The sequence below is a fragment of the Streptosporangium sp. NPDC002544 genome (genome assembly GCF_040295965.1).
Taxonomy (GTDB): Bacteria; Actinomycetota; Actinomycetes; order Streptosporangiales; family Streptosporangiaceae; genus Streptosporangium.
The window spans coordinates 1-113,974 of record NZ_JBEOWJ010000009.1; the positions used below are offsets into that span (position 1 = coordinate 1).

General features: G+C 70.5%; 103 protein-coding genes, 1 pseudogene and 1 riboswitch (1 of these 105 cut by a window edge). Of the genes and pseudogenes, 58 read left to right on the forward strand and 46 right to left on the reverse strand.

Annotation, left to right across the window (positions count from 1 at the left end):
* Positions 1-59: 59 nt before the first annotated feature.
* The 5 genes from ABT061_RS15085 to ABT061_RS15105 are packed head-to-tail and all read right to left on the reverse strand — an operon-like array spanning position 60 to position 4,816.
* On the reverse strand, positions 60-986 hold the full coding sequence (locus ABT061_RS15085) for an ABC transporter ATP-binding protein (RefSeq protein WP_350917811.1): 927 nt from the start codon (positions 984-986) through the stop codon (positions 60-62).
* 10 nt (positions 987-996) lie between these two features.
* Entirely contained in the window at positions 997-1,731 is a 735-nt protein-coding gene (locus ABT061_RS15090) for an ABC transporter ATP-binding protein (RefSeq protein ID WP_350916896.1), read from the reverse strand.
* Positions 1,728-2,747, reverse strand: a complete 1,020-nt coding sequence (locus ABT061_RS15095; RefSeq protein ID WP_350916899.1) for a branched-chain amino acid ABC transporter permease — start codon at positions 2,745-2,747, stop codon at positions 1,728-1,730. Before ABT061_RS15095 ends, ABT061_RS15090 begins: the two co-directional genes overlap by 4 nt.
* Positions 2,731-3,618: a branched-chain amino acid ABC transporter permease gene (locus tag ABT061_RS15100; RefSeq protein ID WP_350916902.1), complete on the reverse strand. Its 888-nt coding sequence runs from the start codon at positions 3,616-3,618 to the stop codon at positions 2,731-2,733. Before ABT061_RS15100 ends, ABT061_RS15095 begins: the two co-directional genes overlap by 17 nt.
* Before the next feature lie 4 nt (positions 3,619-3,622).
* Positions 3,623-4,816, reverse strand: a complete 1,194-nt coding sequence (locus ABT061_RS15105; protein ID WP_350916905.1) for an amino acid ABC transporter substrate-binding protein — start codon at positions 4,814-4,816, stop codon at positions 3,623-3,625.
* A 185-nt stretch (positions 4,817-5,001) separates the two neighbouring features.
* Between ABT061_RS15105 and ABT061_RS15110 the strand changes: the two genes are divergently transcribed.
* The 6 genes from ABT061_RS15110 (at position 5,002) to ABT061_RS15135 (ending at position 13,925) form a co-directional block, all read left to right on the forward strand.
* Positions 5,002-6,030, forward strand: a complete 1,029-nt coding sequence (locus ABT061_RS15110; protein ID WP_350916908.1) for a LacI family DNA-binding transcriptional regulator — start codon at positions 5,002-5,004, stop codon at positions 6,028-6,030.
* 451 nt (positions 6,031-6,481) lie between these two features.
* A complete protein-coding gene (locus ABT061_RS15115; protein ID WP_350916911.1) occupies positions 6,482-8,266 on the forward strand; it encodes a PQQ-dependent sugar dehydrogenase in 1,785 nt (594 codons plus the stop codon).
* 89 nt (positions 8,267-8,355) lie between these two features.
* Positions 8,356-9,405 carry a hypothetical protein gene (locus ABT061_RS15120; RefSeq protein ID WP_350916914.1) on the forward strand — a complete coding sequence of 350 codons (1,050 nt, stop codon included), beginning with the start codon at positions 8,356-8,358 and terminating at the stop codon, positions 9,403-9,405.
* A 433-nt stretch (positions 9,406-9,838) separates the two neighbouring features.
* On the forward strand, positions 9,839-11,998 hold the full coding sequence (locus ABT061_RS15125) for a protein kinase domain-containing protein (RefSeq protein WP_350916917.1): 2,160 nt from the start codon (positions 9,839-9,841) through the stop codon (positions 11,996-11,998).
* Positions 11,999-12,266: 268 nt separating this feature from the next.
* Positions 12,267-13,154 (forward strand): LLM class flavin-dependent oxidoreductase, encoded by an 888-nt coding sequence (locus ABT061_RS15130; RefSeq protein WP_350916920.1) that lies wholly within the window; start codon positions 12,267-12,269, stop codon positions 13,152-13,154.
* Positions 13,155-13,346: 192 nt separating this feature from the next.
* Positions 13,347-13,925, forward strand: a complete 579-nt coding sequence (locus tag ABT061_RS15135; RefSeq protein WP_350916923.1) for a GNAT family N-acetyltransferase — start codon at positions 13,347-13,349, stop codon at positions 13,923-13,925.
* Positions 13,926-13,987: 62 nt separating this feature from the next.
* On the opposite strand, the gene ABT061_RS15140 is transcribed toward ABT061_RS15135, so the two are convergent.
* Together ABT061_RS15140 and ABT061_RS15145 are read right to left on the reverse strand one after the other, a co-directional pair.
* A complete protein-coding gene (locus tag ABT061_RS15140) occupies positions 13,988-14,485 on the reverse strand; it encodes an ATP-binding protein (protein ID WP_350916926.1) in 498 nt (165 codons plus the stop codon).
* A 469-nt stretch (positions 14,486-14,954) separates the two neighbouring features.
* Positions 14,955-15,497 carry a helix-turn-helix domain-containing protein gene (locus tag ABT061_RS15145; RefSeq protein WP_350916929.1) on the reverse strand — a complete coding sequence of 181 codons (543 nt, stop codon included), beginning with the start codon at positions 15,495-15,497 and terminating at the stop codon, positions 14,955-14,957.
* A 25-nt stretch (positions 15,498-15,522) separates the two neighbouring features.
* Between ABT061_RS15145 and ABT061_RS15150 the strand changes: the two genes are divergently transcribed.
* The 3 genes from ABT061_RS15150 (at position 15,523) to ABT061_RS15160 (ending at position 18,784) form a co-directional block, all read left to right on the forward strand.
* Positions 15,523-16,842: an alpha/beta hydrolase gene (locus ABT061_RS15150; protein ID WP_350916932.1), complete on the forward strand. Its 1,320-nt coding sequence runs from the start codon at positions 15,523-15,525 to the stop codon at positions 16,840-16,842.
* 277 nt (positions 16,843-17,119) lie between these two features.
* Positions 17,120-18,196, forward strand: a complete 1,077-nt coding sequence (locus ABT061_RS15155; protein ID WP_350916935.1) for a sigma-70 family RNA polymerase sigma factor — start codon at positions 17,120-17,122, stop codon at positions 18,194-18,196.
* A gap of 165 nt (positions 18,197-18,361) precedes the next feature.
* Positions 18,362-18,784: a hypothetical protein gene (locus ABT061_RS15160; protein ID WP_350916938.1), complete on the forward strand. Its 423-nt coding sequence runs from the start codon at positions 18,362-18,364 to the stop codon at positions 18,782-18,784.
* A gap of 30 nt (positions 18,785-18,814) precedes the next feature.
* Here the strand turns inward: ABT061_RS15160 and ABT061_RS15165 are convergent, their stop codons facing one another.
* The gene (locus ABT061_RS15165; protein WP_350916941.1) at positions 18,815-19,360 is read right to left on the reverse strand and encodes an ATP-binding protein; all 546 of its coding nucleotides are present in this window, start codon (positions 19,358-19,360) and stop codon (positions 18,815-18,817) included.
* Positions 19,361-19,703: 343 nt separating this feature from the next.
* On the opposite strand from ABT061_RS15165, the gene ABT061_RS15170 reads away from it, so the two are divergent.
* The 5 genes and pseudogenes from ABT061_RS15170 (at position 19,704) to ABT061_RS15190 (ending at position 23,211) form a co-directional block, all read left to right on the forward strand.
* Positions 19,704-19,817 (forward strand): helix-turn-helix domain-containing protein, encoded by a 114-nt coding sequence (locus tag ABT061_RS15170; protein ID WP_350916944.1) that lies wholly within the window; start codon positions 19,704-19,706, stop codon positions 19,815-19,817.
* A 149-nt stretch (positions 19,818-19,966) separates the two neighbouring features.
* Positions 19,967-21,064 (forward strand): annotated as a pseudogene (locus ABT061_RS15175) (NsdA family TPR-like regulatory protein); the annotation flags it as partial.
* A 171-nt stretch (positions 21,065-21,235) separates the two neighbouring features.
* A complete protein-coding gene (locus ABT061_RS15180; protein WP_350916950.1) occupies positions 21,236-21,889 on the forward strand; it encodes a DUF433 domain-containing protein in 654 nt (217 codons plus the stop codon).
* On the forward strand, positions 21,870-22,319 hold the full coding sequence (locus tag ABT061_RS15185) for a PIN-like domain-containing protein (RefSeq protein WP_350916953.1): 450 nt from the start codon (positions 21,870-21,872) through the stop codon (positions 22,317-22,319). Before ABT061_RS15180 ends, ABT061_RS15185 begins: the two co-directional genes overlap by 20 nt.
* Before the next feature lie 196 nt (positions 22,320-22,515).
* Positions 22,516-23,211, forward strand: coding sequence for an HAD family hydrolase (locus tag ABT061_RS15190; protein ID WP_350916956.1), 696 nt, complete (start codon positions 22,516-22,518; stop codon positions 23,209-23,211).
* A gap of 64 nt (positions 23,212-23,275) precedes the next feature.
* Here ABT061_RS15190 and ABT061_RS48385 read toward each other — a convergent pair whose 3' ends face one another.
* Positions 23,276-23,527, reverse strand: a complete 252-nt coding sequence (locus ABT061_RS48385; RefSeq protein ID WP_502991443.1) for a hypothetical protein — start codon at positions 23,525-23,527, stop codon at positions 23,276-23,278.
* A 91-nt stretch (positions 23,528-23,618) separates the two neighbouring features.
* On the opposite strand from ABT061_RS48385, the gene ABT061_RS15200 reads away from it, so the two are divergent.
* On the forward strand, positions 23,619-24,257 hold the full coding sequence (locus ABT061_RS15200; RefSeq protein WP_350916959.1) for a phosphatase PAP2 family protein: 639 nt from the start codon (positions 23,619-23,621) through the stop codon (positions 24,255-24,257).
* A gap of 309 nt (positions 24,258-24,566) precedes the next feature.
* On the opposite strand, the gene cutA is transcribed toward ABT061_RS15200, so the two are convergent.
* The 6 genes from cutA to ABT061_RS15230 all read right to left on the reverse strand — a co-directional run bounded on the left by cutA (position 24,567) and on the right by ABT061_RS15230 (position 31,994).
* A complete protein-coding gene (gene cutA / locus ABT061_RS15205; protein WP_350916962.1) occupies positions 24,567-26,975 on the reverse strand; it encodes an aerobic carbon-monoxide dehydrogenase large subunit in 2,409 nt (802 codons plus the stop codon).
* Positions 26,976-27,075: 100 nt separating this feature from the next.
* Positions 27,076-27,552 (reverse strand): (2Fe-2S)-binding protein, encoded by a 477-nt coding sequence (locus tag ABT061_RS15210; protein WP_350916965.1) that lies wholly within the window; start codon positions 27,550-27,552, stop codon positions 27,076-27,078.
* A complete protein-coding gene (locus ABT061_RS15215; RefSeq protein WP_350916968.1) occupies positions 27,545-28,414 on the reverse strand; it encodes an FAD binding domain-containing protein in 870 nt (289 codons plus the stop codon). Before ABT061_RS15215 ends, ABT061_RS15210 begins: the two co-directional genes overlap by 8 nt.
* The gene (locus ABT061_RS15220; protein ID WP_350916971.1) at positions 28,411-29,790 is read right to left on the reverse strand and encodes a uracil-xanthine permease family protein; all 1,380 of its coding nucleotides are present in this window, start codon (positions 29,788-29,790) and stop codon (positions 28,411-28,413) included. The genes ABT061_RS15215 and ABT061_RS15220 overlap by 4 nt, the downstream gene beginning before the upstream one ends.
* A gap of 329 nt (positions 29,791-30,119) precedes the next feature.
* Positions 30,120-30,341, reverse strand: coding sequence for an RNA-binding S4 domain-containing protein (locus ABT061_RS15225; RefSeq protein ID WP_343967406.1), 222 nt, complete (start codon positions 30,339-30,341; stop codon positions 30,120-30,122).
* 90 nt (positions 30,342-30,431) lie between these two features.
* Positions 30,432-31,994: a PucR family transcriptional regulator gene (locus ABT061_RS15230; RefSeq protein ID WP_350916974.1), complete on the reverse strand. Its 1,563-nt coding sequence runs from the start codon at positions 31,992-31,994 to the stop codon at positions 30,432-30,434.
* 190 nt (positions 31,995-32,184) lie between these two features.
* Here ABT061_RS15230 and ABT061_RS15235 point away from each other — a divergent pair, with 190 nt between their 5' ends.
* The 5 genes from ABT061_RS15235 (at position 32,185) to ABT061_RS15255 (ending at position 39,691) form a co-directional block, all read left to right on the forward strand.
* Positions 32,185-33,069 (forward strand): oxamate carbamoyltransferase subunit AllH family protein, encoded by an 885-nt coding sequence (locus tag ABT061_RS15235; RefSeq protein ID WP_350916977.1) that lies wholly within the window; start codon positions 32,185-32,187, stop codon positions 33,067-33,069.
* Positions 33,066-34,448 carry an AllF/FdrA family protein gene (locus ABT061_RS15240; protein WP_350916980.1) on the forward strand — a complete coding sequence of 461 codons (1,383 nt, stop codon included), beginning with the start codon at positions 33,066-33,068 and terminating at the stop codon, positions 34,446-34,448. Before ABT061_RS15235 ends, ABT061_RS15240 begins: the two co-directional genes overlap by 4 nt.
* A gap of 70 nt (positions 34,449-34,518) precedes the next feature.
* Positions 34,519-35,925 carry a YlbE family protein gene (locus tag ABT061_RS15245; RefSeq protein WP_350916983.1) on the forward strand — a complete coding sequence of 469 codons (1,407 nt, stop codon included), beginning with the start codon at positions 34,519-34,521 and terminating at the stop codon, positions 35,923-35,925.
* A gap of 225 nt (positions 35,926-36,150) precedes the next feature.
* Complete coding sequence (locus tag ABT061_RS15250; RefSeq protein ID WP_350916986.1) at positions 36,151-38,229, forward strand: serine/threonine-protein kinase; 2,079 nt, start codon at positions 36,151-36,153, stop codon at positions 38,227-38,229.
* Between the two features lie 55 nt (positions 38,230-38,284).
* Positions 38,285-39,691, forward strand: a complete 1,407-nt coding sequence (locus tag ABT061_RS15255; RefSeq protein ID WP_350916989.1) for an MFS transporter — start codon at positions 38,285-38,287, stop codon at positions 39,689-39,691.
* Between the two features lie 48 nt (positions 39,692-39,739).
* Here ABT061_RS15255 and ABT061_RS15260 read toward each other — a convergent pair whose 3' ends face one another.
* Entirely contained in the window at positions 39,740-41,335 is a 1,596-nt protein-coding gene (locus tag ABT061_RS15260; RefSeq protein ID WP_350916991.1) for a bifunctional 3'-5' exonuclease/DNA polymerase, read from the reverse strand.
* 39 nt (positions 41,336-41,374) lie between these two features.
* Positions 41,375-42,883, reverse strand: coding sequence for a metallophosphoesterase family protein (locus ABT061_RS15265; protein WP_350916994.1), 1,509 nt, complete (start codon positions 42,881-42,883; stop codon positions 41,375-41,377).
* Positions 42,884-43,183: 300 nt separating this feature from the next.
* Here ABT061_RS15265 and ABT061_RS15270 point away from each other — a divergent pair, with 300 nt between their 5' ends.
* Positions 43,184-43,594, forward strand: a complete 411-nt coding sequence (locus ABT061_RS15270) for an acyl-CoA thioesterase (protein ID WP_350916997.1) — start codon at positions 43,184-43,186, stop codon at positions 43,592-43,594.
* A gap of 68 nt (positions 43,595-43,662) precedes the next feature.
* On the opposite strand, the gene ABT061_RS15275 is transcribed toward ABT061_RS15270, so the two are convergent.
* Positions 43,663-45,246 (reverse strand): FAD-binding oxidoreductase, encoded by a 1,584-nt coding sequence (locus tag ABT061_RS15275; RefSeq protein ID WP_350917817.1) that lies wholly within the window; start codon positions 45,244-45,246, stop codon positions 43,663-43,665.
* Positions 45,247-45,292: 46 nt separating this feature from the next.
* Between ABT061_RS15275 and ABT061_RS15280 the strand changes: the two genes are divergently transcribed.
* The 4 genes from ABT061_RS15280 (at position 45,293) to ABT061_RS15295 (ending at position 48,849) form a co-directional block, all read left to right on the forward strand.
* Positions 45,293-45,859 carry a TetR/AcrR family transcriptional regulator gene (locus tag ABT061_RS15280; RefSeq protein ID WP_350917000.1) on the forward strand — a complete coding sequence of 189 codons (567 nt, stop codon included), beginning with the start codon at positions 45,293-45,295 and terminating at the stop codon, positions 45,857-45,859.
* Positions 45,856-47,370, forward strand: a complete 1,515-nt coding sequence (locus tag ABT061_RS15285) for a glycerol-3-phosphate dehydrogenase/oxidase (RefSeq protein WP_350917003.1) — start codon at positions 45,856-45,858, stop codon at positions 47,368-47,370. Before ABT061_RS15280 ends, ABT061_RS15285 begins: the two co-directional genes overlap by 4 nt.
* A 110-nt stretch (positions 47,371-47,480) precedes the next feature.
* Complete coding sequence (locus tag ABT061_RS15290; protein ID WP_350917006.1) at positions 47,481-48,428, forward strand: ferredoxin family protein; 948 nt, start codon at positions 47,481-47,483, stop codon at positions 48,426-48,428.
* Between the two features lie 106 nt (positions 48,429-48,534).
* Positions 48,535-48,849: a WhiB family transcriptional regulator gene (locus tag ABT061_RS15295; RefSeq protein WP_012893126.1), complete on the forward strand. Its 315-nt coding sequence runs from the start codon at positions 48,535-48,537 to the stop codon at positions 48,847-48,849.
* 130 nt (positions 48,850-48,979) lie between these two features.
* Here the strand turns inward: ABT061_RS15295 and rsgA are convergent, their stop codons facing one another.
* From rsgA to ABT061_RS15320, 5 genes are all read right to left on the reverse strand, one after another.
* Positions 48,980-50,098: a ribosome small subunit-dependent GTPase A gene (rsgA, locus tag ABT061_RS15300; RefSeq protein ID WP_350917011.1), complete on the reverse strand. Its 1,119-nt coding sequence runs from the start codon at positions 50,096-50,098 to the stop codon at positions 48,980-48,982.
* A 334-nt stretch (positions 50,099-50,432) separates the two neighbouring features.
* Complete coding sequence (gene glyA / locus ABT061_RS15305) at positions 50,433-51,689, reverse strand: serine hydroxymethyltransferase (protein ID WP_343967454.1); 1,257 nt, start codon at positions 51,687-51,689, stop codon at positions 50,433-50,435.
* Positions 51,690-51,721: 32 nt separating this feature from the next.
* A riboswitch (ZMP/ZTP riboswitch) is annotated at positions 51,722-51,805 on the reverse strand.
* Positions 51,806-51,813: 8 nt separating this feature from the next.
* Positions 51,814-52,827: a YihY/virulence factor BrkB family protein gene (locus ABT061_RS15310; RefSeq protein WP_350917015.1), complete on the reverse strand. Its 1,014-nt coding sequence runs from the start codon at positions 52,825-52,827 to the stop codon at positions 51,814-51,816.
* 77 nt (positions 52,828-52,904) lie between these two features.
* A complete protein-coding gene (locus tag ABT061_RS15315) occupies positions 52,905-53,303 on the reverse strand; it encodes a YccF domain-containing protein (RefSeq protein ID WP_350917018.1) in 399 nt (132 codons plus the stop codon).
* Between the two features lie 60 nt (positions 53,304-53,363).
* Entirely contained in the window at positions 53,364-54,161 is a 798-nt protein-coding gene (locus ABT061_RS15320; RefSeq protein ID WP_350917021.1) for a TIGR03084 family metal-binding protein, read from the reverse strand.
* Between the two features lie 72 nt (positions 54,162-54,233).
* Here ABT061_RS15320 and ABT061_RS15325 point away from each other — a divergent pair, with 72 nt between their 5' ends.
* From ABT061_RS15325 to ABT061_RS15350, 6 genes are all read left to right on the forward strand, one after another.
* Positions 54,234-54,359 (forward strand): hypothetical protein, encoded by a 126-nt coding sequence (locus ABT061_RS15325; protein ID WP_350917024.1) that lies wholly within the window; start codon positions 54,234-54,236, stop codon positions 54,357-54,359.
* A gap of 81 nt (positions 54,360-54,440) precedes the next feature.
* Positions 54,441-54,524, forward strand: coding sequence for a putative leader peptide (locus ABT061_RS15330; RefSeq protein WP_350917820.1), 84 nt, complete (start codon positions 54,441-54,443; stop codon positions 54,522-54,524).
* A 148-nt stretch (positions 54,525-54,672) separates the two neighbouring features.
* Positions 54,673-56,355, forward strand: a complete 1,683-nt coding sequence (locus ABT061_RS15335; RefSeq protein ID WP_350917027.1) for a nitrite/sulfite reductase — start codon at positions 54,673-54,675, stop codon at positions 56,353-56,355.
* Positions 56,356-56,367: 12 nt separating this feature from the next.
* Entirely contained in the window at positions 56,368-56,511 is a 144-nt protein-coding gene (locus tag ABT061_RS15340; protein WP_184616917.1) for an Insertion element protein, read from the forward strand.
* A gap of 130 nt (positions 56,512-56,641) precedes the next feature.
* Entirely contained in the window at positions 56,642-57,370 is a 729-nt protein-coding gene (locus ABT061_RS15345) for a phosphoadenylyl-sulfate reductase (protein WP_350917031.1), read from the forward strand.
* Entirely contained in the window at positions 57,367-58,128 is a 762-nt protein-coding gene (locus ABT061_RS15350) for a sirohydrochlorin chelatase (protein WP_502991444.1), read from the forward strand. The genes ABT061_RS15345 and ABT061_RS15350 overlap by 4 nt, the downstream gene beginning before the upstream one ends.
* A 128-nt stretch (positions 58,129-58,256) precedes the next feature.
* On the opposite strand, the gene ABT061_RS15355 is transcribed toward ABT061_RS15350, so the two are convergent.
* From ABT061_RS15355 to ABT061_RS15365, 3 genes are all read right to left on the reverse strand, one after another.
* The gene (locus ABT061_RS15355) at positions 58,257-59,069 is read right to left on the reverse strand and encodes a hypothetical protein (protein WP_350917037.1); all 813 of its coding nucleotides are present in this window, start codon (positions 59,067-59,069) and stop codon (positions 58,257-58,259) included.
* Position 59,070: 1 nt separating this feature from the next.
* On the reverse strand, positions 59,071-59,565 hold the full coding sequence (locus ABT061_RS15360; RefSeq protein ID WP_350917040.1) for a SigE family RNA polymerase sigma factor: 495 nt from the start codon (positions 59,563-59,565) through the stop codon (positions 59,071-59,073).
* A gap of 237 nt (positions 59,566-59,802) precedes the next feature.
* On the reverse strand, positions 59,803-60,546 hold the full coding sequence (locus tag ABT061_RS15365; protein ID WP_350917042.1) for a DUF1707 SHOCT-like domain-containing protein: 744 nt from the start codon (positions 60,544-60,546) through the stop codon (positions 59,803-59,805).
* Between the two features lie 201 nt (positions 60,547-60,747).
* Here ABT061_RS15365 and ABT061_RS15370 point away from each other — a divergent pair, with 201 nt between their 5' ends.
* From ABT061_RS15370 to glgX, 4 genes are all read left to right on the forward strand, one after another.
* The gene (locus tag ABT061_RS15370; RefSeq protein WP_350917044.1) at positions 60,748-62,196 is read left to right on the forward strand and encodes an ankyrin repeat domain-containing protein; all 1,449 of its coding nucleotides are present in this window, start codon (positions 60,748-60,750) and stop codon (positions 62,194-62,196) included.
* Positions 62,197-62,400: 204 nt separating this feature from the next.
* Positions 62,401-64,020 (forward strand): isovaleryl-CoA dehydrogenase, encoded by a 1,620-nt coding sequence (locus tag ABT061_RS15375; RefSeq protein ID WP_350917046.1) that lies wholly within the window; start codon positions 62,401-62,403, stop codon positions 64,018-64,020.
* Between the two features lie 102 nt (positions 64,021-64,122).
* Entirely contained in the window at positions 64,123-64,551 is a 429-nt protein-coding gene (locus tag ABT061_RS15380) for an OsmC family protein (RefSeq protein WP_343967483.1), read from the forward strand.
* 256 nt (positions 64,552-64,807) lie between these two features.
* Positions 64,808-66,928: a glycogen debranching protein GlgX gene (gene glgX, locus ABT061_RS15385; RefSeq protein ID WP_350917049.1), complete on the forward strand. Its 2,121-nt coding sequence runs from the start codon at positions 64,808-64,810 to the stop codon at positions 66,926-66,928.
* A gap of 19 nt (positions 66,929-66,947) precedes the next feature.
* Here glgX and ABT061_RS15390 read toward each other — a convergent pair whose 3' ends face one another.
* Positions 66,948-67,352: a hypothetical protein gene (locus ABT061_RS15390; RefSeq protein WP_350917052.1), complete on the reverse strand. Its 405-nt coding sequence runs from the start codon at positions 67,350-67,352 to the stop codon at positions 66,948-66,950.
* A 126-nt stretch (positions 67,353-67,478) separates the two neighbouring features.
* Here ABT061_RS15390 and ABT061_RS15395 point away from each other — a divergent pair, with 126 nt between their 5' ends.
* From ABT061_RS15395 to msrB, 5 genes are all read left to right on the forward strand, one after another.
* On the forward strand, positions 67,479-68,216 hold the full coding sequence (locus ABT061_RS15395; RefSeq protein WP_350917055.1) for a pyrimidine reductase family protein: 738 nt from the start codon (positions 67,479-67,481) through the stop codon (positions 68,214-68,216).
* A 66-nt stretch (positions 68,217-68,282) separates the two neighbouring features.
* Positions 68,283-68,654: a hypothetical protein gene (locus ABT061_RS15400; RefSeq protein WP_350917058.1), complete on the forward strand. Its 372-nt coding sequence runs from the start codon at positions 68,283-68,285 to the stop codon at positions 68,652-68,654.
* Between the two features lie 82 nt (positions 68,655-68,736).
* Entirely contained in the window at positions 68,737-70,176 is a 1,440-nt protein-coding gene (locus tag ABT061_RS15405) for an aldehyde dehydrogenase family protein (protein WP_350917061.1), read from the forward strand.
* Positions 70,177-70,237: 61 nt separating this feature from the next.
* Positions 70,238-72,385, forward strand: a complete 2,148-nt coding sequence (locus ABT061_RS15410) for an acyl-CoA dehydrogenase family protein (RefSeq protein WP_350917064.1) — start codon at positions 70,238-70,240, stop codon at positions 72,383-72,385.
* 516 nt (positions 72,386-72,901) lie between these two features.
* Positions 72,902-73,303 (forward strand): peptide-methionine (R)-S-oxide reductase MsrB, encoded by a 402-nt coding sequence (gene msrB / locus ABT061_RS15415; protein ID WP_343967498.1) that lies wholly within the window; start codon positions 72,902-72,904, stop codon positions 73,301-73,303.
* Between the two features lie 264 nt (positions 73,304-73,567).
* Here msrB and ABT061_RS15420 read toward each other — a convergent pair whose 3' ends face one another.
* The 3 genes from ABT061_RS15420 to hemG form a co-directional block, all read right to left on the reverse strand.
* Positions 73,568-74,143 (reverse strand): hypothetical protein, encoded by a 576-nt coding sequence (locus tag ABT061_RS15420; RefSeq protein WP_350917068.1) that lies wholly within the window; start codon positions 74,141-74,143, stop codon positions 73,568-73,570.
* A 261-nt stretch (positions 74,144-74,404) separates the two neighbouring features.
* The gene (hemQ, locus tag ABT061_RS15425; RefSeq protein WP_502991445.1) at positions 74,405-75,145 is read right to left on the reverse strand and encodes a hydrogen peroxide-dependent heme synthase; all 741 of its coding nucleotides are present in this window, start codon (positions 75,143-75,145) and stop codon (positions 74,405-74,407) included.
* On the reverse strand, positions 75,109-76,551 hold the full coding sequence (gene hemG / locus ABT061_RS15430; protein ID WP_350917071.1) for a protoporphyrinogen oxidase: 1,443 nt from the start codon (positions 76,549-76,551) through the stop codon (positions 75,109-75,111). Before hemG ends, hemQ begins: the two co-directional genes overlap by 37 nt.
* 147 nt (positions 76,552-76,698) lie before the next feature.
* Here hemG and ABT061_RS15435 point away from each other — a divergent pair, with 147 nt between their 5' ends.
* Entirely contained in the window at positions 76,699-77,712 is a 1,014-nt protein-coding gene (locus ABT061_RS15435; protein ID WP_350917074.1) for a DUF4349 domain-containing protein, read from the forward strand.
* 40 nt (positions 77,713-77,752) lie between these two features.
* On the opposite strand, the gene hemE is transcribed toward ABT061_RS15435, so the two are convergent.
* Positions 77,753-78,790: a uroporphyrinogen decarboxylase gene (gene hemE / locus ABT061_RS15440; RefSeq protein ID WP_350917077.1), complete on the reverse strand. Its 1,038-nt coding sequence runs from the start codon at positions 78,788-78,790 to the stop codon at positions 77,753-77,755.
* A gap of 420 nt (positions 78,791-79,210) precedes the next feature.
* A complete protein-coding gene (locus ABT061_RS15445; protein WP_350917080.1) occupies positions 79,211-79,336 on the reverse strand; it encodes a hypothetical protein in 126 nt (41 codons plus the stop codon).
* Between the two features lie 138 nt (positions 79,337-79,474).
* Between ABT061_RS15445 and ABT061_RS15450 the strand changes: the two genes are divergently transcribed.
* Both ABT061_RS15450 and ABT061_RS15455 read left to right on the forward strand, forming a co-directional pair.
* Positions 79,475-80,071: a DUF3000 domain-containing protein gene (locus tag ABT061_RS15450; protein ID WP_343967512.1), complete on the forward strand. Its 597-nt coding sequence runs from the start codon at positions 79,475-79,477 to the stop codon at positions 80,069-80,071.
* A complete protein-coding gene (locus tag ABT061_RS15455) occupies positions 80,068-81,294 on the forward strand; it encodes an HRDC domain-containing protein (protein ID WP_350917083.1) in 1,227 nt (408 codons plus the stop codon). Before ABT061_RS15450 ends, ABT061_RS15455 begins: the two co-directional genes overlap by 4 nt.
* Before the next feature lie 91 nt (positions 81,295-81,385).
* On the opposite strand, the gene ABT061_RS15460 is transcribed toward ABT061_RS15455, so the two are convergent.
* The gene (locus ABT061_RS15460) at positions 81,386-82,018 is read right to left on the reverse strand and encodes an HNH endonuclease family protein (protein WP_350917086.1); all 633 of its coding nucleotides are present in this window, start codon (positions 82,016-82,018) and stop codon (positions 81,386-81,388) included.
* A gap of 395 nt (positions 82,019-82,413) precedes the next feature.
* Between ABT061_RS15460 and ABT061_RS15465 the strand changes: the two genes are divergently transcribed.
* The 4 genes from ABT061_RS15465 (at position 82,414) to ABT061_RS15480 (ending at position 86,403) form a co-directional block, all read left to right on the forward strand.
* The gene (locus ABT061_RS15465; protein ID WP_350917089.1) at positions 82,414-83,556 is read left to right on the forward strand and encodes a Gfo/Idh/MocA family protein; all 1,143 of its coding nucleotides are present in this window, start codon (positions 82,414-82,416) and stop codon (positions 83,554-83,556) included.
* On the forward strand, positions 83,556-84,686 hold the full coding sequence (locus ABT061_RS15470) for a dihydrodipicolinate synthase family protein (protein WP_350917092.1): 1,131 nt from the start codon (positions 83,556-83,558) through the stop codon (positions 84,684-84,686). Before ABT061_RS15465 ends, ABT061_RS15470 begins: the two co-directional genes overlap by 1 nt.
* Positions 84,683-85,531 carry a sugar phosphate isomerase/epimerase family protein gene (locus ABT061_RS15475; RefSeq protein ID WP_350917095.1) on the forward strand — a complete coding sequence of 283 codons (849 nt, stop codon included), beginning with the start codon at positions 84,683-84,685 and terminating at the stop codon, positions 85,529-85,531. The genes ABT061_RS15470 and ABT061_RS15475 overlap by 4 nt, the downstream gene beginning before the upstream one ends.
* Before the next feature lie 125 nt (positions 85,532-85,656).
* Complete coding sequence (locus ABT061_RS15480) at positions 85,657-86,403, forward strand: hypothetical protein (protein WP_350917098.1); 747 nt, start codon at positions 85,657-85,659, stop codon at positions 86,401-86,403.
* Between the two features lie 113 nt (positions 86,404-86,516).
* Here the strand turns inward: ABT061_RS15480 and ABT061_RS15485 are convergent, their stop codons facing one another.
* A complete protein-coding gene (locus ABT061_RS15485) occupies positions 86,517-87,509 on the reverse strand; it encodes a LacI family DNA-binding transcriptional regulator (protein ID WP_350917101.1) in 993 nt (330 codons plus the stop codon).
* A gap of 189 nt (positions 87,510-87,698) precedes the next feature.
* Here ABT061_RS15485 and ABT061_RS15490 point away from each other — a divergent pair, with 189 nt between their 5' ends.
* Together ABT061_RS15490 and ABT061_RS15495 are read left to right on the forward strand one after the other, a co-directional pair.
* Positions 87,699-88,898: a thiolase family protein gene (locus tag ABT061_RS15490; protein WP_350917104.1), complete on the forward strand. Its 1,200-nt coding sequence runs from the start codon at positions 87,699-87,701 to the stop codon at positions 88,896-88,898.
* Entirely contained in the window at positions 88,895-90,967 is a 2,073-nt protein-coding gene (locus tag ABT061_RS15495) for a 3-hydroxyacyl-CoA dehydrogenase NAD-binding domain-containing protein (RefSeq protein ID WP_350917107.1), read from the forward strand. The genes ABT061_RS15490 and ABT061_RS15495 overlap by 4 nt, the downstream gene beginning before the upstream one ends.
* 60 nt (positions 90,968-91,027) lie before the next feature.
* On the opposite strand, the gene ABT061_RS15500 is transcribed toward ABT061_RS15495, so the two are convergent.
* Together ABT061_RS15500 and dxs are read right to left on the reverse strand one after the other, a co-directional pair.
* Positions 91,028-92,500, reverse strand: a complete 1,473-nt coding sequence (locus ABT061_RS15500; RefSeq protein ID WP_350917110.1) for an amino acid permease — start codon at positions 92,498-92,500, stop codon at positions 91,028-91,030.
* Between the two features lie 106 nt (positions 92,501-92,606).
* A complete protein-coding gene (gene dxs / locus ABT061_RS15505) occupies positions 92,607-94,526 on the reverse strand; it encodes a 1-deoxy-D-xylulose-5-phosphate synthase (RefSeq protein WP_350917113.1) in 1,920 nt (639 codons plus the stop codon).
* Positions 94,527-94,645: 119 nt separating this feature from the next.
* On the opposite strand from dxs, the gene ABT061_RS15510 reads away from it, so the two are divergent.
* Together ABT061_RS15510 and ABT061_RS15515 are read left to right on the forward strand one after the other, a co-directional pair.
* The gene (locus ABT061_RS15510) at positions 94,646-95,563 is read left to right on the forward strand and encodes a neutral zinc metallopeptidase (RefSeq protein ID WP_350917115.1); all 918 of its coding nucleotides are present in this window, start codon (positions 94,646-94,648) and stop codon (positions 95,561-95,563) included.
* Between the two features lie 126 nt (positions 95,564-95,689).
* The gene (locus ABT061_RS15515) at positions 95,690-96,469 is read left to right on the forward strand and encodes a neutral zinc metallopeptidase (RefSeq protein WP_350917118.1); all 780 of its coding nucleotides are present in this window, start codon (positions 95,690-95,692) and stop codon (positions 96,467-96,469) included.
* Positions 96,470-96,547: 78 nt separating this feature from the next.
* On the opposite strand, the gene ABT061_RS15520 is transcribed toward ABT061_RS15515, so the two are convergent.
* The 6 genes from ABT061_RS15520 to ABT061_RS15545 form a co-directional block, all read right to left on the reverse strand.
* Positions 96,548-97,756 carry an ROK family transcriptional regulator gene (locus tag ABT061_RS15520; RefSeq protein WP_350917121.1) on the reverse strand — a complete coding sequence of 403 codons (1,209 nt, stop codon included), beginning with the start codon at positions 97,754-97,756 and terminating at the stop codon, positions 96,548-96,550.
* Positions 97,757-97,791: 35 nt separating this feature from the next.
* Complete coding sequence (locus ABT061_RS15525; protein ID WP_350917124.1) at positions 97,792-99,039, reverse strand: sugar ABC transporter permease; 1,248 nt, start codon at positions 99,037-99,039, stop codon at positions 97,792-97,794.
* Positions 99,036-99,800 carry an ATP-binding cassette domain-containing protein gene (locus ABT061_RS15530; RefSeq protein ID WP_350917127.1) on the reverse strand — a complete coding sequence of 255 codons (765 nt, stop codon included), beginning with the start codon at positions 99,798-99,800 and terminating at the stop codon, positions 99,036-99,038. The genes ABT061_RS15525 and ABT061_RS15530 overlap by 4 nt, the downstream gene beginning before the upstream one ends.
* A gap of 193 nt (positions 99,801-99,993) precedes the next feature.
* On the reverse strand, positions 99,994-101,112 hold the full coding sequence (locus tag ABT061_RS15535) for a sugar ABC transporter substrate-binding protein (RefSeq protein WP_350917130.1): 1,119 nt from the start codon (positions 101,110-101,112) through the stop codon (positions 99,994-99,996).
* Positions 101,113-101,493: 381 nt separating this feature from the next.
* Positions 101,494-104,265, reverse strand: a complete 2,772-nt coding sequence (acnA, locus tag ABT061_RS15540; protein WP_350917133.1) for an aconitate hydratase AcnA — start codon at positions 104,263-104,265, stop codon at positions 101,494-101,496.
* A 190-nt stretch (positions 104,266-104,455) separates the two neighbouring features.
* Positions 104,456-105,184, reverse strand: a complete 729-nt coding sequence (locus tag ABT061_RS15545; RefSeq protein ID WP_350917136.1) for a metal-dependent hydrolase — start codon at positions 105,182-105,184, stop codon at positions 104,456-104,458.
* A 699-nt stretch (positions 105,185-105,883) separates the two neighbouring features.
* Between ABT061_RS15545 and ABT061_RS15550 the strand changes: the two genes are divergently transcribed.
* Positions 105,884-106,669: a PadR family transcriptional regulator gene (locus ABT061_RS15550; protein ID WP_350917139.1), complete on the forward strand. Its 786-nt coding sequence runs from the start codon at positions 105,884-105,886 to the stop codon at positions 106,667-106,669.
* Positions 106,670-106,676: 7 nt separating this feature from the next.
* Positions 106,677-107,216: a DUF1707 SHOCT-like domain-containing protein gene (locus ABT061_RS15555; RefSeq protein ID WP_350917142.1), complete on the forward strand. Its 540-nt coding sequence runs from the start codon at positions 106,677-106,679 to the stop codon at positions 107,214-107,216.
* Here the strand turns inward: ABT061_RS15555 and ABT061_RS15560 are convergent.
* Entirely contained in the window at positions 107,194-107,541 is a 348-nt protein-coding gene (locus tag ABT061_RS15560; RefSeq protein WP_350917144.1) for an SRPBCC family protein, read from the reverse strand. The two genes, ABT061_RS15555 and ABT061_RS15560, sit on opposite strands and share 23 nt — an antisense overlap.
* Positions 107,542-107,632: 91 nt before the next feature.
* Entirely contained in the window at positions 107,633-108,556 is a 924-nt protein-coding gene (locus ABT061_RS15565) for an LLM class F420-dependent oxidoreductase (protein WP_350917147.1), read from the reverse strand.
* A 148-nt stretch (positions 108,557-108,704) separates the two neighbouring features.
* Here ABT061_RS15565 and ABT061_RS15570 point away from each other — a divergent pair, with 148 nt between their 5' ends.
* The 3 genes from ABT061_RS15570 (at position 108,705) to ABT061_RS15580 (ending at position 110,861) form a co-directional block, all read left to right on the forward strand.
* Positions 108,705-109,769: a glycoside hydrolase family 18 protein gene (locus ABT061_RS15570; protein ID WP_350917150.1), complete on the forward strand. Its 1,065-nt coding sequence runs from the start codon at positions 108,705-108,707 to the stop codon at positions 109,767-109,769.
* Between the two features lie 66 nt (positions 109,770-109,835).
* A complete protein-coding gene (locus tag ABT061_RS15575; RefSeq protein ID WP_350917153.1) occupies positions 109,836-110,603 on the forward strand; it encodes a Clp protease N-terminal domain-containing protein in 768 nt (255 codons plus the stop codon).
* A 3-nt stretch (positions 110,604-110,606) separates the two neighbouring features.
* On the forward strand, positions 110,607-110,861 hold the full coding sequence (locus ABT061_RS15580) for a hypothetical protein (RefSeq protein ID WP_350917156.1): 255 nt from the start codon (positions 110,607-110,609) through the stop codon (positions 110,859-110,861).
* A 10-nt stretch (positions 110,862-110,871) separates the two neighbouring features.
* Here the strand turns inward: ABT061_RS15580 and ABT061_RS15585 are convergent, their stop codons facing one another.
* Positions 110,872-111,801: a hypothetical protein gene (locus ABT061_RS15585; protein WP_350917159.1), complete on the reverse strand. Its 930-nt coding sequence runs from the start codon at positions 111,799-111,801 to the stop codon at positions 110,872-110,874.
* Positions 111,802-111,976: 175 nt separating this feature from the next.
* Here ABT061_RS15585 and ABT061_RS15590 point away from each other — a divergent pair, with 175 nt between their 5' ends.
* Entirely contained in the window at positions 111,977-112,558 is a 582-nt protein-coding gene (locus tag ABT061_RS15590; RefSeq protein ID WP_350917162.1) for a papain-like cysteine protease family protein, read from the forward strand.
* A gap of 10 nt (positions 112,559-112,568) precedes the next feature.
* A complete protein-coding gene (locus ABT061_RS15595; protein ID WP_350917165.1) occupies positions 112,569-113,411 on the forward strand; it encodes a hypothetical protein in 843 nt (280 codons plus the stop codon).
* 441 nt (positions 113,412-113,852) lie between these two features.
* Here ABT061_RS15595 and ABT061_RS15600 read toward each other — a convergent pair whose 3' ends face one another.
* Positions 113,853-113,974, reverse strand: partial view of a tyrosine-type recombinase/integrase gene (locus ABT061_RS15600; protein WP_350917168.1) — the end only. The gene runs 1,063 nt beyond the window's last position; 122 of the gene's 1,185 nt are visible here — the last part of the coding sequence; its start codon lies beyond the right edge, outside the window; its stop codon occupies positions 113,853-113,855.

Sequence of the window (113,974 nt, forward strand, 5' to 3'; positions counted from 1 at the left end):
GGGCCCGCGCCCCCGCCCCGGCCCGGCCGGGGAGGACGGGGCCGGCCGGGAGGACGACGTCACGCCGGAGTGCTGTCGGCCTCGACCGGCGTCCCTTCCGGCCTCACGGCCGCGCCCGACGCTCCGGCGGACGCCTCGCCTGTACCGCCGGCTCCGGAGCCCGCGCCGCCGGATCTCCCTGCCGCGCCCTCCGCCGCGGCGGGCGCCGTGCCCGCGCGGTCGGGCGGCCCGTCCGGGGCCTGCGCCTTCCTGGCGGCGCTGCCACCGAGGTAGAGGGCTCCCAGGCGGGGGTCCTCGACCAGTTCCCTGGCCGGTCCCGAGATGTGCACCCGCCCCAGGTCCAGCACGCAGCCGATGTCGGCCATCTCCAGGGCGCGGCGGGCGTTCTGCTCGACCAGCAGGACGGCGACCCCGGTCTGGCGCATCAGGTCGATCTGCTCGAAGACGGTCGAGGTCGTCTTGGGGTCCAGGCCCATAGACGGCTCGTCCAGCAGAATCACCTTGGGCTCCAGCATGAGCGCGCGGGCGAACTCCACCTGCTTCTGCTGGCCGCCGGAGAGCAGGCCGGCGATGCTCGTCCAGCGCTCGCCGACCACCGGGAAGATCTCCTTGACCTCCTCGATGCGCCGTTTGAGCCAGGCCTTGTCCCGGACGGTGTAGCCGCCCAGGCGCACGTTCTCCTCGACCGTCATCTCGCGGAACACGCTGTGCCCCTGGAGCACGTGGGCCATCCCCTTGCCCAGGAGGTCCTGCGGCGAGGCGCCGGTGACGTCCCGGCCGCCGAGCAGCACCGAGCCCGAGCGCGGGACGAGCAGCCCGCTGGCCACCTTGAGCACCGTCGACTTGCCCGCGCCGTTCGGCCCGACCAGGCAGACCACCTCACCCGTGTGGACCGTGACCGACAGCCCGCGCAGCACCAGCGCCGCCCTGCCGTACCCGGCCTGGACGTCGCGCAGTTCGAGAACGGTCCCCGGCGGAGCCGGCATTTCAGACACGTCAGACACCGAGGTAGGCCTCCAGCACTCGGGGGTCGTTCTGCACGACCGCCGGCGGGCCCGCGGCGATGGGGGCGCCGCGGTCGAAGACGATCACGTGGTCGCACATCCCCATGACCATGTCCATGTTGTGCTCGACGACGAGGAACGTCCGTCCCTCCCGGTTGAGCTCACGGACGAGGGTGACGATCCGCTCGATCAGCGCCGGGTTGACCCCTCCGGCGGGCTCGTCGAGCAGCACCAGCTCGGGGTCGCCCATGAAGACGGCCGCGAGCTCCAGCAGCTTCTGCTGCCCGTAGGAGAGGTTGCGCGCCTCGGCGTGCTCCAAGTGGTCGATACCGACCCGGCGCAGCCAGTGGCGGGCCCGCTCGACCTCTCCCCGGTCGTGGCTGCCGGCCAGCAGCTCGCGCAGCCGGGTGCGGCGCACCGCCACCAGCATGTTCTCCAGCACGGTCATCCGGGGGAAGACCCGGCAGAGCTGGAAGGTGCGGCCCAGCCCGGCGTGCGCGATGCGGTGCGGCGAGTAGCGGGTGATCTCCCTGTCCCCGTAGAGGGTCCGCCCGGAGTCGGGCCGGATCATCCCGGTGACCAGGTTGAAGAAGGTCGTCTTGCCGGAGCCGTTCGGCCCGATCAATCCGTTGATCTTGCCGTGCACCAGCTCGACCGTCGCGCCGTTCACCGCAGTCACGCCGCCGAACGCCTTGGTCAGGCCCTCGGTGCGCAGCGACGTGCTCATCGGGCCGCCTCCTGCAACTCCGCCCGCTGTGCGGCGGTCTCCTCGCGGATCGACGTCTCCGGGGGCCGTCTCCGGCGCAGCAGCTTCGCGGCGGCCGGGATGATCCCCTCGGGCATGAACAGGACCACGAGCACCAGCACCAGGCCGGTCGCGGTCAGGTGGATCTGCGACTCGCCGAGCGCGACCAGGAAGTACTCCCCGGCCGGGGCCACGATGAGCGCGCCGAGCAGCGGGCCGAACAGGTAGCGGACCCCGCCGAGCAGGCTCATCAGCACCATGTAGGAGCCGATCAGGATGGAGAAGACGAAGATCGGGTCGAGGCTGCGGAACCAGACGGCGTACAGGCCGCCGGCCAGGGCCACGAACAGCGCCGACAGCGCGTAGGCGGCGACCTTGAACGCGACCGTCGGCACGCCGAGCGACTCGGCCTTGTCCTCGTCCTCGCGGATGGCCCGCAGGCCGCTGCCGAACCGGGAGCGATCGACGAACCACCAGGTCAGCAGGGTCAGCGCGAGCAGGGCCAGGAAGAGGTAGAAGAACACCAGGTGCGCCTCGCCGCGGTTGAGCTCGCGGAACGGCGTGGGCACCCGCAGGCCGGTGGAGCCACCGGTCAGCGACCGCCAGCCCTGGACCAGCAGGTTCATCATGGAGACCAGGGCGATGGAGACGATCACGAAGGAGGCCCCGCGCACCCGGACCGCGGCGATACCGACCAGCACGGCGAAGAGCGCGACCGCGACGGCCGAGGCGAGCAGCGCGAGGATCCAGTTCCACTCGGCCCGGGTGATCAGCAGGCCGGTGCCGTACGCACCGAGCCCGAAGAACGCCGAGTGGCCGAGGGAGACGTATCCGGTGAACCCGCCAAGCAGGTTCCACGAGGTGGCCATCACCGCGTACATCACGGTGAGCACGCCCGCGTAGAGGAGATAGGTGTTGGGCGCCAGCCACGGGTAGGCCAGGGCGAGGAGCGCCCCGAGCGCGACGAGCCCGGCCTTCGTCTTAGAACCGTTGCGCAAGGCGGCCTCCGAAGAATCCCTGGGGACGCACGACGAGGGTCAGGAAGAGGAAGACGTAGAACATCATCGTGGCCCAGGTCGCGTCGACGGTGACCAGCACCAGGCTCTCGATGACGCCGAGCATGAGCGCGGCGGCGGCGGCCCCCTGCACGCTGCCCAGGCCACCGACGACGATGATCGCCATCAGCTTGCCGATCCAGGCCCAGTGCGCGGCCGGGAAGAACGGGGTTATCAGGGCGAGCACAGCGCCGCCGACCGCCGCGGTGGCCAGACCCACCCCGAAGCCGTATCCGGTGACCCTGTCGGTCTTGATGCCCACCAGCCGGGCGGCCTGCGGGTGCTGGATGGTCGCGCGCAGGGACTGCCCGAAGCGGGTCATCCGCAGCACCACGAAGAGCAGGCCGAGGGTGAGCGCGGCGACGCCGAAGGCGATGATGCGGTCGTACGGCAGGCGGACCGCGCCGAGCGACAGCGACTTGGTGGCGTATTCCATGCTGATCGACCGGTAGGAGCCGGTGTAGACGGTGCCGAGCACGCCCTCGATGATCAGAGCCATGCCGAAGGTGAGCAGCACCGACATCATCGCCATCGTGTCGGAGGCGAGCCTGGAGATCAGCAGCCGCTGGATCGCCACGCCCGCCACGAAGAACAGCGGGACGGTGATCGGGATGGTGAGCAGCGGGTCAAGCCCGAGGCGGACGTTGAGCGTGTAAGTGAGGTAGGCGGCGAGGATGAGGAACGCCGGGTGGGCGACCATCACCACGCGCATGACGCCGAAGTACAGTGACAGGCCCGAGGAGAGCAGGGCGTACAGGCCGCCGGTCAGCACGCCCAGGACGAGTCCCTGCAGCAGGAGGGAGCCTGACGGCATCAGGTCACCAGTCCTTCTTGGGGAAGACCAGCTTGGTGGTCTGCGCCTTGGAGCCCTCGGGCAGCACGATCTGGACCTTGCCGTCCACGTACTGCTGGATCATGTGCGCGGCCTCGGGGCGGCCCTTGTCGTCGAAGGAGAGCGGGCCGACGATGGTGTCGAACGTGCCCTCGCGGATGTGGTCCGCGAGCTTCGTCTGGCACTCCTCGGTCGGGTCGACGCAGCCGACCGCCTTGACTGCGGCCTCCACGATCTGGCCGACGGTGTAGCCGTTGGCCGCGTCCTCGTTGGCCTCGCCCTTGAACATCTCCTTGTAGCGCTTGACGAAGGCGTCGTTGCCGGGGAAGCCGGAGGTGAGCGACCAGCCCACGGGCGACAGGATGCCCTCGACCGCGCCGCCGACCGCCTCGGGGAACTCCTGCAGGGTGGGGCCGGTGGAGAAGGCCGCGAGCTTGGGCTGGGCGCCGAGTTCCTGCAGGGCGCGGACCAGGCCGACGGAGTCCTCGAACTGGGTGCCGCCGACCACGATGTCCGGCTTGGCGTTGGCGATCCGGGCGGCGATGGGGGCGAAGTCGGTGGTCTCCGGCGGGTAGACCTCGTCGGCCACGGTCTTGATGCCGGCCGCGGCGAGCTTGTCGCGCAGGCCGTAGGCGGTGCCCTGGGCGAACGGGTCGTCCAGGGAGGCGTACGCCGCGGTCTTGGGCCGACTGTCCGCCGGGAGCGCCAGGATGTATTCGGCCAGGTAGTTGTAGTGGTCGCCGGCGATGGCCGGGGCGGCGTAGAACAGGTTCTTGAACCCCTGCTCGAAGACCTCCTTGGCGGCGCCCGCAGGCTCGACGAACAGCATGTTGTAGGACTCGGCGACCTCTGCGGCGGGGATCACCAGGCGGGTCGAGAACGGGCCGAACACCAGGTTGACCTTGTCCTGGGTGATGAGCGACTCGTAGTCGGAGACGACCCGGTTGGGGTCGGAGGCGTCGTCCCGGAAGATCAGCTCAACCTTCCGGCCGAGGAGGCCGCCCGCCGCGTTGACCTGGTCGGCCCAGACCTCGTACCCCTCCCGCACACCCTTGCCCGGTTCGGAGAAATCGCCGGTCAGCGGCAGGGAGATGCCGACCTTGACCGGACCGGTGCCACCGCTCTCGGCGGCCGGCTCATCGCCGATGCCGCCGCAGGCGGAAAGGCCTAGAGTGCACATCGCTACCAAGGCAAGGCTTCTGAGGGCGAGGGGAGCCCTTACCATGTCGAACCCTCCAGAGCGTGGGTCGGTTTCGCCTTCGTAAGCGCTTTCGTAAGCGCTTTCGGTTACCATGGCACGCGTTACAGCGACGTGACAAGGGGGTAATCCCGCGAATGGAAGAGCGCACAGCCATTCCGCGTCTAGTGGACGTCGCACGAGCCGCAGGGGTCTCGCTGGCGACGGCCTCCCGCGCGATGACCGGGAGCAGCGGAGTCAGCCCCGCGCTCGCGGCACACGTCCAGGCCGTGGCGGCCCAGGTCGGCTACGTCCCCAACAGCCACGCCCGAGCCCTCGCCGGCGGGCAGGCCTCCATGATCGGGCTGATCGTCCACGACGTCGGCGACCCCTACTTCGCCGAGATCGCCCGGGGCGTGCTGCGCGAGACCGAGAGCCGCGGCTACATGGCCATGATCAGCCAGACCGAGCGCGACCCGCGCGCCGAGCTGGCGCGCATCCGCACGCTGCGGGCCCACCGGGTCACCTCGATCGTCCTGGCCGGATCGGGATACGTCGAGGCGAGCACCGAGGTCGGTACCGCCGCCGAGCTCGCGTCCTTCAGCTCGGCGGGAGGCCGCGTGGCGGTGATAGGCCGCCACCACCTGCCGGTCGACGCGGTGCTGCCGGACAACCGCAACGGCGCGGAGACCGTCATGCGCCACCTGCTGGACCTCGGCCACCGCGACATCGGCGTGGTCGGTGGCCCGGCCAACCTCACCACCGTGGAGGACCGGCTCGCCGGCCTGCGGAGCGCCGCCGAGGCGCACGGCCTGAGCTGGGAGGCGATCCCCGTCGTACACGGCGACTTCACCCGCGAGGGCGGCGCGTCTTCGACCGCGCAGCTGATGCGCGGGCACCCGGAGCTGACCGCGGTCATCGCGCTCAACGACCCGATGGCCGTCGGCGCGCTGTCCTGGCTGCTGCACGACGGCCGCCTGATCCCCGGCGAGGTCTCGGTCGCGGGCTTCGACGACATCCCGGTGGCCGCCGACGTCTACCCGGGCCTGACCACAGTCCGCCTGCCGATGATCGGCATGGGCCGGCAGGCGCTCGAACTCGTCCTCAAGCCTCCCGCCGCCCGCCCCCGGCGCCGGCGCACCGGCCACGAGCTGGTCGTTCGCGCCTCCACCGGCCCGGTCCCCGCCAGGTCCGGGGCGGCCCGCCTCACCCGCTGAACCCGCACCGGCGTACCGGTGTACCGACCGCAAGGGCGATTTCAGCCTCGAAGAAACATGTCATTGACGCGACTGTAATCGTCTCCTACTTTCAGGGAAGCGCTTTCCGAGCGCCCCCATCGACTGTTAGGTAGGCGGGATGCGGAAGTCCAAATGGTTCCTGCTGACAATCGTCGCCGTCCTCGTAGGCCTCCCCCAAGTGCCACAAGCAGCCGCTTCGTCCGCACGACCGGCGGCCGCGCGACTCGATGAACCGATCACCGATCCGATCCCGGAGGAGCCGATCACATCCGGGCTGGGGCTGACCGTCGAAGAGTTCGCCTCGTTCCCCAAGTCGGAGCCGACCCCGGCGCCGACCGACCCGCGACTGGTCCGCTGGGCCCGGATCAATCACCTCGGTGAAATTCCAGATGGGTCTGGGCGCAAGTTTGTACCTGACCTAAATGGCAAGATGTACCTGCTCGAAAACGGCGCGCCGCACGTCTACCTCGACGTCGGCGCCACGTTCGCCCCCGAGTTCTTCTCCGGCCGCGGCCTCGGCCAGGGATTCGGCTTCGCGACCTTCCACCCCGAGTTCCGGAAGAACGGCACGTTCTACACGGTCCACACCGAGCTGGCCTCGGCCACCGCGAAGACCCCGGACCTGACGCCCCAGCCGGGCACCCTGTACCACGGCATCGTGACCGAGTGGACGGCGGACGACCCGTCGGCGGGCACCTTCCAGGGGAGCCGCCGGGAGATCCTCCGGCTCGGGTTCGCAGGCCAGATCCACGGCATCCAGCAGATCGACTTCAACCCGACCGCCAAGCGGGGCGACAGGGACTACGGGCTGCTCTACGTCGCGGTGGGCGACGGCGGCACGGGCGTCCGCAACGACGAGCCCCAGAACCTGGCGCTGCCACACGGGAAGATCTTCCGGATCGACCCGCGGGCCGGGAACAGCGCCAGCGGCAGGTACGGGATCCCTGCCGACAACCCGTTCGTCGGCAGGCCGGGCGCGCTCGGCGAGATCTATGCCTACGGGATGCGCGACCCGCACCGCTTCAGCTGGGACCCGGCGGGACGGCACCGCATGTTCCTCGGGCACATCGGCGAGAAGAGCGTGGAGTCGGTCTACGAGGTCCGCGCGGGCGCCAACTTCGGATGGAGCGAGCGCGAGGGGTCGTTCGTGTTCGACAAGGCCACCTCGAACCCCTGCGAGCGCCTCCGCCCGCTGCCCGCCGACGACGAGAAGTACGGCTACACCTACCCGGTGGCCGCCTACGACCACAACCCGCCGCCGGGCTGGAACTGCACCTCCGACGTCGGGCGCGGGATCTCGGGTGGTTTCGTCTACCGCGGCCACAAGGTGCCCGAGCTGCGCGGCAAGTATCTCTTCGGGGACATCGTCACCGGCCGCATCTTCTACACCGCCGAGCGTGAGATGCGCATCGGCGCCGAGCGGGCCCCGATCCACGAGCTCATGGTCTACGACCGGACGGGCAAGCGGGTCACGATGCGGGACCTGGCGGGTGACGCCCGGATCGACTTCCGGTTCGGCCGCGACAGCGCCGGCGAGCTCTACATCCTGTCCAAGGCCAACGGCAAGATCTGGAAGGTCACCGGCACGCGGTGGTTCGCCGGCTGCGACGCCGGCCGCACCCGGGTGACCAACGTGACCCGGGCTGAGGACTGGGCCCCCGTCACCCCGGCGAAGTGGCGGTTCCCCGGGAAGGAGGTCGTCCTGGCCGAGGCCGGCCAGTCTCGCCCCGGCCCTCGCCGTCCCTTCGAGTACGCGGTGCTCTCGGCGGGGCCGAAGTTCGGCTCGGTCCGGTTCGACGGCGAGGTCAGGCTGGACACCCCCGTCGAGGTCACCAATCGCGATGTGATCGTCGTGTTCGGCTACCAGAGCGACACCCAGTTCTACTACGCCCACCTGTCGACGGATAACACGATCTACCCGCACAACGGGATCTTCGCCGTGAACAACGCCGACCGGGTGCGGATCGAGGATCAGTGGGACGAGGTGCGCTCCAGAGGCGCCAGGCCCGCCGTCACCGACACGCAGTGGCACCGGATCCGGGTGAAGCACTGCGCCGACTCGGGGGAGATCGCCGTGTACGTCGACGGCGCGAAGTCTCCGCTGATGACCGCCGTCGACACCACGTTCACCTCCGGCAGGGTGGGCTTCGGGTCGTTCGACAACATCGGCCGGCTCCGCGGCCTCAAGGTCACCGGCACCCGGGTGGACGACTGACCGTACGCGCGTGACCACGGCCGCCGCCGGGGCGGGTTCCCCGCCTCGGCGGCGGCCGCAGGAGCCGACGCCGTACCAGGGAGAAGACATTGAGAAAACGCCACCTGTACATCAGCCATGACACCGCGGCGCGGGAACACCGCCGGCCACGTGGGCTCTCGACGGCCCTGGCAGCCGCGGTGCTGTGCGGGTCGTTCATGACGGTCCCGGCCGCCCAGGCCCGGGCCGGCGCGCAGACCGTCCCCGCCGGCACGGCGGCTTCGCAGCAGTCCCGGCCGGACGTGTTCCCCGGCCTGAAGCGGGACCTGGTCGCCTACTACGACTTCGAGCACCCCACTCCCGGGAACGCCGCGCGGGAGCAGGACCAGGGCCGTTCGGGAACGGACATCGACCTCGTCAACGGCGGCGCCTCGATGCGCGTGCCGGACGGCGCCCATCGGGGGAGCCGGTCCTCGCTGCAGACGCGGCAGGTCAACCCTGCCCTCGTCGGCAACGACGACTGGAAGGCCGGCGTCTACTCGGAGACCGGGGTGCCCACCCTGAACGCCTTCAACGGCGCGAAGGGGACCACGATCATGGGGTGGTTCAAGATGACCGGCTCGAACCCGGGCCTCAACTCCAACACGCCGGCCCCGGACGACCGGTACAACGCGGTCGGGCTGGCGGGCGTCCTCACCGGCACCTCCCAGGGGCACGACGTCCGAGCCCTGCTCGAAGTGATCAACGTGTCGGGAGAGCTGCGGGTGGTCGCGCTCGGCAGGCGCGTGGACGGCGGCAGGTCCCAGACGTTCGCCGCGAGCGAGGCCTGGCAGAGCGTGCTACCGCTCGACGAGTGGGTGTTCCTCGCCGCGACGTTCGACTTCGACGAGGGCACCATGGCGCTGTACAAGAACGGGCGGCCGCTCGACGGGTTCTACACGCTCTCGGACGATCCGTGGGGCGTCTCGGGACCGCCGGAGCCGGACCTCACCTCGGAGACGGACCCCAGGGGCATCAAGATCGGCGGTAGTTTCCCGCAGAACACCCGGGAGCAGAACCCGTGCGACTGCCGACTCGACAGCCTGATGTTCCTCGACCGGTCCGTGACCGGCAAAGAGGTCTTCCAGCAGTATCGCTGGGCCACCAGGCACCGCCCCTGACCGGCCCCCGGGTGTGTTCCACGGATCTTTCCGCCTGTCGCGGCGGAGACCCGCGGAACGCCCCCTGGACGGCGTGACCGTGCCGCGGTGCGGGGAGCCCGACGACGGGCCCCCGCCCCGCGGGCATCTGGGCGCCCAACACCTGGCAGTGCGTGTGGCTGGACGGGCTCCGACATCCTGTACGGCGGCTCCGGGGACCACACTCCGTACCGCGACCGCGGGCGACCGCGGGATCGACGCGCTGATCGGCGGGACGGGTTCCGGCGCCCTGACCGCCGGCCGTGATCCCGGGCCGGGGAGACAGCGGGACGGAACCCACGCCGAAAGCGCCTATCCTGGGGCATGATCGAGTCGGGCAGCCCCGCGGACGCGGCCGCCATCCGCCCCGCCACGCCGCGTCGACCTCAAGACCGCGAGACGCCGGGAGGCACACGTGTCGGAACCGCGCCCGTTGCGTCCGGGCGAACCGACCCGGCTGGGGAAGTACCGGCTGCTCGGATGCCTGGGCAAGGGCGGCCAGGGATCCGTGTACCTCGGGGAGTCCCCTTCAGGGACGCGGGTCGCCGTCAAGGTCCTGCACGGCCACGTCGCCGGTGACCCGAAGACCCACAAGCGGTTCCTCCGCGAGGTGGAGGCGGCCCGCCAGGTGCCCCACTTCTGCACGGCACGCATCCTGGACGTCGGTACGGCCGACGATCAGCCGTACGTGGTGAGCGAGTTCATCGAAGGGGAGTCGCTGGAGCAGCGGGTCGGCTCACGCGGGCCGCTCGACCCGCGTGACCTGGCACGGCTCGCGATCGGTACGGCCACCGCGCTGGCGGCGATCCACCACGCGGGGATCGTCCACCGCGATTTCAAACCCGCCAACGTGCTGCTCGGCCCGGACGGGCCACGGGTGGTCGACTTCGGCATCGCGCGCAGCATGGACCTGGCCACCACGTCCGTCAGCCTGATCGGCACCCCGCCGTACATGTCGCCCGAGCAGCTCTCCGGGGATTCGGTGGGCCCGCCCTCCGACATGTTCAGCTGGGCCGGCACCATCCTGTTCGCTGGGACGGGCAGGACCCCGTTCGGCCATGATGTCGCCCTCGCGGCCCTGGTGTACCGGATCCTCCACCAGGAGTGCGACCTCACCGGCCTGCCGGACGGCCTGCGGCAGATCTCCGGCCGGTGCCTGGCCAAGGCAGCCGAGCACCGCCCCACGGCCGAGGAGGTCCTGCTTGGTCTCATCACCGGTAACGGGGCGGCGGTCCCCACCGGTGACCTGCTGACGACGGCCATGGGGCGGATGGCGCAGCCGTCTCCGCCGAACCCGGCATCCTCTCCGGACCTGCCGCTCACCCGGGAGCGTTCCGGCACGGCACCGCTTTCTACCGCCCCTCCCCCGACGGCGCCGACCGGCGGCCCGCCCCGGATGACACTCCCCACCGGCCCCTCCGGCGGGCCGGCGGCGTCCCCCTCCCGGGGGCTACCCCGCCGGAGCTTCCTGATCGGCGGAGGAGCCGCGCTGGCCACCTGCGCGGCGGCGGGGGCCGCGGTGCTGGTTCCCCGCTACCTGAGGGAGGCGGCCGTTTCGGCCACCTCTTCGCCCGGGGCAAGCCCGGAGGCCGCGATCATCCCGCCGTCGTCCTCGGCCACCCCGGCGACCTCGCCCACGGGCGAGCCGGCGGCCTCCCCGAGCGCGTCCGGGCTGATCCCGCCCGGCCCGGACGGGCCGCTGGTGCTTGAGAACGGCAACACGGTGCAGGGCCTCGCGGTCTCCGCCGACGGCCGCCTGGTGGCCGCCGGGTGCTGGGACGGCAAGGTCCGCCTGTGGGAGGTCCCCACCGGGAAGATGATCGCGGAACTCGACGACCGCACGTCCTACGTCGAGGGCGTGGCGTTGAGCCCGGACGGCCGGACCCTGATCAGTGTCGGCGGGGTGACCGACACCAAGGCGCACGTGTGGGACGTCGCGTCCAGGCGTCGCGTGTCGAAGTCCGTGATCGGCTCCGTCTTCGTGAGGTTCGGCCCGGACGGCGAACAGTTCGTCACCGGCAGCGGGTACGAGTGGGTCCGGCTCTGGCGGACCTCCGACCGCAAGCAGTCGGGCGCCTCCATGCGCCACACCGAACTGGTCAGGAACGCGGCGTTCAGCCCCGACGGGCGCCTGCTGGCCACCGCCGGGTGGGACGACACCGTACGGCTGTGGCACACCTCCGGCTCCAGGGCGGCCGGCAGCCCGTTGACCGGGCACAAGGACGATGTCAACGCCGTCGTGTTCCTCGACGGCGAGACCCTGGCGAGCGCGGGGTACGACAAGGTGGTGCGGGTCTGGGATGTGGCATCCCACAAACCGAAGGGAACGACGTTCAAGGGAGCCGGTTCGACGATCAACAGCATGGCGTGCAGCCCCGACGGGACCGTTCTCGCCGCCGGGACCGATGAGGACGGCGTCCTGCTGTGGGACGTCGCCACCCGACGGCGGCTCCGGCAACCCCTGGAGAGCGGCCAGGTCCACACCGTGACCTTCAGCGCCAACGGGTCCGTCCTGGCGGTGGCCGCAGGTGACGACGTGCTGCTGTACGACGTCGGCAGCCTGCGTACCGCCTGAGGATGCGGCGGTGAGAGCTCAGCCCGCCGCGCGGCGCAGGTCGAACAGCTCACGCCGTCCACCCTGGCCATGCACCCGAACGCGGGGAGCCGGGGTCTGCGACGCCGGGCACGTTAACGGCATACGTCCAGGCACTCGGCGGGCAGCTTGAAGTGGTCGCCACCGTTGACGAGCACCGCTATCGCATCGCCTGACCGGACTGGAGAGGGCGAAGCACTTCCCGTGGCGAGTTGACCTCAAGGTCACTTGAGGTTGAAGGATGGCGCGCATGGACATCGGAGTGATTCTGCCCGGCGTCGGTGTGCAGCGGGAGCAGCGGCTCGATCTGGGCACCGCCGCGCGCCACGCCGAGGAGGCCGGGCTGGACGGCGTCTGGCACGGCGACCACCTCGCCACCGGGACCGCGTCACTGGACTGCGCCGTGGCACTGGCCGTCGCGGCGGCGGCGACCACCCGGATCCGGATCGGCACGAGCGTGTTCGTCCCGGCGATCCGACCCCTGGCCTGGGCGTCCAAGCAGGTCGCGAGCCTGCAGCATGTCTCGGGCGGTCGGCTGGTGCTGGGCGTCGGGTCCGGCGGCGGGGCCGGGCAGTGGGCGGCGGCCGGAGTCCCTTACGGCGAGCGCGGCAGGCGGACCGACACCGCGCTGGAGCTGCTGGCGCGGCTGCTGGCCGGGGAGACCGTCGCGCTGGTGGACGAGCCCGGCGAGGTACGGCTCCAACCGGCCGTGACGCCGCCGCCGATCTGGGTCGGCAACGCCTCGGCGGTGGCCGTGCGGCGGGCGGCCCGCCATGGAGACGGCTGGTTCCCCTCGATGATCCCGCCGTCAGAGGTGGCCTCGGGCCGAACCAGGCTGGCCGAGCTCGCCGCAGCCCACGGACGCCCCGAGCCGATCGTCGCCATCGGCGCCACCGGCGTCCTCGGTTCGGGACCCGGCCTGCCCACCCGCGAGTCCATCGCCTCGGGCATCACCGGGTACGGCATCCCCATGGAGAAGGCCGTGCAGCTGCCCCTCACCGGGAAACCCGCGCAGGTGGCCGAGCAACTCGCCGCCTACCGCGACGCCGGGGCGCGTCACGTGGTCCTGGGCTTCGCGGGCGGCGACTGGCGCGAGCAGTGCGACCTGCTGGCCGAGGCCCGCGCACTCCTGGCCTGACCCACGCGCGCCGAGCATCACCGCTCGGGCGGCGATCTCACGGAACGGGAACCGACTCGCGGGGCAGCCCCGCGGTCTCCCTGTCCTCACCATCGGCCGGGAACCGACGCCTCCTCCGCCCTCGGGCGAACCGCCCTCGCACCGACCCGATATCCGGTGGCGGACCCGGTTGCCGGTGGTGAGGATTACGGCATGCATGTCTTCCTGGAGACCGACCGGCTCGTGCTCCGCGCGTTCACCGAGGCCGACGCCGACCACCTGCTCACACTGGACAATGACCCCGACGTCATGCGCTTCATCAACGGCGGCCGGCCGACGAGCCGCGAGGTGATCCGGGCACAGACCCTGCCGCGGCTCCTCCACGACCACCCGTGTTTCGGCACCCGCGGCTACTGGGCCGCGGAGGAGAAGGCCACCGGGGTCTTTCTGGGCTGGTTCGAATTCCGGCCCCTGGCCGACCACAGTCCTGTGGTGGTCGAACTCGGCTACCGGCTGAACAAGGCCGCCTGGGGCGCTGGCCATGCCACGGAGGGCTCGCGGGCCCTGATCCGCAAGGGATTCACGGATCTCGGGGTGGAGCGGGTGACCGCGAACACCATGGCCGTCAACACGCGATCCCGCCGCGTGATGGAGAAAGCCGGCCTGTCATTCGTCCGGAGCTTCACCGAAGACTGGCCGGAGGCGATCGAGGGCTCCGAACACGGCGAAGTCGAGTATGAACTCACCCGGGCCGAGTGGAGACGGCATCGGCAGGCGCCGGCCGTTCGGTAGCACGACGCCGCTCCGCACTTCACGGATGGCCCACGACTCCTGACAACCGCTTGGGCGAGAGCCTATCCCGATGGCCGGCGTCTGAGTTCGGCGAGGCCGGGGCGGAGATCGGGGAGCGGCGGGAAGATCAGGCGGTTGCCGGAGAGGGTGGGCAGGGCGAAGGCGACGGCCTTGCCGGGGGTGGCGGTGGTGAGGGTGATGACCGGATAGGCCTGGCAGTGGCCGTGCGAGAACCGGTGGGCCAGCAGCAGGCCGCGGCCGTTCTCGGCGAGCAATGGGAGACCGATCTCCTTCACCGAGTGCAGCAGGTTGAGGATGATGCCGATCTCGTGCGGGTCGGGGTCACCATCGACGATCTCGCACCAGGTGGGGATGCCGTCCAAGCTGAAGATCCGCAGCTCGTACGGCGGGCGGGCGTGCTTCTCGGCGTTGGCGGCGAGTTCGGCGACGGCGAGTTCGGCGGTGTCGATGTCGTCCTCGAGCAGGCCCGCCTGCTGGAGCACCTCCCGGACGACGGCCCGGGCACGACGCGAGGCCGAACCGGGCTGCAGGACCTTCACCAGCGTGCGAATGTCACTCTGCCCCGCCGCCCTGGTGCCCGGCCCTGGCGCCCCGGTGCCGCATAGTGGGCCCCTCCGACTGGCAGGGGCCTGGGTACTGATGACGCTGACACAACAGGCGATTTATCTTCGCCGCCTGACCTTCACGCGCCGGGCGGCCGGCGACATCAAAGCCCTCTACGACGGGGCAGCGGTGACGACGTCCCGCGTTCGGCCGAAAGCATCGAGACTGCGAAGGGCGCCGCGTAATGCTCGGCTGGCGTAGCGGGATTTGCGATGATGGCCGGGTGGAAGTGTGGTTCACGGAGCGCGGAAGGGTTGAGGTGATGACGTACGACCCGAAATTGGCTGCCGCGCTGTCAGGCGCCCCACTCCGCCGACTCGCGCATTGGCGCAAGGCCGACGTCATGGGCGTTGATCAGCTCCAGGGCCCGTGAATCAGACAGCAGCGTGAGCGCGTGGCGGCGACTCAACCGGCCTCGGGAGCGGCGGACGGTCCCTCGGTTGGGAACAGGATCGGGCTGAGCAGGTATTGCGCACGGTCGGGTGTGGATTGGTTCGCCAGTCGGGGCGCGATCGCGCTGCGCAGTTCGCTGATCATCTCGAGGAGCTCGTCTCGACTGAGCCAGACAGCATGCTGTCGGTAGCCGACGAGGTCTGCCACCGGGTCGGCGTGATCTCGTTCGAGGTAGGCGTTGAACTCGGCGAGCAGGATGGCCATCGCCGTGGCGAATCCGCGCCGATGATCATCGAGCGACAGCGACTCAATCATGTCGGCATCGATCGCCGCTCGATCCTGACGTAGCCGATATCGGCGCTCCACCGCGCCGCGTACCCGCCGCTCGTCGGCCACTTCCAGGACGCCCCCGGACGCGAGCAGATCGATGTGCCGGTAGATAGTGGCCTTCGAGACATCGGGAATCCGAGCGCACAACTGGGAAGTCGTCAGCGTCCGTCCCCCGCGCATCGCGTGCACGACTCGCAGCCGCACCGGGTGCGCCAGAAGCTCCAATGTGTCCACTCCCTTACAATCTCACATGTGCTACCTTTCTCATAAATTGAGAAAGGTTTGGGTGGGCATGACGATGGAAACCGACCCAGCAGCGACCGCCGTCGCGGTCGTCGAGATGGCATGCGAAGGACGCTTCGCCGAGATTGAGGATCTGTTCGCACCGCCCCTGCGGGCGGTGGTCACCGCTGAGGTGCTACAGATCGCCTGGGTTGCCGAGATGGGCAGGAGCGGACCGGTTTCCACCATCGGGGAGCCGGTGAGCGAGCGGATCGATGCAGAGCTGGTCCGCGTGAGTGTCCCGGTGACCAGCGAGCGCGGGGGAGTGACCGTGGCCATGGCGATCGACCACAACGGCAGGCTGAACGGTCTGCGGCTCGCCCCGGTAACCGCACCTTGGGCGCCGCCGCCGTACGCCGACCCGACGAGGTTCGATGAGCACGACGTCACGGTTGGCGACGGACCTCTCGCCGTGCCCGGCACGATGAGCCTTCCACACGGGACCGGCCTGCGACCCGGCGTGGTGCTACTCAGCGGAGGAGGAGCATTCGACCGCGACGCCACGAGCGGAGCCAACAAACCACTCAAAGATCTGGCCTGGGGGCTGGCCAGCCGCGATATAGCGGTGTTGCGGTTCGACAAGGTGACCTACACCCACAGCGACCAGGTGGCGAACACACCCGACTTCACGATGGCCGACGAGTACGTGCCGCACGCGGTCGCCGCCGCCCAACTACTCCGGCAGCAGTCGAGCGTGGACCCCGCCCGCGTCTTCGTTCTCGGTCACAGCATGGGCGGCAAGGTCGCTCCGCGGGTCGCGACCGCCGAGGCGTCCGTCGCCGGTTTGGTGATCATGGCCGGCGATACGCAGCCGATGCACCAGGCCGCCGTCCGCGTCGTCCGTTATCTCGCCTCGCTGGATCCCGGCCCGGCGGTGGAGGCCGCCGTCGAGGCGATCATGCAGCAGGCTGCGATGGTCGCCAGTCCCGACCTGTCATCGTCGACGCCGACCGAAGCGCTGCTGTTCGGCCGACCGGCAGCGTACTGGCTGGATCTGCGCGGCTACGACCCGGTCGCGGCCGCGGCGGCGCTGGACAAGCCGATGTTCATCCTCCAAGGCGGCCGCGACTATCAAGTGACCGTCGCGGATGACCTCTCACGCTGGAAGGCCGGTCTCGCTCACCGGCCGGATGTCACGATCCGCGTCTATGACGCCGACAACCACCTGTTTTTTCCCGGCGCAGGTCCGTCCACGCCTGCGGAATACGAGCCCCCGCAACACGTGGACCCGGCCGTCGTCGCCGACATCGTCAAGTGGCTGACGCCGGACCATGGGAAGATCGCTTGACTGGTTTCCGACGTCAAGCACCTCACGAGTTGACACGCCGAGATCGAACTTCTCACCTCTGCCGCACCCAGCCCGTGAGGTGAGGTGGCGTGTGGCGTTCTGTCCCTTGTTGGATTGCGATCCGACGAGGGACAACCAACCCTCCAGAGCGTGGAGCGGCCGGAAGACAGGGTCAAACACCAAGGTCTCTTCCGAGGGGCGCAGGCGATCCGATTCCTTCTGGTGGCGGTGGCCGTCTTATCGTCATCAACACGTGTTGGCGTAGGGGGCGGTAGTCGTGGTCGAGGAGCAAGGCGGTGGCGGTCAGGCGGAGGACGCGGCCGTGGTGGGCGCCGCGCTGGCCGGTGACGAGGGGGCGTTCGGAGCGCTTGTCGAGCCTGTCCGCTGGGAGTTGCGGGTGCACTGCTACCGGATGCTGGGCTCCTACGACGACGCGGAGGACATCGTTCAGGAGACGTTCCTGCGGGCATGGCGCCGCCGGGAAACCTATGAGGGGCGGTCGACGTTCCGGGCCTGGCTGTACAAGATCGCGACGAACGCGTGCCTGGACCTGATCGACCGGAACAACCGGCGGGCCGCGCCGTACCAGGTTCCGCCGCTGGTCGAGTCGGGCACGCCGGTGCAGCCACCTGCTGATGTGTCGTGGTTGCAGCCGGTCCCGGATCGGCTGCTGGAGCCGGCCGTCGACGGGGCCGAAGGACCGGAAGCGGTGGCGGTCGCGCGGGAGACGATCGAGCTCGCCTTCCTGGTGGCGATCCAGCATCTCCCCGCCCGGCAGCGAGCCGTGTTGATCACCAGGGATGTGCTGGGCTGGCCCGCCACCGAGACGGCCGCGCTGCTGGACACCAGCGTGGCGTCGGTGAAGAGCGCGTTGCAGCGGGCGCGGGCGACGCTGAAACAGCACCTGCCCCAGCGGCGCGAGGACTGGGCACCTTCAGCCGAGCCGAGCGCGGACGAGCGCGCGCTGTTGCGACGTTACGTCCAGGCGCATCAGCAATCCGACCTGGACATGCTTACCGGGTTGCTCGCCGAGGACGTACGGATGACGATGCCGCCACACCCGGCGTGGCTGGTCGGGCGGGATGCGCTGCTGACCCTTACCGGACAGGTCTTCGACTCCGGCTCGGAGTGGTATCACGGGCGCTGGCACTGCGTGGTCACCGGCGCGAATCTCCAACCCGCGGTCGCGCACTATGCCGAACACTCCCGCGCACCCGAGACCAAGGACCTGACCGGGCGGTTCCGCGGCCAGGTGCTGGATGTGCTGCGGATCGACGGCGGCCGGATCACCGCGATCACGTCGTTCGCACCACGCCACTTCGCCGCATTCGGCCTGCCTCTGGTCCTGTCGTGAACGTGGGATTCCAACGGCGCGAGGTGACCCTGGCCGGTGAGGTCCGCGGCTCGACGCGGCCGCATGGAATTCCTGCACGGCTGAGCCGGGCACCGATTCCTTTTCCGGCGCCGTGCCGTCATACAGCTAAACCCAGCAGCATCGAAGCGTACGAGAGAGGACCCCATGTCGAACAGGCAGGACACCGCGCTGGCCGAGCTCGACCGGCTCGTCGGCACCTGGAAGGTGAGCGGCGAGGTCACCGGCCAGGTCACCTACTCCTGGCTGGCAGGCCGTCACTTCCTCAAGCAGGAGGTCGACCTCCAGCATGCCGGCCGGCACATCACCGGCATCGAGATCATCGGCCGGGAAAGACCGTTCGGCGCCGAGGAACCGGGCGAGGACATCACCTCCCGGTTCTACGGCAGCCAGGGCGAAACCCTTGACTACGTCTACGAGATCAACGGCGACACGCTCACCATCTGGGGCGGTGAGAAAGGCTCACCCGCCTACTACCGCGCCCTGTTCAGCCCCGATGGCAACAGCCTGTCCGGGGACTGGATCTGGCCCGGCGGCGGCTACCACGCCGAACAGCACCGCGTCCACTGACCGTCGGCGCGGTCGCGACCCCGCTGTCCTTCATGCCGAGGACCAGCGGCGGAATTCAGCCAAGCCGGGGCGTAGGTCGGGAAGGGGCGGGAAGATCAGGCGGTTGCCCGACAGGGTGAGCAGGGCGAAGGCGACGGCCTTGCCGGGGGTGGCGGCGGTGAGGGTGACGGCCGGGTAGGTCTGGCAGTGACCACCGGAGAGTTGGTGGGCCAGGGGCAGGCCACGGCCGTTCTCGGCGAGCGGCGGCAGGCCGATCTCGGTCACCGAGTGCAGCAGGTTGAGGATGATGGCGACCTCGTGCGGGTCGGGGTCGCCATCGACGATCTCGCACCAGGTGGGGATGCCGTCCAGGCTGAAGACGCGCAGCTCGTACGGGGGGCGGGCATGCTTTTCGGCGTTGGCGGCGAGTTCGGCGACGATGAGTTCGGCGGTGTCGATGTCATCCTCGGGCAGGCCCGCTTGCTGGAGCACCTCCCGGACGATGGCGCGAGCACGGCGCGAGGCAGAGCCGGGTTGCAGGACCTTCACCAACGCGCGGATGTCACTCTGCCCGGTCGCACCATCCCGTCCCGTCATCCCGGCGCCATGTACTGGTGGAGTGGTGCTCTGACCGGTTGCATCGAGCTGTTTCCAGTTCTGGTCCGGCAGGGGTGCCGGGCTTTCGACCGGGTGGTGTTGGGCGCCTGGGGGGATGTCGCCTGCTGGCCGCATGAGCACGCTCCGTTCGCTGCGGGGGGTTGTGCACAGCAGGAAACGCCAGGGCGGTCGAGGGGGGAACGTCAACGCTGCTCATTGACCGCTGGCCGATCACGTTACGTTCCGGAGGTGGACGTTAACTGAACGTTTTCTCGGAGGGTAGCGATCAGAGGTCTTCGAATATCACAATGAGTTGTCATTCGATTACCAAAGGAGAACGGTCGTGGGTGAGCTGTGCGGCGGTAAGGGGCGTCCGGAGCTGGCCAGGGCGCGCAAGCGACGAGGGATGACCCAGGAGGCGGCTGCGGAGGCGGTCGGGGTGTCCGCCGCAGCCTAGGGAAGGTGGGAGCGGGGCGAGCAGGGAGTTCGGGCCTACAGCCGGAAGCGGATCGCGGCCGTGTTCGAGGTGGATGCGGTGGATAGAGGTGGGCCTTCGCGGCGACATCATCGTGGCCGAACGCTGACTTCGGAGACGGCTCACAGGCGGCTACCGTGAAGGCGGTCACGCATCTGTGGAGGTGTGAGTTGGACTCGTCCCGGCGCGAGATGCTGGCCACGTTGCCGTTCGTACCTGCGGCCCTGGGCGAGTGGCTGGTCTCCTGGAGCTACGGTCTCCCCGCCGAGTCGGCCGCGCACCACGGGTCCGGGCCGATCGTGGGTCTGGCTGATGTCACCCGGATCAACGAGTCCCGCAGGGCGTTCAGCCAGATGGACCAGCGGTTCGGGGCCGGGGTGGTGCGCCCGGTGGTCATGAACTACTTGAACGGCAGCGTGACACCGCTACTGCGTGGTCGCTACAGCGACAAGGTCGGGGCCGAGCTGATGGTCGCGGCGGCGGGGCTGACCGAGCTGGCGGGCTGGACCGCCTTCGATCTTGGCCAACATGGCAGGGCCCAGCACCATTTCGGCCAGGCATTCAAGCTGGCGAAGGCGGGGAACGACCTTTTGGCAGGGGCCTGGGTGCTGATGACGCTGACACAGCAGGCGATCTATCTGCGGCAACCTCAGTGGGCGGAGTGGCTGGCTCGCGCCGCCGTCGACACCGCGCGTCGGGCCGGAGCACCACCACGGGTCATGGCGCTGACGCTGGTCAAGGAGGCCGGGGCGACAGCCTCGCGGACCAGCGGGAGCGGGACCCATGGCGGGCATGCCGCCAGGCAGGTCGAGCGGCTGCTCGCCGAGGCCGAGCGCGCGCACGACCGGGGTTCCGACGACCGTGACCCGGAGTGGCTCGCCTCGTACGGCAGACCGGGACTGGTCGCGGCCATGGGCTGCTGCTGGCAACAGATCGGCGAGCACCGGCGGGCGGCCGGCTTCGCGGAAACCGCGATACAGGGCTACGACGGACGCTTTGTCCGCGCGGTGCAGTTCGCCCAGGTAAACGCCGCCGAGGCGTATCTCGGGATGGGTGAGCTGGAGGAGGGGATCACCCGCGCACGGGCCGCGATCCCGGCGATCAAGGCGCTGACCTCTCCCCGCCTGGTGGAGCGTCTCCAGCAGTTCGCCGGCCGGCTTGAGCCGTACCAGGGCAGCATGATGGTCCGCGAGTTCCGCGACCACCTCAACCACGAACTCGCCGCCTGACCTTCACCCGCTCGAAGCCCTCTGCGATAGGGGCAGCGGTGATGACGTCCCTCGTCCGGCCGGAAGCATCGAGACTACGAAGGGCGCCGCGTAATGCCTGACCGGTGGAGCGGGATTTGCGATGATGGCCGAGCGGAGGGGCGGTTCACGAAGTGCGAAAGGGGTGAGGTGATGACGTACGACCCGAAGCTGGCTGCCGCACTGTCAGGCGCCACGCTCCGCCAGCTCGCGCATTGGCGCAAGGCCGGCGTCAGGCGGGGCGCGGTGCTGATACCGGAGATCTCCGGCACGCGACCCGTCCTCTACTCCTTTCGCGATGTGGTGGCACTGCGAACCTGCGTCAAGCTGCGTAACGACGCCTCACTGCAGAAGATCAGGCGGGCGCTCGACACACTCCGCGGCGATCTGAAAGAGCACGACCATCTCTCGTCCTACAGGCTGGTCGCCGATGGCAGCAGCATCTATCTGGCCGAGCCGGATCAGGCGGTCGACCTGGTACGAAGGAAGGCCAACGTGGTCATCCACGAGATGGTCGACGTCCTGCAGCCGTTCTACCGTGACGGCAGGCACATCCCGCCGCTGCTGCGGCCTCGCGCGCATGTGACGGTGGACCCGGCGGTTCGCGGTGGGGTGCCCGTGATCGAGGGCACCCGTGTCCCCTATGACGAGGTCGCCGCCCTGCTCCGAGACGGGGTCCCCCCGGAGCGGATCTCCGAGTACTACCCGAGCGTCACAGCCACAGCGGCCCTGGATGCCGCCGATTTCGCCGACTACGTTGACAGCTACGATCCCCCCAAGGAGCCTCGTGAGGCTGCTGCTGGATGAGAACGTGTACCGGCCGCTCCACCAGGCCATCACCGCTTTTGTCCTGGGGCATGAGATCGTCCACCTGCTGGATCTCGATCGTTGGTCCGGAACACGGGATGAGAACCTCTACCCCCGGGCGGTGGCCGAGGGGTTTCACGTCATTCTGACCAACGACGCCCGGCAGATGCAGCGCCCCCGGGAAGTCGAGGCGATCGCCGCCTCCGGGTTGCACCGGATCGAATACCCGCACAAGCATCCTGGCCTGATCGGAATCGGTCTCGCGATCGCCACGGTCGCCGCCGGACTACCCGCCGCCCTCGCTCTTCTCGCCGAGGCGGACGGGCAACGTCTGGTGACCCTACGCGGCATCGACCCGACCCCGGCCAGCCGCCTGCGCGTCGTCGACCCGGCCATGGCCCCGCCGAAATACTGGCCGTCTCTGCCGTAGCCTCTTGCTGTGGAGCCCGACGGAAATCACCCGCACATTGGCTGCTACGCCTTCGGGGCCCATTCGGTGGCGAAGGCCTCCATCTGCCTGATAACCAGGTCCACGGCCGCGCGCTCCTCCTCCGGCGGGTAATTGCCTCAATGGGATCTGGTCGGGAACCCCTGGGGCGAATGGAACGTAAGGATCGAGGACTGAAGTGCAGCACTCCTATCGCGCTCTTTCGTTCGATGGTGACGGCACACTGTGGGATTTCGATTCCGCAATGCGGCAGGCTCTCGAAGACGCGACCCACCTTCTTCGCAGCGCAGGCGCCTTTCAGCCTGACGGGCCGGTGACTGCCGACTGGCTTCGTGAAGTCCGTGATCATGTCGCCGGACTTGAGGAGTACCGCGGGAAGACCATGGAGAGCATCCGCCTTGCCTCCTTCCAACGAGCGGTCGCTCAGTGTCAGATCTCCGATGCCGGTCTTGCTCAGGAGTTGCATGAAACATATATGGAAGCGCGCTGGAAGCGACTGCAGACCTATAGGGATGTACCGGACGCGCTTGTTGCGTTGAGTTCTCGATACAGGCTCGCTCTCGTTACCAACGGTAACACCCATCCTTATCGAGTCGATCTTGACGGCGTCTTTGATGCGGTTATCGTTTCCGCTGAATGCGGCCTGTACAAGCCCGATCCAAAAATATATCTTCATGCCTTGCTTCAAATGGAGCTCAAGCCTGCTGATGTGCTGCACATAGGCGATGATCCTGTCGAGGATGTGGATGCCGCTCAACGAGCCGGTATAGACGCCGCCTGGGTCAACCGTCAAAATGCTCGCTGGCCGTACTCCGCTTCTCCCAGACTGACCGTCAGTGATCTGGGTGAATTGACGACCCTCCTCTTGGGGTGAGGCTTTTCCATCCTGGCGCTACGTCCCTCTGGGTTCGCGATGACCGGCAAAAAGCCGCGTGAGACTACTGCTGGATGAGAACGTGTACCGGCCGCTCCACCAGGCCATCGCCGCTTTCGTCCTGGGGCATGAGATCGTCCACCTGCTGGATCTCGATCGTTGGTCCGAAACACGGGATGAGAACCTCTACCCCCGCGCGGTGGCCAAGGGATTTCACGTCATCCTTACCAACGACGCCCGGCAAAGGTCTCCATCTGCCTGATGACCAGATCCACGGCCGCGCGCTCCTCCTCCGGTCGAAGAGGTCGATCAGCACATAGGCGATCGAGTGCGAGAATTCACCCGGCGGACGCCAACGCTGATGTGAACACCGCCGCCGGGTCAGCGGCAACAAGGTGAGGAGCGGTATGGCTGATCAGCGTGTGAACGACGTGGGAGCGCCTGGACAAGGCCCGGGGGGCGAGGGAGAGCGTGGGGGCCTCGCCTGGGTGGTGACGGAGGTGGCCGCTCCCCAGTACGTCGCGATCGCGCTGCCGCCGGTGACCGGTCTGCTCGCTCATGGGTGGACAGGTGCGATGTGGGGTCTGCTCGCGGCGGCGTTGTGCGCCGGCGTGCCCGTAGGGGTGATCGCGGTCGGTGTGCGGCGGGGGCGCCTGGACTCGATGCACCTGGTCGACCGGAAATCCCGTAGAGGGCCGATGCTCGCCGGTCTGATCACGGTGGCGGTCGGCCTGGTGCTGCTCGCCCTGCTGGACGCGCCGGCCATCGTGACGGCGACGGCGGCGGTGATGCTCGGCTGGGTCCTGGTCATGGGTTCGATCACGATGTGGTGGAAGATCTCCTTTCACACGGGGGTGGCCGCCGGGGCGGCGGTCGTGCTGGCGCACGTGCTGCCCGCCGCGGCGACGCTTGCGGTGGGTGCCGCTCTCGTCGGTGTGATCGGTTGGGCGCGGGTACGGGTATCCCACCACACACCCACCCAGACCATCGCGGGTGCGGCGGCCGGAGCGGGCGTGGCGTGGGCGGTACTGACGCTGACGCTCTGACCTCGGTGGTCGTCGCCCACGTCACGCGGCTGGAATCGAGGTCTTCGCGTGTCCCACTTGAACCCGGCACGGAAGGGCTCGATACCCCCAAACGGGCCAGGGTGAGCCGGACAGGGGCCGGCCGTCACTTGAGCGGCTTCAGCGGAAAGCGATGTGTTCGCCGACGATGGCCGGGCAGGGTTGGCGGTGCCGCCCCTGCCAGGGGGAGAGGAAGTAAACCCGGGTTTACTGCCGGAACCGACAGGCCCCCGGGCTTCGCGCTGTTCTCAATCAATCGCAGCGCAGTCGATCGACGATCACACCTTAAGGTCAGGTTTCGGGCGTGGACCGTCCGGTGGCGGCGCGGCGTAGGTCGAAGAGGTCCGACGGGGAGATGGGCATCTTGTCGATCCTGATGCCCTCGGCGTCCTCGATCGCCGAGGCGATCACCGCGGAGACCGGGATGACCCCCGCCTCGCCCGCGCCCTTGATGCCCAAGGGGTTGAGCGGGGACGGGGTCTCCAGGTGGGCGGTCTCGATGAAGGGCACCTCAGTGGCGTACGGCATCAGGAAGTCCATGAACGAGGCGTTCAGCAGCTGGCCGTGGCCGTCGTAGACCATCTTCTCGTACAGGGCGCCGCCGACGCCCTGGGCGACCCCGCCGTGGATCTGCCCCTCGACGATCATCGGGTTGATCAGGTTGCCGCAGTCGTGCACCACGGCGTAGCGCAGGATGCGGATCTCCGCGGTCAGCGGGTCGGTCTCCACGATCGCCGCGTGCATGCCGGAGGCGAAGGTCGAGCGGATCGGCGAGTAGTAGTCGCGCCCCTCAAGACCCGGCTCCTCCCCCTCGGCCACCGGCGGCCGGTCGAAGGACGAGGCGCCCGCGAACTGGGTCGCCCTGGCCGCCTCGGCGTCGAAGGCGTAGCGCAGCGGGTTGGACAGCACCGCCACCGTCGCCAGCGGGATCGTGGTGCCGGGAGCGCCGACCACCCGCACCTCCCCGTCGACGATCTCCAGGTCCCGGGGGTCGGCCTCCAGCGCCTCCGCGGCGATCCGCAACGCCTTCTCCCTGACCTTCCTGCAAGCCAGGGCGATCGCGTTGCCACTCATCACCGCGGCCCGCGAGGCGAACGTGCCGACCGCGTAGCCGAACCTGCGGGTGTCCCCGGTGACCACCGAGACCCGTTCCAGCGGCACACCCAGCTCGGCCGCGGCGATCTGCGCGAACACCGTCTCGTGCCCCTGCCCCTGGGAGGTGAGCCCGGTGGAGACGTGCACCCGGCCGTCCGAGGTGATCTGGACGTGCCCGCCCTCGTACGGGCCGACACCGGTGCCCTCGACGTAGCAGCCGATCCCGATCCCGATCGCGCGCCCCTCGGCGGCGGCGCGGGCCTTCAGCCCGGGGAAGTCGTCCCAGCCGATCAGCTCCTTGAGCAGCCGCAGCGACTCCGGGTAGTCGCCGCTGTCGTAGATCAGCGGGCGGCCGTCCTGGAAGATCAGGCCCTGGTCGTAGGGGAACTCGTCGGGCTGGATGAAGTTGGCCGCGCGCACCGCGGTGCGGTCGGCCCCCAGGTGCTCGGCGATGTGGTCCATGGTCCGCTCCATGCAGAAGACCGCCTGCGGGCGGCCCGCCCCCCGGTACGGGGTGACCTGCACGGTGTTGGTGTAGATCGAGGAGAACTCGACCCGATAGGCGCCGATCCGGTACGGGCCGAGGAGCTGGGTGGAGGTGATGATCGGCACGATGATCCCGTACGGCGTGTAGGCGCCGTGGTCGTGCAGGATCTCGACGTCCAGGCCCAGAATCCGGCCCTCGTCGTCGAAGCCGACCCGGACCGACTGCACCTGGGCGCGCTCGTGCGCGGAGGAGATGAAGTGCTCGCGCCGGTCCTCGGTCCACTTGACCTCCTGGCCGAGCGTGATCGCCGCCCACGGGACCAGGATCTCCTCCGGCCAGGGGTGCACGATCTTCACCCCGAAACCGCCGCCCACGTCCGGGGCGACCACCTCGACCTTCGGCAGCGGCAGGCCGAGCTTGGCCGCGATGGCCATCCGGACGCTGGTGGAGGTCTGGGTGCTGGAGTGGACGCGTAGCGAACGGTCGTCGGCGTCCCAGCGGGCGTGCACGCCGCGCCCCTCCAGCGGCATGGACGCGCTGCGCTCGATGTCGAGCCGGAAGGCCAGCGTGTGCGGCGCGGCGTCGATGGCCTCGCGCGCGCCGAGCCCGGCGGCCGAGGGCACCTCCTGGACCAGATGCGCGCCGACGTTGCCCGGCACGTCGGCGTGCACGAGCTGGGCGGACTGCGCGGCCTCCTCCACCCCGACCACCGGCTTGAGGATCTCGTAGTCGACCTCGATGAGCGCGCAGGCGTCCTCGGCGAGGTAGCGGTCACGGGCGACGACCATCACGACGGGCTCGCCGACGTGCCTGACGATCTCGCGGGCCAGCGGGTACGCGGTGCGGCCGTGGGTCAGCGCCGGATGCGGGATGAGCAGCGGCAGCGGCTCGGCGAGCGCGCCCGGCAGATCCTCCCAGGTGTAGATCGCCACCAGCCCCTCGACCTCGATGGCGGCCGAGACGTCGATGTCGCGGATCCGGGCGTGGGCGTGCGGGGATCGGACGAACGCCGCCTGCAGCGCCCCCGGCGCCAGGTCGTCGAGGTAGAGGCCGCGCCCGGTCAGCAGCCGGGGGTCCTCGCGCCGCCTGACCGGCTCGCCGAACAGTTTCGTGGTCATGATCGCCTCACCGGGACGTGTCTCCTGCCTCGCCCGCCCGAGGGTCCTCCGGGACCACCCGGAAAGTCCTCGTGCTCCCCCGAGAATCTCCCGCGCCCGCTCAAGGCTCCTCCGCCATGATCTCGGCCGCGCGGTGGACGGACTTGACGATGTTCTGGTAGCCCGTGCACCGGCACAGGTTGCCGGAGATGCCCTCCAGCACCTCCTCGTCGCTCGGCGCCGGGTTGTCCCGCAGCAGCGCGGTCACCGTGCACAGGAAGCCGGGCGTGCAGAAGCCGCACTGCAGGCCGTGGCACTCGGCGAAGGCCCGTTGCACCGGCGAGAGCGTGCCGTCCTCGCCGGCGAGCCCCTCCACCGTGGTGATGTCGCGCCCGTCCACGGTGACCGCGAACGTCAGGCAGGAGCGGACGGGCTCGCCGTCCAGCAGCACCGTGCAGCATCCGCAGACCCCGTGCTCGCACCCGACGTGCGTGCCGGTCAGGCCGAGGTCGTGCCGCAGGCAGTCCGAGAGCAGCCGCCGCGCCGGGACCGAGGCCTGCCTGACCACCCCGTTGACGGTCAGCGTGATCTCATGCATCTACGGCCTCCCTGGCGGCGTCACGGAGTGCCTGCTCGGTGAGGACTCCGGCGAGGTGCCGCCGGTAGGCGGCGGTCGCGTGGATGTCTGCCTCCGGCTCGATCCCGTCCTGCACGGCGCGGGCCGCCGAGGCCCAGTCCGCCGAGTCCGGCGGCCGGTGACCGACGGCCTCGGTGACGTCGACGAGCACCGGGACGGGGCCGAGGCTCACGCACGCCACCGTGGCCGAGGTGATCCTCAGATCGTCGTCCAGCACGACCAGTGCCGCGATCCCGGCCAGGGCGTAGTCGCCGTGCCGCCGGGCGACCTCGCGGAACGCGGTGCCCGAGCGCGGGGGCGGGACGGGGAAGAACGCGGAGACGGCCAGCTCGCCCGGGTCGATCGCCGACTCCAGGGGGCCGGTGAAGAAGTCCTCGGCGGCCACGTCCCTGACGGCGCCCGGCCGGGCCAGCCGTACCGAGCCCCTCAGCAGGGCGAGCACGGCCGGCAGTTCGGCGGCGGGGTCGGCGTGGGCCAGGCTGCCGACCACGGTGCCCCGGTTGCGGATCACCGGGTGGGCCACCAGCCGGAGCGCCTGGCGCAGCAGCGGCTGGGCCGCGGCGACCTCCTCGGAGCGTTCCACCGCCGCGTGCCTGGCCAGGGCGCCGACCCGCACTCCGCCAGGCTCGACGTCGACGGCCGCCAGTTCGGCCAGCCGGTTGATGTCGACCAGATGCGCGGGGGCGACCAGCCGCATGTTCAGCAGCGGGATCAGGCTCTGCCCCCCGGCGAGCACCTTGCCGTGCTCCCCGGCCCCGGCGAGGGCGTCGAGCGCCTCGCCGAGGGAGCGGGGGGCGTGGTATTCGAAAGGGGGTGGTTTCACCCGGCGGCCTCTCGTTGTGGCTCGGACACCTCTGCCGGACCGGCGCCGCCCCGTCCGGAGATGGCCCGGAGCAGGTGGTAACCCACCACCACCACGATGGTGCCGAGGGCGATGCCCTCCAGCGTGAAGTCCGAGCTGATCATATGCTTGACCGGGCCGATGGCGAGGATGATTCCCGCCCCGATCGGGACGAGGTTGACCGGGTCCGCGAAGTCGACCCGGTTCTCGATCCAGATCTTCGCGCCGAGCAAGCCGATCATGCCGTACAGGATGACGGTGATGCCGCCGAGCACGCCGCCCGGCGTGGCCGCGACCAGCGCGCCGAACTTCGGGCAGAGGCCGAACAGGATCGCGATGACGGCGGCGATGTAGTAGGCGGCCGTCGAGTAGACGCGGGTGGCGGCCATGACGCCGATGTTCTCGGCGTAGGTGGTGGTCGGGGAGCCGCCGAAGGTGCTGGCCACGACCGTGGCGGCGCCGTCGGCGATGACCGCCCGGCCCATGTACGGGTCGACGTCGGTCTTGGTCATCTCGCCGACGGCCTTGACGTGGCCGACGTTCTCGGCGACCAGCGCGATCACGGCGGGCAGCACCAGCAGTACGGCGGAGAACTTGAAGTCGGGGAAGTGCATGTTCGGCAGGCCGATCCAGTCGGCCGCCGCCACCGCGTCGAAGCTCACCCTCGGGTGCGTGTCGATCGCGCCGGTGCCCGCGTTGAAGGCGGTGATGTTGCCGAAGATCTTGTCGGCCCCCCAGGAGAGGACGAAGCCGATGATCAGGCCGAGCAGGATGGCGATCCTGCCGATGAAGCCCTTGAAGAGCACGATGAGGACGAACGTGACGGTCATCGTGATCAGAGCCATCCACTGGTCCTGCGGCCAGTAGATGTCGGCGACGACGTACGCCAGGCCGAAGCCGATCAGCATGACGACGGCACCGGTGACGACCGGCGGGAAGACCCGGTTGATGACCTGCACGCCGAGGAAGTGGACGGCCACACCCACGAGCGCGAGTACCAGTCCGGCGACGAGGATGGCGCCGGTGACGATCGCGTCGGTGGCGGGCGTGTCACCGCCCATGAGCGCCCGGATGGCGAGCACGCCTCCCACGAACGACGCGCTGGTCCCGAGGTAGCTGGGGACCTTCCCCTTCACGATGAGCAGGAACATGATCGTTCCGACGCCCGAGAACATGATGGCGACGTTGGGGTCGAGCCCCATCACCAACGGGAAGACGAACGTGGCGCCGAACATCGCGACGACGTGCTGCGCCCCGAATCCGACCATCCGCGGCCATGACAGCCGCTCGTCGGGTCTGACCACCTCTCCCGGGGCGAGTGTTCGGCCGTCGCCGTGTTTCGTCCAACCTGCAACCATCGAGCCCCACCTTTCACCGGGCCGTCGGTCGGTGGCCACCCCGCGGGCATCCCTCCGGCGAGTCCCTTACTACCGTTGCGGGCACATTAGGACTGAGCCCATGTGCGGACATCGTCATGATCTGCCAAATCTGAGCAGCTGACCAGTGAATGCCTCGCGCACCACCAGTGAGAACGCCCGGTGAAGGACACGGGGGACGGTGAAAGATATAGGTATGTGACATGGCCGGCAGCGCGGACGGCCCGTCGCGGCCCGGAAAAGCGGCCCGAGAGAGCGGCCGGGGGCAGGCGGACGGCCCGCCGGAGAGCAGGGCGGGGCCGGTGACGGGATCAGGCTCCGGCGGCGACCACCCGGATCTCGAAGCCGTCGCCGGTCACCACCTGGCCGTTACGTATCTTGCAGGTCTTGCGGAGCTCGACCTCACCGTCCACCAGCACGTTGCCGTCGGCGATGAAGTGCTTGGCCTGACCGCCCGTCTCGGTGACGCCGCAGTACTTGAGCAGGTCACAGAGCGGGATGTAGTCGGTTTCCAGCTCGAAGGTCTCGTTCACGCCGAACAGCTTAGGTCCCGCGCGCTCCAGGACGCGGGTGCTCCTTCGGACGCCGACTCCCGCGCACGTCCGGGACGCGGAGCACCGGTCTCAGATCCCCCTCATCCGCAGGACGTGCAGGGCCAGGGTGAGGTTCAGCCGCAGGTGGGCGTCCTCGGTGAAGCCGCCGAGCATGCGTTCCAGCTTGCCGATCCGGTAGCGCAGCGTGTTGTAGTGGAAGTGCAGTCTGCGCGCCGTCTCCGCCACGTTGAGGTTGGTCTCCAGCAGCACCTGCAGGGTGCGGCGCAGGTCGGCGTTCTCCGCGTCGTCGTCGGAGGCGAGCGGGCCGAGCGTCTCGCGGACGAAGGCGTGCAGCTCGGCGGTGTCGTTGACCAGGGAGAGCAACCGGTAGACGCCGAGCTGGTCGAAGTGCGCGACCGCGCCGTTGCCGTGGAGCTGGCGGCCCACCCGCGCGGCCTTCAGCGCCTGGCCGTACGCCTCGGGCAGCGCCTCGGCACCGACGGCGGTGCGGCTGGCGCCGGTGGAGAAGGTGGCGGGCAGGCACTCGGCGAAGGCCACGGCGGCGTCCTTGGCCAGGCGGCCCGCGTCGACCGCCGCGTCCACGATGGTGACGACCTCGTGGGAGAAGCCCGCCACCGCGCCGCGCGCGTCGTGGCGGCGCATCGCGGCGGTCCAGCAGGTGACCAGCCGGTCCTGGGCGGCGCGCTCGTCGCCCTCCGGGTCGAGCTCGGCCACCAGCACGGTGACCGGGCGCTGCAGGTCCCAGCCGAAGGCCCTGGCCCGGGAGGAGACCCGCTCGGAGCCTCCCGCCCTGCCGGTGAGCACGTCGCGCAGGAAGTCGGCGCGGTACTTGCTCTCGACCGCGTTGACCGCCTCCTGCCGGGTCACCACCAGCGCGGCGACCGTGGCGGCACGTTCCAGAATGCCGACATCGCTGTCACCGATCGAACCGACGGGGCCGCAGGCGACGATCCTGCCGTGGTGGTGGCCGCCCGCCACCACCGGCACCGAGGTGTGGCGGGAGTCGGGGGCGCCGCGCAGCGCGGCCACGTGCTCGGCCGGCCCGGCCGAGGCCAGCACGTGGCCCGTCCCGTCCAGCACCGCCACGCCCACGTCAAGCAGCCCCGCCACCTCGGCCGTCACCTCGCGCAGCCCGCCCCCGGCGAGCACCACCTGGACCAGCGCCCGGTGCGCCTCCTCCGCCCTGGCCAGCACGACGGCCTGGCGGTTGAGGATGTCGGTGAGCACCTGGTTGAGGATGTCGTCGAAACCGACGTCGTCGGGAAGCTGGATCAGCGGGAAGCCCAGCCGGTCGGCCTGCTCCACCATCTCCTCCGGCAACTCGTCGAGGTAGCGGCCGAGCTTGATGGCCAGCGCGGCCAGACCGCGCTCGTCGAGGTCGGCCACCAGCCTGCCGAGCGACTGGGGGGTGTTGCGCAGCGGGTAGCCGGTGGTGAGCAGCAGCTCGTGCGGCTTGACCCAGGCCAGGACGTCGGGCACCTCCATCACGTTGAGCCGCTGCACCACCCGGTCCAGGCCCCGCTCTCCCGCGATCAGCCGGGCTCCCGCCAGCGTCGAGACGCCGAGGACCTCGCCGACGGCGACTCCGTGAATGATCGTTCCGGTGCTCGCCGGCCGTACGGGAGGTTCCATGAGGCGATTGTGACCGATAGACCCGTCTGTCAGGAAGAGCCAACCTTTGGGCTGACTGTTGGCAGCTTTATCCGTACGGCCTGCGTCCACGCCCGTTCTACCGTACGGCTCAATGGATGGGGGAGTCCGTGAGCGAGCGAACCGCTGGAGAGAGCACCTTCACACCCACGGGGCCTGCCGAGGAGCGCTCATGAGCGTTGGAACGCGCCCGAAGGCGCGGCACGTGCACGTGCGGACACATGGCACCGGCGCGGCCAGCACGACCCTGCGCCAGGTGCTGGAGGCGCCTCGCCGCCCGGCGCGGGTGCTGGCGGCCTTCCCCGCCGGCGTCTACCTTGAGGTACGCACCGAGCTGGAACCGCAGGTCATCGCGGTGGTGACCGGGCAGGCCACCCGCCTGCCCAACGCCATGGTGGTCACCGACCCGATGCCTCAGGTCGCGGTGGGTGACGAGGCGTGCGTCGGCGACGGCTCGATCGACGTCGGGCGGCTCAGCCTGCGGGCCCATCGCTGGTGGAACCCGGCCCCGCCGCTCGGCACCGTGAAGGTGGCGGAGCTGGTCCGCTCGCTGCCCGCGATGACCGAGCTGTGCGAGCGGTCTCCGAGGCGGTCGGGGCTGGAGGGCAACGGCGCCGCCGGCCTGCTGGCCCAGGGGTGCGCCGAGGGCTCGCTGCTGAAAAGCGTCGTGGCCGCCGAGCAGCTGGTCGGTCTGGGCCCCGGGCTCACGCCGAGCGGTGACGACGTGCTCGCGGGACTGCTGGTCGCGCTGCGCCACCTGGGCGGCGCGACGGGGGCCGGCCGTGCCGTCTGGCTGGCCGACTGGCTGGCCGCCGCCGTCACCTTCGACGTACGGGGCAGGACCACCCCCATCTCGGCGGCGCTGCTGCACTGTGCCGCCAGGGGCGAGGGCAGCGGCGAGGTCCTGGCCGTGCTGCGGGGCCTGGCGGGGCGGCAGTCCCTGGAGCCGGCGCTCCGCCGCCTGCTCCAGCTGGGCCACACCTCAGGGGCCGACCTGGCATGGGGGCTGCGCATCGGGCTCGCGGCGGTGATCGATCTGGAAGGCAGGGGCAATTGAGCACTGATGTGGTCCGGGTGCGCACCGGGGTCTACCACGACTCCGTGAGCCTGATGCGGGTCAGCCGGACGGCGACCGCGCTTCCCGGCGTGGAGGTCGCGGTGGTGGCGATGGCCACGGAACTCAACCTCGGGATCGCCGCCGAGCTGGGGTTCGACCTCCCCAAGGCCGGTCCCGCCGACCTGCTGATCGCGCTGCGCGGCGGCGAGGCGGACGCCCTGGAGGCCGCCCTCGCGGAGCTGGACGGGTTGCTGGCGGGACTCTCCACCCCGCCGGCCGGCGGCGCCGCCGAGCACCCCCCGCACACGGTCCGTGCCGCGGCCCGCGAACACGCCGCCACGCTGGCCCTGGTCTCGGTACCCGGGCCGCACGCGTTCGCCGAGGCGCTGGACGCGGTCGAGGCCGGCCTGTCTGTGATGATCTTCAGCGACAACGTGCCGGTCGAGCAGGAGGTACTGCTCAAGCGACGCGCCGCCGAGCTCGGCGTGCTGGTCATGGGCCCGGACTGCGGCACCGCGGTGATCGGCGGAGCCGGTCTCGGATTCGCGAACGTCCTGCGGCCGGGCCCGGTCGGTCTGGTGGCCGCCTCGGGGACCGGTGCGCAGCAGGTGGCCTGCCTGCTGGACCACGCGGGAGTGGGGGTCTCCCACGTGCTGGGCGTGGGCGGCCGTGACCTGTCCGCGGACGTGGGTGGGCTGTCCACCCTGCGCGCCCTGGAGGCCCTCGACGCCGACCCCGCGACCGAGCTGATCGTCCTGATCTCCAAGCCTCCCGCGCCCGAGGTCGCGCGGGCCGTCGCCGAGACCGTCGCGAAGCTCGGCACTCCGGTCGTGACCGCCCTGCTCGGCCCCGGCCAGGACGACCTGACCACGGCGACCGAGACCGCCCTGCGCGCCCTCGGCGCCCCGGTCCCCGCCTGGCCCTCCTGGCCCGCCCCCGGCACGGCGCGGGGGCACGCGGGAGGTCTGCGCGGCATCTACTCGGGTGGGACGCTCTGCGTGGAGGCACGGCTGATCACCGGAAGCGGGGAGTTCACCGACTTCGGCGACGACGCCTACACGGTCGGCCGGGCCCACCCGATGATCGACCCGACGCTCCGCCTGGAGGCCCTGGCCGAGGTGCCGCCGGGCGAGGTCGTCCTGATCGACGTGGTCCTCGGCCACGGCGCCGACCCCGATCCCGCCGCGACGCTCGCGCCCGTGATCGCCGGGGCCACCGCGAGAGGTGTCACGGTGATCGTCGCCTTGGTCGGCTCCGAGGGCGACCCGCAGGGACTGAACGCGCAGGCCGAGACCCTGAACGCGGCGGGCGCCGCGGTGTTCACCTCCAACGCCCAAGCCGCGGGACACGCCGCCGAGGTCGCCGGGATCGCTCGTTGACCGCCGTCGGACGCCGGGTAGCGGCTGCCCTCTCCCCGGACGTCACCGTTCTTCGCTCAGGAGTTCACCCATGACGCTGACCATGCTTTCCGGCGAGCCGGAAGTGATCACGGTGGGGGCCGGCGTGCTCGGCGAGGCGCTGGACGCCCAGGCCGTCCCCCGGACGCGGGTGGACTGGCGCCCGCCGATGCCCGGCACCGAGGCCGACCTGGCCCGGGTGCTGGCCGACCCGCGCAGGGGCCGCGCCAACGAGACGGCGGTGGGCCGCCTGGTCTCCGCCCGGCCGCAGCTCGTCGGGGTGCGTCCCGCGCACGAGGTACTCGACCTGCCGAAGGGCACGTTCCTGCACGCGGGGCCGCCGATCGAGTGGGAACGGGCGTCGGGTCCGATGCGGGGCGCGCTCATCGGGGCGATGCTGCTGGAGGGGCTGGCCGCCGACGCCGCCGACGCCGAGGAGCGGCTGGCCCGCGGGCAGGCGCGGCTGGACTCCTGCCACCACCACCGGACCGTCGGGCCGATGGCGGGCGTGGTCACCCCGTCGATGTGGATGTTCGAGGTCCATGACGCCGAACACGGCGGCACCGCCTACTGCTCGCTCAACGAGGGGCTGGGCAAGGTGCTGCGCTACGGCGCGTACGGCCCGGAGGTGCTGAGGCGACTGCGCTGGATGGCCGAGGTGCTCGGCCCCGTGCTCCAGGCCACCCTGGAGCGGAGCGGTCCGCTGGACCTGCGGGCGCTGACCGCGCAGGCCCTGCAGATGGGCGACGAGCTGCACAACCGCAACCGCGCCGCCACCTCGCTGCTGGTCCGCGAGCTGGCTCCCGAGGTGGTGGAGGCCGCTCCCGGCCACGCCGCCGAGGTGCTCCGCTTCATCAACGGCAACGACCACTTCTTCCTCAACGCGGGCATGGCCGCGTGCAAGGTCAGCGCGGACGCCGCGCGGAACGTCCCCGGCTCCACGATGATCGTCGCGATGGCACGCAACGGCACGGACTTCGGGGTCCAGGTCTCCGGGCTGGGCGATCGCTGGTTCACCGGCCCCGCGGGCGTGCCGGACGGTCTCTACCTCGGCGCGTACGGTCCGGACGACGCCAATCCCGACATCGGCGACTCCACGATCACCGAGACGGCCGGCCTGGGGGGCTTCGCGATGGCCGCGGCCCCGGCGATCGTGCGGTTCGTCGGTGGCGACGTCTCGGACGCGACGGCGGCCACCCGTTCCATGTACGAGATCACCCTGGCCGAGCATCCCGCGTACCAGATCCCGGGGCTGGACTTCCGGGGCACGCCGGTCGGCGTCGATGTCACGCTGGTCGCCAGGACGGGCCTGCTGCCCACCGTGAACACCGGTATCGCCGGCCGGGTCGCGGGGACCGGACAGGTCGGCGCGGGCCTGGTCAGCCCGCCCGCCTCGGCTTTCACCACGGCACTGGCCGCACTGGCCGAGGCGGCCGATCATGGAAACGGATCGGTTTAGCGCGATCCCTTGGCTATTGAGAACGGGCAAAGCTGACAATTCACCCGCTCGCCGGTAGCATTCGGCGACGTCAGGGCGCGGACACAAGTTCAGTGATCCGAAGAACACCGATCACTGACAAATGCCGTCAAGCGCTTTCTCCGTATGCCAACTTCCATTACCGAATGACATCCCGATATCGTGTCCAGCCTTACAAAAAGGGCTGGTTGTGGGGAACGGGGTACGATGACCGATCGCTTGCTCGGGAGAAACCCCCAGGGGCCTGAGGGTGGCGATTCCGCCGGAGCCACACCGGAGGGCCAGGGCAGGCTGGTGGGCAGGCGCTACCGCCTGGTGTCGCCGGTGGGCCGTGGTGGGATGGGCATGGTGTGGCACGCCCACGACGTCCTGCTCGACCGGGACGTCGCGGTCAAGGAGCTGATCCTCCCCTACGGGCTCGACCAGGCGGGCAGGCAGGGGGCGCACCGGCGGATGCTCCGCGAGGCCCGCTCGGCGGCCCGGCTCAGCCACCCCGGCATCGTCACGGTCCACGATGTCGTCGAGGAGGACGGCCGCCCCTGGATCGTGATGGAGCTGGTCCGCGCCTGGTCGCTTGAGCAGGCCGTACGGCAGAGCGGACCGCTGCCCGTGGTCCAGGCCGCCGAGATCGGCATCCGGGTGCTCGACGCGCTCCGCCACGCCCACGCCGCCGGGATCATGCACCGCGACGTCAAACCCGGCAACGTGCTGCTGACCTCCGACCGGGTGGTGCTCACCGACTTCGGCATCGCCGCGATAGAGGGCGACGTCACGATCACCCAGACCGGCCTGCTGATGGGCTCCCCCGCCTACATCCCGCCGGAGCGGCTATCGGGCCGGCAGGTCACTCAATCCTCCGACCTGTGGTCCTTCGGTGCCACGCTCTACGCGGCGGTCGAGGGCCGGCCCCCCTACGAGGGTCCTGACGCGGTGGCCGTGCTCGGCGCGATCCTCACCCAGGAGCCCAACCGCCCCCAGCGAGCCGGTGCCCTGATCACCGTCATCGAGGGCCTGCTCCGCAAGAACCCCGCCGACCGGATGAGCGCCGCCCAGGTGTCGGATCTACTGGACCGGGTGCTGCGCAGCCACGGCTCCAGCACCCCGAACCGCACGCCCAGCCCGGCGCCCTCGTCGATGCCGGTCCCCGGCGACTCCATGCCGATGCACCTGATGCCCCCGCTGGACGTGCCGTCGGGGCCGATGCCCTCCCGGATCATCGAGACGCCCTCCGGCCCGATCCGGGTACCTTACGACCCCGCCGCCGACTCCTCGGGCGGTCACGCGCTCCCCTACGACGCACTCGCCGGCCCGAGCGGGGGCCACCGCGCGGACCTGCTCTCCCTCCCCGGGCACTCCTCAGCTCCCAGGTCCGCGCAGACCGGTGGGCACCAGCGCGGCTACGACGCGTTGCGCATCCCGGCGACCGGACCTGACGGCAACCCGTTCGACGCGCTGACCAGCTTCTCCGGCGACCTTCCCGGTGTCCCGCCGTCCGCACCGCCGCGCGATGGGCGGAGCGGGGCCGCACCCTGGCCAATCCAGGGGCCCACCCCGGCCCCGCAGGAGCAGGCCCCCTCCGACGCCGTACGGAACTCCCAGGCCCTGACCTCACCCGGCAGGGTAGGGGCACGCGCGGGCACGCGCCGCGCGCCGGAGCGCGAGGGCGGCCGGTCGCGCGGCAGCGGCCCCGACAGCCGTCTGCTGATGCTCGGCGGGGGCGGCGTGCTGGCCATCGTGGTCGCCGGGCTCATCGTCTTCCTGATCGGCGACGACTCCGGCACCGCGAACCCCACGGGCCCCTCGGCGGCGATCTCCGCGCCCGCCGACCCGGGGACGTCCTCCGGGGCCGACGAGGAGATCCCCGACGGCTTCAAGTCGGCGAGCGCCGCCGGGGTCTCCGGCGCGGTGCCCGGCGACTGGACCGTGAAGGCCGGCCCCAAGGGAACCGTCACCTTCTCCGGGCCGAAGGGCGGCGGGCAGAACATCGTCGTCGTCGAGGTGCCGGTCGGGGACCCGGTGGCGGCACTCCGCAAGGCGAGCAAGAAGGGCCTGGACGAGTACACCGAGGTGGGCGTGACGGCGGTGAACTATCGCTCGTGGAAGGCCGCGGACTGGGAGTACACCTACGTCCAGCCCAACGGCGTCCCGATGCACGGGCTGACGCGCTACGTCGCCGTCAACGGCCAGACCGCCTACCAGATCACGTTCAGGGTGCAGGATCTCGACTGGGAGAAGAACTCGGAGATCCTGGGCACCTTCTTCGCCACCTTCACCTCCGCCGACTGAGCCTGTCCGCGAGACGACTTCCCGGTTCGGTCACGAGTGATGACAGACTTCACTCGTGACCGCCGACACCACGCCCCCCGACATCTCCGGTGCCCGCAGTGACGGCGGTGAGCGGATCGCCACGGTGCAGCGACGGACGCTCGCCGTCCTCTCCGCCGCCCAGATCAGCGGCGGGATCGGCGTCGCCGTGGGACTCGCCTTCAGTTCGGTGACCGTGAAGGAGCTCTCCGGCTCCACGACGCTCAGCGGGCTGGCCGGGACCGCGACGGTGCTGGGCGCCGCGCTGCTGGCGCTGCCCACCGCCAGATCGTCCGGCCGGGGTGGCCGGCGGGCCGGGCTCACCCTGGCCTACGGGTGCGCCCTGCTCGGCTGCCTGGTCTCGCTGCTCGCCCTCACCATGGGTTCGTGGCCGCTGCTGCTGGCCGGGCTGGTGCTGTTCGGCGCGGCCAGCGCGGGCAACCTGGCCTCCCGCTACGCCGCGACCGACCTGTCGGCGCCGGGGCACTCGGCCCGGCACCTGTCGCTGGTGGTGTGGGCCACCACCATCGGGGCGGTCACCGGCCCGAACCTGGCGGGGCCCGCCGAGCGGTTCAGTGCCGGGTTCGGCCTGGCACCGGGTAGCGGCCCGTTCGTCCTCGCCCTGCTGAGCTTCGCGATCACCCTCGGCGTCATCCTCCTCGCCCTGCGCCCGGACCCCCTGCTTCTGGCCCGCTCCGCGTCCCTGCCCCCATCCCTGCCCCCGGACACCGTTCCGGACGGCACCGCCCTGGACGGCACGATCCCGGAGGCCGCGTCACCCGCCCCCGGGGGGCGGAGCACGACGCCGCACGGCTCCGACTCCACTCCCCCCTCGGTCCCGGCCACGGCCTCGGGGAAGGGCGGGGGCACGTTCCGCGCCGCCTGGCGGGTACTGCGTGAGACCCCCCTGGCGAGGCGCGCGCTGGCCGCGATCGCGGTCAGCCACACCGCCATGGTGTCGATCATGTCGATGACCCCGGTCCACCTGGACCACGGCGGCTCGACGTACACGGTCATCGGTATCGTGATCAGCCTGCACATCGCGGGAATGTACGTGCTGTCCCCCGTGGTCGGCTGGCTGGCCGACCGGGCCGGACGGACACCGGTGCTGGTGCTGGGGATGGGCCTGCTGCTGACCTCCGCCGTCCTCGCGGGCGGGGCCGGGGCGCACGACGTCACGCGGATCACCGCCGGGCTGACCCTGCTCGGCCTCGGCTGGTCCTGCGGGCTGATCGCCGGCTCGGCGATGCTCAGCGAGGCGGTGCCGCTGGCACACCGCACCTCCGTGCAGGGCCTGTCGGACCTGCTGACGAACCTCTGCGGCGCGACCGGAACCGTGGCCGCCGGGGTGATCGTCGGCGGTCTCTCCTACGGCGCGCTCGGCGTGGCCGTCGGGGGCATGGTGACGATCACCGGCGCCTGGCTGGTCCTGAGCAGGAACTGACCCGCCGGGATCCGGGGCTCCTGGCCGCTCATCCCCGCCGGGCGGAGCTCACTTGGCGTCGGCGTAGCACCGCACCTGGACCGCCTGCATCGGGAAGCGGACGGGGGTCGAGCCGAACAGCAGCCGGCTCGCCTCCTCCGCCGCCCTACCGACCGCCGCGACGACCTCGTCGGCCTGCTCGGCCGGGCAGTGCACCATCACCTCGTCGTGCTGGAAGAACACCAGCCTGGCCGGGTCGGGCAGCAGGCCGCGCAGCACCGCCATCAGCGCGAGCGCCCACTCGGCGGCGGTCGCCTGGACCACGAAGTTTCTGGTGAACCGGCCGCGGTCGCGGGCCGCGCGGCCTCCCTCGGGCCCCGAGACCAGCTTCCGCCAGCCGGCCGAGGGCGGCGGCGAGGTGCGGCCCAGCCAGGAACGGACCACCTTGCCCTCCTCCCCCGCGCGGGCGGCGTCCTCCACGAACTGGTAGGCGCGGGGAAAGCGCTGGCGCATCACGGCCAGCAGCTTGGGCGCGTCTCCGCTGGTGCCCCCGTACATCGCCGACAGCATGGCGATCTTGGCGTTGTCGCGCTCGCCGCCGAACGCCTGCGCCAGCGCCTGGTAGAGGTCGATCTGCCCGGCCGCCTTGGCCAGGCCGCCGTCCCCGGCCATGGCGGCCAGCACCCGCGGTTCCAGCTGGGCCGCGTCGGCGACGACCAGCGCCCAGCCGTCGTCGGCCACGATGACCTTGCGCATCAGCTTGTGGATCTGCAGGGCGCCGCCGCCGTTGGTCGCCCAACGGCCCGTCACCACGCCGCCCACCACGTACTCGGGCCGGAAGCGGTGGCCTCGGACCCACTGGTCGGCCCAGGCCCAGCCGTGGAAGCTGTAGAACCTGGCCATCTCCTTGTAGGCGAGCAGGGGCGCGACACCGGGGTGGTCGACCTGCCTGATGTCGTGGGCCCTGGTGGAGGAGACGGGCACGCCCGCCGCCTTGAACGCCCTGACGATCTGCTGCGGGGAGTCGGGGTTGAACGGGGTGCCGAAGGCCGCCGCCACCTGGTCGGCCAGGGCCTGGAGCTTGGCGGGCCGCATGCCGTGCACCGGGCGCGGGCCGAGCAGGTCCGTCAGCAGCTCGTCGTGCACGTCCTCGCGCCAGGGCATGCCCTCGGCGGCCATCTCCGCGGCGATCAGCGCCCCGGCCGACTCCGCGGCGACCAGCAGCCGGAACCGCCGCGGGTCCGCGGTGGCCTCGATGCGCCGCAGCTGGTCGGCGTGGACCTCGGCGACCAGGTCCGCGTCGGGGGCCGGCGCCTCCTCCTCGAAAAGGGTGGCCTGCCGCGCCTGGGGTCCCTGATGGTCGTCCGGCACGGGGAGGCCGTGCAGCCTGGCGTGGGCGGCCCTGGCCGAGCGGGGCTCGCCGAACCGTCCCTCGTGGGCCAGGAGCAGGCTCTCGGTCAGCGCCAGGTCGTGGCAGCGCGCCAGCCGCACGCCGGCGGCGAGCAGCGCGGGATAGACCTCCCGCGTGTCGGCCCAGACCCAGCGTGGCTGCCGGGCCTCCAGCTCGCGGACCGCCGAGACCAGATCGGCGACGGCCACGGCGGACTCGCCGTCCACGCGCAGAACGCCCCCACCGCCGGGGGCGGCCGCGACTGACACGTTCATACGCCAACAGTGCCACGCCGATACGACATTCCGGCCGGGTCAGCCGAGCGGTATGACGATCTCGTCCTCGAGCGGGGGCTCGATCTCCTGCGGCAGGCAGCCGGTGGCGGCGAAGCAGCGGATCCGTAAGGCCTCGGGCGTCACCGAGACGTGCAGGAAGCTCTTGAAGAACGGCGGGGTGTCCCAGTCCGACAGCTCCGACAGGTAGCGGTGGAAGATCCTGCCCACCGGAAGCCGGAACGGCATCGGCCAGCCGCCGAGGATCCGGGCCGCCCATCTCATCCGCCGGGTGATCGGCACGGCCGGGATGTCCCGTACCGGGGTGTTGCCGATCTGCCGGGACATCAGCGCCGTGCTCTCGTCCGGCGTGAGGTAGAGCCACCGCATGCGCAGCCGGTCGCTGTAGAGCCTGCTGTAGAACGACAACGAGTCACCGCGGAGCGGGTAGCACCTGTAGTCGTCCTCGTGCAGGCCGCCGACGGTGACCCTGGGGATGGTGTGGGTGGCGTGCATGAAGGCCCCCGAGCCGCCCGCCACGATGTACTGGATGGTCCGCTCCCCGACCTTGATCGGAAAGCGCTGGTAGTTGTGCACGTCGCCGCCTATCGCCGCGACGTAGTTGTGCGCGGGATCGGTGACGATGTCGTCGACGGTGCCGCCCCCGGCCAGCTTCGACGGCTTGTAGTCGTTGCGGGTGTAGATGGGCTTTCCGGTGATCAGCACCTTGGGCCGGGGGTCACGGGAGACCTCGCGCAGCCAGCCGGCCTGCTCGGAGTCGATGTCGCCGCGAATGCCGGTGTCCACGCCGACGATGAGCAGCCCGGGGGTCTCCATCACCCAGTAGGGGGCCGGCTGCACGGCCTGCTGCTCGGGTCCTGACCGCCGCTCGCGCGCCCTGGCCAGCCGGGCCTCGTCGATCTTCTCGGGCCTGCGCCAGAGCAGGCCGCGCAGCCCGGAGGGCGAAAGCCTGCCCCCCTCGCCCTCCACCTCCAGCGACGGGGCGTCACAGAAGACGCGCATGAAGCCGCCGAGCCCGTCGTACCAGTCGTGATTTCCGGGGATCGCGTAGATCGGCGCCCGGTAGTCCTGGTAGGGGCGGAAGAACTTGTCCTCGTACTCGTTCCCCGAGCCTGTGGGGTAGATCACGTCACTGGCGACGACCGCGAAGGCGGTGTCCTCGCCGATCCTGAGCATGCCCGGCACCACGGCGTACTGCGAGGAGTCGCCCTCCCCGGTGTCACCGAGGACCAGGAAGGAGAACTCGGGACCGACGTCCATCGGGATGCGGAAGGAGGGGTCGGCACCCCGGGCCCGCTGGGACGCCACCCAGCGCGCCCGTACCTGCCCCGACGGATCTCCGAACAGGGCCGCGAGGACCTCGTTCCTGGAGCGCCAGACCGTACGCACATCGAGCCAGGAGAAGGCTTTCTGGCTGGGTAGCAGGTCCTCGAAGGTCCCCCTGCGCGTGCAGGACCAGCCCGCGCCCTCCTTGGACACCCGGGAGGAGACCTCACGCCCGCGCTGCGCCGCCCGTCCGACATCGACCATGACCATATCTTGGCAATGATCTTAAGGAGTCGCACCCGGATCGCAGGCAATAAAGGAGGACGATCCACACCAGAAGCGGCTGAACCGGAAATCGTCCGGGGGAATCCGGCGGCGACCGGCGCCGGAGCCGGCACCGCCCCGCTGAAGGCGAGCAGGCGCGAGGTCGTCCCGCGGACTGGAGCGCTCCCCCACCTCGCCATGACCCCGGCGGTTCCCGCTCGCCCCTTTCCACCGGAACCCGCCACGGACCCGCCGGGAGAGCGGCTCATCCCGCGCCGATCTCTGGAATACAGTTCCACCGTGTACGCCTACTGGGAGACCGTTCCGACCAGGTGGAAGGACAACGACGTCTACGGCCACGTCAACAACGCCGTCCACTACTCGATGATGGACACCGTGATCAACACCTGGCTGATCAGGAGCGCGGGCCTGGACATTCACGACGGCGACGCCATCGGCCTGTGCGTCGAGTCGCACTGCGTCTACAAGGCGTCGGTCTCCTTCCCCGAACCCGTCCGGGTCGGGCTGCGGATCGGGCACCTGGGCCGTTCCAGCGTCCGCTACGAGCTCGGGCTGTTCCGCGAGGACGGCGAGACGGTCGTGGCCGAGGGCCACTTCGTCCACGTGTTCGTCGACCGGGAGACCCGGCGGCCCGCCGGGATCCCCGGGCCGCTCCGCGAGGCCATGGAGAAGCTGGTGGTCACCGGTTGACCTCCCATCGCCCACCGGAAGCCGGAGATCGGAAGGCGCCCCCGGGAGACCCGCCGGAAAGACGGGCCTCAGGAGACGGGCTTCTCCGGGGCGACCAGGACGCCCGGGTTGAGGATGCCCCCGGGGTCGAGCCGGTCCTTGATCCCGCGCAGGATCTCCACACCCAGATCGCCGATCTCGACCGCGTGGGCCTCCCGGTGGTCGCGGCCGACGCCGTGGTGGTGCGAGATGGTGCCCCCGGCCGTGACGATCGCCTCGTTGACCGACCGCTTGGCCGTCTCCCACTGCCCGACGGGGTCGTCGCTCTGCGCCGTGACGACCGTGAAGTAGAGGGAGGCGCCGGTGCCGTACACGTGGGAGATGTGGCACATCACCAGCGGTGAGCCGAGCGAGGCGTGCAGCGAGAGCCGCACGGCCTCGTACAGGCGGGGCAGGTTGGACCAGAATCCGGCGGTCTCCAGTGTCTCGACGGTCGCCCCTGCGGCGAGCAACGAGTCGCGCAGGTAGGGCGCGGAGTAGCGTCCGTGGGCCCACGACTCGCCGGGGCCGGGGCCGAGGTAGACGCCGCCGAGCCCGGACGCCACGGCGGCGACCCGTTCCCGCAGGGCGGGCACCTCCGAGAAGCCCTCGTACCCGGCGACGGCCAGGCAGCCCGCGTCGGCGGACAGCGCGCCGATCTCGCTCGGCCTGGCCAGCCCGATCATCGTCTCGGTCTCGTCGGACAGGCGCAGCACCGTGGGCAGGGCGCCCTCCTGGGCCAGGCGCCGCAGCGCGGCCGAGCCCGCCGCGAACGACTCGAACCGCCATCCCTCGTAGACGCGCTCGGCGGGCGCCGGCCGGACGCGGAGTCTCAGGGAGGTGATCACGCCGAAGGCCCCCTCCGACCCGAGGATCACCTGGCGCAGGTCGGGCCCGGCGGCCGAGGCGGGCGCCCGGCCCAGGTCGAGGGTGCCCCGCGGGGTCGCCACGGTCATGCCGACGACCATGTCGTCGAAGCGGCCGTAGCCGGCCGAGGCCTGGCCGCTGGAGCGGGCGGCGGCGAAACCGCCCAGCGTGGCGTACTCGAACGACTGCGGGAAGTGTCCTAGGGTGAGCCCGTGCCCAGCCAGAAGCTGCTCGGCCTGCGGGGCGCGCAGCCCCGGTTCCATCTCGGCGACCATCGACTCGCGGTCGACGGCGACCAGCCGGTTCAGCCGGGCCAGATCCAGCGCGACGACACCGGCGAAGCCCTGCCTGGTCGCGACCAGGCCGCCGACCACGGAGGTGCCGCCGCCGAACGGGACCACCGCGACCCGGTGCGCGGCACAGGCCGCCAGGACCGCCAGCACCTCGTCGTGGGAGCCGGGCAGCACCACGACGTCGGGCGCGTCGGAGCCGTCTCCAGCGCGTATGCGCAGCAGGTCGGGGGTGGACTTGCCGCGGGTGTGCCGGAGGCGGGCGTCGTCGTCGAAGCGCACGTGGTCGGCGCCGACGACATCGCGCAACGCGGTGAGAACCAGCGGGGACAGGGCCACGGCGGGCAGGCGCACCTCACCGAAGTCGGCGGCCCGGTCCCGCGGCGGGCGCACACCCAGCATCTCGTGGAGCAGCTTGCGAATCGGTTCCGGCAGGTCGGCGGCCTTGGCGGGATCCCCCCAGCCGGACCAGAGCATGGGTTCCGCGGCACTCGTCGGTTTTTCCACCCCTACACTGTGACATATGACGTCCATCCGTCACAACGCGGCCGCGGAGAGCGGCGACCAGATCCTCGACGCCGCCCGCGAGGTGGTCCTCGCGGTGGGGGTACGGCGGGCCACGCTCACCGACGTGGCCCGCCGGGCCGGGGTGTCCCGCATGACGATCTACCGCCACTGGCCCGACATGCGCAGTCTCGTCGCCGACCTGATGACCCGCGAGTGGGTGCGCGTCGCCGGCCGGTTCGCCACCGAGGACCCGGTCACCGCGGCGGTGGCGGTGGTGCGGGCGCTGCGCGACCACCCGCTCTGGCGGAAGATCGTCGAGGTCGACCCCGAGCTGCTCCTGCCCTACCTGCTGGATCGCCGGGGCTCAAGCCATGAGGCCATGCTGAGCCTCGTCGAGTCGGCGATCATCGCAGGACAGGGCCTCGGCACCGTGCGCCCCGGTGACGCGACGAGACTGGCCAGGGGCGTGCTGCTGACGGCCCAGTCGTTCCTGCTCTCCGGCCCCACCATGCTGAACCCGCTCACCAGGGACGATCTGGACGCCGAGCTCGCCACGCTCCTGGAAAGGTACCTAAGACGGTGAAATCGTCTCTCAACGCCGCCCGCCGCGCCCGCGAGCTCGCCGAGGTCCGCGATCTCGTGGTGGACGTGCTGGTGGTGGGGCTGGGCGCGACCGGTGCCGGAGCGGCGCTCGACGCGGCCTCCCGAGGTCTCTCCGTGGCCGCGATCGACGCCCACGACCTGGCGTTCGGGACCTCCAGGTGGAGTTCCAAGATGATCCATGGCGGGCTCCGCTATCTGGCCAGGGGGCAGGTCGGGGTGGCGTACGAGAGCGCGGTGGAACGTGGCCACCTGCTCGGCCGCACCGCGCCGCATCTGGTCAGGGCGCAGCCCTACCTGCTGCCGCTGGTCCCCGCGGTCTCCCGCCACCAGGCGGCGCTGGTGATGACCGGGTACCGGCTCGGCGAGGGGCTGCGGATCGCGGCGGGCACGCCCCGCCACCTCCTTCCCGGCCCCTTGCGCATCTCCGCCGAGCAGGCGCTCGCCCTCGCCTCCCCGCTGGGTTCGCGCGGGCTGCGCGGCGCCCTGCTGTCGTGGGACGGGCGGCTGACCGACGACGCCCGCCTGGTGGTCTCCGTGGCCAGGACCGCCGCCCGCTGGGGGGCGAGGGTGCTGACGCGCTGCCGGGCGCTGGAGGTGTCCGGCGAGGGCGCGCTGGTCCGCGACGAGCTCGGCGGGGACACCTTCACGATCCGGGCCAGAACGGTGGTCAACGCCACCGGGGTCTGGGCCGCCGGGCTTCACCCGGACATCCGGATGCGCCCCTCGCGCGGCACCCATCTGGTACTGCGACCCGAGACGCTGCCGGGCCTGGCCGCGGGGCTGCACATCCCGATCCCCGGCGAGAGCAACCGGTTCGCACTGGTGCTCCCCCAGTCCGACGGGCGGATCTACGTCGGCCTCACCGACGAGCCGGTGGACGGTCCCGTCCCGGATGTCCCGCAGGCACCGGAGGAGGACGTGACCTTCCTGCTCTCCGTCCTGAACTCCGTGCTCGAGGAGCCGGTACGGCGGGCGGACGTCGCCGGCACCTACGCGGGGCTGCGGCCGCTGCTCGCCGCCGACGGCCGCACCGCCGACCTGTCCAGGAAGCACGCGCTACTGGCCACGCCTGATGGGATGGTGACGGTGGTGGGCGGCAAACTGACCACATACCGGCGGATGGCCGAGGACGCGGTCGACCGTGCCGTGTCGCTCGGCGGGCTCAAGGCGGGCCGGAGCCGCACCGCGAACCTGCCCCTCGTCGGGGCCGTCCGGCCGGACGGCTGGAGTGGCAGGGGTACGGACCGGCTCCTGGAACGGTACGGGAGCGAGGCGGGCGCCGTGCGGGCGCTGATGGCCCGCGAGCCCTGGCTGGCCGAGGCCGGCCCGACCGGGGTCACGGGGGCCGAGCTCGTCTGGGCGGTCAGGCACGAGGGTGCCCTGGACGTGGACGACCTCCTCGACCGGCGGACCAGGATCGGCCTCGTCCCCGCCGACCGCGAGGCCGCCCTCCCACTGGCGCGCGCGGCACTGGCCCATCGACACCACTGACAGCACTGACACCGCCGACGCGCTTTTACCCGTCTAGGATCCTTCTCCCCCTGCGCCACCCTGATCCGGCTGTTAGGTTAGTCTTGCCTAACTCGGAGCGAGGAGAGAGTGTGATCACGGGCGGCGGCGCGAGCATGGCGAACATGACGGGCAGGGGATGCGAGCACCCCCGGGGCTGCCATACCGGCGAACTGCCCGTCCACGCCAGCGCGACCGTCGGAGCCCGCTTCTGGCTGCTGATCGAGCACTCCGGCCCCTGGGCCTCCCACCTCGAGGACTGCAAACTCCCCGAGGGCGTTCACACTCTTATCAAACGGGCCACGCGGCTCGGCATCCGGCCCCAGCTGATTCGCCGCCCGGGTCGCAGAAACCCCGTGGAAACCGGCATTCACGTCATGGTCGCCGACTCCACCGCCGCCGAGCCGTGGATCGCCGAAGGCGTCTTCGCAGGTCCAGACGATCTTGACCTTGACAGCGTGGTGGCCGGAGTGGTCCCGGAGTCCTGCATACTTGTGAGTGAGCCGGTTTTTCTGGTCTGCACGCATGCCAAGCGCAACGCGTGCTGCGCCCGCATTGGACTACCCCTAGCTCGGTCCTTGGCGAAATCATTGCCGGACACAGTATGGGAAACATCACATGTTGGCGGCGATCGATACGCCGCCAACCTCGTGTGCTTGCCACACGGGCTTTACTACGGCAGCATGTCTCAGGCTGCTGCGATCGCGGCAGCCGACGCGTACCGGTCCGGCGAGATCATTCTCGACCGTTTCCGGGGACGCGCAGGCATCCCTGAGCCACTGCAGGCCGCTGAGCATTTCATCCGCATTCATACGGGTGAACTCTCGGTTGGCGGAGTGGCCGTGGAATCCTCCAGGTCGGACGGCGCCGTCACCGAGGCATTTGTGCGCGGTAGTGGCGCTCGTTTTCGGGTAGTGGTTGAACCCATGACGCTGACAACGCCATGTGGTACGGCTTGCGCCGATACGATCACTACCTATCGGCTGGTAGCGCTGGACAGGCTGACCCCTGTGCTGTACGCCACGTCCGCGCTGACCTGACCTGAGGGAACATCACGGCCAATCCAGGCGTTGGATCCAGGGACGCCACAAGCGTCCAAATGCGGCATCAACCAGAAATACCTCTCAACTATAAGGTGGTTTTCTCATGTCTCAGGTACGTCGGCAGACCGCCCGGCCTCGGCCCAGCTGGGGATGGCAGGATGACGCCGCGTGCCGGGGCGAGGACCTCGTGCTCTTCTTCGGTCCCGACGGTGAGCGTCAGCCCGAGCGTGACATTCGCGAACGTAAGGCCAAGGCGATCTGCGCCCAGTGCCCTGTTCGCGCCGAGTGCCTGGACTACGCGCTGTCCCGTCCGGAGAAGTACGGCACCTGGGGCGGTCTGAACGAGGACGAGCGCGCCTCCGAGCGTCGCCGTCGCATGCGCCGCGCCGCCAGCGCCGGCATCAGCGCCGTCGCCTGAGCAGTACCTCCACCCGGCTTCCCCCGCACGTGTGATCTCGCGCACCCCTTGCGAGATCACACGTTGTCGTGTCGGGCCCCGCACATGCGGTGTCTGAAGCAGATCACCGCACGGCGGGCATTTCCGCGTTTCACGGCCTGCTGCGGCCCGGCTTCCGCATCTCCTTGTGGATGATCTTCCACTTGTTCTGCAGTTCCTTGCGGAGCCGCGCGTCACTCCTGGAGGCCATCCACGCGGCCTCCCTCTGGAGCTTGTTCCAGCTCTCCAGTCGCCGCTCGGGAAGCGTGCCGTCCTCGATCGCGGCGAGCACCGCGCAGCCCGGCTCGCTGTCGTGGCGGCAGTCGCCGAACCTGCAGCGCTCGGCGAATTCCTCCAGGTCGGAGAAGACCATGTCCACGCCCTCGCCCATGTCGTACAGGCCGATGCGGCGGATACCGGGCGTGTCGATGATCAGTCCGCCTTTCGCCAGCGGAATGAGCTCACGGTGCACGGTGGTGTGACGCCCCCGGCCGTCGCCGGCCCTGACCTGCTGGGTCTCCATGACGCCCGCCCCGGCCAGGGCGTTGACGAGCGTGGACTTGCCCGCGCCGGAGGCGCCGAGCACCACCGCGGTGCGCGTGCCCTCAAGGTATTCGCGGACGATGCCGACCCCCTCCCCGGTGACCGAGCAGACCGGGTGCACGTCCACCCCCGGCGCCGCCGTGGCCACCTCCCTCAGCAGGAAGTCGAGTCCCTCGCCGATCAGGTCGGACTTGGTGACGAGCACCACGGGACGGCCACCGCTCTCCCAGGCGAGCGCGAGCAGCCGCTCGATCCTGCCCAGATCCGCGGTGTCGGTGGCGTGCAGCGCCGGTTCGGCGACGAAGACGACATCGACGTTGGCGGCGAGCACCTGCCCCTGTGAGTCACCTGAGAGCCCGCCCCTGGAGACCCTGCCGACACCGCCACGCACGAACGCGGTGCGCCGGGGCAGGAGCGCCTCCAGCTCGAAGCGGCCCTCGGCCAGCCGGCGGAGCCCGACCCAGTCACCGACACAGGGCAGGGCCACGGGATCGGCGGCGGCCTCGCGCCGCACCCGGGCACCGTAGTCGGCCCGGAGATGGCCGGAGGCGGACAGCACCTCGGCGGCACCGCGATCGACGCGGGACACCCGGGCGGGAGTCAGACCGGCGGGGAGTTCGGCGGCGAAGAAGTCGGTCCAGCCGAGCGCGGTGAGAGCGGCCGAAGAAGAGATGATTGGCGAAGACAACGTGGGTACACCCTTTTGGAAGGTCGGGTGCCCCGTCGCGAATCGGCTAGGCGGGCACCCTGAGGTCGGTGGATGGCATGGTCATCAGAACAACCCGCATGATCTCCACCTCCTCGTGGCTCACGGCCGCCCGCCTCTCGAACGACATCTTCCGGAGAACCATAGCGCAGCCCCTCCCGCCCGGTGCAAGCCCATTTTGGCCGTGCCGGGGAACGCGTCGGGGCCCCGGGACACGTGGTGTCCCGGGGCCCCGACGGATCCGGCCATTGAAGATCTGTTCAGCCTCGCCGGCACGGCCCCGAGCGTGCCCGGCGCACCGTCCGCGAGGGCTCGGTCACAGGCCGGGGGCCGGGAAGTGGGAGGTGAGCTCCCTGACCTCGCCGTGGACCCGGGTGATGACGTGCTTGGCCTCGTCCTCGTCCTTGGCCAGGGCGGTGACGACCTGGTCGATCCAGGCGCCGATCTGCCGCATCTCGGCGACGCCCATGCCGCGGCTGGTCACGCCCGCGGTGCCGATGCGGATGCCCGACGGGTCGAACGGCTTGCGCGTGTCGAACGGCACGGTGTTGTAGTTGGTCTCCAGACCCGCCTTGTCCAGGGCCTGGGCGGCGGGCTTACCACCGATGCCCTTGGGGGTCAGGTCGAACAGGATGAGGTGGTTGTCGGTGCCACCGGAGACCAGGTCGAAGCCGCGGCCGCTGAGTTCCTCGGCCAGCGCCTTGGCGTTCAGGACGACCTGGCGGGCGTAGTCCTTGAAGTCGTCGGTCGCCGCTTCCTTCAGCGCCACCGCGATGGCCGCGGTGGTGTGGTTGTGCGGGCCGCCCTGCAGGCCGGGGAAGACCGCCTTGTTGAGGGCGGTGGCGTGCTCGTCGGAGGTGGCCATGAGCATGGCGCCCCTGGGCCCGCGCAGGGTCTTGTGGGTGGTGGTGGAGATGACGTCCGCGTAACCGACCGGGGACGGGTGCGCGCCACCGGCCACCAGGCCGGCGATGTGCGCGATGTCCGCGGCGAGCACGGCCCCGACCTCACGGGCGATCTCGGCGAAGGCCGGGAAGTCGATGGTGCGCGGGATCGCGGTACCACCGCAGAAGATCACCTTGGGTCGCTCACGGAGGGCGATCTCGCGCACCTCGTCCATGTCGACGCGACCGGTGTCCTTGCGAACCCCGTAGCGGACCGGGTTGAACCACTTGCCGGTGGCCGAGACCGACCAGCCGTGGGTCAGGTGGCCGCCGAAGGGCAGGCCCATTCCCATCACGGTCTCGCCCGGCTTCAGGAAGGCCAGGTAGATCGCGAGGTTCGCGGGCGAGCCCGAGTAGGGCTGGACGTTGGCGTGGTTCACCCCGAACAGGGACTTGGCCCTGTCGATGGCGATGGTCTCGATCTGGTCGATGACCTGCTGACCCTCGTAGTAGCGCTTGCCGGGGTAGCCCTCGGAATACTTGTTGGTGAGGACGGTGCCCGTGGCCTCAAGGACGGCCTTGGAGACGTAGTTCTCCGAGGCGATCAGTTTGACCGTGTCGGCCTGCCGCCGCTCCTCGGCCTTGATGAGCTCGGCGATCTGCGGATCCACGCTGGAAAGAGCACTCATGCGCCTTCACTCCCCTGTCATCGTCGACATCGCGTGAAGACCCAGGCGCTCGGCCTTCTCGCCCTTCAGCTCCCTGGTGGTCTCTCCCACCCTATGCGCCAGTCGCCGCATAGACGATAGCGGACTAACCCATGCGGCTGGCGCGACCTGCGCCGTCGACCGGCCAGAGCCGGTCGACCTCGGCGTTGAGCGTGGCCCCGATGAGCACGGCCAGCGCGGTGATGTAGAGCCAGAGCAGTACGGCGATGGGCGCGGCGAGCGAGCCGTAGATGGAGACCGGGGAGAACCAGGCGGCGAGCACCGCGCGCAGCACGGCGGCGCAGACGATCCAGATGACGAGCGCGAGCACCGCCCCGGGCAGCTCGCGCCACCAGCGCGTGCGTACGGGCACGCTCACGTGGTAGAGCAGGGTGAGGAAGATCACCGAGCCGATGACGACCACCGGCCAGTAGAGGACGTCGACCAGCGGGGCGTAGTCGGTCGGCAGGGCACCGCGCAGCGCGACGGGACCGAGAACGAGCACGGGCATCACCACCAGCCCGATCAGCAGCCCCGCGAGATAGAACCCGAAGGACATCAGGCGGGTGCGGATGATGCCCCGCTCCTCGCCGAGGCCGTAGGCGACCGAGATCAGGTCGACGTAGACGAACAGCGCCCGCGAGCCCGACCAGAGCGCGAGCAGAAAGCCCAGGGAGATCAGCGAGACCTGGTTCTCGGGCTTCAACACGTCCTCGATGAGCGGGGTGACGACGGTGTCGACGGCGTTGTCCGTGAAGAGCAGGTGGGCCTGCTGGTCGATCCAGTCGCTGACGTTCTTGACCGTCTCGGGGCCGAACACCCGGGTCAGCTGGCCGAGCACGCCGATCAGGCCGAGCATGAACGGCGGCAGCGACAGCAGCGCGAAGAAGGCCGCCTCCCCCGCCAGGCCGGTGACGCGGTAGGTGACGCCCGCGTTCGTGGTGGCGGTGACCAGCGCCCACAGGTCGGTTCCGCGCATCCACGCGAGCGCCGCCAGCAGCCGGGCCCAGACATCCGTACCGCGAATCCACGCGAGGCCCGTGCGCAGCCATGTCCTGGGCCCGCGCGAAGGGCGCCGCTTGGGCCCGGGCCGCTGGGCCGGGGCATCAGTGGACGTCATGCCACACAACGGTATTCCTAGCCGTGCTTGATCACGAGCCAGGCGGGCAACGATCGAATCTCACCCGCCTGCCCGGGTCACCTGTGGTAGAACGCCCGGGCGTCGTCGCTGTCGACGATACGGGCGCCCAGCGGCAGCAGGGAGACCGGGATCAGCTTGAGGTTGGCGAGGCCCAGCGGGATTCCGATGATCGACAGGAAGAGCGGGATCGAGGTCAGCAGGTGCCCGATCGCCAGCCAGATCCCGGCCACGACGAACCAGATCACATTGCCGATGGTGGACATCACCCCCGCGTCGGGGTCGCGCACCACGGTCCGGCCGAAGGGCCACAGCGCGTAGGCGGCGATCCGGAACGACGCGATGCCGAACGGGATGGTGATGATCAGAATGCAACAGACGATGCCCGCGAGGACATAGCCGATCGCCAGCCAGATTCCCGCGAAGACCAACCAGATGACGTTCAACAAAGTCCGCATATTTACAAGGATGTCAGGTGAAACAGCCTCGCTTCTATCCGGTACTCCCCTGAAAAATCCCTACCTCTCCCCTTGGCCGAGGGGGGCTCTTCCCTTGCCCGGGGGGCCGGCGAAGGCCTGCGCGACCGCCGTCCAGGCCCTCGCGGTCTCGCCGCGTACCAGCAGGGACGTGTCGGCGAGGTGGCGGCGCTGGACCACCAGGAGGCAGAAGTCGAGCATGGTGCCGCGGACCAGATCGGGGACGCCCGGGGGGCCGGCCGCCCACGGCGATCCGTCGGGCATGGTCAGCTCCACCCGCACCGGCTGTGCCGGCGGCTCCAGGCCGCGCACCGCGAAGCCGTACGGCAGGGCGCGTACCCCGAGCGTCGCCACGTGCCTGAGCCTGGCGGTCGGCGCGCGCGTGACGCCGAGCGCGTCCGCCACGTCCTGCCCGTGAGCCCAGGTCTCCATCAGGCGCGCGGTGACGAAGGAGGCGACCGACATGTCGGGTCCGTACCAGGGCAGCCTGGCACCGGCGTCCAGCCGGGCGAAGGCCTCCAGACCGCGGGCCCTGGCCTCGCGGAACCAGTCGCGTATCTGACCGGCGGCCAGGCTGCGCGAGGCGACCGCGAGCTCGTCCACCGCGGAGTCGCCACGGGCCAGGAGGGCGGGCAGGGCGGCGCGGAACCCGTCGGGGTCGGTGGCGGAGACGGTGGCGGCGTCGTCGAACCAGGCGAGATGGCTGATCTGGTCGCGCACCATCCAGCCCTCGGCCGGGGTGGCCAGCTCCCACTCCTCCGCGCCGAGCCTTCCGATCATCGCGTCGAGTTCGACCGTCTCGGCGTGCAGATCCGCCAGCAGCTCGTCCACCAGGCCCATGGCGCCTCCCTGTTCCAGCCAAGGCCAGGGTAACCGAGTAATGTTCTAGAGGGAACAGCGCAGAATGGAGGCATGATCTGCCAGGAGTGCAAGGCACGGCGGCACGACAAGTGCCGAGGGGGCTCGTGGTGCGACTGCCAGCACAAGCCCGCCGACAGGCCCAGGGAGTCGGCGATGGGCTGGCCGCGCCAGGGATGACCCGGGCCCGGATCTCGCCCTCGCGTCCAGATTGTGGACCCGACATTGGACATCCAGTGCCGCCAAGGTATCGTCAGAGACATGCCAGCGGACCCATTGCTCGTCGTGCGACGCCACGTCGACCTTCTGCGTGTCCGCAGTGCCATCTGTTGTGACGTCCGTTAACCGTCGCCCTCTGCTGATTTCACCCAGCTCGGCCGCGTAACAGGCGTCCTCCTCTGAGTAATCGACCCCCGCACTCAACGACGAGGCGGGAGGTGCCGCCCGTGCGCGTCCGGAAATCATCCCATCGAGCCTCAAAAAGGACGCGCACATGACGACCCCGGCCCGGCCGGTCAACCGACACCACAAGCGCCCGCGTGGCGAAGGTCAGTGGGCTCTCGGTTACCGCGAACCGTTGAACAAGAACGAGGAGAACAAGAAGAACGATGACGGGCTCAACGTCCGTCAGCGGATCATCGACATCTACTCCAAGCGGGGCTTCGACTCCATCGATCCCTCCGACCTGCGCGGCCGGATGCGCTGGTTCGGTCTCTACACCCAGCGCAAGCCCGGGATCGACGGCGGCAAGACCGCGATCCTGGAGCCGGAGGAGCTCGACGACCGCTACTTCATGCTCCGGGTCAGGATCGACGGCGGCCGGCTCGACCTGGCGCAGCTGCGGGTCATCGCCGACATCTCCAACCTCTACGGCCGGGGCACCGCCGACGTCACCGACCGGCAGAACATCCAGCTCCACTGGATCGAGATCGAGGCCGTCCCCGACATCTGGGAGCGCCTGGAGTCGGTGGGCCTGTCCACCACGGAGGCCTGCGGCGACACCCCGCGCGTCATCCTGGGCTGCCCGCTGGCCGGGATCGACACCGACGAGGTCCTCGACGGCTCCGCACAGATCCAGGAGATCTACGACACCTACATCGGCGACCCCGCCTTCTCCAACCTGCCGCGCAAGTTCAAGTCGGCGGTGAGCGGGTGCCCGGCGCACTGCACCGTGCACGAGATCAACGACGTGGCGTTCGTGGGCGTCGTGAACGACAAGGGCGAGCGGGGTTTCGACCTCTGGGTGGGCGGCGGCCTGTCCACCAACCCGATGCTCGGCAAGCGGCTGGGGGTCTTCCTCACCCCCGAGCAGGTCGCCCCCGCCTACGGCGGCGTGATCGGCATCTTCCGCGACTACGGCTACCGCCGCCTGCGGCACCGGGCCCGGATCAAGTTCCTGATCAACGACTGGGGCGCGGAGAAGTTCAGGGAGATCCTGGAGACGGAGTACCTCGGCCACGCCCTGCCCGACGGCCCCGCGCCCGAGGAGCCGCGCGGCGGCCGCAGGGACCACGTGGGCGTCTTCCCGCAGAAGGACGGCAACTTCTACGTCGGCTTCGCACCGAAGGTCGGCCGCCTCGACGGTGACAAGCTGCACCTGATCGCCGACATCGCCGAGCGGCACGGTTCCAACCGGGTGCACACCACCGTCGAGCAGAAGATGGTCATCCTCGACGTGGCGCCCGACCAGGTCGACAGCCTCGTCGCCGAGCTGGAGGCCGGCGACCTGCAGGTCAACCCCTCCACCTTCCGGCGCCAGACCATGGCGTGCACCGGGATCGAGTTCTGCAAGCTGGCCATCGTCGAGACCAAGGCCACCGCGGCCAACCTGATCGACGAGTTGGAGCAGCGGCTGCCCGATTTCAAGAACCCGCTGACCATCAACGTCAACGGCTGCCCCAACTCCTGCGCGCGCATCCAGGTCGCCGACATCGGCCTGAAGGGCCAGCTCGTCGTCAACGACAAGGGGGAGCAGGTCGAGGGCTTCCAGGTGCACCTGGGCGGCTCGCTGGGCGTCAACCCGGGCTTCGGCCGCAAGGTCCGCGGCCTGAAGACCACCTCCGAGGAGCTTCCCGACTACGTGGAGCGGGTGCTGCGCAACTTCGAGGAGCAGAAGAAGGACGACGAGACCTTCTCCGACTGGGTGCAGCGCGCCGACGACGCGGACCTGAAGTGAACGGCGGAACGGATGAGTGAGCGCGCCGTCCCCTTCCACTGCCCGTACTGCGGCGAGGAGGACCTGGAGCCCTACGAGGGCGACGGCGGCTGGTACTGCCGGTCGTGCGCGCGTGCCTTCAAGTTGAAGTTTCTCGGAATCGGGGTGCGCTCGTGACGCGCGGCGAATCCGACGCGGTCCACGCGAGGGCCGGCGAGGCCCTCGCGAGCCGCACGGTCCAGACGGCGAGTTCCGGCGCGACGAGCGCACCGCTCCGCGGGGCGAATGAGGATTGGGTGAACGAGCGATGACACTGGTGGACATCGAGATCGGGTTACGGCAGCAGCGGAGTACTTTCGAGCTGCAGGACATCGTCGAGTCGGCCTCCCGGTTCCTGGAGGAGGCCTCGGCCCTGGAGATCATCCGCTGGGCGGCGGCGACCTTCGGCGACCGGCTCTGCCTGACCGCCTCCATGGCCGACGCCCTGCTGATCGACCTGGTCAGCCGGGTCAAGCCCGGCGTGGACGTGCTGTTCATCGACACCGGTTACCACTTCGCCGAGACGATCGGCACCCGTGACGCGGTCCAGCAGGTCTACGACGTGAACGTGATCAACGTGAAGCCGTCCCGGACCGTCGAGGAGCAGGAGCGCGACCTGGGTCCGCGCCTGTTCGGACGCAACCCCGACCTCTGCTGCTACCTGCGCAAGGTCGAGCCGCTCAACCGCGCGCTGGAGCCCTACCTCGCCTGGGTCTCCGGCATCCGCCGCGACGAGGCGGCCACCCGCGCCGGTGTCAAGGTCGTGGAGTGGGACGCCAAGCGCCAGATGGTCAAGATCAACCCGATCGCCAGCTGGACGCAGGACGACGTCGACAACTACATGGCCGACAACGGAGTGCTGATCAACCCGCTGCACTACGACAACTACCCCTCGATCGGCTGCGCCCCCTGCACCCGCCAGGTCGCCCCGGGAGAGGACCCGCGCAGCGGTCGCTGGGCCGGCATGGGCAAGACCGAGTGCGGGCTGCACGTATGACGTGGCGCTCCCCCGGCGCCGCTTCCGTGACACCACTGATCGCGGTGGCGCACGGGTCCCGTGACCCGCGCGCCGCCGCGACCGTGGAGGACCTGCTCGACCTGGTACGGATCGCGCGCCCGGAACTCCTCGTGCGCACCGCCTACCTCGACCACGCCGCCCCGACGCTCCCCGCGGCGCTGTCGGGACTGACCGAGGCGGTGGTGCTGCCGCTGCTGCTCACCGAGGCCTACCACAGCCGGGTCGACATCCCCGGCGCGCTGGCCGAGGCGACGGCCCGCCGCCCCCTGCTGCGCGTGCACGCGGGCGCCACCCTGGGCCCGCACCCGCTGCTGGTCACCGCGCTGGAGCGGCGTCTGGCCGAGGCGGGGGTGGAGCCCGGCGAGACGGGCACCTCCGTGGTGCTGGTCTCGGCCGGCTCCAGTGACCCGCGCGCCAACGCGACGGTCGCCCAGATCGCCGGAGACTGGTCCGCACGGCGCGGCTGGCGGTCGGTGAGCGCCGCCTACGCCTCAGCCGCCGGTCCCACCCCGCAGGAGGCGGTGCTGCGCCTGCGGCGCTCCGGGGCCGCCAGGGTCGTCATCGCCCCCTACCTGCTGGCCCCCGGCCACTTCGCCGACAAGATCCGCCGCGAGACGCTGGCCGCGGGCGCCGACGTCGTCGCCGACGTGCTGGGCGCCGCCCCGGAGCTCGCGACGGTGCTGCTCGAACGCTACGACCGGGCCGCACACCGGCAGCAGGTGCTCGCCACCGCCTGAACCCCACCGTGCCCGGCTCCACGGCTCAGGGACCCCACGAGGGGGCTCAGGGGCCTCACGAGGAGGCTCAAGGACCTCACGGGGGGGCCTCTAACTCACGAGGGGGCTCAGGGGCCTCACGAGGGGGCTCAGGGCACGCTCGGGGGTGCGGTGGCCTCGCCCTCGCAGCGCAGCAGGACCATCTCCCCGGTTCTCGGGTCCACCTGGCGCACGTTGTCCCGGCAGGCGGGGAAGATCACCTCCCGTACGCTGACCGACCACTTCAGCGGGAAGGGTTTCGCTTCGGTGAGCCGTGCCTCCCAGCCCTCGAAGTAGTCGTCCATCCCTTCGAGCAGCATGTTGATCGTCTTGCCCGTGCTGTCGATCTCGCCGGGCAGCACGGCCGCGGACACGACCCGCTCACCGGCCACCGAACTCCTCTGTTCCTTGATCGCCGTGGCGCTCCGGTCCTCTTGGGAGATCGCCATGGGGAATCCGTCGGGGCCGGTTCCGCAGAGCTGCCTTCTGGGAGGACCGTCGTCGATCCAGACGATCGCCCGCCGCAGCGGCCCGGAGCAGTGAACGGTCACCGTCATCGAACCGCTTCCGGACCCGAGCCGTAGTTCCTCCCGTGTCCCACCGGTCCCGAAGCTGCGGGTCATGACCTCACGCACGGGATACGGTTCTCCCAATGGCTGTGACACGATCGGCGGGCCGGCGGACGGCCGGGCCATGACGCCGGTCCAGAGATCGGCCTCACTCGCCGTACCGCCGCCCAGGGGAACGTTGAGTGCCACCGCGACGGTGAGGGCGGCCGCGGCCGCCGCGCCGGCCGCGGCCCAGCGGCGGCGTCTGATCGCGCGGACCCGCCGGTGGACGTCGGCGACGGTGACGCCCCCGCTGTGGCCGTCGTCTCCGTCTCCGGTCAGGATCTCGCGCAGTTCGAATTCGGTGATCGTCATCTCAGCTCCCCGTGGTGATCGCGACGGTCGCGGGATCGACCCGCAGTTTGCGCAGTGCCCGGCTGGCCTGGCTGCGCACGGTCGGCACCGAGCAGCCGAGGATCTCGGCGATCTGCTGATCGGGCAGGTCGGCGAAGTAACGCAGCACGATCACGGCCCGCTGCCTGCCGGGAAGCCCGGCCAGGACCTGCCTGACCGCCTCCCGGCCGGCCACCGCGTCCTCCGCGGCCTCGTCCGGTGTCTCGGGGAGGTCCGCGCTCGGCACCTCCCCCCGCCACCTGCGCCGCCACCAGCTGGCATGGGTGTTGGCCAGGATGCGGTAGACGTAGGGGTCCGGATCGTCGCCCACTCTCCGCCAGGCGAGCCACGCCTTGGCCAGGGCCGTCTGCAGCAGGTCCTCCGCCGTGCCCCAGTCGCGGCACAGCAGGTAGGCGGTCCGCAGCAGGCGGGCCGAGCGCTGCTCCACGTAGCGCTCGAAGTCGGCCCGGTCTCGCATCGGGGGATCCTCCCTGCTCGGTGTATGTCACCGAGCACTACGCTCCGGGCGCCCCGAGACGTTGCACGCGTCCGGAGACTCACCCACCGGGGGCGCGGGGAGAAAACCCGGACGGGGACAGAGGCGGCCGAGCGCACGGCCACGCGGCCCGGAGTGGCGCGGCGCGGGAGTGGCACGGGCGACACGTAGCAGGTGAACGCGGGGCGGGTGGGAGACCGCGCGGGTGGGGGACCGCCGTCAGTGGCCGGGCAGCCGGGGAGGCCTGGGGGGCCTGGGAGGGTGCGCTGAGCTCCAGGGCTGAGGGGGCGGGTGGATCTGGTGGGGGCGTGCCTCACCGGGCAGCTCGCCGCGCATCTGGTCCCACTGCTCCCGCCAGGCGGCCCACTTCTTCTTGAGGGGCTTGGCCCGCGAGTCTCCGACCACCTTGATGTCCCCCATGAGGGCATAGGCCTTGACCCGGACGATCGGCACGTTCGTGCCCGGGGGCGCCTCGATGACCTGGACCTTCTTGTCCCCCATGATGGCGATGCCGTCGAGCTCGACGTCCACGCCGTCCGGGACGATGATCTTCACGTCGCCCATGACCGCGGTGGCCATGATGTCGACCACCCCGGTGCGGACCTCGGCCTGGCGCAGGTCCAGCACGACGTCGCCCATCACGGCGACGGCACCGAGCGGCTTGTCGATCCGCCATGTGCCGCGCCGCTTGGAGCTGCCCATCACCGCCACGAACCAGCGTCGCGCCGCCCCGCCCCGCTCGGCCTCGGCCGGAGGATAGGCGGGGGCGGGCGCCGGGTGGCCACCTGGCAGGTCCGCGGTGAGCACGGCCAGCTCGGCCTGGGTGAGGGCGGTGTAGGCCGCCTCGGTGCGCTCGGTCAGCTCGCCGAGGGTCAGCCGTCCCTCGACGGAGGCGACCCGCAGCCATTCGACGGCGGCCTCCCGCTCGGCGTCCGAGACCCGCATTTCCCCGGGATCATTCATGACTCACAACATATCGCGAGTTGTCGGAATAGAGGATCCCCAGAAGGTAGGAAGCGCGATGCGCCCGGAGAAGGAGGCCAGGCCTGCTGACGCCCCCTCACGCAGGCACCGCGTCCACCATACGGCGGCGCGGGGCACCGCGCCGGGCGTCGCGGCCGGTGTACGGCCTCCTCGCCAAGGCAGGCAATATGATCCGTAGGCATGTATCGAGAACTCCTGGACGCGGTGACGGGTAACGACGCCGAGCGGGTCGAGCGGCTGCTGCAGAGCGGAACGAGCGCCGACCCCGGCGGCGCGGAAGAGCCCACCGCCCTGTACCTGGCATCGAGCGCGGGGCGCGTGGCCATCGTGCGCGCACTGCTGGCCCACGGAGCCGACCCCAACCGGATCAGCGGCGGACAGGACGCGGGGCTGCCCCTGTGCGCCGCCTCGGCCTGGGACCGCGTCGAGACCGTGGAGGCGCTGCTGGCCGCCGGGGCCGACGTGTCCGGGCGGGAGGCCGACGGGTGGACCGCCGTGCTCTGGGCCGCCGCCAACGGGCGGGCCGATGCCGTCCGTACGCTGCTCGCGGCCGGGGCGGACCCCGAGGATGCCAACGAGGGCGGCGACACCGCGCTCACCCTGGCCACCCGGCGCGGCGCCCTGGGCGTCGTGCGCGCGCTGCTGGAGGCCGGCGCCGAGGCCGACCGGCCCGACGGCGACGGCGACACGCCGCTGTCCATCGCCTACGACTGGCTCGGCACCCAGCTGGAGAGCGCGCTCCTCGAGCAGCTCACCGAGCAGGCCCCCGAGGGCTCGCAGTTCGTCGTGGGCCGCAGCCGGGCCACGGACGGCACCGACCTGGTGACCGTCGCGGCGGTGGGCCCGGACGGGACCCGCGTGGCCGAGCTCACCTGCCAGCGCGGGCACGCGGCCGTCGCGACCCTGCTGGAGGACGCGACGGACGAGCGACTGCCCTTCGACGAGATGGTCGAGCGGGCGATGCCCTACCGCGACATCGACGAGGAGGCCGAGACCTGGTGGACCGTGGCGAGCTCGCTGAGCCGGCGCGGCGACGGCGAGACCTTCGACGCGGCGGCGCGGCTGTGCGCGAGCGAGGACCCGCGCAAGCGGGAGTTCGCCGTCGACATGCTCGCCGAGTTCGGCTTCACCGAGGACGAGAAGCCCTTCCTGGAGGAGACGCTGCCGATCCTGCGACGGATGGCGGCCACCGAGGGCGACGAGCGGGTGCTGCGCTCGGTGCTCGGCGCGCTCGGTCACCACGCCGACCCGCGTGCCCTGCCCGAGGTGCTGGAGATCATCACCTCCGACGGCTGGACCCGCACCCAGGCCGACCCCGCCGCGCTGGCCGCCGTCCTGCCGGCCGGCCACGCCGAGGGGCTCGCGCTGCTCATCTCGATGACCGAGGACCCCGACGCGGAGGTACGCGACTGGGCGACCATGGGCCTGGCGGGTCTGGCGCAGGACAGTGAGCCGATCCGCGACGCGCTCGCCGCCAGGCTCGACGACGAGGATCTGAACACTGTCGCCGAGGCCACCCGCGGCCTGGCCACCCGGGGGGACGCCCGCGCCCAGCGGGGCGCCGACCGCGTGCTCGCCGAGAGCGACGAGGACGACGACTACGTCCGCGACCTGGTCAAGAACGTCTGAACCGCGAGCCGTACGCGCGACTCCCCCCGGCCGGCGCCGGGGCGGAGGACGCGTACGGCGAGAGGCGTTCCCGGAGGGCGCGCCCTCCAACTCCACGCGAAAGCCGGACATAGCACCACAATTAAGTGCACCAACTCTCCGGAGGGATGTTGAGATAGGCATAGGAGCCGGCGACGGGCCGGATGAGTTCACCGGAGGCCCCACGTGACCCATGACGTCTTCAACCAGGCAGATCCGCTCACCGGGCACGACGTGTCCGCCGACGCCGCCCTCATGGACGGCGTGGACCGGGAGGGCGCGGGATGGGCCACGGGGGAACTGCGCAGGCTCGGCCTCCTCGCCGGTTCCGAGCAGGCCCAGGAGTGGGGGCGGCTGGCGAACGAGCATCCGCCCGTGCTGCGCACCCACGACAGGTACGGGCGGCGGATCGACGAGGTGGAGTTCCACCCCGCCTGGCACGAGCTGATGACCGTCGCCGTCGGCAACGGCATGCACGCCACCCCGTGGACGAGCGCCAGGCCGGGCGCGCACGTGGCCCGCGCCGCCAAGTTCTATCTCTGGAGCCAGGTCGAGGCGGGGCACGGCTGCCCGATCTCGATGACCTACGCGTCGATCGCCGCGCTGCGCCACAGCCCGGTGCTCGCCGCCGAGTGGGAGCCGCTGCTGGCCTCGCGGAGCTACGACTTCGGGCTGCGCCCGCCGCTGAGCAAGCGCGGCGTGCTCGCCGGGATGGCGATGACCGAGAAGCAGGGCGGTTCCGACGTGCGGGCCGGCACCACCCGCGCCGAGCCGCTGAGCGACGGAAGCTACCTGCTGACCGGGCACAAGTGGTTCAACTCCGCCCCGATGTGCGACGTGTTCCTGGTTCTCGCCCAGGCCCCCGGCGGGCTGTCGTGCTTCCTGCTCCCCCGGATCCTGCCGGACGGCACCCGCAACGCCGTCCAGCTGATGCGGCTGAAGGAGAAGCTGGGCAACCGGTCCAACGCCAGCGCCGAGGTGGAGTACCACGGCGCGACGGCCTACCTGGTGGGCGAGGAGGGCCGGGGCGTGCGGACCATCCTGGAGATGGTCAACATGACCCGGCTGGACTGCGTGATCGGCTCCGCGGCCGGCATGCGGTACGGCGTCACGCAGGCGGTCCACCACGCCAGGCAGCGCGCCGCGTTCGGCAGGAAGCTCGCCGACCAGCCGCTGATGCGCAACGTGCTGGCCGACCTGTCCCTGGAGTCGGAGGCGGCGACCGTCCTGATGACGCGGCTGGCCGGCGCCACCGACCGGGCCATCGCCGGGGACCGGGCCGAGGCCGCGCTGCGCCGCACCGCGCTGGCCGTGAGCAAGTACTGGGTCTGCAAGCGCGCTCCGGCGCACGCGGCCGAGGCGCTGGAGTGCCTGGGCGGCAACGGCTACGTCGAGGAGTCGCAGATGCCCCGGCTGTTCCGCGAGTCGCCGCTCAACGGCATCTGGGAGGGCTCGGGGAACGTCGCGGCGCTGGACGTGCTGCGCGCCCTGGGCCGCGAGCCCGAGGCGCAGGAGGCGTTCTTCGCCGAGGTCTCGCTCGCCTCCGGCGCCGACCGCCACCTGGACGCCGCCGTCGACCGTCTGCGCAAGTCCCTGGACGACACGACGGACTTCGAGGCCCGCGCCCGGCGTGTCGCCGAGGACATGGCCCTGGTGCTGCAGGGGTCGCTGCTCGTCCGGCTGGCGCCGACGGCCGTCGCCGACGCCTTCTGCGTCTCCCGGCTGTCCGGTGACGCGGGCCGCGCCTTCGGTACGCTCCCCCCCGGCCTGGATCTGGACGTCCTCGTCGAGCGCGCCTCCTACTGACCCGCCCCCCGGCCGGTGTTGCGGGGCCGTTCGGGCATTGGCTCCGGGGAGGCGAGTAGGGTCGGTCCTGGTTGACTCTTCATGATCGAAAGGATGATCGCCATGGCGACGACACGTACCGCGACGACCCAGTGGAAGGGCTCGCTGATGGAGGGCGCGGGCAGCGTCTCCCTCGACTCCTCCGGGGTGGGCACGTTCGACGTGTCCTGGCCCTCCCGCGCCGAGCAGGCGAACGGCAAGACCTCTCCGGAGGAGCTCATCGCGGCCGCGCACTCCTCGTGCTTCTCGATGGCCCTGTCCCACGGGCTGGCCCAGGCGGGCACCCCGCCGCAGACCGTGGAGACCAAGGCCGACGTGACCTTCCAGCCGGGTGAGGGCATCACCGGGATCGTCATCTCGGTCCGCGCCCAGGTCGACGGCCTGACCGCCGAGCAGTTCCAGGAGGCGGCCGAGAAGGCCAAGGCGAACTGCCCGGTGAGCAAGGCCCTCGCGGGCACGACGATCAGCCTCAACGCCGAACTGCTGAGCTGATCACGGCCCGCCGCCCACGGTCATGGCCGATCACGACCGACCGGCCACGATCGGGCTGATCACGGTTGAGCCGCTCACCGGGCGGTCAGCGCCGGGGTGATCACCACGCCTTCGTGACCATGCGTGCCCCACAGGACACGCATGGTCACGGACGGCGCGCCGAAAGACTAGGACAAATCTCCTCAACGCCACCTTAAGGTGACAAGGGCGAGAACACCCTGCACAAGGGGGCCCGACCAGAGGAGAATAGGGGCACATGCGCGAAGTCTGGCCAGGAGAGTCCTATCCGCTTGGCGGCACCTGGGACGGGGTGGGCGCCAACTTCTCCCTGTTCTCCGAATCCGCCGAACGCGTCGAGCTCTGCCTTTTCGGGGACGACGGGCACGAGGAACGCGTCGAGCTGACCGAGGTCGACGGGTTCGTCTGGCACGGCTACCTCCCGGGGATCATGCCGGGACAGCGGTACGGCTACCGCGTCCACGGTCCCTACAACCCCTCTCAGGGGGACCGGTGCAACCCCTCCAAGCTGCTCCTCGACCCCTACGCCAAGGCCGTCGAGGGCGACCTGAAGTGGAACGAGGCGCTCTTCTCCTACCGGTTCACCGATCCCGGCAGCCGCAACGACACCGACACCGCCCCCTTCATGCCGAAGAACGTGGTGGTCAACCCGTTCTTCGAGTGGGGAAACGACAGGCCGCCCCGGACCCCGTACCACCAGACCGTGATCTACGAGGCGCATGTCCGCGGGCTCACCATGCGCCACCCCGCGGTGCCCGCAGAAAAGCGCGGCACCTACGCGGGACTGGGCCACCCCGCGGTCATCGACCACCTGCTGAGCCTGGGTGTCACCGCGGTGGAGCTGATGCCGGTGCACCAGTACGTGCCCGAGCACGCGATGGTCGCCAGGGGCCTGACCAACTACTGGGGCTACAACACGATCGCCTACCTGGCCCCGCACGCCGCCTACTCCTCCTCGGGCCAGCGCGGCGAGCAGGTGCAGGAGTTCAAGGCGATGGTACGGGCGCTGCACGAGGCGGGGATCGAGGTCATCCTCGACGTGGTCTACAACCACACCGCCGAGGGTGACCACATGGGGCCGACGCTGAGCTTCCGCGGCATCGACAACAGGGCGTACTACCGCCTGCACGACGGCGACCGGCGCTACTACCTCGACTACACCGGCTGCGGGAACTCCCTCAACGTCCGCTCGCCGCACGCCCTCCAGCTGATCATGGACTCGCTGCGCTACTGGGTCCTGGAGATGCACGTGGACGGCTTCAGGTTCGACCTGGCCTCCGCCCTCGCCCGCGAGCTGCACGACGTCGACCGGCTGAGCGCCTTCTTCGACCTGATCCAGCAGGACCCGGTGATCTCCCAGGTGAAACTGATCGCCGAGCCGTGGGACGTGGGACCCGGCGGCTACCAGGTCGGCAACTTCCCGCCGCTCTGGATGGAGTGGAACGGCAAGTACCGCGACAGCGTCCGCGACTTCTGGCGCGGCAGCGGGTCCGCGCTGCCCGAGTTCGCCTCCCGGCTGACCGGCTCCGCCGACCTCTACGCCACCTCGGGGCGCCGCCCCGTGGCCTCCATCAACTTCGTCACCTGTCATGACGGGTTCACCCTGACCGACCTGGTCTCCTACGACCGCAAGCACAACGAGGCCAACAAGGAGAACAACCGCGACGGCACCGACGACAACCGGTCGTGGAACTGCGGGGTCGAGGGCCCCACAGAGGACCCGGGGATCGTGAGCCTGCGCAGGCGCCAGCGCCGTAACTTCCTGGTCACCCTGTTCATCTCCCAGGGCGTGCCGATGCTGCTGGCCGGCGACGAGTTCGGCCGGACCCAGGGCGGCAACAACAACGCCTACTGCCAGGACAACGAGATCTCCTGGATCGACTGGTCGCTGGCCTCCGGCGAGGCGGACCTCCTCGACTTCGTCAGGAGCCTCTCCAAGCTGCGGCGCGAGCACCCGGTATTCCAGCGGCGCCGCTTCTTCCACGGCCACAAGGCCGACGACGGCACCCGCGACATCGTCTGGCTCACCCCGTCGGGAGAGGAGATGTCGGCGAGCGACTGGCACACCGGCTACGCCAAGTCACTGGCCGTCTTCCTGAACGGCGACGCCATCACCGAGCCGGGCACCCGCGGCGAGCGGATCACGGACGACTCGTTCCTGCTCCTGATCAACGCCCACCACGAGGAGATGATCTTCACCCTCCCCGAGGCGAAGTACGGCAAGCGGTGGCGGCGGGTGCTGGACACCGCCGACGAGGGGACGGAGCTCCTCTCGCCTCCGCAGGAGTCCTGGCCGGCCGAGAGCGCGGTGGAGGTGACCGCCCGCTCGGTGCAGATCCTGCACTGCGAGCGGGCGTAGGGCCGGCCGCTCGCGGCCTTCAGGCCCCTGACGCGATCGCGGCGGTGAGCAGGACGAGCACGAACGTCGCCACGCCGGCCGCGCCGTGCAGCACGACCGCGACCATGGGGAAGCGCTGCTCGGCGCCGCGGGCGTGGCGTCCGCCGCCCAGCCAGCGGGTGAACATGGTGAAGCCCAGCAGCGCGGAGAGCGCGAGGACTCCGAACGACAGCCAGGCGAAGGCCGGCTCCAGGGTGCGTACGTACACGATCCAGCAGGCCAGGGCGGACACCGCCAGGGCCGGATGGGCGAAGATGAGCAGCGCGGGAAAGCGGGTGACCTTGGTCGCCTGCTGGCGGAGCCCTCCCCCGGAGAGCCACAGGTACAGCAGGTAGATCCCGACCATCGCGGTGATCAACCATGTCACGATCGTGACCAGCCCCACACAGCCCTCCCGTGTCTCCCGGAACGAATCATGTACCGGGAGCCGCCCCGAGTCACCCCAGCCCTCAGATCCAGTATCGAACGCTCCGGGAGAACTCACAGGTCGTTTCCATGCGAAGGTAGGAGAATGCGCCTTATTCACCCCGAGACCTCGGACGAGGTCGACCTCGTCCGTGCCTACGCCTACCCGGCCGGCCCCTGCCTGCGGATCAACATGGTCGCCAGCGCCGACGGCGGTACCTGGCTGAAGGGACTGTCGGGCGGGCTGTCCGGCAGGGGCGACCGCCAGGTCTTCTGGACGCTGCGCGGGCTGGCCGACGTCGTCGTGGCCGGTGCGGCGACCGTACGGGCCGAGGGGTACGGCCCGGCACGGCCCAGGCCGTCGTGGCAGGGGCTGCGCGAGGGCCGCCCGGCCGCCCCGCCGGTGGCGGTGATCACTCGCAGGCTCGACCTCGACCTGTCGGGCCCGCTGTTCACCGAGGCGGAACCGTACGCCCGGACCATCGTCATCACCTGCGGGGCCGCCCCCAAGGAGCGCCGCGAGGAGGCCACCAGGTGTGCCGAGGTGATCGTGGCCGGGGGCGAGCGGGTGGATCCGGTGCTGGCGATGGCGGCGCTCCGCGAGCGCGGCCTGAGCCGGGTGCTCTGCGAGGGCGGCCCGAAGACCAACGCCCAGCTGGCCGCCGCGGACCTGGTCGACGAGCTCTGTCTCACGGTGAGCCCGCTGCTGATCGGCGGGGACGCCGCCCGTGCCCTCGACGGCCCTCCCTCGCTCACCCCCCTGCGCCTGGCCCACGTGCTGGAGGACGAGGGGTTTCTCTTCACGCGGTACGTCCGGCGAGACGAGAAGGCCGGAGCCCTCTAGCGCCGAAGGTCCCGGCGTTCCATGATTCATGTGGACATACCTCTAGAGAAACGATATATCTCGACCATGGAACGATCATCCTCCTCCGGTGACGAATTGCGCGCCTCGCTCGAGGCCCGCCGGGACCTCGGACCGGAATACGAAGACTCCCTCGTCGAGGGTTTCCTGGAGAAGATGGACCGGGAGATCGACAAGCGGGTGGACGACCGGCTCGCCGCCCGCGCCCGCAAGGAGAGCCCTGCGGTCCGTCCCTCCCTGGACGCCGGGCAGCGGCTGGCGCTGGCGATCGTCTCCCTGGCGACCGGGATACCCGCGACGATCGGGCTGGCCTTCTCCGGCCTGGGCGACTCGATCCTCGCGTTCATCCTGGTGCTCGTGTGGGTCGGCATCATCAGCGTGAACCTGTCGTTCGCCCTCGCGCGGCGGCGCCAGGGCTGACCGCCGCCGCCCGCTTCCACTTCCACGTCAAGCAAGCGTACGCTTGGGCAAGTTTCCGGTACGGCTGACGCGGGAGTGATGAGTGGACGAGTACCGCAATCTGATCGGCGGCCGCCTGGTGGCCGCGGCCGACGGCCGCACGCTGGACTCCGTCAACCCCGCCACCGGCGAGGTCTGGGCCCGAGTCCCGGCGAGCGGCAGGGCCGACGCGGAGGCCGCCGTCGCGGCGGCGCGCACGGCCTTCCCCTCCTGGTCCGCCATGCCCGCACTCGGCCGGGCGCACTTCCTGCGCGGGGTGTCGGAGGTCTTCGCCCGGCACGCCGAGGAACTGGCCAGGATCGAGACCAGGGACAACGGGCGCATCCTGCGGGACACGCTGAAGAAGGACCTGCCCGGCATGACCCACCTGTGGCAGATCGCCGCCGGGCAGGTGCTCGACGCGGTCAAGGGCGAGACGGTGATCCTCGGCCCGGACAGCCTGGGTCTCACCCGTCGCGAGCCGTACGGAGTGGCGCTCTGCGTCATCCCGTGGAACTCCCCCATCTCGACGTTCTCCGCCAAGGCGGCCTACGCGCTGGCCGCGGGGAACACCGTGATCGTCAAGCCCGCCGAGCAGGCCTGCGCCTCGGTGCTGCGCCTCGGCGAACTGCTGGCCGAGGTGCTCCCGCCCGGCGTGCTCAACATCGTCAGCGGCCTCGGTGAGGACGTCGGCGACCCGCTGGTCAGGCACCGCGGGGTCAACAAGATCAGCCTCACCGGCTCCACCCAGACCGGGCAGGCGATCACCCGGGCCTCGGCCGACCACCTCAAGCCGCTGACGTTCGAGCTGGGCGGCAAGTCACCGAACATCGTGTTCTCCGACGCCGACCTGGACGCCGCCGCTCAGGGGGTGACCGTCAACTCGGTCTACACCGGCAACGCCGGACAGGTCTGCGTGGCCGGGTCCCGCATCCTGATCCACCGGCCGGTCTGGGACGAGATGATCGGGCGGATCACCGCCATCGCCTCGCAGGTCCGGCTGGGCGACCCGCTCGACATGGCCACCACGATGGGCCCGATCGTCTCGGCCGGGCAGTACGAGCGGGTCGCCTCCTACCTGGAGATCGCCGAGAAGGAGGGCGCCGAGCTGGTGTTCGGCGGCCGGACGGGGGCCGACGTGGTCCCGTCCATGCCCGGCGGCTACTGGGTGGCCCCCACCCTGTTCACCACCTCCGACAACGCGCTGCGTGTCTGCCAGGAAGAGATCTTCGGTCCGGTGGCCGTGGCCATCCCCTTCGACACCGAACAGGAGGCTCTGGCGATCTCCAACGACTCCCCCTACGGGCTTGCCGCCGGCGTGTGGACCCGCGACCTCGGCCGCGCCCACAGGTTCGTCCGCGACCTGCAGAGCGGCACCGTCTGGGTCAACACCTTCCGCCAGATGCCCCCGGGGCTGCCGTTCGGCGGCGTCAAGGACTCCGGGTACGGGCACGACGCCGTGCTGGAGTACACCAGGGAGAAGGCCGCGATCATCCATATCTGACCGGTGAGCCCCGCCGGGCAGGCCCTTTACCAGAAACCGAATATGGTTCTAGAGTCTGGGCATGGGAATCGCGATCACCGAGGAGCACCGGGCGCTGGCCGTCTCCGTCCACGGCTTCGCCGGACGGAACATCGCGACGCGCGGCATGGACCACGAGCCGTTCCGCGCCGCGCTGGCCGCGCAGGGCCTGCTCGGGCTTCATCTGCCCGAGGCCTACGGAGGACAGGGCGGCGGCCTGCGGGAGCTGGCGGTCGCCCTGGAGGCGCTCGGCGAGCACTGCACGCCGGGTTCCCACCTGCCCACGGTCCTGGCCTCGGCCGTCATCGCCCGCGCCGCCCCCGCGCCGTCCCCCCACCACGACCTGCTGCGGGCACTGGCGGACGGCACGCTGACCGCCGCGATCGCCTTGCCCGGCGGTGCCCGTACGGCCACGACGAGCGCGGCGGACGCGACCGGGCCGACCGCCCTGACCGTGCTCGGGTCCGCGGATGCCGGGGTGTTCGTGGTCCCGCTTCCCGGCGGCCGGTGGGCCGCGCTCGACCCCGGCGACTGCTCGGCCAAGGCGGTCGACGGCATCGACCTGACGCGGCCACTGGCGGCGGTGACAGTGACGGTGACGGCCGTGCCCCAGGAGCGCGTGCTGGGCGGCGTGACCTCCCGCCTCGTCTCGGACCTGGCCGCCGTCCTGCTCGGGGCGGAGGCCTGCGGCGTGGCGGCGTGGGCGGTGTCCACCGCCGCCGAGTACGCCCGGGTACGGGAGCAGTTCGGACGCCCGATCGGCCAGTTCCAGGGGGTGAAACACAGGTGCGCGGCCATGCTCGTCGCCCTCGAACAAGCCCGCGCCGCTGTCTGGGACGCCGCCCGTGCCCTCGACGGGGCCGCCCAGACGGCCGGTGTCGATCCGGAGGACGAGATCGCGCTGGCGGTGGGGGTGGCCGGGGTGCTCGCCGCGGACGCCGCCGTACGGTGCGCGGCGGACGCGATCCAGGTGCTGGGCGGCATCGGCTACACCTTCGAGCACGACGCCCACCTCTACTACCGCCGCGCGCTCTGCCTGCGGGCGCTGAGCGGCGACGCCGGGGAGTGGGCCGAGCGGGTGGCCAGGATGGCGGTGGCCGGGGCGCGGCGGCCGATGGAACCGGACCTGCCCGAGGAGGCCGGGGAACTGCGGCACCGGATCAGGGCGGAGGCCGCGTCACTGGCCGCCGAGGAGCGGGAGGTCAGGCGCGGTCGCATCGCCTCCGAGGGCTGGATCATGCCGCACCTGCCCAGGCCGTGGGGGCGCGGAGCCTCCCCGCTGGAACAGGTGGTCATCCACCAGGAGTTCAGGGATGTCAAACGCCCCAATCTCGGCATCGCCGCCTGGGCGGTCCCCTCCATTGTCCGCTACGGCACCCCTGAGCAGCAGGAACGCTTCCTGCCTGGCACGTTCACCCGCGAGATCACATGGTGCCAGCTCTTCAGCGAGCCCGGCGCGGGCTCCGACCTCGCCTCGCTGTCCACGAGGGCCGTGCGGGTGGAGGGCGGCTGGTCGCTGAACGGCCAGAAGATCTGGACCTCCCTCGCGCAGTGGGCGCAGTGGGCGATCTGCCTGGCCAGAACCGACCCCGACGCCCCCAAGCACGAGGGCATCACCTACTTCCTGGTCGACATGTCCTCCCCCGGCGTCACCGTCCGCCCGCTGAAGGAGATCAACGGCGACGAGATCTTCAACGAGGTCTTCCTGGACGACGTCTTCGTCCCTGACGACCTGGTCGTCGGCCAGGTCAACGCGGGCTGGCGGGTCGCCCGCGACACCCTCTCCCACGAGCGCGTCGCCCTGGGTGACTCCTGGGGGCCCGGCTCCCGGCACACCGACATGGTCGCCCTGATCGACACCCTGGGCGGCCCCGGGGCGCTCCGCCCCTCCGCCCTGGAGGAGGCGGGCCGCCTGTGGGCGTCGGGGCAGGCCATCTCCGCCCTGGGCCTGCGCGTGACGCTCTCCCAGCTGGCCGGGAGCGACTCCGGCACCGCCTCCAGCGTCCGCAAGCTGCTGGGGATGCGCCACTCCCAGGCGGTGTCGGAGTTCTGCTGGTCCATCGCGCCGGGCTCGCCGTACTGGAACCGCATGGTCCTCGCCACCCGCGCCTTCACCATCGGTGGCGGCACCACGGAGGTCCAGCTCAACATCATCGCCGAGCGCGCGCTGGGCCTCCCCCGTGACCCCTGAGCCCGGGGCCGCCGTTCAGGCGCGGGTGGCCGGCCAGCCGAGGTGAGGTGAGGGGCGCCCAGCCGGGCGGGAGTCGACGGAGGACGGATCGTCACTGTGGTCGACCAGGGAAGTTCGTCCCAAAGGAGCCGGAGACGGATCGCGAGCGGCGGCTCGCCACGTGGAGGCAACCCTACAGAACAAGCCGGAGGCCGGGCGGGAGGGCAGGTCCGCCCCGGAGCCGCCACGGCGGCGGGACCGGGCACTCGACGGGGCGGACCGTATGATCACCTGCCTCATGCCCACCGGGCCCAGGCGCTGGCGCGCCACCCGGACGGCGGCATTCCGGCCGGCCCGCGGAACGTGGGCGACCGGGCAGGTGATCTCACCCCTCAACGGGAAGGTGAACCACCCTCCACACTTTTAAAGACGCCAAAACGGTCATCAAAGGATGCTTCGCCCGTCAAGATTTTTCCGAACGGGGCAACCCCGGGCCTCGCCCCTCCACACGCCACGGCGACCGCATAGGCTGATGTGATGGACAAGGTGGTAAAGAGCGACGCCGAGTGGCGCGTCCAGCTCTCTCCCGAGGAGTTCCGCGTGCTTCGCCAGGCCGGGACCGAGCGCCCCTTCACCGGGGAGTACGTCGACACCAAGACCGTGGGCGTCTACAGCTGCCGGGCCTGCGGCACCGAGCTGTTCCGGTCCGACACCAAATTCGACAGCCACTGCGGCTGGCCGAGCTTCTACGAGCCGTCGAAGTCCGACGCGGTGACGCTGATCGAGGACCGCTCGATGGGCATGGTCCGCGTCGAGGTCCGGTGCGCGACCTGCGACTCACATCTCGGCCACGTGTTCCACGGCGAGGGCTACGGCACGCCCACCGACGACCGCTACTGCATCAACTCCGTCTCACTGAGGCTTGAGCCCGCCGAGTAGGCCACCGCGTCGCGATCCGGCCGGTCCGCGACGCGCGAAGACAGCCGGATCGGTCCATCCCGGAGGTTAGTGAGGCGCAGGAAGGGGCAGAGCGACCTCACGCAAAGTATTCACAGATCTCCGTAGCGTGTCTGCCCAAGGAGCCCCCGTGCATCTCCGCCACAAGTGGGAGATCGTTGAGACCATCGGCCGGGTGATCACCCAGCGCTGTTCGATCTGCGGCAGGACCAGGGTCCGGGTGACCCGGCCCGGGCACCGCGCGGACTAGCGCTTCGGCTTGGGGTAGGTGACGCGGCAGTCGGGGTCGTCAGGGCCGAGGACGTTGGCCAGGACCGGGTTGCCGTTCTCTCCGAACTCGGCCTGGACGAAGACCACGGGGTTGGGCATGCCGAGCTCTCCGACGAGATAGTCGACGCCCGCCTCGCACAGCTTGATCGCCTGCTTCGAGTTGTCCGCCGATTCCGGCAGGTCCGTATATATCCGTAGATAGCCACCGACCATTCGGATATCCCTGACCCGCTTGGTCACCTTGCGGCTCTCGAAGTAGGCCAACGCCTTCTTGTCGGTGTGCTTGGAAGGCCCCGACGCCTCGGCCTCACTGTCCTTCTGGCGCTTCTTCTCCGCCTTGGCGGACTTCGCGTCCTGCTCGGCGCCCCCCTTGCTCTTCCCGTCCAGCTCGGCGGCCACCACCGCGCCCGCCACCGGGTCCCCCTGCGGCGCCGCGGCGGGCGGAGCACCGGAGGCAGGCACCCGAGCCGCCTCGCTCCCCGGAGCCGTCTCCCCGGAAGACCACAGCCCGCTCACCGCGAACGCCCCCACCACCAGCGCGGCGGCGCCCACCGAGACCTCAAGGAGCCGTGAGCGAGACTTCTTTCTCCGACGTCCCCGAGTACGCCGCCTGGACCGTGCCAGACCTTCGCCCCTTTTCACCCTTGGCCTCACATAGACAGGTGATTTTCCACGAGTATGACAAAGGCAAGGGATGGCAAAGAGAGCTACGCGGGATTATTTTCGGCGAGCCGTCACAGGAGACACGCCCTTCATCTCACGGAGCAGGAGTCCCGCCGCCGACCGGACTCCGCGGCGACGGGCTCCCGGAGGCTACGGCAGCGCGGCGATCAGCTCGCTGAGCGGCTTGCGGACACCGGTGTAGAAGGGGATCTCCACCCGGGTGTGCCGCCGCGCCTCCGCGCCGCGCAGGGTGCGCATCAGGTCGACGATGCGGTGCAGTTCGTCGGCCTCGAACGCCAGCATCCACTCGTAGTCGTTCAGCGAGAAGCACGCCACCGTGTTGGCACGCACGTCCGGGTAGTCGCGAGCCATCCTGCCGTGCTCGGCGAGCATCCGGCGGCGGTCCGCGTCGTCCAGCAGGTACCACTCCAGAGAGCGCACGAACGGGTAGACGCTCACGTACGCACGAGGCTCCTCCTCGGCCAGGAAGGCCGGGATGTGCGACTTGTTGAACTCGGCCGGACGGTGCAGCGCCATGGCCGACCAGACCGGCTCGGACAGCCGCCCCAGGCCGGTACGGCGGAAGCGGGAGTAGGTCTCCTGCAGATCCTCGGAGGTCGGAGCGTGCCACCAGAACATGAAGTCGGCGTCGGCGCGGAAGCCCGCCACGTCGTACAGGCCGCGGGTGACCACGTCCTTGCGCTCCATCTGGGCCAAGAGCTCCTCGACCTCGGCGGCCATGCCCTCACGGTGCCCCGGGCAGCGCTCGCTCAGTCTGAAGACCGACCACATCGTGTAGCGGATCACCTGGTTCAGGTCTCGTGCCTTGGGCCGCGGGTTCCCGTCCGTCGTCCTCACCCCTTCGTCAGCAAATCGGTTCTGTCCTGCCATTCTCCCGTGGGGTCCAGGTGGTCGAGAATCCGGGCTGCCGCGGTGCGCGCCGTGGAGACGCAGGCGGGGATGCCAAGGCCGTCGTAGGCGGCGCCGCACAGCGCCAGCCCCGGCGAAACCGCGACGGCCGCCCGGATGCGCGCCACCCGGTCGAGGTGACCCACCTCGTACTGCGGCAGGGCACCGCCCCAGCGGGTCACCCGCGAGTCGCGGGGCAGCCCGCGCACGCCCATGACCTCGACCATCTCGGCCATCGCCAGCGCGACCAGTTCCGCGTCGTCGCGCTGGAGCACCGCCTCCTCGCCGAGCCTGCCGATCGAGCAGCGCAGCAGGACCAGGTCGGGATCGGTCTCCGCCAGGTGCGGCCACTTGACCGAACTGAACGTGGCGGCCTTGATCGGGCGCCCGTCGACGGCCGGAACCAGGTAGCCGCTGCCGGACGGCGGCCGGGGAAACGCCTCCCGCGGGTAGGCGAGGGTGACGACGGCCATGCTGGCGTACTCGATCCTGGCCAGCTCCGCGGCGGCCTGGGGCACCTCCTCCGCGAGCAGCCGGCTCGCCGCCGGAGCGGGAACGGCGATGATCACCGCGTCGGCCTCGATCGTCTCCGGCTCCCTGGTGGGTCCGGCCACCAGCTTCCAGCCGCCCTCGGTCCGCCGCAGCTCCCTGACCATGACGCCGGTCCTGATCTCGGCCCCGGAGGCGGCGGCGACGGCCTCGGGGAGGCTGCCCATCCCCCGGCTCAGGGTGGTGAAGACCGGCCCCGCGTCCTTCGGGGCGTCCGCGGCGATCTCCCCGGCCGCGGCGAGCAGCGACCGCTCGGTCCTGGCCGCGATGGCGATCCCCGGCATGGTCGCGTCCAGCGAGAGCCGCTCGGTCCTGCCCGCGTAGACACCGCCGAGCAGCGGCTCGACGAGCCGGTCGACCACCTCGCCGCCCATCCTGGCCCGGATGTAGGCTGCCACCGACACGTCGGTGGTGACCCGCGTCGCCGGGAGGATCCGGTCCAGCGCCACCCTGGCCAGCCCCCCGGGGGAAAGGATCCCCGACCTCGCCAGCGCGAGAGGGTCGGACGGCACGCCCATGACGTGCCCCTTGGGCATGGGCCGCAGCGCGCCCCGGGTCAGGATGGCCGCCTGGGTGGTGCCGGGGAGCCGCAACTCCTCGCCCAGCCCGACCATCCTGGCCAGTTCCTTGCCCTCGGGCCGCCGGGCGAGCATCGCCTCGGCCCCCGCGTCCATCGCGACGCCCGCCACCTCGGTGGCGTGCAGCTTGCCCCCGACCCGCGGGGCGCCTTCGAGGACGGTCACCCGCAGGTTCTCGCCGCCCTGACGCAGATGCCACGCGGCGGCCAGTCCGGCGATCCCGCCGCCGACGACCACCACATGCCTCCGGTTGCCTTCCATGACTCCTGACCGTACCGGTCCACCCCCCCGGTCCCGTCTCCCACCTCGGCGCCCCACCCTCCCCGTGACCCGACGGCGCGCAGAACGTGACGCCATCGTGACTGCCCCGCACCGAACCCCGCCACCGCACCCGCCGTCATGAGATTCATGAGCAGATTCCGGTACGGCCCGCGCCTGGCGGTCTTCTTGACGGGCCTGACGCTGTTGGTGTCCGCCTGCGGCGGGGGTTCTTTACAGTCCACGTCCTACGAAGGAGCGGCGGCACCCGCGGCCGACGTGCAGGCGAGCAGCCAGGCCAGCGTGGTGCTTTCCGAGAGCGCGGGGCAGGCCGGGGGCGGCTCCCCGCAGACCGGCCAGGTGAAGATCGTCCCGCAGGACCGGGCGATCGTCTACACGGCGGAGATGACGATCAGGGCGAAGGAGGTCACCGCGGCGGCCGACCGGGCACGGCAGATCGTCACCGCCGCGGGCGGCTACCTGGCCATGGAGAACTCCGACGCCCACTCCGACGGCGAGGGCTCCGCGACGCTGGTCTTCAAGATCCCGCCGGGGAACTATCCGGGCGCGCTCGACCGCCTGGGCAAGGAGCTGGGCACGCGCGAGTCGCTCCGGCAGAACACCGAGGACGTCACCGAGCAGGTGGCCGACGTGGAGAGCCGCCTGAAGTCGGCCAAGGCCGCGCTCGACTCCCTGCGCACGCTGCTGAAGCGGGCCAACACCATCGGTGAGGTGCTCAAGGTGGAGCGGGAGGTCTCCAACCGCGAGAGCGAGCTGGAGTCCCTGCAGGCCAGGCAGAAGACCCTCGCCTCGCAGACCAGTGCGGCGACGCTGACGCTGAACCTGGTCGGCCCGGCGGCCGTGGTGCAGAAGAAGGAGGACGACGAGCCCGCCGGCTTCCTCGGTGGCCTGCGGACGGGCTGGAAGGCTTTCGTCGTCGCGGTCAAGCACGGCCTGACGCTCCTGGGCGTGCTGCTTCCCTGGCTGATCGTGATCGTCCCGGCCTGGCTGCTGACCGCCTTCCTGCTCCGCCGCAGGAGGAACGGGGAGCGGCCGCTCGCCGCGGGCTCCGAGGACCCGGAGCCCGATCCCGACGAGGAGCCTCTCCCCGCGAGCGATCCTCGGGGAGAGGACGAATCCGAGGGGGCGGACGGGCGTCCCTAGTCCCAGGCGAGTGGTGACAGTGCACCGGCGCCGGGGACGATCAGCGGGCGGAGGCCTCGTGGACGAAGTCGGTGAGGCGGGCCAGCTGGTCGGGGTCGGTGCCCGGCAGCACGCCGTGCCCCAGGTTGAACACATGTCCCTCGACCTTGGCCGCGCGGGTGAGAATGTCGCCCGCGCGGCGCTTCACGACCTCCCAGGGGGCGAGCAGGATCGCCGGGTCCAGATTGCCCTGCAGCGCCTTGCCCGGGCCGACCCTCCGGGCGGCCTCGTCGAGCGGGACTCGCCAGTCGACGCCCACCACGTCGGCCCCCGCCTCACCGAGCAGGCCGAGCAGCTCTCCGGTGCCGACGCCGAAGTGGATGCGCGGCACGTCCAGACCGGCCAGGCCGTCAAAGATCCGGCTGGTGTAGGGGAGGACGAACTCGCGGTAGTCGTCGGGCGACACCGCGCCGACCCAGGAGTCGAAGAGCTGGACGGCGGAGGCTCCCGCAGCGAGCTGCACGCGCAGGAACCCCAGGGTGATCTCGGTCAGCCGATCCATGAGGGCGTGCCAGAGGCCCGGCTCGCCGTACATCATGGCCTTGGTGTGGTCGTGGTTCTTGGAAGGGCCGCCCTCGATGAGGTAGGAGGCCAGGGTGAAGGGCGCTCCCGCGAAACCGATGAGCGGGGTCGCGCCCAGCTCCTTCGTCAGCGCCTGGACCGCCTCGGTGATGTAGGAGACGTCGTCCGGCTCGATCGGGCGCAGCGCCTCGGCCGCCCTGGCATCCCTGATCGGCGCGGCCACCACCGGGCCGATGCCGGGCTTGATGTCGAGGTCGACGCCGATCGCCCTGAGCGGGACGACGATGTCACTGAAGAGGATGGCCGCGTCCACGCCGTAGCGGCGGACCGGCTGCATCGTGATCTCCACGACCAGGTCGGGGGTGGCGCAGGCCGTGAGCATCGACACCCCCGCGCGGAGCGCCCGGTACTCGGGCAGCGAGCGACCTGCCTGGCGCATGAACCACACCGGTGTGTGGGATACGGGCCGGCGGCGGCAGGCGCGCAGGAAAGCGGAGTCGGCGAGCTCGGAAGTCACCCCACCAGGGTGCCATGCCCGGTGACCGGTCGGCTCACCACGGTCGCCGACCGGTGAGATCAGCCCGAAATCACCAGTTATTCAATGAGATTGCACCTCACACCACCCTGGCACCGTCAAGTGATGACAACGATACTGTCTTACCGGTTTCGAGAGCTTCGTCCGCTGAAATCCGATGTTGGCACCAGCCGGATGGCACCGCGCGGCACGAAGCGATCATGTTTCCGGGTACAGTTCCTCCCATCGGTGATCCTGGACCGGCCCCCGGCTGGTCCAAATGTTCGCCAAGTCACCGCGCGGCATCGATTCCTGCACCACTTTGGGGACACGCCGAGCACGCTGCGCGGAAATGTCGGCGCGACGTGCCAACGTCGGACCACGACCCGACGAAAGGCCCGTGCGATGTCCACCATGTGGAGTTCACCCGAACGTCGCGGTGAGCACCGTGCCTCCTGCGCCCGCGTGCGGGTTCCCGAACGACAATCCCGCCCCGTCGATCACGGTCGGCCTGAACGCCCGGAACGGACCGGCGCCGAGCGCGGTCACACGTTCCTCCCCGAAGTCTCCCACGGCGAGGTCACCCCCGCCCTCCACAGGCCGTCGGCAGCGTCTTGATCGGTTCCAATGGCTCCTACACATATCCCAGTGGTCCCCATGCGATCAGTTTCGACCTACGCTTCCGATATGACCGTCGGTGACGCGCCGCCCGCTCCCGCCGCCTTCAGGCGCGCGGTGGCGAGCATGCGCCCCGCGGAGGTCAGACCCGAGATCGAGCTGGAGGACATTCCGGCGCCACAGCGCCTGGCCCCCTACTCGGCCGCGATCGGCGCGTCGGTGTACCGCGACGACGACGAGCTCGCGATCGGCCGCCTCATCGTGCTCTTCGACCCGGACGGCCAGCGCGGCTGGGACGGCCAGTTCCGGCTCGTCGCCTACGTGCGGGCCGACATGGAGCCGGAGATCACCGAAGACCCGCTGCTCGGCCCCGTCGCGTGGAGCTGGCTCACCGAGTCACTCGACGCGCACGGCGCCGGCTACGCCGCCGCCGGAGGCACCGTCACCAGAGCGGTCTCCGAGGGCTTCGGCAACAAGGCCGAAGACCCGGTGACCACCGAGCTGGAACTGCGTGCGTCCTGGTCACCGCTGCAGGAAGACCTCTCCGGCCATGTCGCCGCCTGGTGCGATCTGATGTGCCTTGCCGCGGGCATACCACCCCTGCCACCCGACGTGGCGGCGCTGCCGCCGCGCCGTCGCGAGGATCCGGAGCCCTTCAGAACGTGACCGATGAGACGACCGTAATTCCACTGCTGGAGCCTCGTGAGGGAATCCCACCCGTCATCGAGGACTCCGCCTCCCTCGCGCGCGTGGTGCGCGCCTTCGCCGAGGGCACCGGCCCTGTCGCCGTCGACGCCGAACGCGCCTCCGGCTACCGCTACAGCGGCCGCGCCTACCTGGTACAGCTGCGCCGCGCCGGCGCGGGCAGCGCCCTGATCGATCCCATCCGCTGCCCCGACCTGTCCGAGCTCGACGCGGCGCTGGCCGACACGGAGGTGGTGCTCCACGCCGCCTCCCAGGACCTGCCGTGCCTCGCGGAGGTGGGCTTCCACCCGCGAGAACTGTTCGACACCGAGCTGGCCGGCCGGCTGCTCGGCTACGAGCGGGTCGGTCTTGGGCTGATGGTGGAGAACGTCCTCGGTTTCAGGCTGGAGAAGGGGCACTCGGCCGCCGACTGGTCGACCCGCCCGCTCCCCGAGGACTGGCTGCGCTACGCCGCGCTCGACGTCGAGGTCCTGATCGAGCTCCGCGACGTCCTGCACGAGGAGCTGAAGTCCAGCGGCAAGCTGGCGTGGGCGCAGGAGGAGTTCGCCTCCGTGCTCGCGCACAAGGCGCCCACCCCGCGCTCCGACCCGTGGCGGCGCACCTCCGGAATCCACAAGGTCCGCTCGCTGCGCGGGCTGGCGGTGGTACGGGAGCTGTGGACGCTCCGCGACGGGCTCGCCCGCGAGTCCGACGTCGCCCCCGGCCGTGTCCTGCCCGACTCGGCGATCGTCACCGCCGCCCTGGAACTGCCCCGCACCACCAAGGCGCTCACCGAGATCCCGCCCTTCACCGGCCGCAGTGCCCGGCGGCACCTGCGCGACTGGCTGGCCGCGATCGGCACCGCCCGCTCGCTGCCCGACTCGGAGTTGCCGCAGCCCAGCACCCCCGGCGACGGGCCCCCACCGGCCAACCGATGGATGGACCGCGATCCGGTGGCCGCCCGGCGGCTGGCCGCGGCCAGGACCGTGGTCGCCGCGCTCGCCGACGAGCACCACATGCCCGCGGAGAACCTGATCCAGCCCGACGCCGTGCGCCGCCTGACCTGGGAACCACCGGCCGTCGTCGACGACGAGACCGTCACCGCCCGGCTGCGCGAGCTGGGCGCCCGTGAGTGGCAGATCGGGCTGACCGCCCATCCGATCGCCAAGGCCCTGATCCGCCTGGAGCTCAAGGGCCAGGCCTGATGAACCGGCCGACGCCCTTTACAAAGTAGATCACTGGAACGACGTCATCCCCTGTGCGGAGCCCGTCCCCGCACAGGGGATGACCGAGCGCTCAGCAGGTCGCGAGCATGCTCTGCAGGGCGCTCTTCTCCGAGCTCTGCAGCGTCAGCTTCCAGTAGTACTTCACCTGGATCCACGCCCTGGCGTAGGTGCACCTGAACGAGCTCAGCGGCGGCTGCCACGTCGAGGGGTCCTGGTCGCCCTTGGCCTGGTTGACGTTGTCGGTCACCGCCCACAGCTCGGGCCCGCCGAGGTCGTTGGCGTAGGACTGCCGCTGCGCGCTGGTCCAGGCGTAGGCGCCGGAGCGCCAGGCCTCGGCGAGCGGCACCATGTGGTCGATGTCGACGTCACTGGCGGCGGTCCAGGTCGCGCCGTCGAACGGGGAGTACCAGCTGCCGGAGGTGGCCGCACAGCTGGAGTTGACGACCACTCCGACGCCGTCCCTCTTGAGCACCGTCTCCCGGGTGTTGCAGGTGCCGCTGATCGTTATCCAGTGGTTGAACAACGACCGGTCATAGGAGGACTGATTGGTTTCCGCGGCGACGGTGAGCGTCGCGAGCCTGCTGGCGGCGGTGGCCGCCGAAGGGATGTTCGGCGGGGTCGCCGAAGCCGTTCCGGTTGTCAGGGAAAAGGTGACGAGAATTGCCGTGAGGGCAGCGGAAGCCGCGGTGACGACTCGTTTCACGAGTGGCCCCTTCTGTCGCTCCACCTCGGCCAGTCGGGGGGTCTGGGCACCGCGAGAGGAGGACAGACGGAACGTCTCAAGTCATGACAAATACGCAAATGTCATGGTTTGACGACGAGTCAGGATGCACTTGGTCGGATACTGCATCAATCCATGGTCAGATACGCTTGATCTGCGATAATGTGAATTACGGTGATTCGAGCACCCCGCCTTACCGCGCGAACACGCGGTGAAATTCCGGTAACCGGCGAATTTCCTTCCGGGACGGCCCCCGGGTCACCGGCTCCCCCGGACGCGCACATCGCCCCCCCTCCTCCCCTGGCAGGCGCTTGCAGCAGGTACGGCGACTGTCGTACCGTGGAGTGGAAAGCGCTTTCCATAGGAGGTCGGAGAAGATGTCCCCGCAAAGCATCGGCGTCGTGATGAACGGTGTCACCGGTCGCATGGGCTACCGCCAGCACCTGGTCCGATCGGTCCTGGCGATCAACGAGCAGGGCGGTGTGACACTGTCGGACGGCGGCCAGGTCCTGCTCAGGCCGGTCCTGGTCGGCCGGTCCGCCGAGAAGCTCCAGAGACTCTCGGCGGAGCACGGCATCGCCGGCTGGACCACGGACCTCGACACCGCCCTCGCCGATGACGACAATCTGATCTACTTCGACTCCCAGGTCACCCAGGCCCGGGTGAAGTCCGTGTTCAAGGCGATCGAGGCGGGCAAGCACGTCTACGCGGAGAAACCGACGGCCGAGACGTCCCAGGACGCGCTGGCACTGGCCGAGGCCGCGACCGCCAGAGGCGTGAAGAACGGCGTCGTGCAGGACAAGCTCTTCCTGCCGGGCCTGCTCAAGCTCAGGCGCCTGATCGACGGCGGCTTCTTCGGCCGCGTCCTCTCGGTCCGCGGCGAGTTCGGCTACTGGGTGTTCGAGGGCGACTGGCAGGCCGCCCAGCGCCCGTCGTGGAACTACCGCGCCGAGGACGGCGGCGGCATCGTCCTCGACATGTTCCCGCACTGGGCGTACGTGCTGGAGAACCTGTTCGGCCGGATCACCTCGGTCTACGCCCAGGCCGTCACCCACATCCCCGAGCGGGTGGACGAGCGGGGCGAGACCTACCGGGCCACCGCCGACGACGCCGCCTACGGGGTGTTCGAACTGGAGGGCGGGGTCATCGCGCAGATCAACTCCTCCTGGAGCGTCAGGGTGAACCGCGACGAGCTGGTGGAGTTCCAGGTGGACGGCACGCACGGCAGTGCCGTCGCGGGCCTGCGCGACTGCCGCGTCCAGCACCGTGCCGCCACTCCCAAGCCGGTCTGGAACCCCGACCTGCCCGCGGGCGCCCGTTTCAGGGACGGCTGGCAGGAGGTACCCAACAACGAGGAGTTCGACAACGGGTTCAAGGTCCAGTGGGAACGGTTCGTCCGCCACGTGGTCGAGGACGCGCCGTTCCCCTACGACTTCGCCTCCGGCGCGCGTGGTGTCCGCATCGCCGAGCTGGGCCTGCGCTCCTCCGCAGAGGGCCGCCGCCTGCCGGTGGAGCCGTGATGAGGATCGCGCTCCCGGGCGGGGAGCACGTCCTGCGCGAGCCGGTCACCTGGGCCAGGCCCCAGGGGCCCGCCCGGAGCCGCACCGTCTACGCCGCCGCCCACGTGGTCGCCGACCCGCTCGGCGACAACACCCCGGGCTCCCGGGCCGCCGTCGACTGGGAGGCCACCCTGCGCTTCCGCCACCACCTGTGGTCCCACGGGCTGCGGGTCGCCGACGCCATGGACACCGCGCAGCGCAACATGGGCCTCGACTGGGCGGCCACCCGCGAGCTGATCCGGCGCAGCGCCACCGAGGCGAAGGCCTTCGGCGACCCGGCGACGCTGGTGGCCTGTGGCGCGGGCACCGACCAGGCGCCGGACGCCCGGACCCTGCGGGAGGTCGTGGCGGCCTACGGCGAGCAGATCGAGACCGTGCGGGACGCGGGCGCCGGGGTCATCGTGATGGCGAGCCGGCAACTGGCCGCGATCGCGCGGGGCCCGGAGGACTACCACCGGGTCTACGGCGAGCTGCTCTCCCAGACCGATCGCCCGGTGATCCTGCACTGGCTGGGCGAGATGTTCGACCCGCTGCTGGCGGGCTACTGGGGCTCGCGGGACGTGGCCGAGGCCACCGCGTCGTTCCTGTCGCTGATCCACGACCACGCGGCGAGGGTGGACGGGGTCAAGGTCTCACTGCTGGACGCCGAGCACGAGATCGGGCTGCGCGAGGCGCTGCCCGAAGGCGTCAGGCTCTACACCGGCGACGACTTCAACTACCCTTCGCTGATCAGGTCGGGCAGTCACGCGCTGCTGGGCATCTTCGACGCGATCGCCCCCGCCGCCGCCTCGGCCCTGCAGGCGCTCGACGCGGGCGACCTCGGACGGTACGACGAGATCATGGACCCCACGGTCCCGCTCTCACGGAAGATCTTCGAGGCCCCCACGTACAACTACAAGACGGGCATCGTCTTCCTGGCCTGGCTCAACGGCCACCAGGACGCCTTCAGCATGGTCAACGGCGCCCAGGCGGCCCGTTCCCTGCCCCACCTGGCCGAGGTGTTCCGCCTGGCCGACAGGGCCGGGCTGCTGGCCGACCCCGAGCTGGCGGTCTTCCGGATGCGCTCCCTGCTGGCGGTGAACGGCCTGTGAGGGCGCGGGCGAAGAGCCGTCTCTCGCTGAACCAGTGGACCACGAAGCGATGGTCGGTGGCCGAGGCCGTCGACGGGTGCGTGCGGCACGGTGTCGAGGCCATCGGCCTGTGGCGGCAGGACGTCGCCGCGCAGGGCCTGAAGGAGACCGTCGAACTCGTCGCGGACGCCGGACTGCGGGTCTCGTCGCTCTGCCGCGGCGGCTTCCTCACCTCCGGCGATCCGCAGGCCCTGGACGACAACCGCAGGGCGATCGACGAGGCCGCCACGCTGGACGCCGCCTGCCTGGTCATGGTGGTCGGCGGCCTGCCGGGCGTGGTGCCCGGCCGGCCGCTGGGCGCGATCTCCCGCGACCTGCCCGCCGCGCGGGAGCGGGTCGCCGAGGCACTGGCCGTACTGGCCCCGTACGCGGGCGAGCGCGGGGTGAGGCTGGCCCTCGAACCGCTGCACCCGATGTACTGCGCCGACCGGGCCGTGCTGTCCACGCTGGGCCAGGCCCTCGATCTGGCCGAGCCGCACCCTCCCGAGCAGGTGGGCGTCGTCGTCGACACCTTCCACGTGTGGTGGGACCCGAACGTCCTGGAGCAGATCGCCAGGGCCTCGGGGCGGATCGCGAGCTACCAGGTGTGCGACTTCCTGTCTCCGCTCCCCGCCGACGTGCTGCTCGGCCGGGGAGTGATGGGCGAAGGCGTGATCGACTTCGCACCGCTGACCGAGGCGGTGGCCGCGGCGGGCTACACCGGGGACATCGAGGTGGAGATCTTCAACGCCGACGTGTGGGCCGCCGACCCCGACGAGATCCTGGCCAGGGTGCGGTCCTCGTTCGCCGAGCTCATCGGAGAATGACGCGCGGGCCCGCGGAACGGACTCCGAGGCGACAGGAGCGTTCCAGTCAGGGGAAACCGCGTTCGCCGGGCCCGGATTACCGCTTCATGGTGAAGTGACATGGCAGCTGCTCGTACGGTAGGGGTATGACGACCGCAGAGAGCGAAGCCAGCCCCGCCATACAGCGGCCGCCGGAACATGTCCTTGCCGTACTGGAAGCGATCAGGGAGTGGGAGGCCGCCAACCCCGACTCGGCCCCTTCGGGCCAGGGAGAGGCGATCCTCTGGGCCCTGGGCAAGCGTGAGCAGGCGCCGATCAGCGGCCGTCCGGCGTCGGGATCCCCGCCCACCCTCGCCGAGGCCCGCGCGGAGATCGACGCCGCCGAGCGGGTTCCGCGCGAGGGCCGGGTCGTCCCCGCCGACGGGGTCATCAGCACCCTGAGCTGGCTGATCGGCGCCAAGGACGGGCTGCCGATCCCCGGCCGCCGATCCTCGGAAGGCTGGGGACACCTGGTCGGCGGACGCGGCGTGATCCTGCGCACCGAGGCCGAGATCGGCCGGATCGCCGAACTGGCCCACGCGGGCCGGCCGAACGCGGCGGGCGAGTGGGAGCGGGAATGGTGCTCCGGGACCATCGCCGTGTGTGAGTGGGTGCTCGGCACCCGCAGGAAGTCCCCGGTCCGTAACACACCGCGCCCCATCCACGGACCGACCGGACTCAACCTCGGCATGGAGGAGAGCGCCGCCGAGGACGTGTCGCGACAGCTCGGCCGGGGCCGTCAGCACTCCCCCGGCTACGGAGACGGAGTCATCCGGACGATCCGCTGGCTGCGCGGTCAGCTCATCGTCCCGCCGGTCAACGAGCAGGGAAAACCGATCTCCGGCGCCCGCTGACCGCCTGTCCCGATCCTCCTTCCTGCTCCCCTACGACACGGCGGGCCCGGCCCCCGCGGGGGCCGGGCCCGCCGTCGTGACATCGCGGCAGAGGTGAGCCGACCGAGGCGACCTCACCCCAGAGCGCGGGTGCTCTCGCGGAGGATCACCTCGCCGGTCACGACCTGGGCCCTGGCCCCCTCGTCCGGGGCGAGGGCCATCTCCAGCGCGCGGGCACCCATCTCCGCGAGCGGCAGCCGCACCGTGGACAGCGAGGGAACCAGGTCGCGCAGCGTGGAGATGTCGTCGAAGCCCGCCACCGAGACGTCCTCGGGGACGCGGATGCCCCGGTCCCTGAAGGCGGCCAGGGCACCCACCGCCATCACGTCGGTGACGGCGAAGACACACGTGACCCCGGACACCTGGGTGGCCGCCGAGTAGCCGCCCTCCCTGTCGAAGGAGCCGTGCAGGACACGCGGCGCGGGCAGACCGAGCTCTTCGAGCGCGGCGGCGAACCCGGCCACCCTGTCCATGGACGCGATCAGCCGCTCGGGCCCGGCGAGGACGGCGAAGCTCCGGTGCCCCAGCCCGGCGAGGACACGGGCCAGCGCGGCGGCGCCCAGGCGGTTGTCCGGCACCACCGCGTCGACCCCGAGCAGGTCCTGGCCCACGCAGGCCACCCGGCCACCGGTCTCCCGGTAGCGGTCGAGCTCCTCGCGGAGCTGCCGGGTCAGCTGCTCGTCGGCGACCCGGGAGCCGACCAGCAGCACGGCGCGGACCCGCTGCGCGTTCAGTGTCGAGACATAGGCGATCTCCCGCTGGGGATCGCGGTGCGTGGTGCCGATCATGACCATCAGCCCCTGGCTCTCCGCGACCCGCATGGCCCCGTCGGCGATCGCGGCGAAGTAGGGGTCGGTGAGATCGTGAACGACCAGGCCGATCACGTTGCTGGCCCCCCTGGCGAGGGTCTGCGCGGCCACGTTGGTGCGGTATCCCAGCTGGGCGGCGGCCAGCTCCACCTTGGCCCGCAGGGACGCGCCCACCTGTCTGGTGCTGCCGTTGAGCACCCGTGACGCCGTGGCGAGCGAGACGCCCGCGTGCCGGGCGACATCCTCAAGCGTGACCACCGACAACCTCCCGGAAAGCGTTTTCCAAAGTCTGTCAGAGTTGTCGCCGTCCCGCATCCGGGACATGCCGCACCGGACCGCGCACCTTGGGGAACAACTTACCCACCTCGCGCGGGACCGGCCGCGCCAAACGTTGTTACCCGCGAGTAGCATAGGGGGGAAGCCATCCAGCAACGAGGAGCGAACCCCGTGCCTTCGTCTCGTGACGTCGTATTCGTCGACGGTGTGCGCACACCCTTCGGCAGGTCGGGCCCCAAGGGCCTGTACGCCGAGACACGCGCCGACGACCTGGTGATCCGCGTCATCCGCGAGCTGATCCGGCGTAACCCGAATCTGCCTCCCGAGCGCGTCGACGAGGTGGCCATCGCGGCCACCACGCAGATCGGCGACCAGGGCCTGACCCTCGGCCGCTCCGCCGCGATACTGGCCGGGCTGCCCAAGAGCGTGCCCGGCTACTCGATCGACCGCATGTGCGCCGGCGCGATGACCGCGGTGACCTCGGTCGCCGGAGGCATCGCCTTCGGCGCCTACGACGTCGCCATCGCCGGCGGCGTCGAGCACATGGGCCGCCACCCCATGGGCGAGGGCGTCGATCCCAACCCCCGCTTCCTGGCCGAGCAACTCGTGGACGGTTCCGCCCTCGTCATGGGCATGACCGCCGAGAACCTGCACGACCGCTACCCCTCCATCACCAAGGAGCGCGCGGACGCCTTCGCCCTCGCCTCCCAGGAGAAGGTCGCCAAGGCCTACGCCGACGGCCGGATCCAGCCTGACCTGGTCCCGATGGCGACCAGGTCCGTCGAGAAGGGCTGGGGGCTGGCCACCGCCGACGAGGCCCCCCGCCCCGGCACCACGCTGGAGGGTCTGGCCGCGCTGAAGACCCCGTTCCGCCCGCACGGCCGGGTCACCGCGGGCAACGCCTCCGGTATCAACGACGGTGCCACCGGCTGCGTCGTGGCCGCCGCCGACGTCGCCGAGGAGCTCGGCCTCGCCCCGAAGATGCGCCTGGTCTCCTACGCCTTCGCCGGCGTGGACCCCGAGGTCATGGGGGTCGGGCCGATCCCGTCCACGGAAAAGGCGCTGCGCCTGGCCGGGCTCTCCATCTCCGACATGGGACTGTTCGAGATCAACGAGGCCTTCGCCGTACAGGTGCTGGCGTTCCTCGAGCACTTCGGCATCGCCGACGACGACGCCCGGGTGAACCCCTACGGCGGCGCCATCGCCTTCGGCCACCCGCTGGCCTCCTCCGGGGTGCGCCTGATGACGCAGCTCGCCCGCGAGTTCGGTGAGCGCCCCGACGTCCGCTACGGCATGACCACGATGTGCGTCGGCCTGGGCATGGGTGGAACGGTCATCTGGGAGAACCTCAGCTGGGAAGGTAACAAGTGACGGACATCAAGGAACTCTTCGCCGACGAGATCGTCACCCGGGCGACGGTCCACGACGTGGAGCTGCCCCAGGGCGCGGGCACCATGGCCCTGATCACGCTGGACAACGGCTTCGACCACACCAAGCCGTCGACGTTCGGCCCCGGGGGGCTGACCTCGCTGGGCGAGGCCCTCGACGCGATCGCCGGGCGGGGCGACCTGGCGGCCGTGGGCGTCGTCGGCAAGCCGTTCGTCTTCGCCGTCGGCGCCGACCTCAAGGGCGCCGCGCTGGTCTCGGAACGGGACCAGGCGCTACAGATCGGCCGGCTGGGCCACGAGGTGTTCCGCCGCCTCGGCGAGCTGGACGTGCCGTCGTTCGCGTTCGTCAACGGCGCGGCCATGGGCGGCGGTCTGGAGATCGCGCTGCACTGCACGTACCGGACCATCTCCTCCGGTGTGCCCGCCGTGGCACTGCCGGAGTGCTTCCTCGGCCTGGTCCCCGGCTGGGGCGGCACCCAGTTGCTGCCCCGCCTGATCGGGCCGGCCGCGGCCGTCAAGCTCATCATCGAGAACCCGCTCTCGCAGAACCGCATGATCAAGGGCAGGGAGGCGTTCGGGCTGGGTGTCGCCGACGCGATGTTCGAGCCCGCCGACTTCCTTGAGGAGTCGCTGCGCTGGGCCTCGGCGGTGCTGCGCGGCGACGTCACCGTCTCCCGCACCGACCACACCGCCGAGGACTGGTCCAAGACCGTCTCCGACACCCGCTTCCTGCTCGACATGAAGCTGCACGGCGCCTCCCCCGCCCCGTACCGGGCGCTGGAGCTCCTCGAGCTGGCCCGCACCGCCACCCGCGACGAGGGCTTCGCCGCCGAGGACCGGGCGCTGGCCGACCTCCTGATGGGCGACGAGCTCCGCGCCGGCCTGTACGCCTTCGACCTGGTGCAGCGCCGGGCCAAGAAGCCCGCCGGAGCCCCGGAGGCGGCCCTGGCCCGCAAGGTCACCAAGGTCGGCGTCGTCGGCGCGGGCCTGATGGCCTCGCAGATGGCACTGCTGTTCGCCCGCCGCCTGGAGGTCCCGGTCGTGCTGACCGACCTGGACCAGGCCCGGCTGGACAAGGGCGTGGGCTACGTGCACACCGAGATCGACAAGCTGCTCGCCAAGGGCCGCGTCTCCGGCGACCAGGCCAACCGGCTCAAGGCCCTGGTGACCGGCTCGCTGACCAAGGACGCGTTCGCCGACGCCGACTTCGTCATCGAGGCCGTGTTCGAGGACATGAAGGTCAAGCAGAAGGTGTTCGCCGAGGTGGAGGCGGTCGTCTCCGCCGAGTGCGTGCTGGCCACGAACACCTCCTCGCTCTCGCTGACCGAGATGGCCTCGGGGCTCCGGCACCCCGAGCGCGTCGTGGGCTTCCACTTCTTCAACCCGGTCGCGGTGATGCCGCTGCTGGAGATCGTCCGAGGGGAGCGGACGGACGATGCGACGCTCGCCACGGCCTTCGCCGTCGGCCGGTCGCTGAAGAAGTCGTCGGTGCTGGTCAAGGACGCGCCCGCGTTCGTGGTCAACCGCCTGCTGACCCGCTTCATGGGCGAGGTCATCGGTGCCGTCGACGAGGGCACCCCGCTGGAGCTCGCCGACCACGCGCTGGACGGGCTCGGCCTGCCGATGACCCCGTTCGCGCTGCTGCAGCTCGTCGGCCCGGCCGTGGCACTGCACGTCGCCGAGACGATGCATGAGGCGTTCCCGTCCCGCTACGGGGTGTCGGAGAACCTCGCCCGGCTGGTCGCGGCGGGTAAGCCGGGTGTCTACGCGCCGGACTTCTCCCTGGACCCCGAGGCGGTGGCCCTCTTCGCCGGGGGCACCTCACCGTCCACGGCCGAACAGGTCCGGCTGCGGGCGCTGCGGGCCCTGGCCGAGGAGATCCGTCTCATGCTCGACGAGGGTGTGGTCTCCGCTCCCCAGGACATCGACCTGTGCATGGTCCTCGGCGCGGGGTGGCCGTTCCACCTGGGCGGCATCACCCCCTACCTCGACCGCGAGGGGATCTCCGAGGTACGCTTCCTGCCGCCTGGCGTGGCCTCGGTGCCCGCCTGACGCACCCCTTTCCCGGTGTGACTCCCCTGCCTCGCGGCCGTCGCGGGACGGGGGAGCGCGTCACCGCGTGTCTGCCCGTCGCTGCTCCGACAGCCTGCTGTGCCGGTAGCCGTAGCCGGTGTAGATCAGGAATCCGAGGAGCATCCACGCCCCGAACCTGATCCAGGTCTCCACCGGCAGGTTGAGCATCAGGTAGAGGCAGGCGAGCACCGACAGGACGGGCACCAGCGGCACCAGCGGGGTGCGGAAGGAGCGGGGCAGGTCGGGACGGGTGCGGCGGAGGATGACCACCGCGATCGAGACCACCGCGAACGCGAAGAGCGTGCCGATGTTGACCAGTTCGGCGATCGTGGACAGCGGCACCAGCCCGGCCAGGGCCGCGACGACGACACCCATGACGATGGTGATGACGTACGGCGTGCGGTACTTCGGATGGACCTTGGCCAGCCCGCTTGGCAGCAGTTCGTCGCGGCACATGGCGAACATCACCCGTGACATGCCCAGCATGAGGATCATCACGACGGCCGTCAGGCCGACCAGCGCGCCGACGCTGATCAGCGACGCGGCCCAGGTCTGGCCGACGGCCTTGAACGCGTCGGCCAGTGGCGCCGCCTCACTGAGTTGACGGTAGGGCTGCATGCCGACCACGACCAGCGAGACCGCGACGTAGAGCACGGTGCAGACACCGAGTGAGGACAGGATGCCGATGGGCAGGTCCCGCTGCGGGTTGCGGGTCTCCTCGGCGGCGGTGGCGACCACGTCGAAGCCGATGTAGGCGAAGAACACGACCGCCGCGGCGCTGAAGATGCCCAGCACCCCGTACGCGACCGGGGTGATGCCGAACAGTACCTGGATCAGCGGCGCGGCCAGTCCCTGCACCGCGGGGGTCGCCTTGGACGGCGGGATGAACGGCGAGTAGTTGGCGCCCCTGACGAAGAACAGCCCCGCCACCACGACCAGCAGGATCACCGCGAGCTTGATCGTGACGATGATCAGGTTGAACCGGGAGGACAGTTTGATCCCGAGGACCAGGACCCCGGTGAGCAGCAGCACGACCAGCGCGGCGGGCAGGTTGAACACCGCCCCCTCCCCCGCGATCACGCCGGGCAGCGGGGCCCCCAGGGACGCCAGCAGCGAGGTCAGGTACCCCGACCAGCCGACCGCGACGACCGCGGCGCCGAGCATCATCTCCAGCGTCAGGTCCCAGCCGATGATCCAGGCGGGCAGCTCGCCCAGGGTGGCGAAGGCGAAGGTGTAGGCGGACCCGGCCACCGGGACGGTGGAGGCGAACTCGGCGTAGCAGAGCGCCGCCAGCGCGCAGACGATCCCGGCGGCCACGAAGGACAGCGCCACCGCGGGCCCCGCCGTCTCCTTGGCGACCCGGCCGGTCAGCACGAAGATGCCGGTGCCCACGATGACGCCGATACCGAAGACCGTGAGGTCCAGCGCGGTGAGATCCTTGCGCAACCGGTGTTCCGGTGCCTCGGTGTCCGAGATCGACTGCTCCACCGACTTGACGCGAAGAACACCCACGATCCCTCCTGACGCGCCGGCGGTCAACCTTGCCGACGCATCAGGTCATGCCCAGCGGATCACCGCCTGAACGGCGGAGCCGAGGATGTTTGGCGGGGAGGTGTGGTCAGCCGGCCGGCTCGTTCTCCAGGGCCGGAGAGCGCTTCGCGATCGCCTCGGTGACCTGCCGGGCGATGTCCTGCGAGGTCAGGCCGATCTCGCTGAGGATCTTCGCACGCTTGGCGTGGTCGAGAAAGCGCCGCGGGATGCCGTAGGTGCGGACCGGGACGTCGACGTCGGCGTCGCGCAGCAGGCGGGCGACCGCGTCACCCACACCGCCCACCCTGCCGCTGTCCTCGACGACCACGACCAGCTTGTGGTCGCGGGCGGCCGCCACCAGGGCCTCGTCCAGCGGATTGACCCAGCGCGGGTCGACCACCGTGGCGGAGATCCCCTGGGCGTCGAGCAGGTCGGCGGCCTCCAGGCACAGCTCGGCCATCGGCCCCACGGAGACGAACAGCACGTCGGCGTCGCCCCCGCGCAGCACGTCCATCTCGCCGAGGCGGCCGACCGCCTCGATCTCGACGGCCACCGGGCCCTTGGGGTAGCGCAGCACCGTCGGGCCGTCGTCGACCTTCACGGCCTCGGCCAGCAGCTCGCGCAGCCGGGGCTCGTCGCGGGGAACCGCGATCGACAGGCCGGGGACGACCTGCAGGATCGACAGGTCCCACATGCCGTTGTGGCTGGCGCCGTCGTCGCCGGTGACGCCCGCCCGGTCGAGCACGACCGTGACGGGGAGGCGGTGCAGGGCGACGTCCATCAGGAGCTGGTCGAAGGCCCGGTTCAGGAAGGTGGCATAGACGGCCACCACCGGGTGCAGACCGCCGAGCGCCAGGCCCGCGGCGCTGGTCAGGGCGTGCTGCTCGGCGATGCCGACGTCGTAGAGGCGGTCGGGATAGGCCTCGGAGAACGGGATCAGGCCGGTCGGGCCGAGCATCGCGGCGGTGATCGCCACGATGTCCTGACGCTCGGCGCCCAGGCGCACCATCTCCTGGCCGAAGACGTTGGTCCAGCCGTGCGGTTTCGGCTTCTCCTCGCCGGTCAGCGGGTCGAAGACGCCCGGCGAGTGGAAACAGTCCTCGTCGTGGTTCTCCGCCGGGGAGTAGCCGAAGCCCTTCTTGGTGAGCACGTGCACGATGACCGGGCGGCGGAAGTCCCTGGCCCTGCGCAGCGCGGACTCCACCGCCTGCTCGTCGTGGCCGTCGACCAGCCCGATGTACTTCAGGCCGAGGTCCTCGAACATGACCTGCGGGGCCAGGACGTCCTTGATGCCCTTCTTGACGCCGTGCAGGGCGTCGTAGACGGGAGCGCCGACCACCGGGACCCTGTTCAGGCTGCCCTTGACGAAGTCGAGCATGTCCTCGTAGCGCTGGGTGGTGCGCAGCGAGGCCAGGTGGGAGGCGAGCCCGCCGATGGTCGGTGAGTAGGAGCGGCCGTTGTCGTTGACCACGATGATCAACGGCAGGTCCTTGCGCGCCGCGATGTTGTTGAGCGCCTCCCAGGCCATGCCGCCGGTGAGCGCCCCGTCTCCGATCACCGCGACGACCGTGCGCTCCGCCTCGCCCCGCAGCCGGTACGCCTTGGCCAGGCCGTCGGCGTACGACAGCGCGGTCGAGGCGTGCGAGTTCTCGATGATGTCGTGCTCGGACTCGGCCTGGCTGGGGTAGCCCGACAGGCCGCCCTCCTGGCGGAGCGTGTCGAACTGCCCGGCCCTGCCGGTGAGCATCTTGTGGACATAGGCCTGGTGACCGGTGTCCCACAGGATCCGGTCACGCGGCGAGTCGAAGACCCGGTGCATCGCGATCGTCAGCTCGACGACACCCAGGTTGGGGCCGAGGTGGCCGCCGCTGCGGGCCGTGGAGGCGATCAGAAGGTCCCTGATCTCGGTGGCGAGCAGTGGCAACTCGTCCACCGCCAGCAGCTTGAGGTCCCCTGGCCCCTTGACCGACTCCAGAAGACTTCCAGGCCGCCCGGTCCGCTCGCTCACGGAATCATCCCCTCTGTCCAGTGACCGTCACGACGAGTCTAGTTCGGATGGCAGGCGCTGCCCTCCCGGGTGAAAAAACTGCACGGTTTATATACAGTTGCCCTAACCTTTCCCTCAACATGAACCCCCTCCCCTCCAGGCGACAACTGTCACTGATCGTGGCCTTCCTGGTATTCGCGGCGGTGGCCACGGGAGTCGTCATCGCCGTCCCCTACATCACCCCGGCGATCCTTCCGGCGGTCACCCCTGCGCCCGTTCCCTCCCCCGCCCTTACCTCCACCCCGGCCCCCGGCAAGGCCCCCGCAAGGGGCTCGGCCGTCAAGGAGCGGGCCGCGCCGCAGGGCCGCGCCGCCGCGACATCAAACCGCCTCTACCGCACCGGCTCGATGCCGGTCACCAGATGTTCGGCGGGGACGATCCGCGCGGGGAGCGCGGCCTCCTACCGGACCTTCATGACTCGGATCACCCAGTGCCTGAACCGCTCCTGGAAGACCCAGTTCTCCAAGGCGGGCCTGTCCTTCTCCAGGCCCAGGCTGCGCTTCTCCAGCTCCAAGGTGACCACGCCCTGCGGCCGGTGGCCCAGCAGCGCGGGCGGGTTGTACTGCTCGACCAACAAGACCATCTACATAGGGATCACCCGCCAGGTCCTGCGGAACCCCTACGCGGCCAACCACGCCCAGTTCATGGCCCACGAGTACGCCCACCACGTGCAGCACCTCGCGGGCATCATGGACTACTACGCCAGGAGCGTCTGGTACGCGAAGGCGGCCACCAAGCTCTCCTACTCCCGCCGCCTCGAACTGCAGGCCGACTGCCTGGCCTCCGTCTTCCTGCGCCAGATCGCCGACGACCTGCCGGTCGAGCAGGCGCAGTGGAAGGCGATGGTCGGCTGGGTCAACGCCAACGGTCACAAGAACTGGCCCAAGAACGACCACGGCAAGGGCCGCAGCCAGGCCTACTGGATGGAGCGCGGCTTCGACTCCGGCTCCCCCTCCGGCTGCAACACCTGGTCCGCCGCCACGGGCCGGGTCGCCTGATCGCCCGTCGGTCCCGAAGGGAACCGGTGCAAACCCCACTCGGTCCCGCCGCCCGCGGCCGTACCCTCAGAGCTTGGCCGCATAACAGCTTTACCCGGTGTTTCACCTCCCATAGGGTTCGGGATCATGCGTACCCCCCTTATCGTGCTGCTCTCCGGCGCCCTGGCGAGCCTGCTGTTCGCCGGCACGGCGAATGCGGTCCCCACCGAGCAGGTCAGGCCGGTCCCCAAGGGCAAGACCGCCCTCGTCGCCAACCCGATCTACAAGTCGGGCAAGCTCGACGAGGAGGCCTGCCAGGAGCAGCCGGTCTACAACGACGACCTCGAATCAGCCGAGGTCTATCTCGACTTCGTCCTCGACTGCCTCAACAAGAGCTGGGAGTACCAGTTCTCCAAGGCGAAACTGCCCTTCTCCAAGCCCAGGTTCGCGGTCACCCCGCGCATCGGCGTCCCGACCGGCTGCGGCAAGTTCCCCGACGGCGCCCAGGCGCTCTACTGCTCCAGGAACAAGAAGATCACCTTCTACCTGAGCAAGGGCATCCTCTCCGAGGCGACCGAACTGTTCCTGTTCCAGACGCTGTCCCACGAGTACGGTCACCACGTCCAGCAGCTCTCCGGGATCCTGCCCACCGTGTTCCTCCGAAAGTACAAGAGCAACAAGGAGGGCCTGGCCGAGCTCCGCAAGGTCGAACTCCAGGCCGAGTGCCTGAGCGGGGTCTTCATCGGCAGCGTCTGGCGCTCCCTCGGCCGCCGTGAGTCGGACTTCAGGTACATCCTGAGCGCCGCCTACACCACGGCCAGCCACGGCAAGGCCGCCAACATCGCCTACTGGCTGACCCGAGGCTTCCGCCAGGAGGACCCCGGCGCCTGCAACACCTTCATCGCCCCCAAGTCCAAGGTCTCCTGATCGCCCAACCGACCGCGACGGCCACCCGCCTTCCAGCAGCACGGCGGGTGGCCGTTCCTTTCCGGCCGCCGGCGCGGGTCAGGAGCCGGCGCGGGCGAGGACTTCCAGAGGGTCGGCGAGGACCTGGGAGAAGGCCAGCTCGGCGGCGCCGACCAGGGTGGCGTCATCACCGAGGGCCGAGGTGCGCAGGCGCAGGTGCTCACGGGACGGAGGCAGGGCGTCGAGGGCGAGACGGCTGCGGACCTGGGCGGCGGAGCCGAGGTAGATCTCCCTGAGCATGCCGCCGAACACCACCATCTCGGGGTTGAAGATGTTGACGAGGTTGGCGACGCCCAGGCCGAGCCAGTCACCGACGCGGCTCAGCGCGGCCTGCGCGACGACGTCACCCCGGTCGGCGGCGTCGACCACGGCGCGGACGGCGTCCCTGCCGACCTGGGGGCCGAAACGGCCCGCGGCCTCAAGAAGGGCACGCTCGCCGACCTCCGCCTCCAGGCAGCCGAGCGAGCCGCACCCGCAGACGCGGCCCTTGTCAGGGTTGACGATCATGTGCCCGACCTCGCCGCCGAAACCAAGGTGACCGCCGAGCAACTGGCCGTTGGCGATCACGCCGCCGCCGATGCCGACGTCGCCGTGCAGGTAGAGGAGGTCCCGGCAGCCGACGCCGACCCCCCGGGTCTGCTCGGCGAGGGCGGCGAGGTTGGCATCGTTGCCGACCGTGACCGGCAGGCCGAAGGCCAGCCGGCGGGTCATCTCCTCGGCGAACGGCACGTCCTCCACGGTGGCCATGTTGGGCCCGAACCTGATGCCTCCGTCATCGCGGCCCACGCCACCGGAGAAGGCCGCCGCCACCCCCACGCACACCGTGTCGGGCCGGGTCCTGCGGTGCATCTGCCGGGCGAAGGCGGCGAGCGGGCCGACGATCTCCTCCAGGGAGAAGGCACCGCGCCTCCGTACCGTCTCACGGCGGTCGAGGATCGTACCGCCCAGGCCGACGCGGGCGGCGACCATCCGGTCGACGCCCACGTCGAAGGCGAACACGTAGACCCGCGCCGACTCGGGGCGGACCACCAGGGAGGGGCGCCCGGCCCGGCCGGTCTCCCTGGGCAGTTCCTCCCTGACCAGGCCTGCGGCGGTCAGGTCGGCGGTGAGGGCCATGATGGTGCTGCGGTTGAGGCCCATCCGGTTGGTGAGCTCCGCGCGCGAGGTGGGGCCGCTCAGATGGACGTGGCGGAGCAGGGCGCCAAGGTTGTGGCGCCTGATCTCCTCTTGGGAGGGGCCTGCCCGCATGACGAGGGGTTCCTTCGGTGGATCGGAGTCGCTGATCACCTTAGACCAGTGGCGGCCGCCCGCTTGCGGGAGAGCGCGTCCACCATGGCGGCCAGCAGCAGCACCGATCCGGTGACCATGAACTTGACGCCGGAGCTGTAGCCCATCAGGCCCATGCCGTTCTCGATGACCGCGACCACCGCACCGCCGAGGATGGCGTCGAGCACCCGGCCCTTGCCACCGAACAGGCTGGTGCCGCCGATGACCGCGGCGCCGACCGCGTACAGCAGCACGTTGCTGCCGCCGGTGTTCGGGTCGACGGAACTGGCCCGGGAGGCGGCGATGACGCCGCCGATCGCGGCCATGGAGGAACAGATCACGAAAGCGCTGATCTTCATCCGGTCGACGTTGATGCCCGCCCGGCGCGCGGCCTCGACGTTGCCGCCGACCGCGTACAGGTGACGTCCGTACGCCGTGCGGCGCAGCACGAACGTCAGGACCAGCAGCAGCACCACGATGATGGGCACCACGAGCGGCACGCCCGCCAGCGAGACGACCGCGGCGTTGCGGCTCCGCTCGATGTTGAGGAAGTAGACGGCGAGCCCGCCGAGCAGCGCGAGGGTGCCCACCCGGACCGCGATCAGCGAGACCGGATCGGCGGTCAGCTCCCGGGCGGCGCGCTTGCGGGCGCGCAGCAGCTGGAGACCGGCGTATCCGGCGACCCCCACGGCCAGCAGGATCCAGCCCAGCGCGGGCGGGAGGTTCTTGTTGGCGATCGCCAGGATGGTCTCGTCCCGGATGGCGATGATGGTGCCGCCCTTGACCAGCAGCAGCACGAGCCCCTGGAAGGCCAGGAAGGCGGCGAGCGTCACCACGAACGACGGGATGCCGAGTTTCGCGACGATGGAGCCGATCCCGGTGCCGATCACCACACCGGTGAGGATGGCCGCGCCCACCGCCACGTACCAGGGCAGTCCCTGGCTGCTGAGCAGGATCGCGAGCACCGCGGCGCAGACACCGCTGGCGAAGCCCGCCGACAGGTCGATCTCGCCGAGGAGCAGCACGAAGACCAGGCCCATGGCGATCACCGTGACCGCGGCGCCCTGGGTGAACAGGTTGGCGAAGTTTCCGGCGGTCAGGAAGGACGGCCGGAGGATGGCGAAGATCGTGCAGAGCACCACGAGACCGAACACCGCCGGCAGCGCGCCCATGTCACCGCCGCGTACCCGCTCGGCGTAGCCGCGAACGTTGCTCCTGATCGAGGGGGCCTCGGGTACGCGCTTCGGGGAAATCGTGGCGGTCATACGGTGGCTCCGTTGGTGAGGCCGAGGTCCCCGCTGCGGCCGGAGGTGATCAGTTCGACGACCTGCGCGTGGGTCACGTCCGAGGTCTTGACCTGGGCCGCCATCCGGCCCAGGTAGAGGGTGGCGATCCGGTCCGACACGGCGAACACGTCGTTCATGTTGTGCGAGATCAGCACGACGGCCAGGCCCTGGTCGGCCAGGCGCCGGACCAGTTCGAGCACCTGCGCGGTCTGGGCGACGCCGAGCGCCGCCGTCGGCTCGTCGAGGATGACCACCTTGCTGTTCCACAGCACGGCCTTGGCGATGGCCACCGTCTGGCGCTGACCGCCGGAGAGACTGGCGACGAGCTGGCGGATGGACTTGACGGTCCTGACCGACAGGCTCTCCAGGGTCTTGGCCGCCATCGCCTCCATCGTGTCCTCGTCGAGGACGATGCCGCGCCGGTGCTCACGCCCCAGGAACATGTTCTGGACGATGTCGAGGTTGTCGCAGAGCGCGAGGTCCTGGTAGACGATCTCGATGCCCAGCTCGGCCGCGTCGCGCGGGCTGCCGATCCGGACGGGCTTGCCGTCGAAGAAGTACTCGCCGGAGTCGATCGGGTGGATGCCGCCGACGCACTTGACGAGTGTGGACTTGCCTGCGCCGTTGTCGCCGACCAGCGCGGTCACCTCTCCGGCGTAGGCGGAGAAGGCGACGTCGTGCAGGACCTGTACGGGACCGAAGCTCTTGTCGATCCCGCGGAGTTCCAGTGCGGGGGTCATGGGGTTGTGCTCCCTGTGTTCATTTCGCGCGGCGAAGCTCGCGCGGCTCGGGCGCCTGCGGGCGGTGTCCTGCCCCGTAGCCGGAATGGACGACTCACCTGCCGCGTCCCTCCGGCGTCACAGTGCGAATACGCCGCGATGGAGCGCAGGGGGACGGACGGCCTCCGGGGCGGCCGTCCGTCCCCCGCACGCCCTACTGGATTCCGGCCTCGGTGCACTTGGCGGCGAACTCGCCGGTGCACAGCTCGTCCTTGGTGACGAAGCCGTCGGCGACGACGTCCTTGACGCTGTCGAAGAAGATCGGCTGCGGGTCGAGGAGAACGGCGGGCACGTCGGCGCCGCTCTCGGTGTCCTTGACCGTACCGGTCGCCGCGGGCTTCTCGCCCTTGGCCAGGCCGATGGCCAGCGCGGACGCCGCGTCGGCCTCCTTCTTGATCGCCTTGTAGACCGTCATGCACTGGTCACCGGCGAGAATGTTCTGCAGGCCCTGCACCGTGGCGTCCTGACCGGTGACCGGGACCTTGCCGTTCAGGCTGTTCTTCTTCAGGACCGAGATGGCCGCATTGCCGAGACCGTCGTTGGCGGCCAGGACACCGGCGATCTTCGGCTGCTCGGTGAGCATCTGCTCGAAGATCGTGCCCGCCTGGGCGTTGTCCCAGTCGGGAACCGACTGGTCGGGGCCCTTGACGTAGTCCCCCGAGTCGTACTTGGCCTTGAGCACGCCGTCGTAGCCGTTCTTGAACAGCGTGGCGTTGTTGTCGGTCGGCGAGCCGTTGAGCTCGGCGATGATGGGCTTCTTGGCCTGCTTATCCGACAGGCACTTCACCAGGCCCTCGCCCTGCAGGGTGCCGACCTTGGTGTTGTCGAAGCTGACGTAGTAGGACGCGCCGCCGTTGAGAGTGAGGCGGTCGTAGTCGATGGTGGCCACGCCCTGCGCCTTGGCCTTGTCGAGCACGGCCTTGCCGGTGCCGCTGTCAAGGTTGACGATCATCAGAACCGTGGCACCGTTGGTGATCATCTGGTCGGCGATGGTCTGGAACTGGGTCTTGTCACCCTGGGCGTTCTGGATGTCGTAGGCGACGCCCGCGGCCTTGAACGCCTCTTCCAGGTACTTGCGGTCCGCGGTCTCCCAGCGGGCGGAGGACTTGCTGTCGGGGAGGATGACGCCGACCTTGCCCGCCACGGCAGCCGAACTCTCCGCGGGGGACGCGCCGCTCGACGCGCTGGTGTCGGCATCGTCGCTCCCGCAAGCGGCGAGGCCAAGGGTCATCGCCGCGGCGGCGGCGGTAAGGCTGAGGATCCCCTTGCGCATGGTGCACGGGTCCTTTCTTCGAAAGTGGGGGGTACGACGGAGGTGCGGCATGCCGAATTCGCGGGTACGGCTCCACCGGATCTCGGCTCACCGTTCCGTTGAATGTTGTTTGCGGCAACGTATTCCGCCACCGGCCAGGAGCGCCAGACCTTCCATGGGTAAAGTTTGTTGTGGCCGGTAACAATCCAGAAACGCGTCATTAACCCCCATGGCCCCGCACGGCCATCTCGCCTGGGATCACGGCCCCCACCTGCCGCTTCCGGGCGATGACCGGGAGAACATAAAAAAAACCGCCCGGCGGGATGATGTCCCACCGGGCGGTTCCTGTCTGGGGTGTCCCCCGATGTGAGCGGAGCCTGCGTGCGGCCCCGCCCCTCCTGCTCAGCTCTTGGCGAGCAGGGAGCGCAGGACGTACTGCATGATGCCCCCGTGCCGGTAGTAGTCGGCCTCTCCGGGGGTGTCGATGCGTACGACGGCCTGGAATTCCTTGTCGTCGGCCCTGACCGTCACGGTCTGCGGGATGCCGCCTCCGTTGAGGGCCTCGACGCCGACGACGTCGAAGGTCTCCTCACCGGTCAGGCCCAGTGACTGCGCCGTCTCCCCCTCGGGGAACTGCAGCGGCAGCACGCCCATGCCGATCAGGTTGGAGCGGTGGATGCGCTCGTAGGACTCGGCGATGACGACGCGGACGCCGAGTAGCGCGGTGCCCTTGGCCGCCCAGTCACGCGAGGAGCCCGAGCCGTACTCCTTGCCGGCCAGGACGACGAGCGGGATACCCGCGGCCTGGTAGTTCGCGGAGGCGTCGTAGATGAAGGCCTGCGGCCCGCCCGGGGCGGTGAAGTCGCGGGTGTAACCGCCCTCCACGCCGTCGAGCAGCAGGTTCTTCAGCCGGATGTTGGCGAAGGTGCCGCGGATCATGACCTCGTGGTTGCCCCGGCGCGAGCCGTAGGAGTTGAAGTCCTTGACCGCGACACCGTTCTCCTTGAGGTAGTCGGCCGCAGGGGTGCCGACCTTGATCGCGCCGGCCGGGGAGATGTGGTCGGTGGTGACCGAGTCGCCCAGCTTCGCCAGCACCCTGGCCCCGGAGATGTCGGTCACCGGCTCCGGCTCGGACGGCATGCCCTCGAAGTAGGGGGCCTTGCGGACGTAGGTCGAGTCCGGGTCCCACTCGAAGGTGTTACCGGTCGGGATCGGCAGCGAGCGCCAGGTCTCGTCGCCCTTGAACACGTCGGCGTAGTCGTGCAGGAACATCTCCTGGTCGATCGAGGAGGCGACGACCGCCGCGATCTCCTCGGGCGCCGGCCAGATGTCGGCGAGGAAGACCGGCTCACCGTCCGAGCCGGTGCCCAGCGGCTCGGTGTTCAGGTCGATGTCCATGGTGCCCGCGAGGGCGTAGGCGACCACCAGCGGCGGCGAGGCCAGGTAGTTCATCTTGACGTCGGGGTTGATCCGGCCCTCGAAGTTACGGTTGCCGGACAGCACCGCGGTGACCGCGAGGTCGTTCTCCTGGATGGCGGCGGAGATCTCCTCCTGCAGCGGGCCCGAGTTGCCGATGCAGGTGGTGCAGCCGTAGCCGACCAGGTTGAAGCCGATCTTGTCGAGGTAGGGCTGCAGGCCCGAGCGCTCGAAGTAGCCGGTGACGACCTGCGAGCCGGGGGCCAGGGAGGTCTTGACCCACGGCTTGCGGGTCAGGCCCTTCTCGACCGCGTTCCTGGCGAGCAGCGCGGCGCCCATCATGACGTACGGGTTGGAGGTGTTGGTGCAACTGGTGATCGCGGCGATGGTCACCACGCCGTGGTCGATCTCGAAGGTGGTGCCGTCCGCCAGGGTGACCGGAACGACCCTGTGCGGGCGCTTGCCGTTGTGACCGGCGGCGTGCGGCCTGTCACCGTTGCCGGCGTGGGAGATCGCCGGGGAGTCCGAGGCGGGGAAGGACTCGTCGGACGCCTCGTCGAGCGGGCCCTGGATGCTCGGCACGTAGTCCTTGACGGCCGCGCGCCAGGCGCTCTTGGCGCCGGACAGCGCGATGCGGTCCTGGGGGCGCTTGGGGCCCGCGATCGACGGGACGACCGTGGCCAGGTCCAGCTCGATGTACTCGGAGAAGACCGGCTCCTCGGCCTCCGGGTCGAGCCACAGCCCCTGGGCCTTGGCGTAGGCCTCGACCAGGGCGACCTGCTCGGCGGGGCGGCCGGTCAGCGTGAGGTAGTCGATCGTCTGGCCGTCGATCGGGAAGATCGCGCAGGTCGAGCCGAACTCGGGGCTCATGTTGCCGATCGTGGCCCGGTTGGCCAGCGGCACGCTGGAGACGCCCTCGCCGTAGAACTCCACGAACTTGCCGACGACGCCGTGCTCGCGGAGCATCTCGGTGATCGTGAGCACCAGGTCGGTGGCGGTGGCCCCGGCCGGGAGCTTGCCGGTCAGCTTGAAACCGACCACCCGCGGGATCAGCATCGAGATCGGCTGGCCGAGCATCGCGGCCTCGGCCTCGATGCCGCCGACGCCCCAGCCCAGGACGCCGATGCCGTTCTCCATCGTGGTGTGGGAGTCGGTGCCGACGCAGGTGTCCGGGTAGGCCTTCCCGTCACGCGTCATCACCACGCGGGCCAGGTGCTCGATGTTGACCTGGTGCACGATGCCGGTGCCCGGCGGGACGACCTTGAACTCGTCGAAGGCGGTCTGTCCCCAGCGCAGGAACTGGTAGCGCTCGCGGTTGCGCTCGTACTCCCGCTCGACGTTGCGCTGGAAGGAATCGGGCCCGCCGAAGAAGTCGACGATGACCGAGTGGTCGATGACCATCTCGGCCGGGGCGAGCGGGTTGATCCTGGCGGGGTCACCGCCGAGGTCGCGGACGGCCTCGCGCATGGTCGCCAGGTCGACGACGCACGGGACGCCGGTGAAGTCCTGCATGATCACGCGAGCCGGCGTGAACTGGATCTCCACGTTCGGCGTGGCGGACGGGTCCCACTGGCCGACCGCGCGGATGTGGTCGGCGGTGATGTTCGCGCCGTCCTCCGTGCGGAGCAGGTTCTCAAGAAGGATCTTCAGGCTGTACGGGAGACGCCCCGACCCTTCCACGGCGTCCAGCCGGTAGATCTCATATCCCGCGTCACCGACGCGGAGCGTGTCACGGCTGCCGAAGCTGTTCGAGGACACGGTTCGCCTCCCTCATCACCCTGATGTCTGTCGCGCCGGCACATAGGCGCGATTGAATCCTGCCGCACCGCCGGAGCACCCCGGACTGTTAGGTACGCCTAACCTCCGAGCCGCCCGCAGGTTGCAGCGGATGTCTCGATATCAAGATATCCCTCCGGGTATCTCGACATCAAATTACCCCTCAGTATGATCACTGCGGGGCGAGGCGGAGGTACAGCAGCCCGAGAACGACGACGGAAAGTACCGGGGCGAGAAACTTCTGCTCGAAAGCACGGCCCGTCTTGATGCCGATCTTCCACGGCAGCAGCCATTTCTGCCGCAGCGGCCAGAGCACGGGACAGCCCTTCTCGGTGCAGCAGTCACCCACGACGTGGGTCAGGCATCCGATCGCGACCGCCAGTCCCAGCCAGGCGTAGCCCACACCGTCGCTGCGGAACACCACGAACAGCCCGGCCGTCATACCGACGTTGAGCATCGCCGAGGCGAACTTCTTGCCCGGGATGCCGATCCCGATCGCCCGCAGCGCCAGGCCGATGAGCAGGACCACCAGGATGTCGCGGCCGATCGGATAGGTGCCGGCCAGGTAGTGCGCGCCGAAGCCCGCGGCGGCCGCGAACACCAGCGAGTGGGTGGCGTTGCGGTGTCCGCCGGCGAGCCATGACACCGCCTTGCTCAGACCCCAGGTGACCGGCCCGAACGTCTGCGCGATCGTCGCGCTCGGATGGTCGAGGTCGGGCAGCATCGCGGCACCGGCGCAGATGATGGCCCCGGCGACGAACTCGGCCGGGTTGAGCGCGTTGACCATGACGCCGGTCTCTATGAACTTCGACGTCTCGGTCAGCAGGGGCAGCGCGGCCAGCCCGGGCGCCACCCCCAGCCAGGCGATCGCGCCCGTCAGCGCATGCGTATGCCCCATCATCGCTCAGACACCACCATCAAGATCACGCCGGGAGACTGTACGGCAAAGACCCCTCCAGGTGGAGGACCGTGCCATTTTGCACCATCGGCGTGTCGCGTGGGCGAGGCGATCCCGGCGCGTGAGCACCGGTCACCTTCACCCGCTTCCAGGATCACTCGAGGGCGACGCTCGTCCGCTTCGATCTCCCCGTCCCTTCACGAGAAGTGCCTGCCATCGGCATCTTCCTACGAATGAGGAACGGATGGAACCGCCGATCGGTGCCGGGGACGACCGTACGAGAGCGCCCGCCCGGGAAGATCGCCTTCACCCTGGGGCCTCACCCCGGAGTCTTCGCCGAGCACCCTCCGGATCGCCTCCACGGGAGGCCGGAGACGGGTGGGGAAAGATCGGCGAGCAGGCGGCGGCCTGCGGAAACGACAGACGGGACCGTTCCGCACCGAAAGCACCCCCCAGCCCTTCCGGCGCGGAACGAATCCCGTCTACGTCCTTTGTAACGTGCAGGTCTCAGTACTTGTTCCAGAATCCGGCAAGAATTACGTGATCTGCCTCACTTACACGCTGAGCACCCGCACGGTTACTGTCGGCTCCCCCTCAAGGGAAGAACCATATTTCAGGACAAGGGTTGCTGCCAGAATGTTCTCGATATATCTTTGAGGCATCGAGAGCGATCAAAAGACGATCGCGATATGGAGGTACGACATGACGGCAGCGAACGCGATGAGTGGCCCCTGGGCCGGGTTCGGCTCCCAGGAGGTCAGGCGCGAGATGAAGCGCGCGGCCAAGGAGGCCTGGCGGCAGATGGCCGCCGGATGGCACGAGAGCGGGCCGCAGCACGGGCCGCAGCACGGGCCGCACCGGCACCACGAGGGCGGACCGCACGAGCACCGGCACCGCGGGCACCGCGGCCCCTTCCCCGGCGGCGGGTTCCCCTGGGACTTCGGCAGGGGCGGTCGAGGCGGCCGGGGGGGCAGAGGCCCGTTCGGCGGGGGCCCCTTCGGCGGGGGGCCGCCGTTCGGGCGCGGGCGCAAGGCCAAGCGCGGCGATGTCCGCGCGGCGATCCTCGCCCTGCTCACCGAGTCCCCGCGGAACGGCTACCAGATCATCCAGGAGATCGAGCGGCGCAGCGAGGGTGGCTGGAAGCCCAGCCCGGGAGCGGTCTACCCGGCGTTGCAGCAGCTCACCGATGAGGGCCTGGTCCTGGCCGAGGAGAACGAGGGGCGCAAGACCTTCAGCCTCACCGAGGCCGGCCGCGCCTACGTGACCGAGCACTCCGACGAGGTGCGCGCGCCGTGGGAGGAGATGACGCCCGACATCGACGACAGCACCTGGGAGTTGATGGACACCGCCCGCCAGTCGGGGTTCGCCATGCTCCAGATCCTGCAGACCGGCAGCGAGTCGCAGATCCGGCAGGCGAAGCAGACGCTGGCCGAGACGCGCCGCAAGCTCTACCAGATTCTGGCCGACGGCGACACCGGCGAGGAGTGACCCGAACATGACGCCCCGAGACGGCCTCCGCATCGGAGACGCCGAACGTGACGTGGCGATGGCGGCCCTGCGCGAGCACTACGCCCAGGGCCGCCTGACCCGCGAGGAACTCGACGAGCGCCTCGAGTCGGCCCTGTCCGCGCGGACGGGCGGCGACCTCGCCGTGGTGTGCGCGGACCTGCCCGGCCTGCCCGGCCTGCCCAGTCCGCGCGACCCCGGGCCGGAGGGGTTCGAGGACACCGGGAGCCCGTGGGGCCGCGGGTGGCACGCGCACGCCTGGGGCGTCCATCATCCCGGGTTCCGGCCCGGGTCCCGATTCCGTCACCGCGCGGCCTGGCGTCACCACCACGCGGGACACCGGGGCGGGCCCCCGTTCGCTCCCGTGGTGATCCTGCTGCTGGTGGCGGGAGTGGCGATGGCCGGGGCCGGGGTGCTGAAGTTCCTCTTTCTCGCCTGGCTGGCGATGGCCGTGCTGGGCCTGCTCCGCCACAGGCGGTGGCACTCCCGGGCACGGGCCCGCCGGTTCAGCCCTCCAGGCGCTTTCTGAGCCCCCGGAGACCGGGAAGGTAGACGGAGTCGCGGAGCGTCACGATGCTCGCCTCCGCCTCGAAGACGCCCGTCCACTCGCCGAAGGCCCCGTCCCCGTCGGTGACGGGCGTCACGGTGATCGTCCCGATGTGGCCCTTCAGGCCGAAGACGGACTCCAGGGCGGCGTAGACCTGCCTGCGCGCGGCATCGTCCGGAGTGCCCGGTCGCCTGGTCTTCGACGACCAGGGATCGGGACGGAGACACTGATCGCCGCGCCCCGGAGAATCTCCTCCTTCTTCGACAAACCGGTGCCGGAGCGGTGAGAACCGTCTCGCGCTCCCCACGCGGCGGCTCGTCCTCGGCCCGGCGCGCTCGCGCACGGGGCACTCGCGGCGCGCCGGCGCCCGCGCCCCGAGGAGGGGCGCGGTGCCCGGCCTACACGTGCGGCAGGATCTCCTCGGCGATGAGGTTCAGGTGGTCGAGGTCGGCCAGGTCAAGCACCTGCAGGTAGACCCGCTCGACGCCCAGTTCGGCGAAGCGGCCGATCTTCTCGGTCACCTCGGCGGGGGTACCCGCCAGGCCCGTCGCGCGCAGCACGCCGAGGTCCTGCTCGATGCCCCCGGCCCGCCGCGCGATCTCCGCGTCGCCGGAGCCGACACAGACGGTCTGCGCGACCGAGAGCACGACCGGCTCCCTGCCCTCCGCCTCACATGCCCTGCCGACCCGGTCAAAGGCCTTCGCGGTGTCGTCCAGGGTGCGAAACGGCACGTTGTACTCGTCGGCGAACCTGGCGACCAGGCGCGGGGTGCGCGTGGCGCCGACGCCGCCGATGATGATCGGCGGCCTGGGGCTCTGCGTGGGCTTGGGCAGCGCGGGCGAGTCCGCCAGCCGGTAGTGGGCGCCTTCGAAGGAGAACGTCTCGCCCGCCGGTGTGGTCCAGAGCCCGATCAGGATCTCCAACTGCTCCTCGAACCGGCCGAACCGTTCGCCGACCGGCGGGAACGGGATGCCGTACGCGACATGCTCGGCGTCGAACCAGCCGGTGCCCAGGCCCAGCTCGACCCGGCCGCCGCTCATCTGGTCGACCTGGGCCACACTGATCGCCAGCGGCCCTGGCAGCCGGAAGGTGGCCGGGGTGACCAGAGTGCCCAGACGAATCGTGGAGGTGTCCCTGGCCAGGCCCGCCAGGGTCGTCCAGGCATCGGTGGAGCCGGCACCGGGGTCGCCCGCTCCGATCCGCATGTAGTGGTCGGAACGGAAGAAGGCGTCGAACCCCAGCCGCTCCGCGGCCAGCGCGACCGTCAGCAACTCATCGTAGGTGGCACCCTGCTGCGGTTCCGTGAAGATCCTCAACTTCATGACGACCATTATCCGGGCACTCCGGACGGCATCCGCAGAAAGCCCACGCCGCGGCCGGAACGCTTGCTAACGTTCTGCCCTTCGACGCAACGGGTAGCGGATCCGACACTCACGGCGATCACCCCTGTCGTTGAGGAAGGGGGATCACATGCCCGTGGCGACCGACCGTCCCGACACTCGCCGGGCCCGCGAGCCCGGCACCCCGCCCCGGCCCCTCGTGGTGCTCGCCTCCATCGCACTCGCCGCGGGAACCGGTGGCGCGATCTGGCTGCTGCCCCCCAGGGCGCAGGGCGAGTGGGCCGCCGTCGGCAGGCGTGCCGGGGCTGGCGCGTCCCCCTCGGGGACCGCCACCCGGCCCGCGCCCGAGCAGGCGTCCACACCGGCCGTCGTCCGCCCGTCGGGCTTCGTGGCGTTCGTGGACGCGGTCCACGACCCGCGCTTCAACCTCTCCAAGGCGGCCAGGAAGAGCCGCGTGCGCTGGTTCACGCTCGGCCACCTCACCGCCGGGCGCAGCGGCTGCGTCCCCCGCTGGGGCGGGCTCCAGGGACAGGGACGCAATCCGGTCGCCAACCGGCTCGGCCCCCTGCGCGCCGCCGGCGGGGACGCGGGCCTCGCCTTCGGCGGCCCCACCGGACGCGAACTCGCCACCGCCTGCGCGGACCTCGGCCGGCTCACCGCCGCCTACCGCCGGGCGATCGGCGCCTTCGACGCCAGGTACATCGACTTCGAGGTCCACGCCCCGGCCGGTGACGCCGCCGTGCGGCGGCGCGCCAGGGCGATCGCGGCCCTGCAGCGGCAGGCCGCCCGCGAGGGCCGCCCCCTCACGGTCAGCTTCACCCTCCCGGTCACCGGGACCGGCCTGGCCCTCGGCGACCAGGAGTTGCTCCGGGTCACCCGGGCGGAAGGCGTCGAGATCGCCACCGTCAACCTGCTCGCCCCCGTTGGCACCTCCCCCGGTTCCGGAGGCCGCCTGCACCCGATCGCCTCCGCCGTCCGCGCCGCGCATCCGCAGATAGCCCGCTCCCTGGGGGAGAGCGCCGCCTGGAACCGGATCGCCCTGACACCCGTGCTGGCCAGGTCCGGCGATCTCACCCGACTCGACGCCCGCAAACTCGCCGCCTTCACCAGCCGCAACAACCTGGCATGGCTCTCCGCCAGGGGCGCGGCCCTCGCCCCCGGCATCACCCGGTTCCTCACCGGCGCGGCACGCTAGACAATCACTCCCCCTTGGGGTTATCTATGGGGTATAACCCTTCTATAACCCTCAAGGGGAGATGTGATGCCGAAGATCAACGTCTACCTGCCGGACGAGCTGGCCGAGGCGGTCAAGAGAGCCGGCATACCGGTCTCCGCCGTGTGCCAGCGGGCACTTGAGCAGGCCGTACGGCGGGTGACCTCCATCCGCGAGACGGCGCTCAGCGCCCCCGACCTCGACGACCTGGCGGCGCGCTTCCCCCACTTCACCCCGCGGGCCCGGTCCGTGATCAAGCTGTCGGTGGAGCAGGCTCGGGCCCTGGGCGCGGCCGAGGTCGGCACCGAGCATCTGCTGGGCGGCATGCTCGTCGAGGGGAGCAATCTAGCGCTCCAGGTCCTGGGCGCCCTGGAGATCGACCCCGAGGAGGTGCGGCGCCGGCTGGACCGGCCGAGCCCCGCCGCCCCGGCCGCGGCCACCGGCGATGCCGAGCTCGCCTTCGGGGCGCCCGCGGCGGCGGCCCTGGAGATGACCGTCACCGAGGCCACCTCGCTCGGCCACAACTACATCGGCTGCGAACACCTGCTTCTCGGGCTGATCGCCGAACCGGAGGGAGTGGCCGGGCATGTCCTGCGGGAGCTGGGGGCCGAGCACCGGCTGACCCGCCGCGCGGTCGCGGCGGCCCTCGCCGGTTATGTCCACCTGCGCGCGCAGACCCAGACCGCCTCCGTCGTCCCGGCCCAGCCCGCCGACGCGGCGAGCGCACTGTCGGCGGCCGTACGCGAGGGGCTCCGTCCCGTCCTGCGCAGGCTCGACCGGCTGGAGGAGCACCTCGGCCTCACGGACGAGGCGTAGCCGGTGAGCGCGACCGTGCACGCGGTCGCAGCCGTGATCGCGCGCCTGGCCGTGGGCGTACTCGTCGGCGTACTCGTGGGCACGGGCTCGGGTGCGATCATGGGCGTGCTCTCCGGCCTGGCCGCCGGCGCGCTCGGCGCCGCAGACGTCGGCGGCCTCACCCCATCGAGGCCCTCCCCACAGACGAACGCCCCGCTCGTCCTCCTCCCGGAGGGCAGGCGGGGCGCTCTTTCATGTGTCCTCAGCCAGGCGGGATGATCACGTCGGGTCAGCCCCAATCCCACTGGACGCCGACCAGGCCGGCCTGGAGGGGGCCGGCGACGAGATGGACGGCGTGCTGGGCGTTGAGGGTGAGTTCGCCGCGATCGTGCTCGTCGGTGCCCAGGCCGCGGCGGGCGAAGCGGTGGATGCGGACCGGCAGCGCCGCGGAGTCGAAGCCGACCCGCAGCATGTACTGGCCGCTGGGAAAGCGGAAACCCCGCTCGTACTCCCGGGCCTCCGCGCCACTGGGATCGGCCATCTCGTAGCGGATCATCTGGGTCTCCCCGGTCCGCAGCGCCCGGTCGAACAGCAGCTCGGCCACCACCAGGGCGGCCGGCCCGTCGCGGCGGACCCGGCCGACGCGGCAGTCCTCCAGCGCCCGGACCCGGACCCGCTCCACGTCGCAGCCCAGGTCGCCCCAGTAGATCATGATGTAGCGGTCGGCGGCGTCCTCGTGGGCTTGCATCACCTGGAGCGTCTCGCGCCGGGTGATGCTGCGATCCGCCCCGATCCGCAGCGTCTCGTGCATCCCGACGATGTGCAGGCGCCGGTCGTCGGCCACCCCGTCCAGGCTCTCCAGCAGCGCCGACAGGGCACGGGCCGGCTCCAGAATCGACGAGTAGGACACCGCGCCCGGTGTCGGCGGGCTGCTGCGGCCGCGTGGGCGGGGCGGGCCGAGCAGTTCCATCAGCGAGCGCGGCGGCAGGATGAGGATCTCCTCCAGCGCGCGTACGGCACGCAGCGACTCGGGCCGCTCGGGACGGCGCAGGCCCTGCTGCCAGTAGCTCAGGCTCGTCGTCCCGACCCGCAGGCCGCGCTCTCCCAGGCGGTGCCGGAGCCGGTTCAGGGTCAGGCCGCGCGCCTGGACCGCGACGCGCAGCGCGACGTGAAAAGGTCCGTCGCGTAGCGCGGCCCGGAGTTCACGATCACCTGACATGTGTGAATGTTCACAGATTTTCACCACGCTGTCACCGCGGGGCGGCGCCCTTGTGGCGTGCTCCACGTCCACGTTCACACCACCCCTGCCGGGTGATCGGCCGTGTCTTGCCCGGCCGCTGTGTCGAGCCGACCATCCTTTCAACAGCACCGGCTTCTCCCCCCAGGAGCTCGACATGCCCTACCTCTCGCCCGGCAGGTTCCGGCGCACGGCCCTCGCGCTCGTGTTGACGACCGCGGCCTGGCTGGTGCCGCCCACCCTCGGCGCCCATGCCGCGGCCGCCTACCGCCTCAACATCACCATGCAGGCCCAGCAGTACACCAACTGGTGCTGGGCGGCCGCCGGCAACACCGTGGCCGCCTACTACGGCTACAACTACAGCCAGAACCAGTTCTGCAACCTGGCTTTCAACCGCTCGATGAACTCCAGCTGCCCCAACAACCAGGCCACCCTGGCCAACGACCAGAACGCCTTCCGCCAGATCGGCATCTCGCCCGGCAACTATGTCTACGACTACCTGACCTACAACGCGGTGATCAGGGAGATGAACGCCAACCGGCCGGTGCTGACCCGGATCCAGTGGTCCTCCGGCGGCGGGCACATGCACACCATCTATGGCTACGACCAGAGCGGGTCATGGGTCTACTGGGGTGATCCCTGGCAGTCGAGCTCCCGCTACAACTGGGCGAGCTACAACTACTACGTCGGCAACGGGTCCTTCTCCTGGACCCACTCCCTCAACTACATCGGCGCGTGAGGAGGCTCCTATGAAGCGCATCACAACGGTTCTCGCCCTGGCCGGATCCCTCCTGCTCGCCCCCTCCCTCGCCCACGCGGCCGCCGGCGACCCCACCCCCCAGAGCCCGGCCGAGACCGCGGCCCTGCAGGCCGTACCACCCGGGGCCGGCGACGGAGCGGCCGCCCACGCCGCCGCCTCGGCCCCGGGCGTCCAGCAGACGCTCGGCAGGTTCTTCGCCACCAAGGGAGCCCCGCCCGGGGCCGACACCAGCGCGGTGGCGCCGATCACCGCGAAGGTGACCGAGCAGACCGTGGCCGTCAACCACCTCAATCCCGCCTTCGTCGCCGGCCAGTCGGCGGAGGTCTCCCGGTTCGCGTTCTTCGCCACCCAGGCCGACGCGGCCGACGGCCAGACCGCCTCGATCTGGACGACCCGCTCGCGGACCGGCGGCTGGCAGGTCAGCAACATCGCCAGCGGCAACGACGAGCAGCGCTACGCCGCACAGCCGGGCACGGTCTTCCTCGAACCGCAGATCAACGCCTGGTACGCGCTCAGGGACGGCCGGGTCGTCCCGCTCAACACCGAGGCGACAACCTCCGTCGGGGCGCGCGGCGTGCCGCTGGCGGACTACCAGAAGCTGGTCTCGGGTCGCTACGGCGACAAACTGCCCGGCTCCGCGTACGCCCGCAACGGCACGGCCGGCGGCTACGGGCCCGGAGCTTCCGCCGACGGCGGGACACCGCCCGCACAGGGAGGCGCCCCGCTCGGCTGGGTGGTGGCCGCGGGAGTGCTGCTCGCCGGAGGGTTCGCCGCCTGGGTCACGGGCCGGTTGGGCGGACACCCGCTCCGCCGCCGCACCTCCCGGATCTGAGCTGCACGCTCGTCACCGGACGCCCGGCCCGCGAGGCCGGGCGTTCCGTGCCGTTCCAGCGGTTGACCAGCGGGCCCGAGCCCGTGGAGCGGCGCACGATCACTCGGGCTGGAACATCAGCTAGATGTGCCCGCTGTGGCTGCCGTTGATCTCCTCCGGGAGGAGCGCCACGGCGACACGAGGCCCCGGGCACGACATCCCATCAGAGATCAACCCTCCCGCCTACCGGCCAGGGGCACGGTCCGACCTTAGGGCTCAACAGCCCGGGGACAATCAGTGCTCACCTGGCGGAGGCTTACCGAATCGAGTCCGCCTGACCAGGCAAACCGCTCTCGATTCACCCCCATTAGAGCCTAGATCGACCCTTTGGCCAGCAGCGCGACGCACTCCACGTGGTGGGTCATCGGGACCACATCGAATTCACATCGTCGCAGCTCAAAGCTAGGTAACCGATCCACGATCAGCCCCCGTGCGCATCTGATGCGCATCTATCTGCGACCACGCCGCCTCGATCTCCCCGTGCGCGCCGGGAGCGAGATGGGCGTACCGAAGAGTCGTCTGGT

What these genes read in the sequence shown, in the direction of transcription:
- ABT061_RS15325 (WP_350917024.1), top strand. Translation starts at nt 54,234, where the DNA reads ATGATCTGCCAGGAGTGCAAGGCACGGCGGCACGACAAGTGCCGAGGG.
- ABT061_RS15465 (WP_350917089.1), top strand. Translation starts at nt 82,414, where the DNA reads ATGTCCCCGCAAAGCATCGGCGTCGTGATGAACGGTGTCACCGGTCGC.
- glyA (WP_343967454.1), bottom strand. Translation starts at nt 51,689, where the DNA reads ATGAGTGCTCTTTCCAGCGTGGATCCGCAGATCGCCGAGCTCATCAAG.
- ABT061_RS15570 (WP_350917150.1), top strand. Translation starts at nt 108,705, where the DNA reads ATGCCCGTGGCGACCGACCGTCCCGACACTCGCCGGGCCCGCGAGCCC.
- ABT061_RS15565 (WP_350917147.1), bottom strand. Translation starts at nt 108,556, where the DNA reads ATGAAGTTGAGGATCTTCACGGAACCGCAGCAGGGTGCCACCTACGAT.
- ABT061_RS15165 (WP_350916941.1), bottom strand. Translation starts at nt 19,360, where the DNA reads ATGACGGGACGGGATGGTGCGACCGGGCAGAGTGACATCCGCGCGTTG.
- ABT061_RS15320 (WP_350917021.1), bottom strand. Translation starts at nt 54,161, where the DNA reads ATGGGCCTGGTGGACGAGCTGCTGGCGGATCTGCACGCCGAGACGGTC.
- cutA (WP_350916962.1), bottom strand. Translation starts at nt 26,975, where the DNA reads ATGACCACGAAACTGTTCGGCGAGCCGGTCAGGCGGCGCGAGGACCCC.
- ABT061_RS15330 (WP_350917820.1), top strand. Translation starts at nt 54,441, where the DNA reads ATGCCAGCGGACCCATTGCTCGTCGTGCGACGCCACGTCGACCTTCTG.
- ABT061_RS15280 (WP_350917000.1), top strand. Translation starts at nt 45,293, where the DNA reads ATGACGTCCATCCGTCACAACGCGGCCGCGGAGAGCGGCGACCAGATC.
- ABT061_RS15245 (WP_350916983.1), top strand. Translation starts at nt 34,519, where the DNA reads ATGACGCTGACCATGCTTTCCGGCGAGCCGGAAGTGATCACGGTGGGG.
- ABT061_RS15315 (WP_350917018.1), bottom strand. Translation starts at nt 53,303, where the DNA reads ATGCGGACTTTGTTGAACGTCATCTGGTTGGTCTTCGCGGGAATCTGG.
- hemG (WP_350917071.1), bottom strand. Translation starts at nt 76,551, where the DNA reads ATGGAAGGCAACCGGAGGCATGTGGTGGTCGTCGGCGGCGGGATCGCC.
- ABT061_RS15335 (WP_350917027.1), top strand. Translation starts at nt 54,673, where the DNA reads ATGACGACCCCGGCCCGGCCGGTCAACCGACACCACAAGCGCCCGCGT.
- ABT061_RS15530 (WP_350917127.1), bottom strand. Translation starts at nt 99,800, where the DNA reads ATGACCCCCGCACTGGAACTCCGCGGGATCGACAAGAGCTTCGGTCCC.
- ABT061_RS15450 (WP_343967512.1), top strand. Translation starts at nt 79,475, where the DNA reads ATGACCGTCGGTGACGCGCCGCCCGCTCCCGCCGCCTTCAGGCGCGCG.
- ABT061_RS15260 (WP_350916991.1), bottom strand. Translation starts at nt 41,335, where the DNA reads ATGAACGTGTCAGTCGCGGCCGCCCCCGGCGGTGGGGGCGTTCTGCGC.
- ABT061_RS15105 (WP_350916905.1), bottom strand. Translation starts at nt 4,816, where the DNA reads ATGTGCACTCTAGGCCTTTCCGCCTGCGGCGGCATCGGCGATGAGCCG.
- ABT061_RS15180 (WP_350916950.1), top strand. Translation starts at nt 21,236, where the DNA reads ATGACGTACGACCCGAAGCTGGCTGCCGCACTGTCAGGCGCCACGCTC.
- ABT061_RS15100 (WP_350916902.1), bottom strand. Translation starts at nt 3,618, where the DNA reads ATGCCGTCAGGCTCCCTCCTGCTGCAGGGACTCGTCCTGGGCGTGCTG.
- ABT061_RS15310 (WP_350917015.1), bottom strand. Translation starts at nt 52,827, where the DNA reads ATGACGTCCACTGATGCCCCGGCCCAGCGGCCCGGGCCCAAGCGGCGC.
- ABT061_RS15515 (WP_350917118.1), top strand. Translation starts at nt 95,690, where the DNA reads ATGCGTACCCCCCTTATCGTGCTGCTCTCCGGCGCCCTGGCGAGCCTG.
- ABT061_RS15150 (WP_350916932.1), top strand. Translation starts at nt 15,523, where the DNA reads ATGTGCTACCTTTCTCATAAATTGAGAAAGGTTTGGGTGGGCATGACG.
- ABT061_RS15355 (WP_350917037.1), bottom strand. Translation starts at nt 59,069, where the DNA reads ATGACGATCACCGAATTCGAACTGCGCGAGATCCTGACCGGAGACGGA.
- ABT061_RS15090 (WP_350916896.1), bottom strand. Translation starts at nt 1,731, where the DNA reads ATGAGCACGTCGCTGCGCACCGAGGGCCTGACCAAGGCGTTCGGCGGC.
- ABT061_RS15220 (WP_350916971.1), bottom strand. Translation starts at nt 29,790, where the DNA reads ATGGTTGCAGGTTGGACGAAACACGGCGACGGCCGAACACTCGCCCCG.
- hemQ (WP_502991445.1), bottom strand. Translation starts at nt 75,145, where the DNA reads ATGGCAGGACAGAACCGATTTGCTGACGAAGGGGTGAGGACGACGGAC.
- ABT061_RS15510 (WP_350917115.1), top strand. Translation starts at nt 94,646, where the DNA reads ATGAACCCCCTCCCCTCCAGGCGACAACTGTCACTGATCGTGGCCTTC.
- ABT061_RS15555 (WP_350917142.1), top strand. Translation starts at nt 106,677, where the DNA reads ATGACGCCCCGAGACGGCCTCCGCATCGGAGACGCCGAACGTGACGTG.
- ABT061_RS15470 (WP_350917092.1), top strand. Translation starts at nt 83,556, where the DNA reads ATGAGGATCGCGCTCCCGGGCGGGGAGCACGTCCTGCGCGAGCCGGTC.
- ABT061_RS15130 (WP_350916920.1), top strand. Translation starts at nt 12,267, where the DNA reads ATGGACATCGGAGTGATTCTGCCCGGCGTCGGTGTGCAGCGGGAGCAG.
- ABT061_RS15250 (WP_350916986.1), top strand. Translation starts at nt 36,151, where the DNA reads ATGACCGATCGCTTGCTCGGGAGAAACCCCCAGGGGCCTGAGGGTGGC.
- ABT061_RS15275 (WP_350917817.1), bottom strand. Translation starts at nt 45,246, where the DNA reads ATGCTCTGGTCCGGCTGGGGGGATCCCGCCAAGGCCGCCGACCTGCCG.
- ABT061_RS15360 (WP_350917040.1), bottom strand. Translation starts at nt 59,565, where the DNA reads ATGCGAGACCGGGCCGACTTCGAGCGCTACGTGGAGCAGCGCTCGGCC.
- ABT061_RS15345 (WP_350917031.1), top strand. Translation starts at nt 56,642, where the DNA reads ATGACACTGGTGGACATCGAGATCGGGTTACGGCAGCAGCGGAGTACT.
- ABT061_RS15370 (WP_350917044.1), top strand. Translation starts at nt 60,748, where the DNA reads ATGTATCGAGAACTCCTGGACGCGGTGACGGGTAACGACGCCGAGCGG.
- ABT061_RS15200 (WP_350916959.1), top strand. Translation starts at nt 23,619, where the DNA reads ATGGCTGATCAGCGTGTGAACGACGTGGGAGCGCCTGGACAAGGCCCG.
- ABT061_RS15535 (WP_350917130.1), bottom strand. Translation starts at nt 101,112, where the DNA reads ATGCGCAAGGGGATCCTCAGCCTTACCGCCGCCGCCGCGGCGATGACC.
- ABT061_RS15210 (WP_350916965.1), bottom strand. Translation starts at nt 27,552, where the DNA reads ATGCATGAGATCACGCTGACCGTCAACGGGGTGGTCAGGCAGGCCTCG.
- ABT061_RS15525 (WP_350917124.1), bottom strand. Translation starts at nt 99,039, where the DNA reads ATGACCGCCACGATTTCCCCGAAGCGCGTACCCGAGGCCCCCTCGATC.
- ABT061_RS15085 (WP_350917811.1), bottom strand. Translation starts at nt 986, where the DNA reads ATGCCGGCTCCGCCGGGGACCGTTCTCGAACTGCGCGACGTCCAGGCC.
- ABT061_RS15480 (WP_350917098.1), top strand. Translation starts at nt 85,657, where the DNA reads ATGACGACCGCAGAGAGCGAAGCCAGCCCCGCCATACAGCGGCCGCCG.
- ABT061_RS15340 (WP_184616917.1), top strand. Translation starts at nt 56,368, where the DNA reads ATGAGTGAGCGCGCCGTCCCCTTCCACTGCCCGTACTGCGGCGAGGAG.
- ABT061_RS15410 (WP_350917064.1), top strand. Translation starts at nt 70,238, where the DNA reads ATGGGAATCGCGATCACCGAGGAGCACCGGGCGCTGGCCGTCTCCGTC.
- glgX (WP_350917049.1), top strand. Translation starts at nt 64,808, where the DNA reads ATGCGCGAAGTCTGGCCAGGAGAGTCCTATCCGCTTGGCGGCACCTGG.
- ABT061_RS15230 (WP_350916974.1), bottom strand. Translation starts at nt 31,994, where the DNA reads ATGGAACCTCCCGTACGGCCGGCGAGCACCGGAACGATCATTCACGGA.
- ABT061_RS15115 (WP_350916911.1), top strand. Translation starts at nt 6,482, where the DNA reads ATGTACCTGCTCGAAAACGGCGCGCCGCACGTCTACCTCGACGTCGGC.
- ABT061_RS15435 (WP_350917074.1), top strand. Translation starts at nt 76,699, where the DNA reads ATGAGCAGATTCCGGTACGGCCCGCGCCTGGCGGTCTTCTTGACGGGC.
- ABT061_RS15395 (WP_350917055.1), top strand. Translation starts at nt 67,479, where the DNA reads ATGCGCCTTATTCACCCCGAGACCTCGGACGAGGTCGACCTCGTCCGT.
- ABT061_RS15590 (WP_350917162.1), top strand. Translation starts at nt 111,977, where the DNA reads ATGCCCTACCTCTCGCCCGGCAGGTTCCGGCGCACGGCCCTCGCGCTC.
- ABT061_RS15380 (WP_343967483.1), top strand. Translation starts at nt 64,123, where the DNA reads ATGGCGACGACACGTACCGCGACGACCCAGTGGAAGGGCTCGCTGATG.
- ABT061_RS15400 (WP_350917058.1), top strand. Translation starts at nt 68,283, where the DNA reads ATGGAACGATCATCCTCCTCCGGTGACGAATTGCGCGCCTCGCTCGAG.
- ABT061_RS15575 (WP_350917153.1), top strand. Translation starts at nt 109,836, where the DNA reads ATGCCGAAGATCAACGTCTACCTGCCGGACGAGCTGGCCGAGGCGGTC.
- ABT061_RS15550 (WP_350917139.1), top strand. Translation starts at nt 105,884, where the DNA reads ATGACGGCAGCGAACGCGATGAGTGGCCCCTGGGCCGGGTTCGGCTCC.
- ABT061_RS15585 (WP_350917159.1), bottom strand. Translation starts at nt 111,801, where the DNA reads ATGTCAGGTGATCGTGAACTCCGGGCCGCGCTACGCGACGGACCTTTT.
- ABT061_RS15595 (WP_350917165.1), top strand. Translation starts at nt 112,569, where the DNA reads ATGAAGCGCATCACAACGGTTCTCGCCCTGGCCGGATCCCTCCTGCTC.
- ABT061_RS15235 (WP_350916977.1), top strand. Translation starts at nt 32,185, where the DNA reads ATGAGCGTTGGAACGCGCCCGAAGGCGCGGCACGTGCACGTGCGGACA.
- msrB (WP_343967498.1), top strand. Translation starts at nt 72,902, where the DNA reads ATGGACAAGGTGGTAAAGAGCGACGCCGAGTGGCGCGTCCAGCTCTCT.
- ABT061_RS15545 (WP_350917136.1), bottom strand. Translation starts at nt 105,184, where the DNA reads ATGATGGGGCATACGCATGCGCTGACGGGCGCGATCGCCTGGCTGGGG.
- ABT061_RS15295 (WP_012893126.1), top strand. Translation starts at nt 48,535, where the DNA reads ATGTCTCAGGTACGTCGGCAGACCGCCCGGCCTCGGCCCAGCTGGGGA.
- ABT061_RS15365 (WP_350917042.1), bottom strand. Translation starts at nt 60,546, where the DNA reads ATGAATGATCCCGGGGAAATGCGGGTCTCGGACGCCGAGCGGGAGGCC.
- ABT061_RS15265 (WP_350916994.1), bottom strand. Translation starts at nt 42,883, where the DNA reads ATGGTCGATGTCGGACGGGCGGCGCAGCGCGGGCGTGAGGTCTCCTCC.
- ABT061_RS15350 (WP_502991444.1), top strand. Translation starts at nt 57,367, where the DNA reads ATGACGTGGCGCTCCCCCGGCGCCGCTTCCGTGACACCACTGATCGCG.
- ABT061_RS15160 (WP_350916938.1), top strand. Translation starts at nt 18,362, where the DNA reads ATGTCGAACAGGCAGGACACCGCGCTGGCCGAGCTCGACCGGCTCGTC.
- ABT061_RS15135 (WP_350916923.1), top strand. Translation starts at nt 13,347, where the DNA reads ATGCATGTCTTCCTGGAGACCGACCGGCTCGTGCTCCGCGCGTTCACC.
- ABT061_RS15520 (WP_350917121.1), bottom strand. Translation starts at nt 97,756, where the DNA reads ATGCGGGCAGGCCCCTCCCAAGAGGAGATCAGGCGCCACAACCTTGGC.